Source organism: Pseudomonas sp. S44, from assembly GCF_016624805.1.
GTDB lineage: Bacteria > Pseudomonadota > Gammaproteobacteria > Pseudomonadales > Pseudomonadaceae > Aquipseudomonas > Aquipseudomonas machongensis.
Genome location: NZ_JACVTY010000001.1, coordinates 573,193 through 684,939, shown reverse-complemented (window position 1 = coordinate 684,939; position 111,747 = coordinate 573,193). Strand labels below are relative to the sequence as shown.

General features: G+C 63.5%; 106 protein-coding genes and 1 pseudogene (2 of these 107 cut by a window edge). 67 read left to right on the top strand and 40 right to left on the bottom strand.

Features of this window, described 5'->3' with window-relative positions:
• The 6 genes in view from IAE40_RS03005 to IAE40_RS02980 are tightly spaced (at most 22 nt apart) and all read right to left on the bottom strand, a layout consistent with a single transcriptional unit that may run on beyond the window.
• Positions 1-1,034 carry the 5' portion of a GumC family protein gene (locus tag IAE40_RS03005; RefSeq protein WP_153774919.1) on the bottom strand. Its footprint begins 541 nt before the window's first position, so only the first 1,034 of its 1,575 coding nucleotides appear in the window; the start codon lies at positions 1,032-1,034; the stop codon falls past the left edge of the window.
• Between the two features lie 14 nt (positions 1,035-1,048).
• Positions 1,049-2,068, bottom strand: coding sequence for a polysaccharide biosynthesis/export family protein (locus tag IAE40_RS03000; protein ID WP_054893969.1), 1,020 nt, complete (start codon positions 2,066-2,068; stop codon positions 1,049-1,051).
• A gap of 22 nt (positions 2,069-2,090) precedes the next feature.
• Entirely contained in the window at positions 2,091-2,738 is a 648-nt protein-coding gene (locus tag IAE40_RS02995) for a CpsD/CapB family tyrosine-protein kinase (RefSeq protein WP_054893958.1), read from the bottom strand.
• 1 nt (position 2,739) lies between these two features.
• Positions 2,740-3,486, bottom strand: coding sequence for a sugar transferase (locus IAE40_RS02990; protein ID WP_054893959.1), 747 nt, complete (start codon positions 3,484-3,486; stop codon positions 2,740-2,742).
• Positions 3,483-4,547 (bottom strand): NAD-dependent epimerase, encoded by a 1,065-nt coding sequence (locus tag IAE40_RS02985; protein WP_200602632.1) that lies wholly within the window; start codon positions 4,545-4,547, stop codon positions 3,483-3,485. The genes IAE40_RS02990 and IAE40_RS02985 overlap by 4 nt, the downstream gene beginning before the upstream one ends.
• The gene (locus tag IAE40_RS02980) at positions 4,544-5,908 is read right to left on the bottom strand and encodes a UDP-glucose dehydrogenase family protein (protein WP_200602631.1); all 1,365 of its coding nucleotides are present in this window, start codon (positions 5,906-5,908) and stop codon (positions 4,544-4,546) included. The genes IAE40_RS02985 and IAE40_RS02980 overlap by 4 nt, the downstream gene beginning before the upstream one ends.
• A 385-nt stretch (positions 5,909-6,293) precedes the next feature.
• Between IAE40_RS02980 and IAE40_RS02975 the strand changes: the two genes are divergently transcribed.
• Positions 6,294-7,994, top strand: a complete 1,701-nt coding sequence (locus tag IAE40_RS02975; RefSeq protein ID WP_200602630.1) for a sulfatase-like hydrolase/transferase — start codon at positions 6,294-6,296, stop codon at positions 7,992-7,994.
• A 49-nt stretch (positions 7,995-8,043) separates the two neighbouring features.
• Here the strand turns inward: IAE40_RS02975 and IAE40_RS02970 are convergent, their stop codons facing one another.
• Positions 8,044-9,372, bottom strand: a complete 1,329-nt coding sequence (locus tag IAE40_RS02970) for an MFS transporter (protein ID WP_200602629.1) — start codon at positions 9,370-9,372, stop codon at positions 8,044-8,046.
• A gap of 161 nt (positions 9,373-9,533) precedes the next feature.
• Here IAE40_RS02970 and IAE40_RS02965 point away from each other — a divergent pair, with 161 nt between their 5' ends.
• The 4 genes and pseudogenes from IAE40_RS02965 (at position 9,534) to IAE40_RS25945 (ending at position 13,506) form a co-directional block, all read left to right on the top strand.
• Positions 9,534-10,631 carry a sugar diacid recognition domain-containing protein gene (locus IAE40_RS02965; RefSeq protein ID WP_054893964.1) on the top strand — a complete coding sequence of 366 codons (1,098 nt, stop codon included), beginning with the start codon at positions 9,534-9,536 and terminating at the stop codon, positions 10,629-10,631.
• A 120-nt stretch (positions 10,632-10,751) separates the two neighbouring features.
• Positions 10,752-11,891 carry a glycerate kinase gene (locus IAE40_RS02960; protein ID WP_153774924.1) on the top strand — a complete coding sequence of 380 codons (1,140 nt, stop codon included), beginning with the start codon at positions 10,752-10,754 and terminating at the stop codon, positions 11,889-11,891.
• Positions 11,892-12,150: 259 nt separating this feature from the next.
• Positions 12,151-12,963, top strand: a pseudogene (locus tag IAE40_RS25950) (PAS domain-containing protein); the annotation flags it as partial.
• 36 nt (positions 12,964-12,999) lie between these two features.
• The gene (locus IAE40_RS25945) at positions 13,000-13,506 is read left to right on the top strand and encodes a methyl-accepting chemotaxis protein (RefSeq protein ID WP_442797139.1); all 507 of its coding nucleotides are present in this window, start codon (positions 13,000-13,002) and stop codon (positions 13,504-13,506) included.
• A gap of 10 nt (positions 13,507-13,516) precedes the next feature.
• On the opposite strand, the gene IAE40_RS02950 is transcribed toward IAE40_RS25945, so the two are convergent.
• From IAE40_RS02950 to IAE40_RS02930, 5 genes are all read right to left on the bottom strand, one after another.
• Positions 13,517-14,065 carry a lipocalin family protein gene (locus IAE40_RS02950; RefSeq protein ID WP_153774926.1) on the bottom strand — a complete coding sequence of 183 codons (549 nt, stop codon included), beginning with the start codon at positions 14,063-14,065 and terminating at the stop codon, positions 13,517-13,519.
• A gap of 84 nt (positions 14,066-14,149) precedes the next feature.
• Positions 14,150-15,325 carry an alginate lyase family protein gene (locus IAE40_RS02945; RefSeq protein ID WP_200602628.1) on the bottom strand — a complete coding sequence of 392 codons (1,176 nt, stop codon included), beginning with the start codon at positions 15,323-15,325 and terminating at the stop codon, positions 14,150-14,152.
• 89 nt (positions 15,326-15,414) lie between these two features.
• The gene (locus IAE40_RS02940; protein ID WP_197889540.1) at positions 15,415-16,284 is read right to left on the bottom strand and encodes a phosphate/phosphite/phosphonate ABC transporter substrate-binding protein; all 870 of its coding nucleotides are present in this window, start codon (positions 16,282-16,284) and stop codon (positions 15,415-15,417) included.
• Positions 16,272-18,599 carry a bifunctional diguanylate cyclase/phosphodiesterase gene (locus tag IAE40_RS02935; RefSeq protein WP_153774928.1) on the bottom strand — a complete coding sequence of 776 codons (2,328 nt, stop codon included), beginning with the start codon at positions 18,597-18,599 and terminating at the stop codon, positions 16,272-16,274. Before IAE40_RS02935 ends, IAE40_RS02940 begins: the two co-directional genes overlap by 13 nt.
• A gap of 306 nt (positions 18,600-18,905) precedes the next feature.
• A complete protein-coding gene (locus IAE40_RS02930) occupies positions 18,906-19,652 on the bottom strand; it encodes an enoyl-CoA hydratase (protein WP_200602627.1) in 747 nt (248 codons plus the stop codon).
• A 97-nt stretch (positions 19,653-19,749) separates the two neighbouring features.
• On the opposite strand from IAE40_RS02930, the gene IAE40_RS02925 reads away from it, so the two are divergent.
• From IAE40_RS02925 to IAE40_RS02880, 10 genes are all read left to right on the top strand, one after another.
• Complete coding sequence (locus IAE40_RS02925) at positions 19,750-20,394, top strand: TetR family transcriptional regulator C-terminal domain-containing protein (RefSeq protein WP_063544536.1); 645 nt, start codon at positions 19,750-19,752, stop codon at positions 20,392-20,394.
• A 70-nt stretch (positions 20,395-20,464) separates the two neighbouring features.
• Entirely contained in the window at positions 20,465-21,181 is a 717-nt protein-coding gene (locus IAE40_RS02920; RefSeq protein ID WP_054894133.1) for a response regulator, read from the top strand.
• A 4-nt stretch (positions 21,182-21,185) separates the two neighbouring features.
• Positions 21,186-21,959, top strand: a complete 774-nt coding sequence (locus tag IAE40_RS02915) for a substrate-binding periplasmic protein (protein ID WP_200602626.1) — start codon at positions 21,186-21,188, stop codon at positions 21,957-21,959.
• Positions 21,956-24,208 carry an ATP-binding protein gene (locus IAE40_RS02910; protein WP_200602625.1) on the top strand — a complete coding sequence of 751 codons (2,253 nt, stop codon included), beginning with the start codon at positions 21,956-21,958 and terminating at the stop codon, positions 24,206-24,208. The genes IAE40_RS02915 and IAE40_RS02910 overlap by 4 nt, the downstream gene beginning before the upstream one ends.
• 163 nt (positions 24,209-24,371) lie before the next feature.
• Positions 24,372-25,784: an amino acid permease gene (locus IAE40_RS02905; RefSeq protein ID WP_200602624.1), complete on the top strand. Its 1,413-nt coding sequence runs from the start codon at positions 24,372-24,374 to the stop codon at positions 25,782-25,784.
• 217 nt (positions 25,785-26,001) lie between these two features.
• The gene (locus IAE40_RS02900; RefSeq protein WP_153774932.1) at positions 26,002-26,784 is read left to right on the top strand and encodes an enoyl-CoA hydratase/isomerase family protein; all 783 of its coding nucleotides are present in this window, start codon (positions 26,002-26,004) and stop codon (positions 26,782-26,784) included.
• A 43-nt stretch (positions 26,785-26,827) separates the two neighbouring features.
• Positions 26,828-27,988 carry an acyl-CoA dehydrogenase family protein gene (locus tag IAE40_RS02895; RefSeq protein ID WP_065863505.1) on the top strand — a complete coding sequence of 387 codons (1,161 nt, stop codon included), beginning with the start codon at positions 26,828-26,830 and terminating at the stop codon, positions 27,986-27,988.
• 18 nt (positions 27,989-28,006) lie between these two features.
• On the top strand, positions 28,007-30,106 hold the full coding sequence (locus IAE40_RS02890) for an acetate--CoA ligase family protein (protein WP_200602623.1): 2,100 nt from the start codon (positions 28,007-28,009) through the stop codon (positions 30,104-30,106).
• Between the two features lie 10 nt (positions 30,107-30,116).
• On the top strand, positions 30,117-31,724 hold the full coding sequence (locus IAE40_RS02885; protein ID WP_200602622.1) for a 5-guanidino-2-oxopentanoate decarboxylase: 1,608 nt from the start codon (positions 30,117-30,119) through the stop codon (positions 31,722-31,724).
• A 12-nt stretch (positions 31,725-31,736) separates the two neighbouring features.
• Entirely contained in the window at positions 31,737-32,930 is a 1,194-nt protein-coding gene (locus IAE40_RS02880; protein ID WP_200602621.1) for a pyridoxal phosphate-dependent aminotransferase, read from the top strand.
• A 112-nt stretch (positions 32,931-33,042) separates the two neighbouring features.
• Here the strand turns inward: IAE40_RS02880 and IAE40_RS02875 are convergent, their stop codons facing one another.
• On the bottom strand, positions 33,043-33,483 hold the full coding sequence (locus IAE40_RS02875; protein ID WP_063544552.1) for an RrF2 family transcriptional regulator: 441 nt from the start codon (positions 33,481-33,483) through the stop codon (positions 33,043-33,045).
• Between the two features lie 162 nt (positions 33,484-33,645).
• Here IAE40_RS02875 and IAE40_RS02870 point away from each other — a divergent pair, with 162 nt between their 5' ends.
• Genes IAE40_RS02870 through IAE40_RS02850 form a run of 5 tightly spaced genes read left to right on the top strand, consistent with a single transcriptional unit; the run spans position 33,646 to position 39,409 of the window.
• A complete protein-coding gene (locus tag IAE40_RS02870) occupies positions 33,646-35,247 on the top strand; it encodes an ABC transporter substrate-binding protein (RefSeq protein WP_200602620.1) in 1,602 nt (533 codons plus the stop codon).
• Between the two features lie 27 nt (positions 35,248-35,274).
• Entirely contained in the window at positions 35,275-36,234 is a 960-nt protein-coding gene (locus IAE40_RS02865; RefSeq protein ID WP_200602619.1) for an ABC transporter permease, read from the top strand.
• A 3-nt stretch (positions 36,235-36,237) separates the two neighbouring features.
• Positions 36,238-37,065, top strand: a complete 828-nt coding sequence (locus IAE40_RS02860) for an ABC transporter permease (protein WP_054894145.1) — start codon at positions 36,238-36,240, stop codon at positions 37,063-37,065.
• 2 nt (positions 37,066-37,067) lie between these two features.
• Complete coding sequence (locus IAE40_RS02855) at positions 37,068-38,711, top strand: ABC transporter ATP-binding protein (RefSeq protein WP_200602618.1); 1,644 nt, start codon at positions 37,068-37,070, stop codon at positions 38,709-38,711.
• On the top strand, positions 38,708-39,409 hold the full coding sequence (locus IAE40_RS02850) for an NAD(P)H-dependent oxidoreductase (protein WP_200602617.1): 702 nt from the start codon (positions 38,708-38,710) through the stop codon (positions 39,407-39,409). The genes IAE40_RS02855 and IAE40_RS02850 overlap by 4 nt, the downstream gene beginning before the upstream one ends.
• Before the next feature lie 39 nt (positions 39,410-39,448).
• On the opposite strand, the gene mrdA is transcribed toward IAE40_RS02850, so the two are convergent.
• Positions 39,449-41,344, bottom strand: coding sequence for a penicillin-binding protein 2 (gene mrdA / locus IAE40_RS02845; protein ID WP_200602616.1), 1,896 nt, complete (start codon positions 41,342-41,344; stop codon positions 39,449-39,451).
• Between the two features lie 298 nt (positions 41,345-41,642).
• On the opposite strand from mrdA, the gene IAE40_RS02840 reads away from it, so the two are divergent.
• From IAE40_RS02840 to IAE40_RS02790, 11 genes are all read left to right on the top strand, one after another.
• Positions 41,643-43,496 (top strand): ABC transporter ATP-binding protein, encoded by a 1,854-nt coding sequence (locus IAE40_RS02840; RefSeq protein ID WP_200602615.1) that lies wholly within the window; start codon positions 41,643-41,645, stop codon positions 43,494-43,496.
• 162 nt (positions 43,497-43,658) lie between these two features.
• Positions 43,659-44,138 (top strand): DUF3455 domain-containing protein, encoded by a 480-nt coding sequence (locus tag IAE40_RS02835; protein WP_442797137.1) that lies wholly within the window; start codon positions 43,659-43,661, stop codon positions 44,136-44,138.
• A gap of 243 nt (positions 44,139-44,381) precedes the next feature.
• Complete coding sequence (locus tag IAE40_RS02830) at positions 44,382-44,921, top strand: sigma-70 family RNA polymerase sigma factor (RefSeq protein WP_200602613.1); 540 nt, start codon at positions 44,382-44,384, stop codon at positions 44,919-44,921.
• The gene (locus tag IAE40_RS02825; protein ID WP_153773924.1) at positions 44,918-45,625 is read left to right on the top strand and encodes an anti-sigma factor; all 708 of its coding nucleotides are present in this window, start codon (positions 44,918-44,920) and stop codon (positions 45,623-45,625) included. The genes IAE40_RS02830 and IAE40_RS02825 overlap by 4 nt, the downstream gene beginning before the upstream one ends.
• A 179-nt stretch (positions 45,626-45,804) precedes the next feature.
• Positions 45,805-46,833, top strand: a complete 1,029-nt coding sequence (pstS, locus tag IAE40_RS02820; RefSeq protein WP_186665237.1) for a phosphate ABC transporter substrate-binding protein PstS — start codon at positions 45,805-45,807, stop codon at positions 46,831-46,833.
• 71 nt (positions 46,834-46,904) lie between these two features.
• Complete coding sequence (gene pstC / locus IAE40_RS02815; RefSeq protein ID WP_054894154.1) at positions 46,905-47,870, top strand: phosphate ABC transporter permease subunit PstC; 966 nt, start codon at positions 46,905-46,907, stop codon at positions 47,868-47,870.
• Positions 47,870-48,763, top strand: coding sequence for a phosphate ABC transporter permease PstA (gene pstA / locus IAE40_RS02810; RefSeq protein WP_200602612.1), 894 nt, complete (start codon positions 47,870-47,872; stop codon positions 48,761-48,763). The genes pstC and pstA overlap by 1 nt, the downstream gene beginning before the upstream one ends.
• Positions 48,764-48,837: 74 nt before the next feature.
• Positions 48,838-49,599 (top strand): phosphate ABC transporter ATP-binding protein PstB, encoded by a 762-nt coding sequence (gene pstB / locus IAE40_RS02805; RefSeq protein ID WP_054894178.1) that lies wholly within the window; start codon positions 48,838-48,840, stop codon positions 49,597-49,599.
• A 97-nt stretch (positions 49,600-49,696) separates the two neighbouring features.
• A complete protein-coding gene (locus tag IAE40_RS02800; RefSeq protein ID WP_054894156.1) occupies positions 49,697-50,395 on the top strand; it encodes a hypothetical protein in 699 nt (232 codons plus the stop codon).
• Positions 50,395-51,015: a hypothetical protein gene (locus tag IAE40_RS02795; protein WP_407682521.1), complete on the top strand. Its 621-nt coding sequence runs from the start codon at positions 50,395-50,397 to the stop codon at positions 51,013-51,015. The genes IAE40_RS02800 and IAE40_RS02795 overlap by 1 nt, the downstream gene beginning before the upstream one ends.
• Positions 51,016-51,168: 153 nt before the next feature.
• Entirely contained in the window at positions 51,169-51,972 is an 804-nt protein-coding gene (locus IAE40_RS02790; protein WP_200602611.1) for a helix-turn-helix domain-containing protein, read from the top strand.
• A 54-nt stretch (positions 51,973-52,026) separates the two neighbouring features.
• On the opposite strand, the gene IAE40_RS02785 is transcribed toward IAE40_RS02790, so the two are convergent.
• Positions 52,027-53,397, bottom strand: a complete 1,371-nt coding sequence (locus IAE40_RS02785; RefSeq protein ID WP_200602610.1) for an APC family permease — start codon at positions 53,395-53,397, stop codon at positions 52,027-52,029.
• A 372-nt stretch (positions 53,398-53,769) separates the two neighbouring features.
• Between IAE40_RS02785 and IAE40_RS02780 the strand changes: the two genes are divergently transcribed.
• Both IAE40_RS02780 and IAE40_RS02775 read left to right on the top strand, forming a co-directional pair.
• Complete coding sequence (locus IAE40_RS02780; protein WP_153773920.1) at positions 53,770-55,152, top strand: aspartate aminotransferase family protein; 1,383 nt, start codon at positions 53,770-53,772, stop codon at positions 55,150-55,152.
• A gap of 104 nt (positions 55,153-55,256) precedes the next feature.
• Entirely contained in the window at positions 55,257-56,687 is a 1,431-nt protein-coding gene (locus IAE40_RS02775; protein WP_234465054.1) for an aldehyde dehydrogenase, read from the top strand.
• A gap of 15 nt (positions 56,688-56,702) precedes the next feature.
• Here the strand turns inward: IAE40_RS02775 and IAE40_RS02770 are convergent, their stop codons facing one another.
• A complete protein-coding gene (locus IAE40_RS02770; RefSeq protein WP_153773918.1) occupies positions 56,703-57,839 on the bottom strand; it encodes an MFS transporter in 1,137 nt (378 codons plus the stop codon).
• Positions 57,840-58,127: 288 nt separating this feature from the next.
• Here IAE40_RS02770 and IAE40_RS02765 point away from each other — a divergent pair, with 288 nt between their 5' ends.
• The 10 genes from IAE40_RS02765 to ku all read left to right on the top strand — a co-directional run bounded on the left by IAE40_RS02765 (position 58,128) and on the right by ku (position 66,549).
• Positions 58,128-59,111 (top strand): DUF1852 domain-containing protein, encoded by a 984-nt coding sequence (locus tag IAE40_RS02765; protein ID WP_200602608.1) that lies wholly within the window; start codon positions 58,128-58,130, stop codon positions 59,109-59,111.
• 29 nt (positions 59,112-59,140) lie between these two features.
• On the top strand, positions 59,141-60,172 hold the full coding sequence (locus tag IAE40_RS02760; RefSeq protein WP_197889556.1) for a methionine synthase: 1,032 nt from the start codon (positions 59,141-59,143) through the stop codon (positions 60,170-60,172).
• A gap of 78 nt (positions 60,173-60,250) precedes the next feature.
• Entirely contained in the window at positions 60,251-60,760 is a 510-nt protein-coding gene (locus tag IAE40_RS02755; RefSeq protein ID WP_200602607.1) for a flavin reductase family protein, read from the top strand.
• Between the two features lie 125 nt (positions 60,761-60,885).
• Positions 60,886-61,071, top strand: coding sequence for a hypothetical protein (locus IAE40_RS02750; RefSeq protein WP_125930099.1), 186 nt, complete (start codon positions 60,886-60,888; stop codon positions 61,069-61,071).
• A 14-nt stretch (positions 61,072-61,085) separates the two neighbouring features.
• The gene (locus IAE40_RS02745) at positions 61,086-62,411 is read left to right on the top strand and encodes an iron-containing redox enzyme family protein (protein WP_200602606.1); all 1,326 of its coding nucleotides are present in this window, start codon (positions 61,086-61,088) and stop codon (positions 62,409-62,411) included.
• Positions 62,411-63,364 carry a methyltransferase gene (locus tag IAE40_RS02740; protein WP_200602605.1) on the top strand — a complete coding sequence of 318 codons (954 nt, stop codon included), beginning with the start codon at positions 62,411-62,413 and terminating at the stop codon, positions 63,362-63,364. Before IAE40_RS02745 ends, IAE40_RS02740 begins: the two co-directional genes overlap by 1 nt.
• Before the next feature lie 5 nt (positions 63,365-63,369).
• Positions 63,370-64,494: a carboxylate-amine ligase gene (locus tag IAE40_RS02735; protein ID WP_200602604.1), complete on the top strand. Its 1,125-nt coding sequence runs from the start codon at positions 63,370-63,372 to the stop codon at positions 64,492-64,494.
• 85 nt (positions 64,495-64,579) lie between these two features.
• Positions 64,580-65,485 carry an SDR family oxidoreductase gene (locus IAE40_RS02730; RefSeq protein WP_054894170.1) on the top strand — a complete coding sequence of 302 codons (906 nt, stop codon included), beginning with the start codon at positions 64,580-64,582 and terminating at the stop codon, positions 65,483-65,485.
• Between the two features lie 80 nt (positions 65,486-65,565).
• Positions 65,566-65,703, top strand: coding sequence for a PSPA7_2676 family Cys-rich small protein (locus tag IAE40_RS02725; protein WP_172964775.1), 138 nt, complete (start codon positions 65,566-65,568; stop codon positions 65,701-65,703).
• Between the two features lie 9 nt (positions 65,704-65,712).
• The gene (gene ku / locus IAE40_RS02720; RefSeq protein WP_063544596.1) at positions 65,713-66,549 is read left to right on the top strand and encodes a non-homologous end joining protein Ku; all 837 of its coding nucleotides are present in this window, start codon (positions 65,713-65,715) and stop codon (positions 66,547-66,549) included.
• A gap of 16 nt (positions 66,550-66,565) precedes the next feature.
• Here the strand turns inward: ku and IAE40_RS02715 are convergent, their stop codons facing one another.
• The 5 genes from IAE40_RS02715 to ligD all read right to left on the bottom strand — a co-directional run bounded on the left by IAE40_RS02715 (position 66,566) and on the right by ligD (position 71,649).
• Complete coding sequence (locus IAE40_RS02715) at positions 66,566-67,228, bottom strand: glycosyltransferase (RefSeq protein WP_153773911.1); 663 nt, start codon at positions 67,226-67,228, stop codon at positions 66,566-66,568.
• On the bottom strand, positions 67,225-67,824 hold the full coding sequence (locus IAE40_RS02710) for a class I SAM-dependent methyltransferase (RefSeq protein WP_063544600.1): 600 nt from the start codon (positions 67,822-67,824) through the stop codon (positions 67,225-67,227). Before IAE40_RS02710 ends, IAE40_RS02715 begins: the two co-directional genes overlap by 4 nt.
• A 68-nt stretch (positions 67,825-67,892) precedes the next feature.
• Positions 67,893-68,933 carry an acyl-CoA dehydrogenase gene (locus tag IAE40_RS02705; protein WP_200602603.1) on the bottom strand — a complete coding sequence of 347 codons (1,041 nt, stop codon included), beginning with the start codon at positions 68,931-68,933 and terminating at the stop codon, positions 67,893-67,895.
• The gene (locus IAE40_RS02700; protein WP_153773909.1) at positions 68,930-69,178 is read right to left on the bottom strand and encodes a hypothetical protein; all 249 of its coding nucleotides are present in this window, start codon (positions 69,176-69,178) and stop codon (positions 68,930-68,932) included. Before IAE40_RS02700 ends, IAE40_RS02705 begins: the two co-directional genes overlap by 4 nt.
• Positions 69,178-71,649, bottom strand: coding sequence for a DNA ligase D (gene ligD, locus IAE40_RS02695; RefSeq protein ID WP_200602602.1), 2,472 nt, complete (start codon positions 71,647-71,649; stop codon positions 69,178-69,180). The genes IAE40_RS02700 and ligD overlap by 1 nt, the downstream gene beginning before the upstream one ends.
• A 155-nt stretch (positions 71,650-71,804) precedes the next feature.
• Between ligD and IAE40_RS02690 the strand changes: the two genes are divergently transcribed.
• Together IAE40_RS02690 and IAE40_RS02685 are read left to right on the top strand one after the other, a co-directional pair.
• Positions 71,805-72,266 carry a phosphotransferase system, HPr-related protein gene (locus IAE40_RS02690; RefSeq protein WP_065863538.1) on the top strand — a complete coding sequence of 154 codons (462 nt, stop codon included), beginning with the start codon at positions 71,805-71,807 and terminating at the stop codon, positions 72,264-72,266.
• Entirely contained in the window at positions 72,266-72,496 is a 231-nt protein-coding gene (locus IAE40_RS02685; RefSeq protein ID WP_081255230.1) for a metallothionein, read from the top strand. Before IAE40_RS02690 ends, IAE40_RS02685 begins: the two co-directional genes overlap by 1 nt.
• Before the next feature lie 862 nt (positions 72,497-73,358).
• Here the strand turns inward: IAE40_RS02685 and IAE40_RS02680 are convergent.
• The 7 genes from IAE40_RS02680 to IAE40_RS02650 form a co-directional block, all read right to left on the bottom strand.
• Complete coding sequence (locus IAE40_RS02680) at positions 73,359-73,736, bottom strand: Rho termination factor N-terminal domain-containing protein (protein WP_200602601.1); 378 nt, start codon at positions 73,734-73,736, stop codon at positions 73,359-73,361.
• A gap of 17 nt (positions 73,737-73,753) precedes the next feature.
• Positions 73,754-74,182 carry a hypothetical protein gene (locus IAE40_RS02675; protein ID WP_197889565.1) on the bottom strand — a complete coding sequence of 143 codons (429 nt, stop codon included), beginning with the start codon at positions 74,180-74,182 and terminating at the stop codon, positions 73,754-73,756.
• A gap of 27 nt (positions 74,183-74,209) precedes the next feature.
• A complete protein-coding gene (locus IAE40_RS02670; protein WP_200602600.1) occupies positions 74,210-75,169 on the bottom strand; it encodes a lysylphosphatidylglycerol synthase domain-containing protein in 960 nt (319 codons plus the stop codon).
• Entirely contained in the window at positions 75,169-76,371 is a 1,203-nt protein-coding gene (clsB, locus tag IAE40_RS02665) for a cardiolipin synthase ClsB (protein ID WP_153774706.1), read from the bottom strand. Before clsB ends, IAE40_RS02670 begins: the two co-directional genes overlap by 1 nt.
• Entirely contained in the window at positions 76,368-77,141 is a 774-nt protein-coding gene (locus tag IAE40_RS02660; protein WP_200602599.1) for an endonuclease/exonuclease/phosphatase family protein, read from the bottom strand. Before IAE40_RS02660 ends, clsB begins: the two co-directional genes overlap by 4 nt.
• On the bottom strand, positions 77,138-78,082 hold the full coding sequence (locus IAE40_RS02655; RefSeq protein ID WP_234465027.1) for a DUF72 domain-containing protein: 945 nt from the start codon (positions 78,080-78,082) through the stop codon (positions 77,138-77,140). The genes IAE40_RS02660 and IAE40_RS02655 overlap by 4 nt, the downstream gene beginning before the upstream one ends.
• Before the next feature lie 74 nt (positions 78,083-78,156).
• Complete coding sequence (locus tag IAE40_RS02650) at positions 78,157-78,300, bottom strand: hypothetical protein (protein WP_153774704.1); 144 nt, start codon at positions 78,298-78,300, stop codon at positions 78,157-78,159.
• Between the two features lie 300 nt (positions 78,301-78,600).
• Here IAE40_RS02650 and IAE40_RS02645 point away from each other — a divergent pair, with 300 nt between their 5' ends.
• Positions 78,601-78,996 carry a low affinity iron permease family protein gene (locus IAE40_RS02645; RefSeq protein WP_054894636.1) on the top strand — a complete coding sequence of 132 codons (396 nt, stop codon included), beginning with the start codon at positions 78,601-78,603 and terminating at the stop codon, positions 78,994-78,996.
• A gap of 176 nt (positions 78,997-79,172) precedes the next feature.
• Here IAE40_RS02645 and IAE40_RS02640 read toward each other — a convergent pair whose 3' ends face one another.
• Together IAE40_RS02640 and IAE40_RS02635 are read right to left on the bottom strand one after the other, a co-directional pair.
• Entirely contained in the window at positions 79,173-83,300 is a 4,128-nt protein-coding gene (locus tag IAE40_RS02640; protein WP_200602598.1) for a CheR family methyltransferase, read from the bottom strand.
• Positions 83,301-83,376: 76 nt separating this feature from the next.
• A complete protein-coding gene (locus IAE40_RS02635; RefSeq protein WP_054894638.1) occupies positions 83,377-83,604 on the bottom strand; it encodes a hypothetical protein in 228 nt (75 codons plus the stop codon).
• 225 nt (positions 83,605-83,829) lie between these two features.
• Between IAE40_RS02635 and IAE40_RS02630 the strand changes: the two genes are divergently transcribed.
• From IAE40_RS02630 to IAE40_RS02610, 5 genes are read left to right on the top strand one after another with little or no spacing between them, the layout of a single operon-like run.
• Positions 83,830-84,366, top strand: coding sequence for a chalcone isomerase family protein (locus IAE40_RS02630; RefSeq protein ID WP_197889568.1), 537 nt, complete (start codon positions 83,830-83,832; stop codon positions 84,364-84,366).
• A gap of 2 nt (positions 84,367-84,368) precedes the next feature.
• The gene (locus IAE40_RS02625; RefSeq protein ID WP_200602597.1) at positions 84,369-84,905 is read left to right on the top strand and encodes a DUF3833 domain-containing protein; all 537 of its coding nucleotides are present in this window, start codon (positions 84,369-84,371) and stop codon (positions 84,903-84,905) included.
• Complete coding sequence (locus IAE40_RS02620) at positions 84,902-85,207, top strand: DUF6482 family protein (protein WP_063544632.1); 306 nt, start codon at positions 84,902-84,904, stop codon at positions 85,205-85,207. Before IAE40_RS02625 ends, IAE40_RS02620 begins: the two co-directional genes overlap by 4 nt.
• Before the next feature lie 8 nt (positions 85,208-85,215).
• Positions 85,216-86,742 (top strand): cryptochrome/photolyase family protein, encoded by a 1,527-nt coding sequence (locus IAE40_RS02615; protein ID WP_200602596.1) that lies wholly within the window; start codon positions 85,216-85,218, stop codon positions 86,740-86,742.
• Positions 86,739-86,921: a DUF2256 domain-containing protein gene (locus tag IAE40_RS02610; RefSeq protein WP_112898067.1), complete on the top strand. Its 183-nt coding sequence runs from the start codon at positions 86,739-86,741 to the stop codon at positions 86,919-86,921. The genes IAE40_RS02615 and IAE40_RS02610 overlap by 4 nt, the downstream gene beginning before the upstream one ends.
• Here IAE40_RS02610 and IAE40_RS02605 read toward each other — a convergent pair.
• From IAE40_RS02605 to IAE40_RS02575, 7 genes are all read right to left on the bottom strand, one after another.
• Complete coding sequence (locus IAE40_RS02605; protein ID WP_153774696.1) at positions 86,859-87,347, bottom strand: DUF2878 domain-containing protein; 489 nt, start codon at positions 87,345-87,347, stop codon at positions 86,859-86,861. The two genes, IAE40_RS02610 and IAE40_RS02605, sit on opposite strands and share 63 nt — an antisense overlap.
• Positions 87,347-88,609, bottom strand: coding sequence for an SAM-dependent methyltransferase (locus tag IAE40_RS02600; protein ID WP_200602595.1), 1,263 nt, complete (start codon positions 88,607-88,609; stop codon positions 87,347-87,349). Before IAE40_RS02600 ends, IAE40_RS02605 begins: the two co-directional genes overlap by 1 nt.
• Positions 88,584-89,393: a DUF1365 domain-containing protein gene (locus IAE40_RS02595; protein WP_200602594.1), complete on the bottom strand. Its 810-nt coding sequence runs from the start codon at positions 89,391-89,393 to the stop codon at positions 88,584-88,586. The genes IAE40_RS02600 and IAE40_RS02595 overlap by 26 nt, the downstream gene beginning before the upstream one ends.
• Positions 89,390-90,637, bottom strand: coding sequence for an NAD(P)/FAD-dependent oxidoreductase (locus IAE40_RS02590; protein ID WP_200602593.1), 1,248 nt, complete (start codon positions 90,635-90,637; stop codon positions 89,390-89,392). Before IAE40_RS02590 ends, IAE40_RS02595 begins: the two co-directional genes overlap by 4 nt.
• Positions 90,638-90,640: 3 nt before the next feature.
• Positions 90,641-91,396, bottom strand: a complete 756-nt coding sequence (locus IAE40_RS02585) for an SDR family NAD(P)-dependent oxidoreductase (RefSeq protein WP_200602592.1) — start codon at positions 91,394-91,396, stop codon at positions 90,641-90,643.
• Positions 91,393-91,815 carry a nuclear transport factor 2 family protein gene (locus tag IAE40_RS02580; protein WP_054894648.1) on the bottom strand — a complete coding sequence of 141 codons (423 nt, stop codon included), beginning with the start codon at positions 91,813-91,815 and terminating at the stop codon, positions 91,393-91,395. Before IAE40_RS02580 ends, IAE40_RS02585 begins: the two co-directional genes overlap by 4 nt.
• Positions 91,816-91,916: 101 nt before the next feature.
• Complete coding sequence (locus IAE40_RS02575) at positions 91,917-92,363, bottom strand: PAS domain S-box protein (protein WP_200602591.1); 447 nt, start codon at positions 92,361-92,363, stop codon at positions 91,917-91,919.
• A gap of 153 nt (positions 92,364-92,516) precedes the next feature.
• Between IAE40_RS02575 and IAE40_RS02570 the strand changes: the two genes are divergently transcribed.
• Both IAE40_RS02570 and IAE40_RS02565 read left to right on the top strand, forming a co-directional pair.
• Positions 92,517-93,404 (top strand): MerR family transcriptional regulator, encoded by an 888-nt coding sequence (locus IAE40_RS02570; RefSeq protein ID WP_197889577.1) that lies wholly within the window; start codon positions 92,517-92,519, stop codon positions 93,402-93,404.
• A gap of 411 nt (positions 93,405-93,815) precedes the next feature.
• Complete coding sequence (locus IAE40_RS02565) at positions 93,816-94,340, top strand: hypothetical protein (RefSeq protein WP_054894651.1); 525 nt, start codon at positions 93,816-93,818, stop codon at positions 94,338-94,340.
• Positions 94,341-94,430: 90 nt separating this feature from the next.
• Here the strand turns inward: IAE40_RS02565 and IAE40_RS02560 are convergent, their stop codons facing one another.
• The gene (locus IAE40_RS02560) at positions 94,431-94,664 is read right to left on the bottom strand and encodes a PLDc N-terminal domain-containing protein (RefSeq protein WP_054894652.1); all 234 of its coding nucleotides are present in this window, start codon (positions 94,662-94,664) and stop codon (positions 94,431-94,433) included.
• Between the two features lie 13 nt (positions 94,665-94,677).
• The gene (locus tag IAE40_RS02555; protein ID WP_197889578.1) at positions 94,678-95,880 is read right to left on the bottom strand and encodes a zinc-dependent alcohol dehydrogenase; all 1,203 of its coding nucleotides are present in this window, start codon (positions 95,878-95,880) and stop codon (positions 94,678-94,680) included.
• Positions 95,881-96,128: 248 nt separating this feature from the next.
• Here IAE40_RS02555 and IAE40_RS02550 point away from each other — a divergent pair, with 248 nt between their 5' ends.
• Positions 96,129-96,371: a hypothetical protein gene (locus IAE40_RS02550; RefSeq protein WP_054894654.1), complete on the top strand. Its 243-nt coding sequence runs from the start codon at positions 96,129-96,131 to the stop codon at positions 96,369-96,371.
• The gene (gene xth / locus IAE40_RS02545) at positions 96,368-97,165 is read left to right on the top strand and encodes an exodeoxyribonuclease III (protein ID WP_200602590.1); all 798 of its coding nucleotides are present in this window, start codon (positions 96,368-96,370) and stop codon (positions 97,163-97,165) included. Before IAE40_RS02550 ends, xth begins: the two co-directional genes overlap by 4 nt.
• A 29-nt stretch (positions 97,166-97,194) precedes the next feature.
• Here the strand turns inward: xth and IAE40_RS02540 are convergent, their stop codons facing one another.
• Complete coding sequence (locus IAE40_RS02540) at positions 97,195-97,686, bottom strand: DUF1543 domain-containing protein (protein WP_063544656.1); 492 nt, start codon at positions 97,684-97,686, stop codon at positions 97,195-97,197.
• Positions 97,687-98,873: 1,187 nt separating this feature from the next.
• Between IAE40_RS02540 and IAE40_RS02535 the strand changes: the two genes are divergently transcribed.
• The 12 genes from IAE40_RS02535 to IAE40_RS02480 form a co-directional block, all read left to right on the top strand.
• Complete coding sequence (locus IAE40_RS02535) at positions 98,874-100,280, top strand: YadA family autotransporter adhesin (protein ID WP_200602589.1); 1,407 nt, start codon at positions 98,874-98,876, stop codon at positions 100,278-100,280.
• A gap of 77 nt (positions 100,281-100,357) precedes the next feature.
• Positions 100,358-101,509: a cationic peptide resistance protein CprA gene (gene cprA / locus IAE40_RS02530; protein ID WP_442797090.1), complete on the top strand. Its 1,152-nt coding sequence runs from the start codon at positions 100,358-100,360 to the stop codon at positions 101,507-101,509.
• Positions 101,510-101,648: 139 nt separating this feature from the next.
• Positions 101,649-102,341, top strand: a complete 693-nt coding sequence (locus IAE40_RS02525) for a response regulator transcription factor (RefSeq protein ID WP_200602587.1) — start codon at positions 101,649-101,651, stop codon at positions 102,339-102,341.
• Positions 102,342-102,364: 23 nt separating this feature from the next.
• Positions 102,365-104,698, top strand: a complete 2,334-nt coding sequence (locus IAE40_RS02520) for an ATP-binding protein (RefSeq protein WP_325167263.1) — start codon at positions 102,365-102,367, stop codon at positions 104,696-104,698.
• Between the two features lie 119 nt (positions 104,699-104,817).
• The gene (locus IAE40_RS02515; RefSeq protein ID WP_200602585.1) at positions 104,818-105,051 is read left to right on the top strand and encodes a hypothetical protein; all 234 of its coding nucleotides are present in this window, start codon (positions 104,818-104,820) and stop codon (positions 105,049-105,051) included.
• A 27-nt stretch (positions 105,052-105,078) separates the two neighbouring features.
• Positions 105,079-106,269: an aspartyl protease family protein gene (locus IAE40_RS02510; protein WP_200602584.1), complete on the top strand. Its 1,191-nt coding sequence runs from the start codon at positions 105,079-105,081 to the stop codon at positions 106,267-106,269.
• 232 nt (positions 106,270-106,501) lie between these two features.
• Positions 106,502-107,443, top strand: coding sequence for a DNA-binding transcriptional regulator DsdC (gene dsdC, locus IAE40_RS02505; RefSeq protein WP_200602583.1), 942 nt, complete (start codon positions 106,502-106,504; stop codon positions 107,441-107,443).
• Positions 107,444-107,492: 49 nt separating this feature from the next.
• On the top strand, positions 107,493-107,981 hold the full coding sequence (locus tag IAE40_RS02500) for an OmpA family protein (protein ID WP_200602582.1): 489 nt from the start codon (positions 107,493-107,495) through the stop codon (positions 107,979-107,981).
• The gene (locus IAE40_RS02495) at positions 107,978-108,436 is read left to right on the top strand and encodes a peptidoglycan-binding domain-containing protein (RefSeq protein ID WP_054894665.1); all 459 of its coding nucleotides are present in this window, start codon (positions 107,978-107,980) and stop codon (positions 108,434-108,436) included. Before IAE40_RS02500 ends, IAE40_RS02495 begins: the two co-directional genes overlap by 4 nt.
• Positions 108,433-110,136 (top strand): peptidoglycan D,D-transpeptidase FtsI family protein, encoded by a 1,704-nt coding sequence (locus tag IAE40_RS02490; protein ID WP_200602581.1) that lies wholly within the window; start codon positions 108,433-108,435, stop codon positions 110,134-110,136. The genes IAE40_RS02495 and IAE40_RS02490 overlap by 4 nt, the downstream gene beginning before the upstream one ends.
• Positions 110,137-110,169: 33 nt before the next feature.
• The gene (locus tag IAE40_RS02485; RefSeq protein WP_200602580.1) at positions 110,170-111,123 is read left to right on the top strand and encodes a retropepsin-like aspartic protease; all 954 of its coding nucleotides are present in this window, start codon (positions 110,170-110,172) and stop codon (positions 111,121-111,123) included.
• A 186-nt stretch (positions 111,124-111,309) separates the two neighbouring features.
• A protein-coding gene (locus IAE40_RS02480) for a glycosyltransferase family 25 protein (RefSeq protein ID WP_200602579.1) crosses the window boundary here: on the top strand, positions 111,310-111,747 show its 5' portion. It continues 246 nt past the right edge of the window; the window shows 438 of its 684 coding nt (coding positions 1-438); its start codon is at positions 111,310-111,312; its stop codon lies beyond the right edge, outside the window.

The window sequence follows — 111,747 nt, the reverse complement described above, 5'->3', positions numbered from 1 at the left end:
ATCTGCTGGCGTGCCATGACCATCTGCTCGGCCCCGGGCTGGAACACCGTGGCATCGCCGTTGTAGCGGGCCAACTGGGTGGTCAGCTGCTCGCCCAGTTGCTTGATCTCGCGGTCTTCGAAGGCGACGTTATCGACCGTGGTGGTGAAGGTGTAGGGGAAGGCATAGTCGGCCATCTTCGCCTTGCTCGCCGCGGCCAGGCTGCTCTGCAGGTAGTCGAGCCACTGCTGGTTTTCCAGCTTGCGGTCGCGCTGCAGGTTGAGTGCCTGTTCCTCGGTGTTGATCGCATTGAGGCGGAAGGTGATCTCTTCTTTCGGATCGGACGAGCCGATCGCCGTCAGCAGGGCCAGGCGTTGGCCCTCGAGGTCGCCCAGGCGCGCCTGGTAGTGCAGTTTCTTCTGCTCGTAGAAGGTCTCGGGCAGCTCGTTGGACTGCAGGTCCTGGCGGTTCTTCAGGAAGTTGTCCAGCAGGCGGGCGACGAACAGGGTGCCGAGCCGGGCGTCATCGGCGCTGTAGGTGACCGAGATGACGTTGGAGCCGGGCAGGGTCTCGATCTTGAGGTCCTTGACCGCCTGATCGGTGAGCTCGTCGAGCTGGGTATCGCGCTCGTCGGCGACCGACTTGCCCAGCAGGCGATGCAGCGGGTCGACGATGCCATGGCGCAGCGGGTCGATCACGGTGCGTCGCAGTAGACCGGGTTCGGCCTGGTACTGGCCTTCCTGGCGCAGTTGGCTGATGGTCTGGCGGATCAGCGTGGGCGAGCGCAGGATGTTGCTCTCGGTCTCCATGTCGGCCAGCGACGGCGGGATGAACTGGTCCGCCTGCTGAGCCAGCGAGGAGCTGGTATCACTTTGCGAGAGCTTCTTCGATTGCACGATGACTTCGGCGGTGATGTCGAAGCTCTGCTTGAGCACCAGCGGTAGAATCACCGCGATCACCGCGAAGATCAGGAACACCCGTTTCACCAATTGGCGGTTGGCGAAGAAGATGCGGAAGAACTCATGCACATAGTTTTCTTTCGGTTGCGTGGTCATGGTCCGTCCCCTGGTCAGTCGTTGCTTTCTTTGTTGTCGACGCGGTAGCTGAAGCTGAAGCCAAAGCCCTGGAACAGCACCACGTCAGCCAGTTGCCGGGACAGCTCGGCAGCGCTGGCAAGCTTGGTCTTGGGTACATAGAGCATGTCTTCGGGCTGCAGATAGGCGAGCTTCTGGCTACCGCCGGAGAGGGCCTGGTCGACGTCGTAGTTGACCGCATGCACGGTGTTGCCTTCGCGGCGCATGATCACCACCGAGCCGAGCTTGGCCTTCAGGGTCGGGCCGCGGGCCAGGGTCAGGGCCTCGAGCACCGACACCGGACGACGGATCTGGAAGGCGCCCGGCTGGCCGACTTCGCCGAGCACGTAGATCTCGTTGGCGGCAGTAGACTTGAGCAGCACATCCACGCTCATGCGCCCCGGCAGGCTGGCGTAACGCTCGTTGAGGTAGTCACGCAACTGGTTGACGGTCATGCCCTGCAGCGGCACCGAGCCGATTTCCGGGAAGGTCGCGCGGCCGTCGTTGCCCACGGTGATGTCGCGGCTCATGCCGGTGCCGGGGTGGCTCAGGGCGTTCTTCAGGTTGACCTCGTCGGTCATGGGGCTGAGCACGCGCACCGTTACCTGGTCGCGGTTGGGCTTGAACACGCGCTTGTCGTTGTAGGCCTGACGAATGGCGCTCTCCGCTTCGCTCGGGGTCAGGCCCTCGACGCGCACCGACGCGTTGGTGGATGGCAGGGTGATGCTGCCGTCGGGTTGCACCAGCTGCTGGCCGTTCAGGCCGCTGGCGGCCATGAAGTTGAGGTCCAGGGTGTCACCGGACTGGATGCGGTACACCCCGGCAGAGCGGTTGCTGACGTGGAAGATCACTTCCAGCACGTCCTGTGGCCGCAGCACCTGTTCGCGGCGGGCGACTTCGGTGGCCTGGCTCTCGGCCGCTGGTGCGGTGAGGATCTGTACCGGCATTTCGCGGCTTTCCTGGCTGGCGCAACCGGCCAGGGCGAGCACGCACAGGGCAATCGAGGGGTATCTCATGGCGATCATGGCGTGCGTCCTCTCACAGGTTGTCGTACAGCCACTTGGGCATGTAGTACTTGCGCTTGTTGAACACGCTGCCGATCAGCCGCGCGCCAGCTTGCGTCAGCCGTTGGGCGGCGGCCTGGGCCACTTCCCAGCGGGTTTCCTCGGCGCACACCACCAGGATCACGCCATCGACCAGGGTGCCGATCACCAGGCTGTCGGCGCTGGCATAGATGGCTTCGCCGTCGATCACCACAAAGCGGTAGTGGGCGGCGAACTGGCGCAACAGGATGCGCAGGCGCTCCGGGTCGAGGCGGTCGCGGCCGCGCTTCCAGGTGCCCGCCGGGAGCACGTCGAATGGTTGATCGGACAGGTGCACCACGCAGTCCTGCGCCAAGGGTGGAGTGTCCTCGTCGAACAACAGGTCGGTGTAGCCGCGCAGCTTGTTCAGCCCCAGTTGCTGGCTCAGGCCATTGCTGCTGGAACTGCCGTCGATCAGCAGCACCGCACCCGCGCTCATCAGCGCCAGCTGGCTGGCGAAGGCCAGGGCACTGGTGCTGGTGCCGGTGCCGGTGTTGGCCGCGGTCAGCAGCAGGGTGCGCTGGTCGAGGTCGAGGACAGTGGCGGTCAGGTTGGTCTCGCTCGGGTTGGCGATACTCAGGCTTCTAGAAGTGGAACCGTCCATCTCAACTTGCTCCGTGGCCAGTGAAAACCTTGAACGGGGTCTTGAGCAGGATTTTCAGATCCAGCAGCAGGCTCTGTTCGTTGATGTAGCTGAGGTCAAGCTCTACGCGTTGGTCGAAATCGATGTTGCTGCGTCCGGAGATCTGCCAGAGGCCGGTCATGCCGGGGTAGATCGACAACCGTGCCAGGTGGTTATCCTTGTAGCGGTAGGCGTTGAACGAGGTAGGGCGCGGGCCGACCAGGCGCATGTCGCCGGTGACCACGTTGATCAGGTTGGGCAGCTCGTCCAGGCTGCTGCGCCGCAGCCAACTGCCCACCGAGGTGATGCGCGGGTCCTTGTCGATCTTGAAATCGATGGAGTCGGCGCCGTGCTTGTTCAGGTGGCGTACCGAGTCTTTCAGCGCCTCGGCGTTGGCGACCATGGTGCGGAACTTGAACATGCCGAACAGGCGGCCGCGGTAGCCGGTGCGTTTCTGCACGAAGAACACCGGGCCTGGGCTGGACTTCTTGATCATCACCGCCAATGCCAGGAATACCGGCGACAGCAACAGCAGCAGGTTCAGCGCCGCCAGGCATGACAGCACGCGGTTGGTCCGCGACAGCGTCCAAGGGCGCCCGCCGACCCGCCCGGTCATCCAGCCACGGCCTTGCATGTGGATGGCGGCATCGATGCGCTGGCGGTGCGCCGGATCCATGCGTTTATCCTGGTACAGCGCCTGCAGCTGGGCGCTTTTCGGTTGTCCTGTCATATCACCCTCCGTTGTTTCGGCTGCTCGCCTGCAGGTTCGCCATCTGTGGCACCGTGCGAGTAGTAGTGCTTGAACCAGGCGACGAATCGCCCGAGCCCTTCGTCAAGGGAAATCGTTGGGGTAAAGCCGGTGACCCGGGCCAGGGCGCTGGCATCGGCACAGGTGGCCAGCACATCGCCCGGTTGCAGCGGCAGCAACTCGATCACCGCATCGCGCCCCAGGTGTTTTTCCAGCAGGGCCAGGTAGTCGAGCAGTTCCACCGGGCGTTGGCCGCCGATGTTGAACAGGCGCCAGGGCGCTGCGCTGCTGGCCGCGTCGGGGCTGTAGGCATCCCACTGCGCATCGGTGCGGGGCGGGTAGGGCAGCAGCCGCGCCAGGCTTTCGACGATGTCGTCGATGTAGGTGAAGTCGCGCTGGTGCCGACCATGGTTGAACAGCTGGATCGGCCGGCCTTCGCTGATGGCACGGGCGAACTGCATCGGCGACATGTCCGGGCGGCCCCAGGGGCCATAGACGGTAAAGAAGCGCAGGCCGCTGCAAGGGATGCCGAACAGATGGCTGTAGCTGTGCGCCATGGCCTCGTTGGCTTTCTTGGTGGCGGCGTACAGCGACAGCGGATGATCGACTGCATCCTGCACCCGGTACGGCGTGCGCTGGTTGGCGCCATACACCGAGCTGGACGAGGCGTACAGCAGGTGCTGCACGGGGTGGCGCCGGCAGCCTTCGAGAATGTTCAGGAAGCCCGCCAGGTTGCTGTCCAGATAAGCCTGGGGATTCTGCAGCGAGTAGCGCACACCGGCTTGCGCAGCCAGGTGCACCACCACCTCGGGGCGCTCCTCGGCGAACAGCCGGGCCATGGCGTCGCGGTCGGCAAGGTCCAGGCAGTGCAGGGGGAAGTCACCGACGTTCTGACGCACCCAGTGCACGCGAGCGTGCTTGAGCGACGGATCGTAATAGTCGTTGAAATTGTCCAGGCCCAGCACCTCATGACCGTCGCGCAGCAGGCGCAGGCAGGTGTGGGCACCGATGAAACCGGCCGCGCCGGTGACCAGCACCTTCATGGCGCGCCGACCTGCGGGGCGCTCTGGTCGGGCGCGACCTGGCGCAGGCCGATGCCACTGTAGTGCAGGCCGTGGGCGGCGACCTGCTCGGGGTTGTACAGGTTGCGGCCGTCGATGATCACCCGTGCGCGCAGCTTGCTGGCCAGCAGCGAGAAATCCACCACGCGAAAGTTCTTCCATTCGGTGCAGATCACCAGGGCGTCGGCGTCCTGCAAGGTGTCGTCGCGGGTGGCGCACAGTTGCAGGTCGTCGCGGTAGCCGTACAGGCGTCGGCATTCGTCCATCGCTTCGGGATCATAGGCCCGCACCGTGGCGCCTTCGTCCCACAGCGCTTCCATCAGGTAGCGGCTCGGTGCTTCGCGCATGTCGTCGGTATTGGGCTTGAAGGCCAGGCCCCACAGGGCGATGGACTTCCCGCGCAGCCCGCCCAGGCGCTGCTTGAGCTTGGCGAACAGGATGCGCCGCTGCTGGTCGTTGACTTCGTTGACGCTCTGCAACAGGCGCAGGGGCATGCCGCTGTGCTCGGCGGTGTGCAGCAGCGCCTTGATGTCCTTGGGGAAGCACGAACCACCGAAACCGCAGCCGGGGTAGATGAAGTGGTAGCCGATGCGTGGGTCCGACCCGATGCCGCGGCGCACCGCTTCGATGTCGGCACCCAGGTGCTCGCTGAGGTTGGCCAGTTCGTTCATGAAGCTGATGCGTGTGGCGAGCATGGCGTTGGCGGCGTACTTGGTCAGCTCGGCGCTGCGGTTGTCCATGAACATCAGCTTCTCGTGGTTGCGGCAGAAGGGCGCGTAAAGCTCGGCAAGCTGGTCATGGGCGACCTCGTCATGGGTGCCGACGATGATCCGGTCGGGGCGCATGCAGTCGGCCAGGGCGCTACCTTCCTTGAGAAATTCGGGGTTGGACACCACACGCACCTGCAAATGGCCCTTGCCCAGGCGCTGCAGTTCGTCGCGGGCCAGGGTCACGACCTGGTCGGCGGTACCGACCGGTACCGTGGATTTGACGATCAGGGTGCGGTCGGCCTCCATCAGCGCGGCAATCTGCCGGGTGACGTTGAGCACATGGCTCAGGTCGGCCGAGCCGTCCTCGTCAGGTGGGGTGCCGACGGCGATGAAGATCAGCTCGGCATGGCTGACCGCGTCGCTGGCCTGGGTGCTGAACAGCAGGCGACCTTCCTTGATGTTGTCTTCCAGCAGGCCCGACAGGCCCGGCTCGCTGATCGGTGGGACGCCCTGACGCAGTTGGTTGATCTTGTGGGCATCCACGTCCACGCACAGGACCCGGTGGCCGACGTCGGCAAGTGCCGCCGCTTGTACCAGTCCTACGTAGCCAGTGCCAAAAACGCTCACGTCCATGTCGGCGTGCCTCGTATGGATGAGTAAGGGGTATGAAACAGTGGTGTGATTTCTGTATAGCTCAGCTCGCGGGAAATGCGTCAAACCAATGGCATGTTTCGTCGCATTTACAGACGCTAAACAAAACGGCCATTGGCCACCAACCCTTTGCCAATCCGGGGTTTAGCGTTGAAAGCTACTGGCATTTGGCCGTTCGATGAACCGATGAACGGTTGCAGGCCACGAATAATGCGGGGTCATGACGATAGAGCGTCTCAACCGCGATACGTTTTTTGCGCCAGAATATGGCGTTGAGATACCGTCGGAAAATTGACTTTTCCGGCTTGTGATTTGTTTCAAGACTGCTACGGTTTGAATGAAAACCCATGACCGGAGTGGTCGAATCATGCGCGGATGGATCAAGCTGGCCCTGTTGTTCCTCTACCTGGCGAGCTTTCATGGCTATTACCTGGAGCGGATAGAAGCGCTGGGTCTTGGCCTGCCTTTGCTGCTTTACCTGGGCGTGGCGGGGGTGCTGGTGGTGGGGTTGCTGCTGGCGGCGTGGATTCGCCCAGGTTGGCTGCGCTGGGTGCTGGCGTTGGCTTTTGCGGTGAGTGCGCTGTTCTTCGATGCTTATATGCGAATCACCGATTCCTACCTCACCTACAGTGCGTTCGTGTCCATGGTGTATGCCGGTGGCTTCATCCAGGAAGCGCTACAGCAGTACCACTATGCGATCACCTTGGCGGCGTTCAACGCGCTGCTGGTGCTGTTGGGTGTGGGGTTGCGCCCGGGCGCTGTGCTGCGCCTGCCGCACCTGGTGCCCGTGGTCGCGCCATTTCTGGCGCTGGCGTTGCTGGTCGGTGTGCTGTTCATCCGCGCTGGCGAGGGGGCCCGCGGCCTGCCGGTGATGTACACACCCTTGGCTTATGTGAGCCTGTTCGGCTACGAGGCGCTGCATGACCGTGTCGGCCCACGCGAGCCGGTGAGCCTGGCGCAGTCCGGCAAGCCGATGGCGCGCGATATCGTACTGATCATCGACGAGAGCATTTCGGGCAACTACCTGGACCTCAACACCCCTGCCGGCGTGGCGACTCACCTGCTGCAGCCGCACTCAGGGGTGAGTATCGTCAACTACGGCTACGCCGCCTCGGTGGCCAACTGCAGCGCCGACACCAACGTCACCTTGCGCTACGGCGGCACCCGCAGCGATTACCTGCGCATCAATTCGACCCAGCCGTCGATCTGGCAATACGCCAAGCGAGCAGGGCTGGGCACGGTGTACATCGATGCCCAGCGCACCGGCGGCAACCTGCAGAACCTGATGGACGAAGCCGAGAAGCGCGACATCGACCGCTTCGTCCAGTTCGACGACACCCCCGTGGTGCAGCGCGACATGGCGGCGCTGGAGCAACTGGTCAGCCTGCTCAAGGATGGCCAGCCGCAACTGATCGTGATCAACAAGGTTGGCGCGCATTTCCCGGTGCACGACAAGTACCCCGACGCCTTCCTGACCTACCAGCCGGCATTGCCGCGTGGGCATTTCACCGATGTGGCCGACACCGGCACCCGCGACGGCTTCGATGGCCGCCCCGAAGACTGGGTGCTGTATCGCAACGCGTACCGCAATACGCTGGGCTGGAACGTGGGCGAGTTCTTCCGCCGCCTGTTCGCCGAGGCCGACCTGAGCCAGGCGGTGCTGATCTACACCTCCGACCATGGCCAGGACCTGCATGAGCGCGGCAATCCGGGCCTTAACACCCACTGCGACAGCGACCCGGTGATGGAGGAGGGGCTGGTACCGCTGGTGGTGATTCAGGGCACGGGCGTCAAGGCCCTGGACTGGCAGGCGCACCTGGCACAGAACCGCAACGCCTCCAGCCACTACAACATCTACCCCACGCTGCTCAAGCTGCTGGGCTATGACGCTGCAGCCGTCACCCGTATCTACGGCCAGGCGCTGGATGTGCCGACCGACGACCCGTTCACCTTCAACGTGCGCTTCAACGCACGGCTGGGCGCCAAGCCGGACTTTCGTCACATCGACCTCAGCCAGGTGGTGACCCCTGACCAGGCCAAGGGTGTCGCGGTGACTGCGGCGCCCTGAGCGCAGATGCCGTTGCGGCAGGCGCGGGGCAAGCCCGCGCCTCCAGGCGTCAGTTGGCCCGTGCGGCGTTCAGCGCCCCGGCGCGCGACACGCGCAGGGCCACCAGGCTGCCCAGCACGATCACTCCGGCCAGCGAGTACAGCGCAGCGTCGGTCGAGCCGGTCTGGTCCTTGATGAATCCAACCAGGTACGGGCTCAGGAAGCCAGCCATCTGGCCCACCGAGTTGATGATCGCCAGGCCCGCGACGGCCGCACTGGCGCTGAGCAGCGCAGTGGGCATCGGCCAGAACATCGGCAGGCCGGTCAGGGCGCCCATGGTGGCAATGGACAGGCCCAGGATGGCCACGGTTGGGTTGCTGGCGAAGTTGACCGCGATCAGCAGGCCGATGGCGCCCATCAGCATCGGCACCACCAAGTGCCAGCGGCGTTCGTTGCGCAGGTCTGCCGAGCGACCGACGATGATCATGAACACACCGGCCAGCAGGTAGGGGATCGCACTCAGCCAGCCGATCAGCAGCGGGCTGTCGAAGCCCAGGTTCTTGATGATCGATGGCAGCCAGAAGTTGATCGCGTAGACGCCGCTCTGGATGCAGAAGTAGACGAAGCCGAAGGTCCAGATCAGTGGGTTGGTCAGCACGGCCCACACGCTGTCGCCGGTGGTGCTCGGCTTGCTCGCGGCATCGGCGGCGAGGTCCCTGGCGATCAGTTGACGCTCGCTGTCCGACAGCCACGGGGCCTTCTGATAGCCGTCGCTGAGCAGGAACACCGCGAGGATGCCCAGCACCACGGTCGGCAGGCCCTGGATCAGGAACATCCACTGCCAGCCCGCCAGACCGTGCTGGCCGGCGGCGAAGTGGTCGAGAATCCAGCCGGAGAACGGCCCGCCGAGCAGGCCCGAGACCGGGATCGCCGACATGAACAGGGCCATGATGCGGCCCCGGCGGTCAGCCGGGAACCAGCGCGAGAGATACAGGACCACGCCGGGGAAGAAGCCGGCTTCGGCGGCGCCGGTGAACAGGCGCAGCACGTAGAACTCCATCGGCGTGGTGACGAACAGCAGGCAGGTCGAGAGCGTGCCCCAGGCGATCATCATCACCGCGATCCAGCGCCGTGGGCCGAAGCGGTTGAGCGCCAGGTTGCTGGGCAGGCCGCAGAGCACGTAGCCGATGAAGAAGATCCCGGCGCCCAGGCCGTAGATGGTCTCGCTGAACTTCAGCGCGTCGAGCATCTGCAACTTGGCGAAGCCGACGTTGACGCGGTCCAGGTAATTGAACAGGTAGCAGATGAAAATGAACGGGATCAACCGCAGGATGATGCGCCGGTACAGCGCATTGCGGCTGGGGTCTTGGCCTTGGTCAGGGGCAGGGCTGTGTGCCATGATGAAATTCTCTGTTGTTATGGTTGTCACGCGGCGCCTGTTCCGGCGCTCGCCTGAAACGAGTCTCGGCGAGCAGGGCGCCGCTGTCTTTGTGCTTTTGCACAGCGTAGGGCACGCACGGCTGTGCTGCGGAACAAAGTCTGTCACTGCAAGGAACCCACATGTTCGAGCTTGACCACGACCTGGCCCAGGATATCGTCGACCGGGCGATGGCGATCCTGCCGTGCAACGTCAACGTCATGGACAGCCAGGGCCTGATCCTGGGCAGCGGCGAGCCAGAGCGCATCAATACCCGCCATGAGGGGGCGCAACTGGTCCTGGCCAATGGGCGCATCGTCGAACTCGACAGCGAGGCGGCCAAATGTCTCAAGGGCGTGCAGCCAGGGGTGAACCTGCCGTTGATGCTCGACGACCGATTGATCGGCGTGCTCGGCCTGACCGGCGATCCGCAGCAACTGCGCACCTACGGCGAGTTGGTGCGCATGACCGCCGAGATGCTCCTGGCCCAGCGTCACCTGCAGATCGAGCAACAGTGGCGCCGGCAGCGCTGCGACGATCTGCTGGCGCTGCTGCTCGGTGGCAGTGGCGAGTCCCCCCGGCTGGTGGATGAAGCCCGGCAACTGGGGCTCAAGCCGCAACTGCCAAGGGTGCCTTGCCTGTTCGAACTGGAGGCTGGGCCACCGGGCGAAGCGCTGTCGGCCTGGCTGACCAGCCGCTATCCCGACAGCTGGTGCGTAAGCCCGGCGCGTCAATCGTTGCTCTGGTGCCGTCCGGCAAGCGTGGCGCTGGATGAGGTGCGCCTGATCGAACGCTTGCAGCGCCATGGCTGGCAGGTCCAGCGCCTGGCCCTGGGCAGTGTGGCGCAGAGCCTGGAGCAACTGCGACGAGGTTACCGTCGGGTCCGCGACCTGTTGGCGTATGGCCGCGAGGTAGTGCCCGGCGAGCGCGTGCTGAGTTTGTCGCGCTATCGCTTGCCGGCGTTGCTCTGGCGCCACCGCAACGATGATGCCCTGGACGAGTTGCTCGAACCGCTGCAACGCATCCGCGCCAAGGATGCCAGCGGCCAATTGCTCGCCACCTTGCGTGCCTGGTGCGCCCATGACGGACAAAGCCAGGCATGCGCCGATGCCTTGGGGATCCATCGCAACAGCCTGCGTTATCGACTGGAGCGTATCGCTGAACTGGGCGAGGTGGATCCGCTGCGTCTGGAAGGGATGCTGAGCCTGTACCTGGGCTTGCAACTGCTACCCGCCGAGTGAGTCCCGGATCCGGGCAGTGGCATTTGCCCAAACAACCGGCCAGGTGTTTTGTGCATCCGACCGAGGCCGCTCTGGCGCGCAGCTGTCAGCATGCGGGCTAACAGGACCAGGAGATTCACCATGAAAGTCGTCATCGCCCCCGATTCGTTCAAGGACAGCCTCGATGCCGCCGGTGTCGCCCGGGCGATCAGCGCCGGGCTGGCCAAGGTCTGGCCCGAGGCGGAGCGAATCGAGTGCCCGATGGCCGATGGCGGTGAGGGCACCATGGAGGCGATCGTCGCGGCCACCGAGGGCGAGCAGCGCCGCCAGGTGGTGCGCGGGCCGCTGGGGGCGCCAGTGGAGGCGAGCTGGGGCTGGTTGGCGCAGAGCCGCACCGCGGTGATCGAGATGGCCCAGGCCAGTGGCATCCAGTTGCTGCCCAGCGCACAGCGCGATGCCTGTCGCAGCAGTACCTGGGGCACCGGCGAGCTGATTGCCGCAGCCCTGGCGGCAGGTGCGCAGCGCATCGTGCTGGCCATCGGCGGCAGCGCCACCAACGACGCTGGCAGCGGCATGCTGCGGGCCTTGGGCCTGCGCTTGCTGGACCGCGAAGGCCAGGCGCTGGCCGAGGGCGGTCTGGCCCTGGCGCAACTGGCACGCATCGACGCCAGCGACCTTGATCCGCGCCTGGCCGAGGTGCAGTTCGAGGTGGCGGCGGATGTCGACAACCCCTTGTGTGGGGTCAATGGTGCCTCGGCGATCTTCGGCCCGCAGAAGGGCGCAACGCCCGAGCAGGTATTGCAGCTGGACCAGGCACTGGGGCATTTCGCTGATCATTGCGCGCAGTTGCTGGGTGAAGACCTGCGTGAATCTCCCGGTTGCGGTGCGGCGGGCGGCATGGGCTTTGCGGCCAAGGCCTTCATGGGTGCGCGTTTTCGTCCTGGGGTTGAAGTGGTGGCGGAGCTCGCCGGGTTGGACGGGCTGGTGCAGGGCGCGGACCTGGTGATCACCGGCGAAGGCCGTTTCGATGCCCAGACCCTGCGCGGCAAGACCCCGATGGGCGTGGCCCGCGTGGCCAAGCGTCACGGTGTGCCGGTGGTGGTGATTGCCGGCACCTTGGGGGAGGGCTACGAGGCGTTGTATGCCCATGGCATCGATGCCGCGTTCGCCGTGACCAGCGGGCCGATGACACTTGAGCATGCTTGTGCCGAGGCCGGGGCGCTGCTTGAGGCGCGGGCGGGGGATATCGCACGGTTGTGGCGGTTGGCGCGGGCGGTGTAGGAGTCATCTCTTTCGAGGGTTTTGTGTGGGGGCGAGCACCTTCCAGCCCCAACCCCCCTTCCAGCCAACCTCCTCTAGCTCCCCATCCCCCCAATAGCGCACGACCGTTCATCGGATCAAAACGTTATTTTGTAACGGCTAATAGCACTTTGATAGCGGCGCTCGGTCTTTCCTGAGATGCTGCATCACATTCTCGTTTGAAAGTGACGGGCCCCCGGAAGTCGGGGCCTGACGGCCACCAGGGAAGCTGGCTTGCAGGATGCGTGCGTGCTCTACCACACAACTGTTTGCAGGGTGTCCCATGTTCGATCGCAAAATCAAAGCTCGGCTCGCGGCAAGCGAAGCCGAGGTCAAACGCCTGCGCGCGCTGCTCGACCCAATGGAACGAGGCAACCTGGCCCTGCGCCTGGACGCCGAGCGCCGGATCAGCGCCTGTAACGAAGCCTGTTCGGCTGCGCTGGGGCATCCGCATGGCGCCTTGATCGGCCAGGCCCTGGCTGATGTGGTGCCGGGGTACGTGACCGCTCTGCCGTGCTATCGGCGCTTCAACGAGGCGCTGTCACGCTTCGAGCCGATTCGTGACGATTACCGCTTCCTCACCCGCGAAGGCCGATTGATCTGGCTGCACCTGACCTGGCTACCGGTGCGCGGCGACGATGGCCGTCTGGATTACGTACAGGGCTACGGCAGCGAAGTCACGGCACAGATCGACAAGAGCCGTGAGAACGGAGCATTCGTCGAGGCGCTCTTGCGCTCCACTGCGGTGATCCAGTTCGACCTGGCAGGCAATATCCTCACGGCCAACGAACAGTTCCTCGGCGCCATGGGCTATTCGCTCACGCAACTGGTCGGCCAGCACCATCGCCTGTTTTGCCCGAAGGAAGAGGCTGCAGCTCCCGCCTACCAGGAGTTCTGGAAGACCCTCAACAGCGGGCGCTATGTCGCCGGGCGCTTCCGCCGATTGGACAGCCGGGGGCAGGAAGTCTGGCTGGAGGCCAGCTATAACCCGGTCTACGACGCCGAGGGCAAGATCAGCCGGGTGATCAAGTTCGCCTCGGTGATCACCGACCAGGTGCGCAAGGAGGACGATATCCGCCGCGCTGCGCAAATGGCCCTGGAGGTGTCGCGCAACACCGACGTCAGTGCCCGCGAGGGGGCGAGCGTGGTGCAGGAAGCGGTGCAGACGATGCAGGCGGTGGCCGATCAGATGTACAGCGCCTCGACCACCATCGAGGCCCTGGGCAAGCAGTCGCTGGTCATCAGCTCGATCGTGCAGACCATCGGCAGCATCGCCTCGCAGACCAACTTGCTGGCGCTCAACGCTGCCATCGAAGCGGCCCGTGCAGGCGAGCAGGGGCGCGGGTTTGCCGTGGTCGCCGATGAGGTGCGCCAGCTTGCAGCACGCACCAGCGCGGCGACCGAAGAGATCGTCGCGGTGGTGGCGCGTAACCAGCAATTGGCCGATCAAGCGGTGGTGGAGATCGAACACAGCCGCGAGCAGGCGGGGGTCGGGCTGACCCTGGCAGGCCAGGCGGGCAGCGCCATCACCGATATTCAGGAAGGCGCACGCCGCGTGGTGCAGGCGGTCGGGCAGGTGACCCAGGACCTGCGTTGAGCCGCAGATATCAGTCGGGCTGGCGCCAGATCAGCTCGCGAGTATCGTAGCCGCGCTGGCGGGCCACTTCGAGCAGCTGGTTGCGCGTGCGTTCGCTCACCGTAGGCGTGCGCGACAGCAGCCACAGGTACTCGCGGTTCGGATGGCCAACCACGGCCACGCGGTAGTCCGGATCGTGGTACAGCACCCAGTATTCGCCCTTGGCGGTGTCCGGCGCCAGTTTGCTGAACCAGTTGTCGAACCTCACCCACAGCTTGTCGGTCTGGCCGGGTTGCTGCAGTTGAGCAATGCCGGTCGCCTCCTGCCACTCGCCGTCATCGTCTCGGCAGCGGTTGGTGACATCGACCTGGCCATCTTCGCGCAACTGGTAATTGGCTTCGGACTGCACGCAGTCACGCTGGAAGAACATCGGCAGGCGTGCCAGTTCGTACCATTTGCCCTGGTACTGCTCGAGATTGACCGGCATGGTCTTGGGTGGCGGCTTGTCCGCCGAGGAGCCGACGCAACCGCCCAGCGCCAGGGCCAGGCAGGAAACCAGCAAGGTGGCGCGAATCGCCATGAAGAACCTCCGTCATCATTAGGATCATGTTTGTTCGATGGCCAGAGAACGCAAAAGTTGAATCCGAATACACGGTATGGACATTCACGGCGTCACCATGAAATGCGTCAACCGCTCCCATTGGTAATGAACTTGGCCACTATAGGTGGGGTGCTGCTCGATGAATGCCTTGGTGTAGGGCAATTCCATGCCCAAGCGATTAGCGTAATGGTTGTAGCCGATGAACAGTGTGCCACGTGGCCAGCCGCTGACTTTTTTGCCGCAGATTTCGGAATAGTCACTTTTCTGCTCGTAGAGATCGAGACTGTATTTGGACAAAGTCTCCATGACCTTGGTCAAGCGCTGAGCATGTTCCTGATACAAGTCGATACCTTGAAGGCGTGCGGTTTCGGCAACGTTGATCAGGGCTGATACGCCATAACCACTATGGGGAAGATCGCGACAGAACTCCGTCGGCATCCCATCAATGTAGCGCGTCGGATTATGCCAGGCGGTATTTACGTCCTGCGGATCGCGTGACCACCAGGGGGTATCGTGTGGGCGCGTGCCGTCCGTGGAGATATACACGTAAGCCGTGAGCACTGACTTCCAACGGCTGATGGCCTCGAAAAAAAGTTTTTCATCCTTGTTGTACACCGCAATGTTGACGAGGGCCTCTATTGCACTGGCATGCCAGTTGGTGTTGCTTCTGTAGTTGTGTCCAGCGCCCGGCTGAAACATGGCATAGGCATAAGGCTGGTATTGCGTCTTGAACATGTGGCCGACAGCATACTTCTCATCCTGGGGCCACGGTGCATAGCTGTATTTGAGAATCTCCGCTGCTCGCGTGAATAACTGAGCGGCCCATGAGGCTTGCAAGCGTGCATTGCTGTTCGTGTGCTCCCTCAACTGGCCGCTCCAGGCCATGAGGATTTTGCGCACATTTTCCGCGTGTTGGGTGTTTCCGTTGTAGCTCCATAACAGGGCTTGCAGATAAGCGGCTTGCGCATCCTGGATTTCGTCGGTGCAGCCAATATCCGGCTGCGAATACGGACCACATTCGACGGTTGCGTGAGGGCGCGGCTCATAGTCGAGCGCGGCCAACGGGGACTTCATGGCGGCCTCATAGGACGCCTTCCAAGGCTCTTCGTTCAGGTGGGCCGCGACAAAGCGCAACTGCTGTTGAGAGACCAGTGCACCTGGATGCTTGAACACAAAATCAGCATTGGCTTCGAGCGTGACTAGCGCCAGCATCAGCACCACGATACATACTTTGTACATGGGCAAGCCCTCCTGGATTCTGCGTGCAGAATGAAAGAACGGTAAAACCTCGTCTACTGACAGAGTTGACAGGTATGTCTCATCAGAAACTACCGATCCAGCGCTGCGTCCATCATCTGTTCCAGGCCTGCATACTCGGCATGGCTGACCGCAACCAGGCCGCTGGCGTCCTGGGAGTGGGCGAAGGCGGCGAGGGCTTCGGGGTCGTCGAGCATGGCCTGGCGAATGCGGGCCTTGAGCGCCGGGCACAGGTTGGCGCGGAACACGTAGGGGTCGTAGTAGATCGGCGCCGAGCGCCACAGCACCTGGAGCCTGGCGGGGGCGATGGCGTGGCTGGCAAGGTAGGCGTCGGCGCGCTCGCTGGCGACGAAGGCGGCATCGACGCGCCCTTCCAGCAGGGCCTGCAGCGCCTTGTCATGGGTGCCGGCGTACACCAGCGCACCGAAGTAGCGCTGCAAGGGCGTGGTCACCTGCGCTGCGAACTCGACGCTCGGTACCAGGCTGCCGGAGGTGCTGGCCGGGTCGCTCAGTGCCACGCGCTTGCCGCGCAGCGCTGTCAGGTCCGCAGGCCCCGGGCTGCGGGTGAGCAGTAATGCCTGGTAGTGGTTGCCGGCCGGGGTATAGGGCCCGGCACTCAGGGTGAAGGTGGCGAAGGCCTCGACCTGCGGGTCGCGACGGTGCGCCAGTACATAGGAGGCCGGCCCCAGCCGGGCGATGTCGGCGCCGCCGGAGACGATGGCATCGACCACGCCCTCGTAGGAGGGCGCAACCACCAGCTCCACCGGCACGCCCGTGGCCTCGCTCAGGCGCTGCAACAGTGGCTGGTTTTCGCGCAGCATCGCCTCGGCGCCCTTGAGCGGGATCACCGCCAGGCGCAGGCTGCGGGGCGCACAGTCGGCCCGCGCGGCGAGCGCTGGCAGCATCAGGGCCAGCAGTGTCAGTGCTTTCAATGCACGCATGATTTCTCCTCAAGGGCATTGAAGGGCGGGTAGTCGCGCAGTTGTGCCGGCGACAGCGGACGGCTGAAGTGATAGCCCTGGGCAATGTCGCAACCGGCGAGCTTCAGGCACACCAACTGCTCGCGGGTCTCCACGCCCTCGGCCACCACCTCCAGGCCCAGGCGCTTGGCCAGGATGATGGTCGAGGAGACGATCGGGCTGTCGTCATGGCTGTTGCACAGCGGCGCGATCAGGGCGCGGTCGATCTTCAGCTTCGACAGCGGCAGCGCCTGCAGGTGGGCGAAGCCCGCATAGCCACGACCGAAGTCGTCAAGGCTGATGCCGATACCGGCGGCGCGCAGCCGGTGCAGGTGCTCGAGGGCCGTGCCTTCGGGGTCGAGCACGGTGGTTTCGGTGATCTCCAGCTCCAGGTGCCGCGCGTCGATGGCATGCTGCGCCAGGGTTTCAAGCAAGCGCTCGCTGAAGTCGGCCTGGCGCAGTTGCAGCGCCGAGACATTCACCGCCAGGCGCGTATCACGGCCCTGGGCCTGCCAACTCGCCAACGCCTCGCAGGCCAGACGCAGCACCTCCCAGCCCAGCTCGACGATGAAGCCGCTGCGCTCGGCCATGCCGATGAAACGGTCCGGGTAGAGCAGGCCGAACTCGGGATGCTCCCAGCGCACCAGTGCCTCGTAGCCCAGTACCTGCAGAGTGTCGAGACGAATCTGCGGCTGGAAGTGAAGCACGAACTGGTGCTCGGCCAGGGCGCTGCCGAAGGCCTGTTCGAGGGTGAAGGCCTGGATGTCGGGCAGGTTCAGCGAAGGGTCGAAGAAGCGGTACTGCGCACGCCCAGCCTGCTTGGCCGAGTACATCGCCGCGTCCGCACAGCGGATCAGGCTGTCGATTTCCTGGTCATCGCGCGGGGCGATGCTCACCCCGACACTGGGGCTGGTGTTGACTTCCTTGCCGTCCAGGGCGTAGGTCGCGGACAGCTTCACCACCAGCGCGCGGACCCAGGCGTCGATCTGTTCCTCGCTGCGGTTGCCGGCCAGCAGCACCACGAATTCATCGCCGCCGAAGCGCGAGGCTTCGTCTTCGGGTTCGAGCATGCGCTGGATACGCCCGGCGACGGCTTGCAGCAACAGGTCGCCGATCTTGTGACCGAGTGAATCGTTGATCGACTTGAAACGGTCCATGTCGATGAACAGGATCGCCGTCAGGCGACGCCGGGCGCGCTGGCGCGCGAGGGCCTGGGCGGCGACTTCGACGAACTGGCGGCGGTTGTGCAGGCCGCTGAGGTGGTCGGTGGCGGCGGCGTGGCTGCTGCGTCGATGTTCATCCTCCAGGCGCCCGATCAACTGCTGGTTGACCTGTTGCGTCTGCTCCAGCTCGCTGAAGGCTTCCTGACGCTTGCGCAGCAGGCGCAGGCTCCAGAACAGGCCGCCGAGGATCAGCAGGGTCATGCACAGGTTCAGCCAGAACTGGCGGTCGTAGGCGAGGGTGGTGGGCGCGAGAATCTCGTCATGACGCTGGCTGACCACCACGCTGAAGCCGCGGTCGGCGACCCGGCGGTAGAGGCTCTGGTAGGTGCTGGCGTAGGTGTACTGGGTGAACTGCCCCGCGTCGCTGTTGCCGCTGGGCAGTTCCGGCTCCAGCGACTCGGCGGCCACCACCACGCCGCTGCTGTCGATGCGTACGCGCTCCTGGCCGTCCGCCTGGAGCAGGCGCATCAGGCCGCTGTGACCCAGGTCGATGTGCTGGAAGAGTACCGCCAGGTAGCCGATGTCCAGCTGTACCACGAGGATGTTGTCGATCTCGCGGCCGCTCAGGTCGGTCAGCGGCAGCAGGAAGGGCAGGCGCCATTTTGGCAAGGCGTTGGGGGCGTTGTCGGGGGCGATCTGGGGCATGAAGGGCTTGAAACCATGGCGCGCGACATGTTGCTTGAGCTGCTTGAGCCAGTCTTCCGGCAGTTGTTGGGCCTCGTCGATAGGGCTGGCAGAGACCAGGCGACCCTGCTGGTCGTACAGGCTCATGCGCTTGAACACGGGATCTTCGGCCAACAGCCGCGCCAGGCTGAGGTTGCCCTGGCGCATGCTGAGCAGGTCATCCTGAGTGACACGCCCTACGGCCTGGGCCCGATCGACCAGTTGGCGCAGGCTTTCGCCGACGATGCTGGCCAGGTTCAGGTGCTCGGCGGCCTTGGCCGCCAGGGCATCATGACGGGCGGCGGCCTTTTGCGTGAAATGCAGCCCCCAGAGAAAGGCCAGGGTGACGGTGCACAGCATCAGCAGCAGCAGGGGCAACAAGCCTGCAGGCGAGGGGGAGCGGCGGTTCACGTTGTGTTGTTCCCGGGCCCTGTGGTGCAGCAAAAATAAGACAGCAAGATGACAAAGGAATGACTGGTGGCGAAATGCTTCTATCCGCCGCAGGCTGCTCCTTTGTGTGCAGGAGCAAGCGTCTTGTTCAAAATCTAAAGGCCAGTCCAACCCCTGTGGGAGCGGCCTTGTGCCGCGATCGGGCGCGAAGCGGCCGTAAAACCAGGCGCCGAGATCTATCAGGAAAACCTCGGTTGCCGAGTTTGCGGCCGCTTCGCGTCCGATCGCGGCACAAGGCCGCTCCTACACCGAGATCGGTGTGCTTTGCTACTGCTTGACCAATGCGTGCAACGCCGCCCTGGCTTCATCACTGGCCAGGCACTGGATAAACAGTTCGCCCTCGCGCCGCACGGTTTCTTCCAGCTCCCGTCGCTGCCCATCCTTGAGCAGGCGTTTGCTGATGCGCAGGGCCTGCTGCGGCATGGCCTGCAAGCGCCGGGCAAGCGCCACCGCGGCCGCCAGGCACTGTTCGCCGTCGTCATGCAGCTCATTGGCCAGGCCCCAGGCCAGTGCCTGTTCGCCGCTGAGCAACTCGTTGGTCAGCAGCAATCGCGCCGCCCGCTGATGCCCCAGCAGGCGTGGCAGCAGCAGGCTCGAGCCGAATTCGGGGCACACGCCCAAGGGCGCGAAGGGCATGCGCAGTTTCGCCGAACGACTGACCAGCACCTGGTCGCAGTGCAGCAGCAGGGTGCAGCCGATGCCGATGGCGGGGCCGTTGACGGCGGCGAGCAGCGGCTTGTCCAGTGCCAGCATGGTGCGCATCATGCGAAACACCGGGCTGTCCAGATCTCGTGGGGGGTTGTCGAGAAAGTCGCGCAGGTCGTTGCCGGCGCTGAAGCAGGCCGCGCCGCCGGTCAGCAGGATCACCTCGACGGCCGGGTCTTCGCTGGCCGCCTGCAGATGGCGGTCCAGCGCGCTGTACATCGCGCTGTTGAGCGCGTTGAGCTTGTCGGGGCGGTTGAAGGTCAGGGTCAGCAAACCCTGGTCGAGGCTGCAGGTGATCAGGTCGGACATGGCTGGGATTCTTGTTATTGGCCGGAGCACAGGGTTTATCACGCGCTGCGCCTTGTTGTACAGTCGTTCAGTCCAACCTGCCGCGACGAGAATCCGCATGACCCAGGAAGCCCGCTACAACCGCATGGCGCCCGAAGAGCGCAAGGCCATCCTGGTCCAGGCGACCCTGGCCTGTCTCAAGCGCGACGGCTTCCAGGGCGCGTCGATCCGCAAGATCTCCGCCGAGGCAGGGGTGTCGGTAGGGCTGATCAGTCACCATTATTCGGGTAAGGACGAACTGGTCGCCGAGGCCTACCGCGCTGTGACCGGGCGGGTCATGGGCCTGCTGCGCGAGGCCATGGCGCAGGCCGCACCCAATGCCCGCGAGCGCCTGTCGGCGTTCTTTCGCGGATCGTTCTGCGCCGAGTTGCTCGACCCGCAGTTGCTCGACGCCTGGCTGGCCTTCTGGGGCGCGGTGAAAACCGCCGAGGCGATCAATCAGGCGCACGACCACTCCTACTCCGAATACCGCAACGAACTGGCTGCCTTGCTGGCGGCGCTGGCCGGCGAGGAGGGCTGGCAGGCCTTCGACGCGGACCTTGCCGCGATCAGCCTGAGCGCCTTGCTCGATGGCCTGTGGCTCGAATCGGGGCTCAATCCCAATACCTTCACCCCGGAACAGGGCGTGCAGATTTGCGAGGCCTGGGTCGATGGCCTACAGGCCGGCGGGCGTCGGCGCTTCAGCCTGCCGGGAGGCTGTTGATCGGTCGTTCAGTACCGGGTAGGCTGCTGGCGCGGGTTTCAGAACAACATCAAAGAAGAGACCACACGCAATGACACCTCGGGTACTGGTCGTCGACGACGATCCGCTCATTCGTGACCTGTTGCAGGCCTATCTCGCGCGGGAAGGCTACGACGTACGCTGCGCCGACACCGCCGAAGAGGCCGAGCGCTACCTGGCCAGCCAGCCGGTGGACCTGGTCATGCTCGACATCCGCCTGCCGGGCAAGGACGGTCTGACCCTGACCCGCGAGCTGCGGGTGCGCTCGGAGGTCGGCATCATCCTGATCACTGGCCGCAACGATGATATCGATCGCATTGTCGGCCTTGAATGCGGCGCCGACGACTATGTGATCAAGCCCCTCAACCCGCGTGAACTGGTGTCGCGGGCCAAGAACCTGATCCGCCGCGTGCGCCACGCCCAGACAACCCGCCCTGGCGCCATCGCCAGCCCTTGCCTCAAGCAGTTCGCCGACTGGGCGCTGGACAGCGACCGACGCCGGTTGATCGACCCGCAGGGCGGTGAAACCCTGCTGACCCATGGCGAGTTCCAGCTGCTGAGCGTGTTCCTGCGCAACAGTGGCCACACCCTCAGCCGCGACCAGTTGATGGACCAGATCCGCAACCGCGAGTGGGTGCCCAACGACCGTTCCATCGACGTGCTGGTTGGCCGCCTGCGGCGCAAGTTGCACGACGACCCGGCCGAGCCGCAACTGATCATCACCATCCACGGCACCGGCTACCTGTTCACCGCCAGCGTGGCGGCCTGAGGCCATGCGCGGCCTGGGCCTCGCCTGGCTGTTGCTGCTGAGCGTGCAGGCGCTGGCGGCAGCGCCGGTGCGTTACTGCGATTACCCGGTGTACCCGCCGGTGTCGTGGAGCGATGGCAAGCAGGTGCGTGGCCTGGCGCCGACCGTGGTGCGCGAGTTGTTCGCCCGGCTCGGGCTGGAGGTCGAGATCGTGGTGCTGGGCAACTGGAAGCGCTGCCTGCTGGATGCAGCCGAAGGGCGGGTGGATGTGGTGCTGGCCTACAGCAGCGACCAACGTGATCAAGGCATGCGCTTCTCCCGAGTGCCGGTACTGCGCGAGGAGGTCGCGGTATTCGTCAACCGCAAGCGACCGGTGCATTTCGAACAGCTCGACGATCTTGCCAGCTATCGCGGCGGGCTGCTGTTCGGCGAAAGCTACGGCCCGGCCTTCGACCGTTTCGTTGCCCGCCACCAGAACATCGAATGGGTGTCGTCCAGCCAGCAGAATTTCGGCAAGCTGATTCGCGGGCGCATCGACTTCGTGATCCAGGAGCGGCGCACCGGCGAGTTGTTCGTCGAGCACCTGCCCGGCGCAGGCGATATCCAGGCGCTGCCCGTGGCGCTGAGTGTCGACTATCTGCGAGTCGCCGTTTCACGCCATAGCCCCTTGAGCCAGCGCATGGATGAGATCGACGCGCAGTTGCAGCAGATGAGCGAGCGCGGCGAAATCGACAACTGGCTGCATCAGAGCGAAGTGACCTACCGCGACATGATCGGGCAATCGGCAGGTGCGCGATGATTCGTCTACGCGCCGACGGCCTGCTGCGCCGCCTGCTGCTGTTCATCCTGCTGTTCAGCCTGTGCTTCACCGTGCTGGCCAGCGCGGTGCAGCTGTATTTCGAGTACCGCCGCGAAATGCGCGATATCGACGCGCGCATGGAACTGATCCGCGCCGGTTACCTGGCGAGCCTGGAGCGCAGCCTGTGGGACCTGGACCAGGAGCAGCTCAACGTTCAGTTGCGCGGGCTGGTGGACTTCTCCGATGTGGCTCGGGTGCGGCTGGACAGCAGCGACTTTCAGTTGCTGCAAGGCCAGGCCGAACCTGCCGGGCCACTGCGCGTCGAGCGGTTCGCCCTGGATTTCCAGCCGCCCTCCGGGCCGCCGAGGCACTTGGGGGAACTCGAGGTGAGCATCGACTTGGGCGCGGTGCATCAGCGCCTGTTCGCCACCGGGCTGACCAGCCTGCTATGGATGAGCGTGTTTCTCTGCGGGTTGGCGGTGGCGCTGTCCGGGCTGTTCTACCGCCTGGTCACCCGCCACTTGCAGGTGATGGCCGAGTTTGCCCGGCGCGTGGCGGCAGGCCAGTGGCAGGAGCCGCTACGCCTGGACAAGCGGCGTTCGCCACGCGCCGATGAGATCGACACCGTGGCCCACGCCCTGGACGACATGCGCCAGGCGATCCTCAGCGATATCGAGCGCCGCGAGCAGGATCGCCTGGCCCTGCAGGACAAGCGTGACGAACTGCAGGCCATGGTCGAGCGGCGCACCGAAAGCCTGGCCCGGGCCAAGGACGAAGCCGAGGCGGCGAACCTGGCCAAGTCGCGCTTCCTGGCGACCATGAGCCACGAGTTGCGCACTCCACTCAACGGCATTCTCGGCATGGCCGAACTGCTGCGCAGCAGCAGCTTTGACACGTTGGGCCGCAAGCGTCTGGAGGCGCTGTACAAGGCCGGCGAAGGGCTGTCGAGCATCCTCAACGAGGTGCTGTTCTTCGCCCGTCTGGAAGAAGGTGAAAGCCACCCGGAGCCCGTGAATTTTGCCCTGCGCCAGCTGTGCGACGAGGTGCTGACCCTGCTCGAGCCGCGCGCCACCGCCAATGGCACCGAGCTGGACTGCCATATCGATGCCCGGCTGGCGCCCCATCAGTTCGGCGCCGAGCAGTACCTGCGCCAGGTGCTGAGCAACCTGCTGGCCAATGCGATCAAGTTCACCGAAGGCGGCCGGGTCAGCCTCGAGGTGCGGGTGCTGCAGGGGCAGTGGTTGCGGGTGCAGGTCAGCGATGACGGCATCGGCATCGCCCCGGCAATGCAGGCGCGGATCTTCGAGCGTTTCACCCAGGCCAGTGAAACCGTGGCTCGGCGTTACGGCGGCACGGGCTTGGGGCTTGCAATCTGCAAGCACCTGATCGAACGCCTGGGCGGTCGGATCGGCGTGGACAGCCGCGAAGGGCAGGGCAGTTGCTTCTGGTTCGAGGTGGAGCTGCCCGCGGGCCGCGATGTTGCCGCCGAGTCCGCCAGCCAGGGGCTTTCGCCTGCCCTCGAGGTCCTGGTGGTCGAGGATGTGGCGCTCAACCGCGAGGTGGCGGGCGGCTTGCTCGAGCGTGACGGGCACCGGGTCAGCTTCGCCGAGGATGCGACGCAGGCGCTGGCGGTCTGCGCGCAACGACGCTTCGACCTGCTGCTGCTGGATGTGCACCTGCCGGGCATGAGCGGTGTCGAGTTGTGCCGGCAACTGCGCGCGGGCGCCGGGCCGAATCGGCAGACGCGAATCCTGGCCCTGACGGCGGGCGTGCAACCAGCCGTGGTACGCGGCTACCTGGAAGCCGGGATGCAGGGGGTGCTGGCCAAACCGTTGCGCCTGGATCGACTGCGCCGTGCACTGGCCCAGGCCGAGCCGCTGGTGCTCAAGCCCGATGTACACGCCGCCCTGGATCTGGCCCTGCTGCAAACCCATCGCCAGTTGCTCGGCGAGCAGAAGGTGCAGGGCCTGTTGGCGACCCTGCGCGAGAGCCTCGAGGCGCAGCGCGGGGCTTTGCTCGATGCCTTGTACCTGGGTGACTGTACCCAGGCCGCAGACTTGGCCCATCGCCTGGCGGGCAGCAGCGATTCGTTGGGGCTGAGCGAGTTGGCGACGGCGTTGAGGCAGGTCGAGCAAGCAGCAGTGGCTCTGGACAGCCAGGCGCTGCAGGCGCTGGCAGACAGCACGCGAAGCGCCCTGGATGCCGCGTTCATCCTGCTGGAACAGTTGATCCAGAGCGCTCGTACATAATTCTTACGACTTTTTACATCTTCGATCCCAAGCTTCAACGTCCGCTTACATCGCTTTCCAATAATCCCTGACAACCGTGTGGTTCGCGGTCCGTCAGGCTTATTGGAGATAACAATAATGAAAGGTCCCAAAGCTCAGCCCAACGCCATTGTGGAGGTGCGTCATGTCTGAGCCCTCCGAACGCAAAGGCATCCACCTCACTCGCGCGCTCAAGAGCCGGCACATCTTCATGCTGTCGCTGGGCGGTGTGATCGGCACCGGCCTGTTCATGGGCTCGGGGGTGACCATCAACCAGGGTGGCCCGATGGGGGCGATCCTGGCCTACCTGGTGGCAGGCTTCCTGATGTATCTGGTGATGGTCTGCCTGGGTGAGCTGTCGGTGCAGATGCCGGTCTCGGGCTCGTTCCAGGCCCATGCGACCAAGTACATCGGCCCGGCCACGGGCTTCATGATTGGCTGGGTGTACTGGATGAGCTGGGCCACCACCGTGGGCCTGGAGTTCACCGCCGCCGGCATGCTGATGACCCGCTGGTTCCCCGAGGTGCCGATCTGGTACTGGTCGGCGCTGTTCGTTGCCGTGCTGTTCGGCCTCAACGCGCTGGCGACCCGCGCCTTCGGCGAGGCCGAGTACTGGTTCTCGGGGATCAAGGTCGCGGCGATCCTGGGCTTCATCATCGTCGGTATCCTGGTCATCTTCGGCGCCATCCCGCTGACCAGCGGCGCACCGGCACCGATGCTCGACAACCTGATCGGCGATTCGCTGTTCCCCAACGGGCTGCCTGCGGTGTTCGCGGTGATGATGACCGTGGTCTACGCCTTCCAGGGCTGCGAGATCATGGGTGTGGCCGCCGGCGAGACAGACCAGCCGGAAAAGAGCATTCCGCGGGCGGTGCGCAACGTGGTGTTCCGCGTACTGATCTTCTACGTGCTGGCCATCGCGGTGCTGTCGGCCATCGTGCCGTGGCAGCAGGCCGGGCTGATGGAGAGCCCGTTCGTGCAGGTGTTCGACATGGTCGGTATCCCGTACGCGGCCGACCTGATGAACTTCGTCATCCTTACCGCCATTCTCTCGGTGGGCAACTCGGGGTTGTACGCCTCCACGCGCATCCTCTGGGCCATGTCCAAGAGCGGCATGGCCCCGAAAAGCCTGTCGCCCCTGAGCTCGCGCGGCGTGCCGCTGCGGGCGCTGAGCATCACCCTGTGCTTTGCCCTGGTGTCGCTGATGACCAGCTTCATTGCCGCCGACACCTTGTTCATGGTGCTGATGGCCGTGAGCGGGATGTCCGGGACCGTGACCTGGATCGTCATCGCCCTGGCGCAGTACCGCTTCCGCCGTGCGTTCCTGCGCGAGGGCGGCAAGCTCGAGGACATCAAGTACCGCGCGCCGTTGTACCCGCTGATCCCGCTGCTGTGCATCACCCTGTGCAGCTCGCTGTTCGTGTTCCTGGCGCTGGATGAAACGCAGAGGCCGTCGCTGTACTGGGGCTTTGGCTTCATTGCCCTGTGCTACCTGGCGTACTTCGTGATGAACCGCAAGCGCTCGCAGACCTTCGTGCCGACGGCGCCTGGGGTTTGAATCTTCGCTGAAACCACTGGCCCTATCGCGCGGCCCGCTCCTACAGATGCGATCTCTGTAGGAGCGGGCTTGTCCCGCGATGAGGCCCTCCGCAACACCCCCAAACCCCGATTGTTCGAAGTTGTAACAGCCCCATATCCGCCAATTGCCGCCTTGTTGAACACTCGTTTAGTATCTTCTCCAAGCCCACCCCAACCACAACAACTCGAGGCTTCCCATGACCAGCCTGTTGACCACCCTCGAAGCCGGTGTCGCCTGGATCACGCTCAACCGCCCCGACCAGCGCAATGCCCTGGACATCCCCACCCTCAAGCACCTGCACAGCCTGCTCGAAGACTTCAATGCCGACCCCGCCGTGCGCGTGGTGGTGCTGACCGGCAGTGGGCGCAGCTTCTGCGCCGGGGCTGACCTGGCCGAATGGGCCGAGGCCGAAGCCCGCGGCGCCCTGGAAAGCTACGGCTGGACCGAAACCGCCCATGCTTTGATGCAGCGCCTGCACACCCTCGACAAACCCACCCTCGCCGCGATCAACGGCACCGCCGTCGGCGCCGGCATGGACCTGACCCTGTGCTGCGACCTGCGCATCGCCGCCGCTTCGGCGCGCTTCAAGGCCGGCTACACCAGCATGGCCTACAGCCCTGACGCGGGCGCCAGTTGGCACCTGCCGCGGTTGATCGGCAGCGAGCAGGCCAAGCGCCTGCTGTTCCTCGACGAGCTGTGGGGCGCCGAACGGGCGCTCGCCGCAGGCCTGGTGGGCGAAGTCTGTGCCGACGATCAACTGCTGACCGTTACAGCCGAACTCGCCTCTCGCCTGGCCCAGGGCCCGACCTTCGCCTTCGCCCAGACCAAGCGCCTGATCCGCGACGGTGCCCAGCGCACCCTGGCCGAGCAATTGTCTGCAGAACTGGCCGCCGGGCTGCTGTGCGGGCGCAGCGAGGACGGTGCCGAGGCACTGCGCGCCTCCGTCGAGCGCAGGCCCGCGCGCTTCGTCGGCAAATGACCTTCCAACACCTCCCTCAGTACCTTCTCCAGGACCATGCCAGATGAATTTCCAACTGACCCAAGAACAAGAAATGTTGGTGGAAGCGGTACGCAGTTTCGTTGCCAAGGAGCTGCTGCCCCACGAGGAAGAGGTCGACCGCGCCGACGCGGTGTCGCCCGAGCTGGCGGCGCAGATCCGCGGCAAGGCCATCGCCGCAGGCTTCTATGCCTTCAACATGCCCGAAGAGGTCGGCGGTGGCGGGCTTGATTACCTGTCCCAGGCGCTGATCGAGCGTGAGTTGTCGAAGGTGTCCTGGGCCGTGCACGTGTTCGTCGCACGCCCTTCGAAAATTCTCATGGCCTGCAAGGACGAGCAGATCAACGACTACCTGCTGCCGAGCGTGCAAGGCGAGAAGATCGATTGCTTCGCCCTCACCGAGCCTGGCGCCGGCTCCGATGCCAACGCGATCAAGACCCGCGCCGTGCGCCAGGGCGACGACTTCGTGATCAACGGCAGCAAGCATTTCATCAGCCATGCCGGGCATGCCGACTTCGCCATCGTCTTCGCGGTCACCGATACCTACGAGCACAACGGCCGCAAGCGCAATGCCGTGACCGCTTTCCTGGTCGATCGCGGCACCCCGGGCATGACCATCCGCCGTGGGCCCAAGTGCGTGAGCAATCGCGGCTACCACACCTATGAGCTGTTCTTCGACGACTGCAAGGTGCCCGCCAGCAAGGTGCTGGGCGAGGTCGGCAAGGGCTGGGAAGTGGCCAACGCCTGGCTGACCGCCGGGCGTGTGATGGTCGCCGCCAACTGCGTCGGCCAGGCCCAGCGTGCACTGGACCTGTCGCTGCAGTGGTCGGCGGATCGCAAGCAGTTCGGCCAACCGATCGGCAGTTACCAGGGCGTGTCGTTCAAGCTTGCCGACATGGCCACCCAGATCCGCGCGGCCGAGCTGCTGACCCTGCACACCGCCTGGAAAATGGACCAGGGCAGCATGACCGATGGCGAGGCCGGCATGGCCAAGCTGTTCGCCAGCGAAGTGCTGGGCAAAGTCGCCGATGAAGCGGTACAGATCTTTGGCGGCATGGGCCTGATGGACGAGGGACCGGTGGAGCGCATCTGGCGCAACGCGCGGATCGAACGGATCTGGGAGGGCACGTCGGAGATCCAGCGGCACATCATTTCCCGCGAACTGCTGCGCCCTCTGCTGCGCTGATCGGGCTGGAGAACACTCATGTCGCAGTCGATTCGTGACAACCTCAAGCGCCTGCTGGCGCCGCGGCACCTGGCCTTCGTCGGTGGCCGCAGCATGGCCCGCGCCCTCAAGCGCTGCGCCGAAGGCGGGTTCCAGGGCCCGATGTGGCTGGTCAACCCGCAGCACCCCAGCATCGATGGCATCCCGTGCGTGGCCACCGTCGCCGAGCTGCCGTGCGGCCCGGATGCCGTGTTCATCGCCACCAACCGCGAGCTGACCCTGAGCTGCGTCGAACAACTCGCCGCGCTCGGTGCCGGTGGGGCGATCTGCTACGCCTCGGGCTTTGCCGAAAGCGGCGCCGAGGGCGAGGCCTTGCAGCAGCGCCTGCTGCAGGCGGCCGGCAACATGGCCCTGCTCGGGCCCAACTGCTATGGCCTGCTCGACTACCTGCACAGCGCCGCGCTGTGGCCGGTCGCCCATGGTGGCAAGACGGTCGAGAAGGGCGTGGCGATCCTCACCCAGAGCGGCAACTTCGCCTACAACCTGTCGATGAGCGACCGCTCGCTGCCTGTGGCCTACATGGCTTCGGTCGGCAACCAGGCGCAACTGGGCGTGGCCGAGCTGATGGACGTGCTGCTGGACGATCCGCGCGTCACCGCCATCGGCCTGCACCTGGAAGGATTGAAGAACGTACCCGGCTTCGCTCGCGCCGCACACAAGGCGCTGGAGCGCGGCACGCCGATCATCGCGCTGAAGACTGGCGTGTCGCAGATCGGTGCCGAGCTTGCGCTCAGCCACACCAGCTCGCTGTCCGGTTCCGACGCACTGTACGACGCCTTGTTCAAGCGCCTGGGCGTGATTCGCGTAAGCGGCCCGGTAAGCTTCGTCGAGACCCTCAAGGCCGCCGCCTGCGGGCAGTTGCCCCAAGGCGGACGGCTGATCGCCCTGGCCTGCTCGGGCGGTGATGCCGGGCTGATCGCCGACTATGCCGAGCGCAATCAGCTGAGCCTGCCCAAACTTGAGCAGGGCCAGGTCGATGAACTGGCCCAGGTGCTGCCCGGCTACGCCAACCTGGTCAACCCGCTGGACTTCACCACGGCCATCTGGGGCGACGGCGAGGCGCTGCAGCGCATGCTCGACAGCGCCCTGCGCAGCGACGCCGATGCGGCGATGCTGGTGCTCGACTATCCGGCCGAGTTCACCGGCGAGCGCAAGGAGTGCGACCTGCTGTTGGCGCTGTACTGCCAGGCCCTGGCGCGTCACGGCAAGATCGGCTTCGTCACCTCGGCCTTCCCCGAACTGCTGCCGGCCAGCGCCCGTGAGCATCTGCATGCCCACGGCATTGCGGCTTTGCAGGGCGTGGAAGATGGCCTGGCGGCGTGGGGGCGGATCGTGGCGTACCAGGCCAATCGACCGCGCCTGCTGGCATTGGGCGAGTCCGCACTGGTGCCGTTGTGCCCGCAGGCGCTGACTGGCAAGGCGCGCTTGCTGGACGAGTGGCAGTCCAAGCAGGCCCTGCGGCCCTTTGGTTTGCCGGTCCCGGACGGTCGGCTGAGCACCCCTGGTTCGGCGCTGGCCGATTCGGCCACTGTCGGCTTTCCGCTGGTGCTCAAGGCCGTCAGCGCGCAGTTGCCGCACAAGACCGAAGCCGGCGCGGTGGCGCTGAACCTGCGTGATGGCCGGGCGCTCGAGGCAGCGCTGCACCAGATGCGCGAACGTATCCACGCCCATGCGCCGCAGGTGCCGTTTGATCGAGTACTGCTCGAACCGATGGCCGAGCCAGCGTTGGCCGAGCTGATCGTCGGCATCAAGCGCGAGAACGGTTTTGCCCTGGCACTGGTCATCGGTGCGGGCGGGGTGCTGGTCGAGCTGCTCAAGGACAGCGCCAGCCTGCTGCTGCCCACCACCGATGGCGCCATCCGCGCCGCCTTGCTCGGGCTGCGCAGCGCTGGATTGCTGCAGGGCTTCCGCGGGCGTCCGGCGGCCGACCTGGATGCCTTGGTGGCCGCGATACGCGCGGTGGCCGACTACGCCTGCGAGAACGCCAGCCAGTTGCTGGAGCTGGACGTAAATCCACTGATGGTCGGCGCCAACGCCACCACGGCGGTCGATGCGCTGATCCGCCTGGGCCAGGCCTGAGGAGATGAACATGCATGACAAACCCTTGACCGGCGGCCAGGCCCTGGTCCGATTGCTGGCCAACTATGGCGTCGACACCGTGTTCGGCATCCCCGGCGTGCACACGTTGGAGCTGTATCGCGGCCTACCTGGCAGTGGCATCCGCCATGTGCTGACCCGCCATGAACAGGGCGCTGGCTTCATGGCCGACGGCTATGCGCGCATCAGTGGCAAGCCGGGCGTGTGCTTCGTCATCACCGGCCCCGGTGTGACCAATGTCGCGACCGCCATCGGCCAGGCCCATGCCGACTCGATTCCGTTGCTGGTGATTTCCAGCGTCAACCACAGCGCCAGCCTGGGCAAGGGCTGGGGTTGCCTGCACGAGACCCAGGACCAACGCGCGATGACCGCGCCGATCACCGCCTTCTCGGCGCTGGCCCTGAACCCGGAAGACCTGCCTGAGCTGATCGCCCGTGCCTGGGCGGTGTTCGACAGCGAGCGACCGCGGCCGGTGCATATTTCGGTGCCGCTGGATGTGCTGTCGGCAGCGGTGGCCCGTGACTGGAGCGCCGAGGTGGTACGCCGTCCTGGTCGCAGCGTGCCGGATCGCACGGTGCTGGATCACGCAGCAGCCAGGCTGGCGGCGGCCAAGCGCCCGATGATCATCGCTGGCGGTGGGGCATTGCAGGCGGGTGCTGAACTGGCCGCGCTGAGCGAGCGCCTGGCTGCACCGGTGTTCACCAGCGTGGCAGGCAAGGGGCTGCTGCCGCCTGAGGCGCCGCTCAGTGCCGGCGCGAGCCTGTGTGTGGAGCCTGGCTGGCAGATGATCGCCGAGGCTGACGTGGTGCTGGCGGTGGGGACCGAGATGGCCGACACCGATTTCTGGCGCGAGCGCCTGCCGATCAACGGCGAACTGATCCGCATCGACATCGACCCGCGCAAGTTCAACGATTTCTACCCTTGCGCGCTGGCCCTGCAGGGTGATGCGCGCTTCACCCTGGCCGGGGTGCTGGAGCATCTTCCCCAGGTTCGTCGCGACGCCATGGCGGTCATCCAGGCGGTTGCCGGCCTGCGCGAGGCGGTGAGGGCAGGGCATGGTCCGTTGCAGCGGCTGCACCAAGGCATTCTCGATCGTGTGGGCCGGGCATTGCCGGACAATGCCTTCATCAGTACCGACATGACGCAGTTGGCCTATACCGGCAACTACGCTTTCCCCAGCAAGGCGCCGCGCAGTTGGCTGCACCCCACAGGGTACGGAACCCTGGGTTATGGTCTACCGGCGGGCATCGGCGGCATGTTCGCCGGTGGCGAGCGTCCGGGCCTGGTGCTGGTGGGTGACGGCGGCTTCCTGTACACCGCGCAGGAACTGGCCACGGCGGTCGAGGAGCTGGACCGGCCGCTGGTGGTATTGCTGTGGAACAACGATGCGCTCGGGCAGATCCGCGACGATATGCTGGGCCTGGATATCGAGCCCATCGGCGTGCTGCCGCGCAACCCCGACTTCATCGGCCTGGGCCGCGCCTTCGGTTGCGCCGTGGCGCAGCCCGGCAGCCTCGATGAACTGGAGCAGGAACTCAGGAACGGATTCGCGCGCAATGGCGTCACCCTGATCGAACTCAGGCATGCCTGCGCCCATTGATGGAGGCTTTTCATGCGTTTTTCCAAGCTGACCCAGCGCATCGCCGGTGACGGCGCTGCGGCCTGGGAGATTCATTACCGCGCCCTTGAGCTGCAGGCTCAGGGCCGTGACATCCTGCTGCTGTCGGTGGGCGACCCGGACTTCGACACCCCGGCGCCGATCGTCCAGGCCGCCATCGACAGCCTGCAGGACGGCCACACCCATTACTCCGATGTACGCGGCAAGCGCGCCCTGCGCCAGGCGATCGCCCGGCGCCACCAGCAGCGCAGCGGCCAAGCCGTCGATGCCGACCAGGTGACGGTGCTGGCCGGTGCCCAGTGCGCGTTGTTCTGCGTGGCCCAGTGCGTGCTCGACCCGGGTGACGAGGTGATCGTCGCCGAGCCGATGTACGTCACCTACGAAGCCGTGTTCGGCGCCTGTGGCGCCACGGTGGTGCCGGTGCCGGTCAAGCCCGAGCATGGCTTTCGCGTGCAGGCCGAGGATGTTGCCGCGCGCATCACCCCGCGTACCCGCGCGCTGGCGCTGAACAGCCCGCACAACCCCTCCGGTGCCAGCCTGCCGCGCAGCACCTGGGAGGCGCTGGCCGAACTGTGCGTGGCCCATGACCTGTGGCTGATCAGCGACGAGGTGTACAGCGAGCTGTTGTACGAAGGCGAGCACATCAGCCCTGGCAGCCTGCCAGGCATGGCCGATCGGACCGCGACCCTGAACAGCCTGTCCAAGTCCCACGCCATGACGGGCTGGCGGGTTGGCTGGGTGGTCGGCTCGCCAGCGCTGGCCAGCCATCTGGAGAACCTGGCGCTGTGCATGCTGTATGGCTCGCCGGACTTCATCCAGGATGCCGCCGTGGTGGCGCTGGAGCAGCGCCTGCCGGAGCTCGAAGCGATGCGCGAGGCCTATCGACAGCGGCGCGACCTGGTCTGCGAACGCTTGGCCGATTGTCCGGGGGTGAAGGCACTCAAGCCTGATGGCGGGATGTTCGTGATGGTCGATATCCGCCAGACGGGCCTCAGCGCCCAGGCGTTTTCCAGGCTGCTGCTGGAGGAGCATGGCGTGTCGGTACTGGCGGGCGAGGCGTTCGGGCCGAGTGCGGCGGGGCATATTCGCCTGGGGCTGGTGCTGGGTGCCGAGGCGTTGAGCGAGGCTTGCCGGCGGATTGCCCAGTGTGCTTCGCGGGTGCTGGAGGGCAGGGTGGTCACAGGTTGAGGCGGATGGCCCTTTCGCGGGCAAGCCCGCTCCCACAGGTAAAGCGCCGCTCTCGAAACTGGCGGTGGACCTGTGGGAGCGGGCTTGCCCGCGAAAGGGCCGGCCCTGCCAATCAACCTTCCACAGCCCCCTCAACCGGCCGATCGAACGCGACAAACAACTGGTCCGCCGTGATCGCCCCCAGGTCCAGGCGCATGTTCGCCTCCAGCATCGCGAACAGCCGGGTGAACACCTCGAACACCTTGCAATGATCCTCCATCCCCGAGAACGGGTTGTCGATCTTCTCGGCGATCAGCGAGCTCTCCTGCACTGCGTCGTACACCTCGCGCAGGGTGATCTCGCTGGCCGGGCGGGCGAGGGTGAGGCCGCCCTGGGCGCCGCGCCAGGACTTGAGAATGTTGGCCTTGACCATCTGCGAAGCCAGGCTGCGCACCCGTGTGGGGTGCACCTTGACCCACTTGGCGATGGTCTCGGTGCGCAGTTTCTGCGGCGCGTTGGCGGCCACGAACGAGAGGATGTACGAGGCGGTGATCAGGCGGGTCGATTGGCTCATCGGTAAAAATCCCTGGTGAATCGCAAAGTCGGTGTCCCTGTGAAAATCCATCTTGGCAGGGGCATGCCAATGAGTCTAATGTATTTGTCACGATGACAATTACAAATATTCGGTCATCGATGCCTGCGATCCTTCTTTCAGCGGTTCAACAGGGGCAATGCCATGAGCGATAAGAACAACAAGATCACTCAAGCGATGCCCGGCGGCGGCCTGCCACGTCGGGAGTTCCTCAAGTACAGCGCGGCAGCGGCGACCTTCGCCGGCGCCTTCTCCCTGGGCCTGCCCCTGACGGGCTGGGCCGAGGAGGTCACCCCCAAGGCTGGTGGTACCCTGCGCATGGGGCTGGCCGGGGGCAGCACCACTGACTCGCGTGACCCCGGCACCTGGGCCGACACCTTCACCTTCGTCGGCTTCTCGGCGGTCTACAACACCCTCAGCGAAATCAGCGTCGACGGCACCGCCATTCCGGAGCTGGCCGAGCGCTGGGAGTCCAGCCCCGATGCCAAGGTCTGGACCTTCTTCCTGCGCCAGGGCGTGACCTTCCACGACGGCAAGAGCCTCGATGCCGGCGATGTGGTCGCCTCGATCCAGCATCACCTGGGCGAGAAATCCACCTCGGCGGCCAAGACCGTCCTCGGCGATGTTGCCGTGGTGCGTGCCCAGGACGCCGCCACCGTGGTGTTCGAGCTGCACTCGGGCAACGCCGACTTCCCCTATGTGGTCGCCGACTACCACCTGGTGATCATGCCCGCCAAGGACGGCGCCGCCGACTGGCAGGCCGGCATCGGCACGGGCGGCTATCGCCTCAAGCACTTCGAGCCGGGCGTGCGCATGGACCTGGTGCGCAGCTCCGACTACTGGAAGCCGGGCAGGGCGCATTTCGCCACGGCCGAGCTGCTGTCGATCGCCGACGGCGCGGCGCGGGTCAATGCCCTGGTCACAGGCCAGGTGGATGTGATCAACAAGGTCGACCTCAAGACCGTGGCGCTGCTCAAGCGCAACCCGCAACTGGTGATCGAGGAAACCAAAGGCGCCCAGCACTACACCTTCCCCATGCTCTGCGACACCGCGCAGTTCCAGGACAACAACGTGCGCCTGGCGCTCAAGCACGCCATCGACCGCCAGGCCCTGCTGACCTCGGTGCTGTACGGATACGGCCAGATCGGCAACGACCACCCGATCCAGCCTGGCAGCCGCTTCATCAACACGGCCCTGGAGCAGCGGGTATATGACGCCGACAAGGCGCGCTTCTACCTCAAGCAGGCCGGCATGGACAGCCTCAAGGTGCGCCTGCAGGCCTCCGACGCCGCCTACACCGGCGCGGTCGACGCCTCGGTGCTGTTCAAGGAGCAGGCGCGCAAGGCCGGTATCGACATCGACGTGGTGCGTGAGCCGGCCGACGGCTTCTTCACCAACGTGTGGATGAAGCAGCCGTTCACCACCTCGTTCTGGTACTCGAGCCTGACCGCCGACCGCATGTTCAGCATCGGCTACGCCAAGGGCGCGGCGTGGAACGAGACGCACTGGGACAACCCGCGCTTCAACCAGTTGCTCAACGCTGCCCGTGGCGAGATGAACGCTCCGCTGCGCCAGGAGATGTACAACGAAATGCAGGCGCTGTGCCGCGACGATGGCGGCGCCATCGTGCCGCTGTTCGCAAGCTCCGTCGCGGCCCGCTCCCGGCGGGTGATGCACGGCGGCGTCACCGCACCTTACGGTGAGCTGGACGGCCTGCGCCTGATCGAGCGCTGGTGGCAGGCCTGAATCCCCTTTCATCGCGAGGACCGTACGGTGAATAGTCTCTGCAAACTGCTCGCCCAGCGCCTGGCCCTGGGCCTGCTGTCGCTGCTGGCGGTGTCGGTGATCATCTTCCTGGCGGTGGGCATGCTCCCGGGCGACGTGGCCCAGGCCATGCTCGGCCAGGCCGCCACCCCGGAAACCGTGGCTGCACTGCGCAGCCAACTGGGCCTGGACCAACCAGCGCTGACGCGCTTCTTCCACTGGGGCTGGCAACTGCTGCAAGGCAATCTCGGCGTGTCGCTGGCCAACCAGCGGCCGATCGCCGAGCTGATCGGCGCACGCCTGGGCAACACCTTCAGCCTGGCGCTGCTGGCGGCCCTGGTGTCGGTGCCACTGGCGCTGCTGCTGGGCATGCTGGCGGCGCTGTACCGCAACAGCTGGTTCGACCGGCTGCTCAACACCAGCGCCCTGAGTGCGGTGTCGTTCCCGGAATTCTTCGTCGCCTACATCCTGATCCTGGTGTTTGCGGTGAAGCTTGCCTGGCTGCCAAGCATCTCCAACCTCTCCCCGGATGCCTCCCTGGGCGAGGTGCTGGAGCGCTCGCTGCTGCCGGTGCTGACCCTGAGCCTGGTGGTGGTGGCGCAGATGATGCGCATGACCCGCGCCTCGCTGATCAACCTGCTCGCCAGCCCCTACATCGAGATGGCCCGGCTCAAGGGTATCGGCCAGGCGCGGATCATCTTCCGCCATGCCTTGCCCAACGCCCTGGCGCCGATCGTCAACGTGGTGGCGCTGAACCTGGCGTACCTGGTGGTTGGCGTGGTGGTGGTCGAGGTGGTGTTCGTGTATCCGGGCCTGGGCCAGTTGCTGGTCGACTCGGTGGCCAAGCGCGACATCCCGGTGGTGCAGGCCTGCAGCCTGATCTTCGCCGCCACCTACATCCTGCTCAACACCAGTGCCGATGTGCTGTCGATCGCCAGCAACCCGCGCCTGATGCATCCGAAGGGGTAGCCCATGAGCCTGTACACGCAATTGCGCCGTGCGCCGCTGAGCGCCAAGTTCGGCCTGCTGGTGATCCTGCTGTATGTGCTGGTGGCGCTGTTCGCGCCGCTGGTGGCGCCGTTCGGCGAAACCGAAGTGGTCGGCGAGGGCTTTGCACCCTGGGGCGGGCAGTTCCTGCTCGGCACCGACAACCTGGGCCGCGACATGTTCAGCCGCCTGGTCTACGGCGCACGCAACACCCTGGGCATCGCTTTCCTGACCACCGTGCTGGCCTTCGCCCTGGGCGGCTTCTGCGGGCTGGTGGCGGCGATTCGCGGCGGCTGGATCGACCAGGGCATGTCGCGGGTGGTGGACATCCTCATGGCCATTCCGCAACTGATCTTCGCCTTGCTGATCCTCAGCGTGGTTGGCACCACCACCACCTCGCTGGTGCTGGTGATCGCGCTGCTCGATGCCACCCGGGTGTTCCGCCTGTCGCGGGCGGTGGCGATGAGCGTGGTGGTGCAGGACTTCGTCGAGGCGGCGCGGTTGCGCGGGGAAGGGCTGTGGTGGCTGGTCACCCGCGAGGTGCTGCCCAATGCCGCAGCGCCGTTGATTGCCGAGTTCGGCCTGCGCTTCTGCTTTGTCTTCCTGTTCATCAGTGCACTGTCGTTCCTCGGCCTGGGCATCCAGCCGCCCACCGCCGACTGGGGCAGCATGGTGCGCGACAACGCCGTGCTGATCACGTTCGGCGATGTCAGCCCGCTGCTGCCGGCGCTGGCGGTGGCGCTGATCACCGTGAGCGTGAATTTCGTCGTCGACTGGGTGCTGCACAAGTCCAGCGGCCTGAAGGAGTGCTGAGCATGAAACCACTACTGCAAATCCGCGACCTGCATATCGAAGGTCACTCCGACGACGCCTGGCACCCGCTGGTCAAGGGCATCGACCTGACCCTGCAGCGCGGTGAGGTGCTGGGCTTGATCGGCGAGTCGGGGGCCGGCAAGTCGACCCTTGGCCTGGCCGCGATGGGTTACGTGCGCGACGGCTGCCGCATCGCCCGTGGCTCGGTGTGCTTCGATGGCCAGGAACTGGTCGGCGCGGCTCCCGAGGTGCTGCGCAAGCTGCGCGGCCTGCGGGTGGCCTACGTGGCGCAGAGTGCCGCAGCGTCGTTCAACCCGGCGCATCGGTTGATCGACCAGCATGTGGAAACCGCCGTGGTCAACGGCGGTATCGACCGCGCCACTGCCGAGGCCGAGGCGGTCGAGCTGTACCGCGTGCTGCGCCTGCCGGACCCGGAGAACATCGGTCGACGCTACCCGCACCAGGTGTCTGGCGGCCAACTGCAGCGGGTGATGACCGCCATGGCCATGGCCTGCCACCCGGACTTGATCGTGTTCGACGAGCCGACCACTGCGCTCGACGTGACCACCCAGATCGAGGTGATTGCCGCCATTCGCGATGCGGTCAAGCGCTTCGGCAGCGCGGCGCTGTACATCAGCCACGACCTGGCCCTGGTGGCGCAGATCGCCGACCGCATCATGGTGCTGCGTCACGGCAGCCTGGTCGAGGAGGCTGCCACCCGCACCATGCTCGGCGCCCCGAGCCAGGACTACACCCGTTCGCTGTGGGCGGTGCGCAGCTTCCATACCGAACCCAAGCCCAGCCAGGCGCAGGACCGGCCACTGCTCGAGGTGCGCAATGCCTCGGCCAGCTACGGCGCCCAGCCGGTGCTGCACGATGTGTCGCTCAAGCTGCAGCGCGGCCAGACGCTGGCGGTGATTGGCGAGTCCGGCAGCGGCAAGAGCACCACTGCGCGGCTGATTACCGGGCTCCTGCAACCGAGCAGTGGTCAGGTGCTGTACGACGGTGAAGCCTTGCCGGCCGACTACCGGCGGCGCAGCAAGGAACAGTTGCGACGCATCCAGATGATCTACCAGATCCCCGACACCGCGCTCAATCCACGCCAGCGCATCGTCGACATCATCGGTCGCCCACTGGCGTTCTACCTGGGGCTCAAGGGCAGGGCGCTGCGCGAGCGGGTCGCCGAGCTGCTGGAGATGATCGAGCTGGACCCTGCCAGGTTCATGGAGCGCCAGCCCCGCGAACTGTCCGGCGGGCAGAAACAGCGAGTGTGCATCGCCCGCGCCCTGGCCGCCGAGCCGCAACTGATCATCTGCGACGAGGTGACCTCGGCCCTCGATCAGCTGGTGGCCGAAGGCGTGCTCAAGCTGCTCGACCGCATCCAGCGCCAGCTGGGCGTGGCCTACCTGTTCATCACCCACGATGTGGCCACCGTGCGCGCCATCGCCGACGAGGTGATGGTGATGCAGCGGGGCAGGGTGGTGGACCAGGGGCGGCGCGAGTCGATCTTCACCCCGCCTTATCAGGATTACACCGGGCTGCTGTTCTCTTCCGAACCGCAGATGGACCCGGACTGGCTCGACGGCCTGCTGGCCGGTCGCGCCGCTGCCACTACCCAGCCAATTGCCGAAGGACAGCTCCCATGAACGTACTGATCGTCCACGCCCACCCTGAACCGCATTCCTTCACCGCCGCCTTGCGCGACCAGGCGCAGCAGACCTTCGAGGCCCAGGGGCACCAGGTACAGGTCAGCGACCTGTACGCCATGGGCTGGAACCCGGTGGCCAGCGCCGAGGATTTCAGCACCCGTGAGAACCCCGAGTACCTGGTCTATGCGCTGGAACAGCGCCTGGGGGTCAAGAGCGGCTCCATCGCCGCGGATATCCAGCAGGAGCTGGACAAGCTGCTGTGGGCCGATCTGCTGGTGCTGAACTTCCCGATCTTCTGGTTCTCCGCCCCGGCCATGCTCAAGGGCTGGATCGACCGGGTACTGGTGTCGGGGGTGTGCTATGGCGGCAAGCGTTTCTACGACCAGGGTGGCCTGGCGGGCAAGAAGGCGCTGGTGACCGTGACCCTGGGCGGGCGTGAGCACATGTTCGGCGAGGGCGCGATCCACGGGCCGCTGGAGGACATGCTGCGGCCGATCCTGCGCGGCACCCTGGCCTATGTCGGTTTCGAGGTGCTGGCGCCGTTCGTGGCTTGGCACGTGCCCTATATCAGCGACGAGGCGCGGGGTGAGTTCCTGGTGCAGTATCGTCAGCGTCTGGAACAGCTTTCGGATGACCAGCCACTGGTGTTCCCGCGTCTGGAGCAGTTCGACGAGGCACTGTATCCGTTGCGGTGATGGGGGAACCCGCGTCCACAGGAGGCGGGCAACCTGGCGTCAGCCGTGCGGTACCGCGCCCTTGCCCGCGCTCCCGGCGTACTGCTCCTTCAGGTGCCCCTGGTCATCCAACAACCAGGCATCCATGATCTCGCGCACCACAGGCCCGGCCACGCGGCCGCCAGCCTCGCCGTTCTCGATCATCACCGCCACCACGATGGACGGATGCTCGGCGGGCGCGAAACCCACGAACAGGGCGTTGTCGCGGTGCCGCTCGAGGGTCTTGTCGCGGTTGTAGCGCTCGCCCTGGCGGATCGCCACGACCTGCGCGGTACCGCTCTTGCCGGCAATCCGGTACTGCGCGCCGGCGGCGGCCGCACGGGCGATGCCGCGCGGATCGTGCATGACCATCTGCATGCCCTGGCTGACCTGGTCCCAGGCGCGTTTGTCATGCAGCACGATGTCGGGCATCGGGTTCGGGTCGACCGGGTGCTCGCCACCCACGGTCATGGCCAGGTGCGGACGGTGCCACACCCCCTTGCTGGCCAGCAGGCTGGTGGCCTGCGCCAGTTGCAGCGGAGTGACCTGCATGTACCCTTGGCCGATGCCGAGGATCAGGGTTTCGCCGGGGAACCAGGCCTGGCGGCGGGTGGCGCGTTTCCATTGTGCAGACGGCATCAGGCCGGGCGCTTCCTCGAACATGTCCAGCGAGACCTTCTGGCCCAGGCCGAACTCGGCCATGTAGTCGTGCAGGCGGTCGATGCCCAGCTTGTGCGCCAGGTCGTAGAAGTAGGTGTCGTTGGAACGCATGATGGCGGTGTACATGTCCACCCAGCCATCGCCGCTGCGGTTCCAGTTGCGGTACTTGTGGTCGTAGTTGGGTAGCTCGTAGTAGCCGGGGTCGAACACGCGGCTACCTGGGTTGATCACGCCGCTGTCCAGGCCGGCGATGGCCACTTCCGGCTTGACCGTCGAGCCTGGCGCATACAGCCCGCGCAGCACGCGGTTGAACAGCGGACGGTCGATCGAGTCGCGCAGCGCGGCGTATTGCTTGAAGCTGATGCCCTTGACGAACAGGTTGGGGTCGAAGCTGGGGTTGCTGACCATCGCCAGCACGTCGCCCGTGGCTGGATCCAGCGCCACCACCGCGCCGCGGCGATCGCCCAGGGCCTTCTCGGCGGCTTGCTGCAGTTTGGCGTCCAGGCTCAGGACGATATCCTTGCCCGGCACCGGATCGTGATGGCGCAGCACGCGCATGACCCGCCCCTGGGCATTGGTCTCGACTTCCTCATACCCCACATGGCCGTGCAGTTCGTTTTCGTAGAAGCGCTCGACGCCGGTCTTGCCGATCGACTGGGTGCCGCGGTACTCGGTGCTGTCGAGGGTCTTGGCTTCCTTTTCGTTGATCCGTCCGACGTAGCCGACCGAATGGGCAAAGTGCTCGGCCAGCGGGTATTCGCGAATGAACTGCGGTTCGACGTCCAGGCCGGGCAGGCGGAACTGATTGACCGCGATCAGCGCGATCTGCTCTTCGCTCAGGCCGAACATCAGGGTGACCGGTTCGAACGGCTTGCGGCCACGGCGCAGGTCTTTGTCGAACTGGGCGCGGTCGTCGTCGGAGAGGTTCAGGATCTTGGCCAGGGCATCGAGCACGGCGGGGGTCTGGCCGTTGGTGCGCTCGCGGGTCATGTTGAGGTTGAAGCTGGGCTTGTTGTCGGCCAGCACCACGCCGTTACGGTCGTAGATCAACCCGCGTTCGGGGGCGATGGGCAGCACGTGCACGCGGTTGTTCTCCGAGACCGCCGATTGCTGGTCGTGCTGCAGCACCTGCAAGACGTACAGCCTGCCGATCAGCACGGCAACCAGGCCCAGGGTCAGCGCGGCGCAGACCAGCAGCCGGCGGTTGACCAGGTGCTTTTCCTTTTCGTGGTCCTTGAGGGGAATCGGCTGTGGCATGGGGGCTCGGTAAAGTGATGACGAGTGAAGGCGAGGGCTGGCCCGCAGTGGGCCGTCTGCGGCCCCAAGGGCCGGGGATGCTACGCAAGCTCGGCGGTCGGCTCAAGGTCGGTCACGGCCAGCGAACAGCGTGACGTGCCGCCCACCCCGGTAGCAGCGCGCTGGCGTGGAAAATGAAAATTCCTTCATCTGACCGCTGGCGCCCGGTCGCCGGCTGCGCACCACTGTCGATGTCAATTTCCGCCACCTGTCGTCATGAACTGCCACAATCTCTTGTTTGGCTTATTCGGAGACTTCCATGCTGCGCATATTCGAGCGTTGGCTAGACCCCTTCCCACCCGACGAAGCCCCACCACCGCCCATGGGCCTGGCACGGTTCATGTGGGCCTGCACGCGCGGTGCCCGCGGCTATATCGTGGCGCTGGCGCTGCTCAGCGCGGCAGTGTCGATCTACGAGGCCTGGCTGTTCGCCTTCCTCGGCCAGGTGGTGGACCTGCTTTCGACCTGGAAAGTGGGCGATGCGGTGACCGCCGAGGAAGCGAGGGTGCTGTGGGGCGCGGGGGCCGTGCTGCTGGTCAGTATCGGCCTGGTGGCGGGGCGCACGCTGGTGCAGCATCAGGTGCTGGCGATCAACCTGCCGCTGCGCCTGCGTTGGGATTTCCATCGCCTGATGCTGCGCCAGAGCTTGTCGTTCTTCTCCGACGAGTTCTCTGGCCGGGTCACCACCAAGGTGATGCAGACGGCGCTGGCGGTGCGTGAGGTGCTGTTCACCCTGATCGAGATCCTGCCCGGTATCGGCGTGTACTTCGTGGCGATCATTGCCCTGGCCGGCGGTTTCGCGCTCAAGCTGATGTTGCCGTTCATTGCCTGGGTGGTGCTGTTCGGCCTGACCATGGTGTATTTCGTCCCGCGCCTGGGAAAGGTCGGCCAGGAACAGGCCCATGCCCGCTCGTCGATGACAGGGCGGGTTTCGGATGCCTACACCAACATCACCACGGTGAAACTGTTTTCCCACTCCCGGCGCGAGGCGCACTTCGCCCGTGCAGCGATGGAAGATTTCAAGCAGACCGGCTTTCGCCAGATGCGCCTGGTCAGCCTGTTCGAGATCGCCAACCAGGCGCTGGTGGTCGGCCTGATCATGGGCGCGGGAGGTTACGCCCTGTGGCTGTGGCACCAGGGCGAAGTGGGCGCCGGCGCAGTGGCGGCGATCACTGCCATGGCACTGCGCGTCAATGGTATGTCGCACTGGATCATGTGGCAGATGACCTCGCTGTTCGAGAACATCGGCACCGTGCAGGACGGGATGGTGACCCTGACCACCGGTCCCAAGGTCCAGGATGTGCCGAACGCGGGAGAGCTGGTGACCCACGGCGGGGCGGTGAGCTTCGATAATGTGCGTTTCAACTATAACGGCGAGCGCCAGGTGCTCGATGGCCTGAGCCTTGAGATTCGCCCCGGCGAGAAGATCGGCCTGGTCGGCCGCTCCGGTGCGGGCAAGTCGACGCTGATCAACCTGCTGCTGCGTTTCTATGACGTGGACAGTGGCGAGATCCGCATCGATGGGCAGAACATCGCCCAGGTCACCCAGGACAGCCTGCGCAGCGCGATCGGCATGGTCACCCAGGACACCTCGCTGTTGCACCGTTCGATTCGCGACAACATCGCCTACGGTCGCCCCGAGGCGAGCGAGGCGCAGATCCGTCGTGCTGCCGCCAGTGCCCAGGCCGATGGCTTCATCAGCCAGTTGAGCGACCGCCAAGGGCACACCGGCTACGACACCTTGGTCGGCGAGCGTGGCATCAAGCTGTCCGGTGGCCAGCGTCAGCGCATCGCGATTGCGCGGGTGATGCTCAAGAATGCCCCGATCCTGCTGCTCGACGAGGCCACCAGTGCGTTGGACTCGGAGGTCGAGGTCGCCATCCAGGAAAGCCTCGATGACATGATGCAGGGCAAGACGGTGATCGCCATCGCTCACCGGTTGTCCACCATCGCGGCGATGGACAGGCTCATCGTGATGGATGAAGGGCGCATCATCGAGCAGGGCACCCACGCTGAACTGCTGGCCAGAAACGGCACCTATGCGCGGTTGTGGCAGCATCAGAGCGGTGGCTTCCTGGGCGAGGATCAGGGCGTGATGGAGTCCACCGAATAGGCGTCCTGCGACCGTTCGTCGCCAGGATTGCCTGGTCTTGCATCCACAACGGCTGCTGGCGGGTACAGGAAGACAACAGTCATCGACTGTCCAACCGAGTGCCCACCAGGAGTCCATCCCATGAAAACCCCGTTTGCCTCGATCCTGCTCGTATCGAGCTTCATGCTCGCGCAACAGGCTGCCCATGCTGCGGTGCCCGATGCCATCAAGGTGCCCGCAGGCCACGCGGTCATGCTCGAAACCGTCGGCGTCGGTGAAATCACCTACGAGTGCCGTGACAAGAGCAATGCGCCGGGCGAGACCGAGTGGTTCTTCGTCGGTCCCAAGGCGACCCTCAGCGACCGCAGTGGCAAGGCTGTCGGCGACTACTTTGGCCCGCCCGCCACCTGGCAGGCCAAGGACGGCTCGAAAGTCACCGGCACCCAGCTTGCCGTGGCCCCTGCGGGCAAAGGCGATCTGCCTTACCAACTGGTCAAGGCGAATCCGGCCGAGGGTAAAGGGGCAATGCACGGGGTCAGCTACATCCAGCGCCTCGCCACCCAGGGCGGTGTGGCGCCGGCAATGGCCTGTACAGCGCAGAACAAGGGGGCGCAGCAGATCGTCAAGTACCAGGCCGACTACATCTTCTGGTCTGCCAAATGATGGGCGGTTGAACTGACGCTTGGCAATGGATCATCTACGCTGCTCTAGGGGCTGTATGAAAAGCCTTGAGACGAAGGTCAGGCAAGGCGAAAACAGCCGAGGAAGCGGAGTTTACGGATTGTAAATGAGCATTCCGAGGCTGTTTTCAACGCAGCATCACCGAGTATCAAGGTTTTTCATACAGAACCTACAAGCCCCGGCCGCAAGGCCGGGGCTGAGCGCCGACACAGGACCGTGCCGAGAGTGAATTCATCCCTTACGCCTTTCGATTTCCAGGGTTGCCTTGCCGCTTGCGCGCGGGGTGACCGCAGCGCCTTGCAGGCGCTCTACGACCATGAAGGTTCGCGTTTGCTCGGGGTGGTGCGGCGCATCGTGCGCGATGACGCCATGGCCGAGGATATCGTCCACGACGCGTTCATTCGCATCTGGACGCGGGCGACCAGCTTCGATGCGACGCGAGGTTCGGCCCGGGGCTGGATCTACAGCATCAACCGCCACCTGGCCTTGAATGCCGTGCGCGACAGCCGACCGGAGACGGCGTTGGACGACGCGGACATCGCGACCTTGGTTGGGGAATTCGACGAGGGCGCCATCTGGTCAGGCTCCGCGAAGATCTATCGCTGCCTTGAGCAACTGCAGCCTGCACCGCAGCGGTGTGTCCTGCATGCCTATGTAGACGGCTGCAGCCACGCGGAAATCGCCAGCCTGATGGGGGCGCCGCTGGGTACGGTCAAGGCGTGGATCAAGCGAAGCCTCGAGGCGCTGCGGGAGTGCATGACATGACGCCGGGTTCAACCGATGACCCTACGCAACTGCTCGACGTGCTGGCGGGGGAGTATGTGTTGGGGACGCTGTCTGCCGAACAGCGCGCTGCGGTGCTTGCGCGACTGGACCGCGAGCCGGACTTGCGGGCGGCTGTCGACCGTTGGGAAGCGCGCCTGCTCGAGTTGACCAGGCTGGCTGAACCGCAACTGCCCAGTACGCGCCTGTGGCGGCGGATCGACCGCAGTATTTCGGAGCAGGCCCGACCGGTGCGTCCGACGAACCGATGGTGGAGTCGCCTGGGCCTGTGGCAAGGCGTGAGCGTCGCCGGTCTGGCGGCCACGGTGTTGCTGAGCCTGGCCCTGCTGACCACTCGGCCTGCGACGACCCACTACCTGGTGGTGCTGGTCGCGCCGACCGATCAGGTGCCCGGCTGGGTAGTGCAGGCCAGCGATGCGCAGACCATCGCGTTGATCCCGCTGGGTCGGGATCAGGTGCCCGAAGGGATGACCCTGCAATTCTGGACCAAGGGTGAGCAATGGCAGGCGCCAGTCTCCCTGGGCTTGGTCAAGCCTGGCGAGCAGTATCGCGTTCCGCTGCGCGACCTGCCGCCTCTTGAACCCAATCAGCTGTTCGAACTGACGCTGGAGAAGGCGGGCGGCTCACCCACGGGCCGGCCGACTGGCCCTGTGAAGTTCATCGGGCGTTCGGTGAAGGTCATTTGATTTTCAGTTGCTGGTGACTGCCGATGGAGACTAGTCACATTTAGTTACTACGAAATGGCATCAAATTGCCTTGTTGGCCCGATTCATGGGGGCTGAGCAGGTGGTTTGCCACCCAATGGTCACAAAGTTGTAATACAGCTGCTGCAAAGTGTTCCGGCCATCACACGGAGCGCTTTTCCATGATACGCCTGATGAAGTCTGCTGCACTCGCCGTTGCCGTTTCGCTTAGCGCCACTTCGGCCTTCGCCGCAGAAAACGTCCGCCTGACCGGTTCCGGCGCGAGCTTCCCTGCACCGATCTACCTGACCTGGTTCAAGGATTTCAGCAAGAAGACCGAAGGTGTCACCGTCGATTACCAGTCCAAGGGGAGTGGTGCCGGTGTCCAGGACTTCCTGAACAAGACCGTCGATTTCGCCGCCAGCGACTCGGCCATGAAAGACGAAGAAATTGCCAAGGTCGGCGAGGGCGTTCAGTTGCTGCCGATGACCGCGGGCGAGATCGTCCTGGCCTACAACCTGCCAGGCAACCCCAAGGGTCTGAAGCTGCCGCGCGACGTCTACTCCGACATCTTCCTGGGCAAGATCACCCAGTGGAACGATCCGAAGATCGCCGCCGCCAACCCTGAGCTGAAGCTGCCTGCCACCCCGATCACCGTGGTCGTGCGTGCAGACTCCAGCGGTACCACCGCCGTCTTCACCAAGCACCTGTCGGCCATCAACCCTGCCTTCAAGGAAGCGCTGGGCGAGGGCAACACCGTGAACTGGCCGGCTACCGACAAGTTCATCAAGTCGCCGAAGAACGATGGCGTGACCGCCACCGTACGCCAGACCCCGGGCGCCATCGGCTACATCGAATACGGCTTCGCCAAGCTGGCCAAGGTCGACTTCGCTGCCCTGCAGAACAAGGCTGGCCAGTATGTCGTACCGAACGCCGAAAGCGGTGCCGAAGCACTGGCTGCGGTGAAGATGCCGGAAAACCTGGTGGCCTGGCTGCCTGATCCGGACGGTGCCAAGTCCTACCCGATCACCTCCTACACCTGGATGATCTTCCGCAAGGACAACGGCAACCCCGCCAAGGCCAAGGCCATGCGCGACATGATCGAGTACAGCCTGACCGAAGGTCAGAAGATCGCCGACTCGATGGGCTACATCCCGCTGCCGCAGTCGGTTGTCGACCAGGTGCGCAAAGCGGCTCAGAACATCCAGTAAGACTGCCAGGTTGCGCCCGGCCTGCCTTGCAGGCATGCCGGGCGCCTCTGCCCCTGTCCCGGAAATAATCCATGAACACACCTTTTGCCATTCCGGATAACCCCGACTCTGCATGCCAGCCGCCGTCAACCAAGGATTTCCTGGTCGACCGTACGTTCCGTGCACTTGCACGTATCGGCGTGGTGCTGGTGCTGGCACTGGTCTTTGCGCTGGTCTACGAAGTAGGGCGCAAGGCGCTGCCGGGTATGGAAAAGCACGGATTCGATGTGCTCTTCGGCAGCGTGTGGGACGTTAACCAAGGCAAATACGGCATTCTGCCGGCGATCTGGGGCACGCTCTACAGCGCCCTGATTGCATTGCTGATCGCCGGTTTCTTCGGTGTCAGCATGGCGATTTTCCTCACCCAGGATTTCCTGCCCGCAAAACTCGCTGCGGTGTTCCGCACCATCGTCGAGCTGCTCGCCGCCATCCCCAGCGTCGTCTACGGCCTGTGGGGCATCTACGTGGTGATCCCGGCAATCCGTCCGCTGACCGCATGGTTGAACAGCGAACTGGGCTGGATTCCGTTCTTCGGTTCCTCCTTGAGCGGGCCCGGGCTGCTGCCTGCAGCGCTGGTGCTCGCCATCATGATTCTGCCCACCGTGGCCGCCGTGTCCCAGGATGCGCTGACCAGCGTGCCAATGAAGACCAAGCAGGCAGCCTACGGCATGGGCACCACCCACTGGGAAGCCATCCTCAAGGTGATGGTGCCGTCTGCCGCCACTGGCATCTTCGGCTCCCTGGTGCTCGGCCTGGGCCGTGCCCTTGGCGAGACCATGGCGCTGGCCATGCTGGTGGGCAACGCCAACACCATCACGCTTTCCCTGTTCGCCCCGGCCAACACGCTGGCGGCCTTGCTGGCCCTGAACTTCCCTGAAGCCGGGCCGAACGAGGTCGAGGTGCTGATGTACGCGGCGCTGGTACTGATGTTCATCACCCTGCTGGTGAACGTCATCGGATCGCTGATCATGCTCTACGCCCAGCGGGGTAATAAATAATGACCGACCTCACGACCCCTGCAACTGCATTGCCCAGCCTGCAGCGCCGGTTCGAAGGCCGCGCCCTGCGCAGCCTGACCCTGACCACGATGGTGTGGTGCGTGGCCCTGCTGGCCAGCGTGCCGCTGATTTCCGTGCTCTACATGCTGATCACCCGCGGCGGTGCCCGCCTGAGCCTGGAGGTGTTCACCGAGCTGCCGCCCACCGGCTTCGAGATGGGCGGTGGTTTCGGCAACGCCATGGCCGGTACCTTCGTCATGGTCGGTATCGCCGCTGCCATCGCGGTGCCGGTCGGCATCCTGGCGGCGATCTTCCTCGCTGAGCTCGGTCCGGACAGCAAGCTTGCCAACGCATCGCGCTTCGCCGCCAAGATGCTGACCGGCCTGCCGTCGATCCTGGCTGGCGTGTTCGCCTATGCCCTGGTGGTCATGACCACTGGCACATACTCCGCACCGGCGGGTGGTGTGGCGCTGGCAGTACTGATGCTGCCGATCGTCGTGCTGACCGCCGAAGAGGCGATGAAGATGGTGCCCAAGATCATGAAGGACGCCGCCTACGGCATGGGCTGTACCCGCACCCAGGTGATCTGGAAGATCATCCTGCCGACCGGCATGCCGGCCATCCTTACGGGCGTCATGCTGGCCGTGGCCCGCGCCGCTGGCGAAACCGCGCCGCTGCTGTTCACCGCATTGTTCAGCAACTACTGGATCTACCACGATGGCAGCCTGGCGGTGATGAACCCCACGGCCTCGCTGGCGGTACTGATCTACAACTTCTCCGGCATGCCTTTCGACAACCAGCTGGAGCTCGCCTGGGCGGCCTCGCTGGTACTGGTGATGATCGTGCTGGTCGTGAATATTCTCAGCCGTGTTTTCGGCAAGCCTAAGTATTGAGAACGGGAGCATCCAACTTGAACGTATCGACTGCGCAAAGAGCCGCTCCGTTGGTCAACCAGGCACCAGTGGTCATGGACTGCAAACTGGACAAGATTTTCTACGGCAACTTCATGGCGGTCCGCGACAGCCATGTACCGATCGAAAAGAACAAGATTACCGGTTTCATCGGCCCGTCCGGCTGCGGCAAGAGTACCGTGCTGCGTAGCCTCAACCGCATGAACGACCTGGTGAAGGGGTTCCGTTTCGAAGGCCACGTGCACTTCCTCGGCCAGGATGTCTATGGCAAGGGTGTGGACCCTGTGGTCGTGCGCCGCTACATCGGCATGGTGTTCCAGCAACCGAACCCGTTCTCGATGAGCATCTTCGACAACGTCGCGTTCGGCCTGCGCCTGAACCGCTACAAGGGCGACCTGGGCGACCGCGTCAAGCATGCCCTGCAAGGTGCAGCGCTGTGGGATGAGGTGAAGGACAAGCTCAAGGTCAGCGGCCTGTCGCTGTCCGGCGGGCAGCAGCAGCGCCTGTGCATCGCCCGTGCCATTGCCACCGAGCCGGAAGTGCTGCTGCTCGACGAACCCTGCTCGGCACTCGACCCGATCGCGACCCGGCGCGTCGAAGAGCTGATGGTGGAGCTCAAGAAGGACTACACCATCGCCCTGGTGACCCACAACATGCAGCAGGCGATCCGTGTTGCCGACACCACCGCGTTCTTCTCGGTGGACATCTCGCAAGGCTCGCGCACCGGCTACCTGGTCGAGATGGGTCCAACCACCCAGATCTTCCAGAACCCGCGCGAACAACTGACCAGTGACTACATCAGCGGCAAGTTCAGCTGATCGTTCACTCGACCGAAGCGGTTGGATGTCGCAGGCCAGGATGGCCGCTGCGACAGTCCGACCGCTTTTACTTTTTTAGTGTTTCCAGAGATTACTTATGCGTGCGACGCGTCGTCTTGACCTGTCAGCGGTAGAACGTGCACTGCGGGATGTGCAGCGGCGTTTCACCGAGCTCAGCAAGCACTTTACCGAACCGCGTGACCCGTTTACCGATGAGGTGCTGCAAAATGTGCTTGAAGGCTATGCCCTGATTGACGACTATGTCGCGCGGGGTATCGACCTGTTCGACCTGCAGCAGTTGAACCTGATGCTGGAGATCAACGCCACGGTGCTGTGTGGTAGCGATCCTGAACGTCGAGTGGAGTTCGCCCAGCACCTGATCGCCACCGAAGAACACTTCTTCAACAACGTCGAAGGCGGCATCAAGGACCTGTACAACTGGTATTGCTCGTATGGCAGCGATTCGGTGTGGAAACGCGCAGCAGGCGTGTATGTTCGCATCCTGAGCAAGCCGCAGCTGTTCATTGAAGGCAACAACCGCACGGGGTCGCTCATCGTCAGTTATCTGCTGATGCGCGCAGGGCTACCGCCGTTCGTACTGACGCTGGACAACGCCGAGGGCTATTTCAACCCATCCTCGGTCATACGCAACTCTGCCAAGCATGGTGTAAAGGCCTTGTACGAATTGCCCAAGATCAAGAAAAAGTATGCGGCGTTCCTGGAAGCGCAGTCGCCCGATCCGGAAAAATTCTTCCTGGGCGAAGCAGCAACGCCTGCCTACCGGGAGGTTCGCTGATGGGGCGCTACCCGATGCTCAAGCAATGGCGCGCCGGCAGCCGCCAGGCCTGGCAGGGCGTTACCCGGGCCTTCAGGCGCCCGCGGGTGCGTATCTCGTTCGACATCGACGACACGCTGGCTTGCCTGCCGCACCACAGCCCCGAAGAGCACAGCAAACTGCCGGGCTTCGTCCATCGTTGGCTGGGCGAGCCGCTGCGCATCGGCACCCGCGCGCTGATTCGCGATCTGCGCCGCCAGGGCTATAGCGTCTGGATCTATACCTCGTCCGGCCGCACACCTTCCTACATCCGTCGTTGGCTGTTGCTCTACGGCATCCGCGTCGATGGCGTGGTCAACAGCGACCGGCACCAGCACGTGCTGAACGTCAACGGTCTTGAAAACCCTCCCTCGAAGTTCCCGCCGGCATTCGACATCGATCTGCATGTCGATGATTCCGAAGGCGTGCGCATCGAAGGCGACGACCATGGTTTTCGCGTTGTCGTGGTCTGCCCCAAGGACAAGAACTGGGCGCAGAAGGTCATGGACGCTGCCGTCGAAGTCCAGGCAACCCTGGCCTGGCAGCAGCCGCTCAGGCATCAGGTGCCAGTCCAGTCATCCTCCGAGGCCCTGTTGTCCTGACAGTGCGCCAGCGTCTGGCCGGCGATCCCGACCCGCTCACCCCAACGGGTGATTCCCCGACGCACAAGCCCATGGCACCATCCGACCAGCGGAATTCCAGGGGTCACAGACGTGCAAATCGATCAGCTCTCATCAGTCCCATGGTTCGAGGCGATGGCGAAAGTCACCGCCGCCATCGGCGCCCAGGGTTTCGCAACGGCGCTGTTCGACGCGCTGGCCTTGGTCGGCCCGGTCAAGGCCAGCACGGTCTACCTCTACCCGCGCGAGGGCTTGCCATCGGCCTGGTCGGAATGCGACGGACCCGGCCCATGGCGGCCGGAAGGCAACGTACGGCGATACCTGTCCGGTTTCTACCTGCTCGATCCGTTCTACGACCAGTGCATGGAAAGGTCCGACTCAGGCTGCTATACACTGGCCGATGTTGCACCTGATCACTTCAAGCTCAGCGAGTACTACCTGGCGTTCTACCGGCACTCGCACCTGGAGGACGAGATCAACTACCTCCTGCAGCTGGACGAAAGCTTGAGCCTGGCGGTGTCCTTGGCCTTCACCGACGAACTCGACGAGGCGGCAAAGGCGCGGTTCAAGTGCATCAGCCCGTGGGTGCTGGCGGTACTGACCAAGCATTTCGAGGGGTACCAGGGCCGTGGCGGGCGCGAGGAGAAGGTCTGGGAGCAGCGTGTACATGCAGCCTTGAGCAATTTCGGGTCGTCCTTGCTGACCGAGCGCGAGTGCCGGATTGCCCAGCTCATCCTGCGCGGGCATTCGACGAAGTCGCTGGCCGAGCGTCTCAAGGTTTCCGAAGACACCATCAAGTCCCACCGCAAGCATGTCTACGCCAAGCTCGACATCGGCACGCAGTCCGAGCTGTTTTCGCTGTTCATCGATGCGCTGGCCAATGCCCATGGGGTGCTGGAGCGTGATCCGCTGGAAAGCTACATGAGCAAGCCACGCTGACGCGAAAACGCCGACGAGTCATCGTCGGCGTTGTCATTCAAGGTATGACGCTGGTCAATCGGCCATCTGCAACTCAGGCAGTTTCACCCGAAACGCGCGAGTAAGGCCGATCAGCAACACCAGGCCCAGCCCCATCCAGCACAGGCCGATGGTGAAGGACATGCTCGACAGGCTGGTCCACAGCCACAGCGTGCTGAGAAAACCCAACCCCGGGATCAGGCCATAACGCATGCAGTTTCCCGTGCCGCGCAGTTTCTGGTCAGCCAGGTAGTGCTTGACCACCGCCAGGTTGACCGCCGAGAAGGCGAACAGCGCGCCGAAGCTGATCATGTTGGCGACGGTGTCCAGGCTGATGAACAGCGCACTCAGCGAGACCAGGCCAACCACCAGGATTGCGAAGGCCGGGACGCGTTTTTTCGTCACCAGTTGGCCGAAGGCACGGGGCAGGGCGCCGTCACGGCCCATGGCGAACAGCACCCGCGACACACTGGCCTGGGAGGCCATTGCCGAGGCGAAGCAGCCTGCCACATAGGTGGCGGTAAAGGCGCTGGCCAGCAGGCGCCCGCCTGCGCTGTTCATCACCTCTACCGGGGCGGAGTCCGGGTTGGCGAAGCTGCTCCAGTCCGGGTGCACCAGTTGCGCGAAGTAGGACACCAGCAGAAACAGCAGGCCGCCGATCAGCGACACCGCCATGATTGCCCGCGGGATGCGCCGGGTCGGGTCGCTGGTTTCCTCGGCCATGGTCGAGACTGCGTCGAAGCCCACGAACGACAGGCACAGCACGGCAGCGCCGGCCATGATCGCCGAGGCGCTGAAACCTTCATGATAGAAGGGCGCGGTCAGCGATATCGGCTGCACTTGGGTAGACAGGCTGTTGATGGACAAGGCCACGAACACCACGATGAATACCAGCTGTGCGACTACCAGAATGCCGTTGACCCGCGTCACCGACTCGATGCCGATCAGGTTGAGGAAGGTCACCGCGCCGATGGCGCCCAGTACCCACACCCAGGCGTGGACCGTCGGGAAGTATTCCGACATGTAGATGCCGATCAGCAGGTAGCTGAGCAGTGGCAGGAAAATGTAGTCGAGCAGCAGCGTCCACCCCGCCATGAACCCTGCGTGGGCGCCGAAGGCTTTGCGCGTGTAGGTATAGACCGAGCCCGAGTAGGGATGCGCCTGGACCATGCGGCCGTAGCTGTAGGCGGTGAAGAGCATGGCGCCCAGGGTCAGCAGGTAGGCGGTTGGCAGGTGGCCCTTGGTGATCTGGGCGACCAGCCCGTAGGCGGAGAACACTGCCAGCGGCACCATGTAGGCGAGGCCGAAGAGCACCAGGGCGGTCATGCCCATGGATTTGCGAAAGCGGGTACTGGCAGCGCTCGTATGTGCCGTGGAATGCGCAGCGGTTGTGGTTGTTGTATGCATGGCTGACTCCGGGTGCAGGACGCCGCAGTATGCGAGCGAGCTCGATACTGTCGAGGGAGAGGGCGATTGGGCTGAAGGCGGGGCGAGGGCCCTTCGTTCAGGCGCTGTGGCTATCTCGAGGGCGGGAGCGAGTGCGACGTGAGGTGATGAAGCGTGCGTTCATGGCGTTGTTCTCTTTATTGACCTGGCACGAAAGGTAAGGCCGCATCTGGGGGCCTTGGCGCATGCTCCCATAGCCGATTCGTCTTCGAAATCACCCGTTGGGGTGAGCCGCTGACTGGGCTGGAGACCTCACCCCAACGGGTGATTTCACACCGCTGCTGGCTGCTGCAAGCTTCAGTGGCGTCTCCATACCAACAAGGAAAACCGCCCATGAACGCGCCTTTCGTACCCCAACGCCAGACCCGTGAATACCAGGCCGCCGATGCTGCACACCATATCCATGCCTTCCTCGACCAGAAGGCGCTCAACGCCGAAGGCCCACGGGTAATCGTCGGCGGTGAGCGGCTGCATCTGTGGGACAGCGATGGCAAGCGTTACCTGGACGGTATGTCGGGCCTGTGGTGCACCCAGCTCGGGTACGGGCGCAAGGACCTGACGGCCGCCGCGGCGGCGCAGATGGACCAGCTGGCGTACTACAACATGTTCTTCCACACCACCCATCCGGCGGTGATCGAGTTGTCCGAGCTGCTGTTCAGCCTGCTGCCGGGGCACTACAGCCACGCGATCTACACCAACTCCGGCTCCGAGGCCAACGAGGTGCTGATCCGTACCGTGCGCCGCTACTGGCAGGTGCTAGGCCAGCCGAACAAGAAGGTCATGATCGGCCGCTGGAACGGCTACCACGGCTCGACCCTGGCGGCCACGGCGCTGGGCGGAATGAAGTTCATGCACGAGATGGGCGGGCTGATTCCGGATGTGGCGCACATCGATGAGCCCTACTGGTATGCCGCCGGTGGCGAGCTGAGTCCGGCCGAGTTCGGTCGCCGCTGCGCCTTGCAGCTGGAAGAAAAAATCCTTGAGCTTGGGGCCGAGAATGTCGCCGGCTTCATCGCCGAGCCGTTCCAGGGCGCCGGCGGCATGATCTTCCCGCCAGAAAGCTACTGGCCGGAAATCCAGCGCATCTGCCGCCAGTACGACGTGCTGCTGTGCGCCGACGAGGTGATCGGCGGGTTCGGTCGTACCGGCGAATGGTTCGCCCACGAATACTTCGGTTTCGAGCCCGACACCCTGTCGATCGCCAAGGGCCTCACCTCGGGCTACGTGCCGATGGGCGGGCTGGTGCTGAGCAAGCGCATCGCCGAAGCACTGGTCGAGCGCGGCGGGGTATTCGCTCACGGCCTGACCTATTCCGGGCACCCGGTGGCCGCTGCGGTGGCGATTGCCAACCTCAAGGCCCTGCGTGACGAAGGCATCGTCCGCCAGGTGAAAGACGACACCGGGCCCTACCTGCAGCGCATCCTGCGCGAGGTGTTCGCCAACCATCCCCTGATTGGCCAGGTACAGGGCGCCGGGCTGGTGGCGGCACTGCAGTTCGCCGAAGACAAGGCCAGCCGCAAGCGCTACGCCAATGAGAACGAGCTGGCCTGGCAGTGTCGGACTTTCGGCTTCGAAGAGGGGGTGATCATTCGTTCGACCTTGGGGCGGATGATCATGGCGCCTGCGCTGGTGGCCAACCACAGCGAGCTGGACGAGCTGGTGGAGAAGACCCGCAAAGCGGTCGACCGCACCGCGCAGGCCCTGGGCAAGCTCTGAAGCGGCTGCGCTACCTTTCCTACCCACGGTTCCTGGAGCACAACGTGCACGATTCAACCTACTGGCGGCATCAAGCCGCCAACCTGACTTTTCGCGATCAAGCCATGATCGGCGGCCGCTTCGTGGCCGCCACAGGTGGCGCAACGTTCGATGCGATCAACCCTGCCACCAACCAGCTGCTGGCGCGGGTCGCCGCCTGTTCCGATGAGGACGTAGACCGTGCCGTGGCCAGTGCTCGGCAGGCGTTCGAGCAAGGCCCGTGGGCCCGGATGGCGCCGACCCAGCGCAAGCGTGTGATGCTGCGTCTGGCCGAGCTGATGCTTGTTCACCGCGAGGAACTGGCGCTGCTCGAGTCGCTGAACATGGGCAAGCCGGTGCTCGACGCCTACAACATCGATGTGCCGGGCGCCGCGCATGTCTTCGCCTGGTATGGCGAGTCGCTCGACAAACTCTACGACCAGGTTGCGCCCACTGCGGCCGAGGCCGTGGTCACCATCACCCGCGAACCGATCGGCGTGGTCGCAGCCGTGGTGCCGTGGAACTTCCCGCTGGACATGGCGGCCTGGAAACTGGCCCCGGCCTTGGCAGCCGGCAACAGCGTCGTGCTCAAGCCTGCCGAACAGTCGCCGCTTTCGGCGCTGCGCCTGGCCGAGCTTGCACTGGAGGCGGGCATTCCCGACGGGGTGTTGAACGTCGTGCCGGGGCTGGGCGAGATCGCCGGCAAGGCATTGGGCCTGCACCCCGATGTCGATTGCCTGGTATTCACCGGCTCCACCCAGGTGGGCAAGTACTTCATGCAGTACTCGGCGCAGTCGAACCTGAAACAGGTGTGGTTGGAGTGCGGTGGAAAAAGCCCGAACCTGGTGTTCGATGACTGCAAGGACCTGGACCTGGCCGCAGAGAAAGCCGCATTCGGCATCTTCTTCAACCAGGGTGAGGTCTGCTCGGCCAACTCGCGACTTTACGTGCAGCGCTCGATCCATGACGCGTTCATCGAGCGTCTGATCGCCAAGGCGCGCGAGTGGCAACCCGGTGATCCGCTCGATCCGGCCAGCCGCGCCGGCGCTATCGTCGATGCGCAGCAGACTTCGCAGATCATGGCCGCAATCGGCCGTGCACACGAGGAGGGGGCGTCTCTGGTGGCCGGTGGGCGTCAACTCAGCTTCAACGGCTCCAGCAACTTCATCGAACCGACGATTTTCACCCATGTCGACCCGCAGTCGTCGCTTTCGCGTGACGAGGTCTTCGGCCCGGTACTCGCAGTGACGGCCTTCGACACTGAAGAGGAGGCTATCCGCCTGGCTAACGACAGCCTCTATGGGTTGGCCGCGTCGGTCTGGAGCGACGACCTCAACCGCGTGCATCGGGTTGCCAGGCAGCTCAGGGCCGGCAGCGTTTCGGTCAACACCGTCGATGCGCTCGATGTGGTCGCCCCGTTCGGCGGCTACAAGCAGTCGGGCTTTGGGCGTGACCTGTCACTGCACGCGTTCGACAAGTACACCCAGTTGAAGACCACCTGGATCCAGCTGCGCTGATCTCGGGCGCAGCGTTCAATGCCGTGGCGGCCTGGCACAGTTCAGTGCCGCCACGGCGACCGCCAGCGCCGCCCCGGCGTAAGCCCAGATCGCTGGCACCTGCGGCAGCAGCACACCGGCCAGCATCGGCCCGAGCCCGGCGCCGATGTCGCGCCACACGGCATTGCTGGCCAGCGCCTGAATGCGCGCGTGCGGATTGCGCAGCGCGACGAGGGTCATCACCAGCGGCAACTGCAAGGCGCGCAGCACCAACACGAAGAAGGCGCCGATGAACAGCCAATGGCTGGCGAATACCAGCAGCGCCAGTGACGTGGCCAGCGACAGCACCACCAACATGCGCAGTGCGCCGAAGCGGTCTGCCAGGCGTCCGCCAAAGGGGCTGAAGAGCATCTCGCTCAGATAGCGCACCGCCATCAATACACCGGCCACCAGTACCCCCGACTCGCCCATATGGACTTGCGCATACAGCGAGAGGCCGAAGATGAACAGGCCGTCCAGCGTCACCCCCTCGATGAAGGACCAGGTGGCGATGCTGTCTGGCAGGCGCAGACGCCGACCGCTGCGCGCGGCAATGTCATGGCCGCCGCAAGGCAAGGCGCGGGCACGCCACAGGCCGCACAGGGCACTGACGCACAGTACGTAGAACACAGCGCGCGGGCCGTAGGCCTGGGCCATCAGCGCACCCAGCGGCAAGGCCAGCATGGGGCCGATGGCCAGGGTCGCCCGCGAGCGCCCGGCGCGGCGGGCTGCACCTTGTGCTTCGGCAGTGGCGAGCGTCTGGGTACTGAGGTTGAAGGTCGCAAAGCACAGCCCCCAGACCAGGCGCAGCACCAGCAGTGCGGCGAATCCGCCAAGGGTGGCGTTACCCAGTGCACACACCGCTGCGGCAAAGGCCGCCAGGCTGCACGCCGCACGATCGCCATGGCGTGCATAGAACCGCACCACCCAGCCATAGCCGATGATCCGTACCAGGCGATTGGCCGCCAGCAATACACCCGCCTCGACCAGGGTCACGCCGAAGTCCGAAGCGTACATGGGCAGTAGCAGATAGAGCAGTACGTCACTGGGCAGGCACAGGCCGAGTACCTGGGCGGCGTTGCGCGAATCTCGGTCGGCGCGCAGGGTTTGCGCCGGTACGGCAGCGGACGACATGACAGTCTCGTGGCAAAGGGCGGGGGTACGCAGCATAACCTCAAGGGTCATGCCGGTAACACCCGTGTCATGGCGTCGGGGAAGGCTGGCCGCCGTCCAGACCCCATTTAGCAAGCGCTCAGAACGATCATGAATAAAATTGCAGATCATCTCGAAAAAAATGAGTTTGTCTCAAGGTGCGATGATCCTGACAATCCCCCCATCGAATTTTCTCCCAGGGTAGGCAGCCGTTCGCTGCCCCGGTGAGGTGATGCAGGCCATCACCGCCCAACAGGATGTCAGAGACCGATGAACAACGAATTTACCTTTGCCATCAAACGCACGCGTTTCGATGAAGACTATTGCCCCGCGGAAAACACGCGTACCACGACGAACTTTGCCAACCTGGCCCGTGGGCGCAATCGCCAGGAAAACCTGCGCAACACCTTGAGCATGATCGACAACCGGTTCAATGCCTTGGCGCACTGGGACAATCCCGAGGGCGACCGCTACAGGCTTGAACTTGAAATCATTTCTGTCGAGATGACGATGGAAGGCCAGCAGGCCGATCACAGCCTTCCGCTGATCGAGTTGCTGAAGACGACGATCGTCGACCAGAAAACCAACGCGCGTATCGAGGGCATTGTTGGCAACAACTTCTCGTCCTACGTGCGCGATTATGATTTCAGCGTGCTGTTGCTCGGGCATAACAAGGGCCAGCCCGCTTTCAGTACTCCCGAGCACTTCGGCGAGTTGCATGGCAAGTTGTTCAAGTCTTTCGTGAACTCGAGTGCTTATAAAGCGCATTTTGCCAAGGCACCGGTGATCTGCTTGAGCGTGTCGAGCAGCAGGACCTATCGCCGCACGGACAACCAGCATCCGGTATTGGGCGTCGAGTACCAGCAGGATGCCTATTCGCTGACCGACGAATATTTCAAAAAAATGGGCCTGACGGTCCGCTACTTCATGCCGCCTGACAGCGTTGCGCCCTTGGCTTTCTACTTCGCCGGCGATCTGCTGGAGGACTACAGCCCTCTCGAGCTGATCAGCACCATCAGCACGATGGACACCTTCCAGAAGATCTATCGGCCGGAGATCTACAACGCGAACTCTTCGGCAGGCAAAGCCTACCGGCCAAGCCTCGAACATCAGGATTACTCACTGACGCGCATCGTCTACGACCGTGAAGAGCGCAGTCGGCTGGCGATCGAGCAGGGCAAGTTCGCCGAAGAACACTTCATCAAGCCGTACCAGGCGGTGCTTGAACAGTGGTCGTCCCAGTGCGCGCTCTGATTGAACAAAATGCATAAGGTTTATCTGTCATGAAAAAGCTGTTACCCACTTCAACCGCAGGCAGCCTGCCCAAGCCTTCTTGGTTGGCCCAGCCTGAAACCCTTTGGTCCCCCTGGAAGTTGCAGGACGCGGAGTTGATCGAGGGCAAGCAAGATGCCTTGCGTTTGTCGCTGCAAGAGCAGCAGCACGCCGGTATCGATATCGTCAGCGATGGCGAGCAAACCCGTCAGCACTTTGTCACGACCTTTATCGAGCACCTGAGCGGTGTGGATTTCGAGAAGCGGGAAACGGTCAGGATTCGTGATCGCTACGACGCGAGCGTGCCGACGGTCGTGGGTGCCGTGGCTCGGCAGAAGCCTGTGTTTGTCGAGGACGCCAAGTTCCTGCGCCAGCAAACCCAGCAGCCGATCAAGTGGGCGCTGCCGGGGCCCATGACGATGATCGACACGCTGTATGACAGCCACTATAAAAGCCGCGAAAAACTGGCATGGGAATTTGCCAGGATTCTCAACCAGGAAGCCCGGGAACTGGAAGCTGCAGGCGTCGATATCATTCAGTTCGACGAGCCGGCATTCAATGTGTTCTTCGATGAGGTGAACGACTGGGGCGTGGCCACCCTGGAGAGGGCCATCGAAGGGCTGAAATGTGAAACCGCGGTGCACATTTGCTACGGCTACGGCATCAAGGCCAACACCGATTGGAAAAAGACCTTGGGTTCGGAGTGGCGGCAATATGAGGAAGCGTTCCCCAAGTTGCAGAAATCCAGCATCGATATCGTTTCGCTGGAATGCCACAACTCGCGTGTGCCCATGGACCTGATCGAGCTGATTCGCGGCAAGAAAGTAATGGTCGGGGCCATCGATGTGGCCACCTCGACCATCGAAACGCCTGAGGAAGTCGCCGACACCCTGCGCAAAGCCCTGCAGTTCGTGGACGCCGACAAACTCTACCCCTGCACCAACTGCGGCATGGCACCTCTGCCACGTCAGGTTGCCAGTGGAAAGTTGAGGGCACTGACGGCGGGTGCAGACATCGTTCGGCGAGAACTGTTGAACGCGTGATGAACTCGGGAGGCCGAAGGCGGACGCTTTCAGGCCTCCCCTGACCGTTGCGAACGGCCCCTTATCCAGGATCTACGCATGTCACTTCCCTGTACGGCTGTCGAGCCATCGCGCTTTCGCCAAGCGCTCGGGCACTACGCCTCCGGCATCACGGTGATCACCTCTCGGCTCGATGACGAGCCGGTTGGGTTCACTTGCCAATCGTTCTATAGCGTGTCGATGAGCCCGCCGCTGGTGTCATTCAGCGTCATGTCCAATTCGGCCAGCTACCCCAAGATCCGCCAGGCTGGGCGCTTTGCGGTAAATATCCTGGCGTGTGGGCAGCATGACCTCTCCAACCAGTTCGCCCGGCGCGGCACGGACAAGTGGCACGGCGTGCAATGGCAGGTTTCACCCTTGGGAAACCCGATCATCCGCGACAGCCTGCACTGGCTGGATTGCGAAGTTCACGCCGAGCATCCTGCGGGCGATCACCTGATCGTGATCGGTGAAGTGAAAGCGGTGAGCCTGCAGGAGGCAGCCGCTGCAACGCCTTTGCTGTATTTCAAGGGGCAATATCGCAATCTCGCCGCACAGGGCGCGTTTTGAACCCGCGCGGCGAAAGGGTGGCTGGCATCCGTAGCACCGCTCATCCGTTGCGCCGCAATTAAAACGAATCCTTCAGGGTGTGTCGAACTCGCTTATGTAGGCCCTCACAAAAAGCGAGAACCCCCATGAAAACCAATCTATTGGCCACAGCGCTGCTAACTGCCTGCTTTACCTTGCTCGGTGGCTGTTTCGACCGCGATAACGACCACCCGGCCAAGGACGCCGATCCAAGCAAACCTTCGCTGCAGATGCAGCAGCCCGATACACCCACGGCCAATCCGTCCCCCGAGACCAAACCGCAAAATCAGTGAGCGAGGTAGCGGGCATGGTGGAGCTGACAAAGGGTAGGGCGGCAACCAGCAAGGTGACCGATGACCTTGAACATCGCTATCGGGCACTGTTCGAGGGCAGTGACCCGACAACCGAGGCCTGGCTGAGCGAGCAACTGAGCCATGTCCGCACCTTGGCGGACGACTTGCCGGATGATCCTCGGCACCTGCCGGACTGGGCCGCTGCCCATGCGCAGCGGGTCGCCAGTGAACACGCGGCCTATCTTGAACAACGGCGTCAAGGGGCCCCACGCCGGTACTTCCAGAACCGGGCGCAGGCCTTGTGGTTTCTGCAGCAGGTCGCCCCGACCAAGGCGGTCGATGGTGCATGGCTGCACGGCACCCTGTGGCACTGGCGCGACCCACGGTTCCATGGATTGATTCGCACCTTCCTCGAAGAGCTGGGTGATGGCGACCTGCGCCGCAACCACGTGCTGATCTACCAGCGCCTGCTCAGCCGTCTCGGCTGCCTGCAGAGCGCACCGCTGGCCGCTGAACGTTACCTGCAGGGCACGCTGCAACTGGCCCTGGGGCAGCACTGCGAGCGCTTCCTGCCGGAAGTGATCGGTTACAACCTGGGGTACGAGCAGCCCCCGCTGCACCTGCTGATCACCACCCATGAGTTGGCCGAGCTGGGCATCGACGCTCATTACTTCCAGTTGCATGTGACCATCGACAATGCTGCGAGCGGTCATGCGCGGCGCGCCCTGGAGTGCTTCACCGAACTCGGCCAGGACCAGGGGCCGGCGTTCTACGAGCGTGTCCGGCATGGCTATCGGCTCAATGACCTGGGTATCGACACACCGTCGCTGATCGCTTCGTTCGACCTGCAGGCCGAGTTGCTCGGCGCGTTGGAACGCAAACGTGTCTACGGGCAGTGCATGCATTCGGACAGATGCCGCCTGCAAGGTCGCACCATCAATCAGTGGCTCGCCGAACCCGGCGCGATGCCTGGTTTCCTGGATGCACTGCAAGCCCAGGGTTGGATCAAGCGCGACAGCGATCCCAGGCAAAGCCGCTTCTGGGCGCTGATCGACGGTCCGGTGGCGGCCATGTTCGGTGTGTTCGATGCCTATGAAAAGCAGCTCTGGCACGACTGGATCGCCGGCACCTGGCAGGGTGCTCCGATGCGTCGGGTGCCGCCGGGGCAGTGGGAGCAGGCGTTGCAACTGGAGGAAGAGGCGCCCGGCCAAGCGCAGGCGGCGGACATGGCTGCGCTGATCGATGCGATGGCCGGCAATCGACATTCCACGCCCCAGGGCCTGCGCGCCACCCGCGCATTCATCCAGGCTACCGGGTTGATGAGCGGAGGGCCGAACTGATGCTGCTCGACCAAGACCAGAAGCGTGCCGACGAGGCATTGCTCCAGCTGGGACGTCGGCTGCGCGCCGACGGCTATCGTTTCACCTGCGTGACCCCGGCGACCCAGGCCAGGGTCAATGCGCGTAGCGAAGCGCACCAGGCTCGAACCCTGCGCGATGTGTTTGGCTGGAGTCGACCGTTCGAAGCGTCTCTGCTCAGCGCCGACGAACTGGAACAACTGCGTATCGCTGGCGTGCTGGAGCCACAGGGTGCGCTGTGGCGCAGCAGGGTGCGCTGGTCGAACCTGGACGACCTGCTGCTGGTGCACTCCGCCTGGCCGACCGACAGCCGCGACGCGGTGTTCTTCGGCCCGGACAGCTACCGGTTCGCCCAGGTGATCCAGGATCATCTGCAGCACAGCCCCCAGCGTGTGCAGCATGCCGTCGACATCGGTTGCGGCAGTGGCGTTGGCGCGTTGCTGATCGCCCGAGCCGCGCAGCATGCGCAGGTCACTGCGGTGGACATCAACCCTGTGGCCTTGCGTCATACCGCTGTCAATGCCGCGCTGGCCGGGGTGGCCAATGTCTCGGTAGAGCTCAGCGATTTGCTCGACGGCATCGCCGGGACGTTCGACCTGATCGTCGCCAATCCACCCTACATGCTCGACGTCGGCGAGCGCGCCTACCGCCACGGGGGTGGCGCGCTGGGCGCCGAACTGTCGCTACGGATTGTCGAGCAGGCCCGTGACCGGCTGTCGGTCGGCGGCACGTTGCTGCTGTACACCGGTGTCGCCATCGTCGAGGGGCGCGACGCGCTGCTCGAAGCCGTTCGCCTGCGCCTGGCCGGGCCTGCGTTCGGCTGGTCCTACCGGGAATTGGACCCCGACGTGTTCGGCGAGCAGCTGCTCGAGCCAGGATACGAGCAGGTCGAACGCATTGCCGCGGTGGCCCTGACCGTCACCCGCCGAGGCTGATGCCCATGGCGCGGCCTTGCACGTTCGGCATCGAGGAGGAATACCTGTTGGTGGCTCTGGCCACGGGGCGGGTCATGGCCGCGCCGCCCTCGGCCGTGGCCCGCTGTTGCCGCGATGCGCTGGGGCCATGGTTCGCCGAGGAGATGTTTCGCAGCCAGGTGGAGATCGCCTCGCCGGTGTTCGATACGCTGCACCAGGCCCGTGATTTTTTCACCGAGCAGCGCCAGCGCCTGAGTCAGGCATTGGCGGGCGAGGGCGTCGGCTTCTACGGCGCGGGGAGCCACCCCAGTGCCCAATGGCTGCGCCAGCTCCCGCGGGAAACCCCCCACTACCGCCAGCTGTTCGACGATTACCGGCTGGTGGCCCGACGCAGCCTGTTGAACGGCCTGCACGTGCATGTCGGCGTGCCGCAGGGCGTCGATCGCATGCAGGTGATCAACCGGGTGCTGTACTGGTTACCCCTGCTGCTGACACTCAGCACCTCCTCTGCGTACTGGGGCGGACAGGACACCGGCTACATGAGCTACCGACGCGTGGTGTGCGGGGAGTGGCCGCACATGGGGCTGCCCGAACCGCTACCGGACTGGCGCGCCTACGAGCGTTACCGGGCGCTGCTGCAACGCACTGGCAGCCTGGCCAAGGACGGTGACTTCTGGTGGGCGATCAGGCCCTCGCGGCGGTTTCCGACAGTCGAGCTGCGCATCTGCGATGGGTGCCCCCGGCTGGACGATGCCTTGGCCATCGCCGCGCTGTTTCGCCATCTCGTCGAGCATGCAGTGCAGCGCAACGACGCTATCGCCAGCCGTGAAATGCGCTGGATCACCCACGAAAACTATTGGCGCGCCCTGCGTGAGGGCCGCCGGGGCACTTTCATCGGCGTGCACGACCAACAGGCGGTGAGCGCCGAAGGCTGGCTGACGCAACTGCAGATGCAATGTCCGCCCGACACCGCCGACGCTGACCGTGCCTTCATGCACGCCCGGCGCATCCTGCGCGACGGCACCAGTGCCGACCACCAGCGTGACACCTATGCGCTGGCCCGCGAGCAGGGCCTGAATGACCGACAGGCGATGCGCAACGTGGTGAAACAGGTGATGGAGCACCAGTTGTCGGTGCCCGGGATGGGTTGAGTAAACCATCCGCAGATCGTTTGCCTCGAACGCAGTGTGATTCGCGATCAGGCAACACCCAGCCAAACCAGAAGGAGTCTAACCCATGCCCAGCAAGCCCCAGGATCAGTTCACCCTGCAAAACCCCTTGACCCAATACCCCCATCCGCCTTTTCCGGCCCAGGGCCAAGCCGCTCCGGGCCTGGATGCGCACATGCAGCCCAAGCCCGACCACGGTGAAACCACTTACAAGGGTTTCGGGCGCCTGGCCGGACGTCGCGCCCTGATCACTGGCGCCGACTCGGGTATCGGACGCGCCGTGGCCATCGCCTTCGCCCGCGAGGGTGCCGACATTGCGCTCAACTACCTGCCCACGGAGGAGCGAGATGCCCGTGAAGTGGTCCAGCTGATCGAGCGCGAAGGCCGCAAGGCCGTGGCGCTTCCCGGTGATCTCAAGGACCCGCGCTTCTGTAGCCAGTTGGTGGACCAGGCCCACGAACAGCTCGGCGGCCTGGATATCCTGGTCAACGTGGCCGGCAAGCAGGAGGCGCGCAAGGACATTGGCCAGATCACCCATGAGCAGTTCGATCACACCCTCAAGACCAACGTCTACGCCTTGTTCTGGCTGTGCCAGGCAGCAGTGCCGCTGATGCCGGCCGGAGCGACCATCATCAACACCGCCTCGATCCAGTCCTACCAGCCCTCGGCGACGCTGCTGGACTACGCCACCACCAAGGCGGCCATCGTGGCCTTCACCAAGGCGCTGGCCAAGCAGGTGATCGAGCGCGGCATCCGCGTCAACGCGGTGGCCCCGGGCCCGATCTGGACCGTGCTGCAGCCCAGTGGCGGCCAACCACCGGAAAAGATCCCCGACTTCGGTGGGCATACCCCGATGAAACGCCCGGGCCAGCCCGCCGAGTGCGCGCCTTTGTACGTACTGCTTGCCAGCCAGGAGTCGAGCTATATCACCGGTGAGGTGTTCGGCGTCACCGGCGGCGATCCACTCCCATAGGGCAAAGTCGAGTAAACCTTGGCCGCGCCGCGCAGTCAGTCATTGTAAGAGGCCCTTCATGCGGGCCAGGGAGGTGGCTGATGAAACTCGTCTGCCTGCTGCGTGGCTGCCAGTGGCGCAGCCTGTTGATCCGTGAAATCGCCGGGCTTGACTGCCAGTGCTGCGAACGCTGCGGCGCGCTGCGCTACAGCCAGCCCGGCCAACCATTCGATGCGTAGGAACCGACCATGGCCCGGGCAATCTGGAAAGGCGCGATCAGCTTCGGCCTCGTGCATATCCCTGTCTCTCTCAATACCGCCGTTCGCACCGAGCGCGTGGATTTCGACTGGCTCGACAAGCGCAGCATGGAGCCGGTGGGCTACAAGCGGGTGAACAAGGTGACTGGCAAGGAGATCGACAAGGAACACATCGTCAAAGGTGTGGAGTACGAGAAGGGCCGCTATGTGGTGATCAGCGAAGAGGAGATTCGCAAGGCGCGGCCCGAGGCGACCCAGACCATCGATATTTTTTCCTTCGTCGACGCCGGTGAGATCCCGCTGCAACAGTTCGACACGCCTTACTACCTGAGCCCCGACCGTCGTGGCGGCAAGGTCTATGCCTTGTTGCGCGAGACCTTGCACAGCACCGGCAAGGTGGCCTTGGCCACCGTGGTGCTGCACACCCGCCAGCACCTGGCGCTGTTGCGCCCGCTGGAGGATGCGCTGGTGCTGATTACCCTGCGCTGGCCCGAGGAAGTCCGTGGCTTGGAGTCGCTGGAGCTGGACAAGAGCGTGACCGACACCAAGATCGACAAGCGCGAACTGGACATGGCCAAGAAACTGGTGGAGGACATGAGTGGGCCATGGAAGCCAGACGAGTACCACGACGCGTTCCGCCAGACCATCCTCGACCTGGTTGAAGAGAAGGCCAGCAAAGGCAAGATCGCGACGGTGGACAAAGGTGAGGGGACAACGGCGGAGAAGGGCGCCGACATCATCGACCTCACCGAGCTGCTCAAGCGCAGCCTTGGCGGCAAGACCAAGGCGAAGAAGCCGGCGAGCAAGCGACCGCGCAAAGCGTCGTAGTTGGGTGTTGCGAACGCTACTGCACCAGTCCCTCCAACGCGCTCAGATAATCGCCGAAGCCTTGGCGGGCGCGGCTGTCCCGACGACTGCTGGTGGCCACGCTGTGCGCTGCGGTCCAGACGATATGCGCGCCACTGGCTTCCAAGGCCAGCACCAGTTGCACGTCTTCATCGGCTGGCAATGGTTGGAATCCGCCGGCGCGCTCATAGGCCTTGGCACACACGCCGAGGTTCGCGCCATGGATGTGCCGGTGCCCGTCCCGAGCCTGGTAACGGCTGCGGTATAGCTGACGCAGCGCGGCGTTCTGCCAAGGCTGCCAGCGCTCGATGTGCACGGTGCCGCAGACTGCGTCGGCGTGCCATTGCAACTGCGACACCAGCCAGTGCTCCGGCACGCGACTGTCGGCGTCGGTAAAGGCCAGCCACTGCGCACCGCGCTCGATCATCCACTCTGCGCCCAGGCGCCGGGCAATGCCGACGTTGCCGGCCTGCAGCTCCAGAGTGTGCACGCCATGGCGGCGGGCGATGCGTGCGCTGGCGTCGATGCAGCGATCGAGCACCACCAGCACCTCCACCACCAGGCCCGCCGCCTCGGCCCGTGCCACCGCCCGCTTGACGGCGCGCAGGCAGTGCCCGAGGCGGCGGGCTTCGTTGTGGGCGGGAATGATGACGGCGATCATAGGCAGGTCTCGTCCAGGTCCACGACGCTGGGTTGGCACGACCAGTATTCGAGCAGGAAATCCGCCTCCTCGTGGCGTAAAAGCGGGTATAGCGGCAGATGCCGGGCAAGCAGGGCGTGGACCTCACGGCCATCCTGAGGGCAACCGGCGATGGGATGGCGCCAGTGGCACACCAGCAGGCCGCCGTCATAGGTCAGGCTGGCCACCGATTGTTCGATCACCTGCAGCCAGTCGGTGGGATCGAGGTAGTAGCCAATTTCGCTGAGCACGATCAAGTCGAACTGTCCGCCGGGCCAGTCGCCCGGCAGGTGCCCTTGCTCGACGCGGGCGTGGCTTACGCCCGCCAGTCGCTGGCGGGCCAGCGCCACGGCGGTGGCGTCGATGTCCTGGCATAGCAGGTCGGCGCAGCGCTCGGCCAGCAGCACACTGAGCTCGCCGTTGGCACACGCCGGCTCGAACACGCGTTCGTAGCACTGGCGAGGCAGGCTGGCCAGGGTGAGGTCGCGTTTGCGCCGTTCGTACCAGCGGGTACGAAAGGCCCATGGATCATCGTTGCTGGCATACAGGTCGGCGAAATACTGCGCATCGAGGCTCATGGTGACTCCGTTGAGGGCAAGACCGGTTCCAAAGGTTGCAGCCGGTGGTCGGCTGAGGCAGATGCTGGTCAAAGTTGCCATGCCCCTGCCGGCATGCCGGTCAGTTGCTGGCCCAATTCGGCGAGGTCGCGCTCCGCGTGACTTTGGCGCAGGTATACCGGCAGGTCGGCGCTGAGCCGGGCGAAATGGCTGCTGCGGCAGAACGGCGTGGCGCCCAGCGCTCGGCCGACATGCCGAATGACCTGCTCGACCGCGTGCTCGACATGAGCGCGGGTGCGGCGCACCTGGAAACTGGCATCGTCCTGAGGGTGCCGGTCGATCCAGGCGGCGCATTCGCGCAGGGCGGCGCGGGCCCCGAGCAAGGCGGCATCCACCGCGCCCAGGTGGGCGTCGGCGTGCGGGTCGGGCCGAGGTTTAGCGCAGTGTTCGCGCAGGTAATCCGCGAGGGCTTCGGCCGCGCCATACCAGCAGGCGGCGATGCCAGCGCCGCCTTGCCAGAATCCTGGGCGGGACAGATATTGGCCGGGCGCGCCGATCGCCAGGCCCGGCGAATCATCGAATGCGAGGGTGACACTGGCGGTGGTGGCCATGCCCACCGCCTGCCAGTGCTCGGCCTGAATGCGCTGGCTGGGATGGGACAGCTCGATGGCCACCAACTGTGGTTGCTCGCCTTCCCAGGCGGTCACCAGCGCGCGATCAATCTGCAACGCACCCGAACACCAGGCTTTGCAGCCTTGCAGCCGGACTTGATCGCCGTCGCGGGCAACGATGCGCGTGCGGGCATCCGGTGGCTCGGCGGCCCACACGCCCCAGATCCCGTCGCCGGCGTGGTGCTCGGCGGCGCATTCGCTGAGGATTGCCAAGGCGTCCGTGTGGCCCTCGTAGAGCTTGGCCAGGGTCAGGTCGCAACCGGCGACCCGCGCCAGGGTCCTCCAGCGCTCCAGGGTGCGCCCCTGGCCAGGCCGTGGCAGTCGGTCGAGATGATCGGCCTGCAGCAGGTGCAGCAGCTTTGGCAACTGGGCGTCGAGGTCGATGGCCTGCGCTCGCGCGCTGAAAGGGCGTAACAGGTGATCGAGGCGCTCCAGGTCGAAGTCATGGGCGATGCTCATGGGCTTGGCGCTCCTTGGGTGTTCTTCTTCCAGCCACGCAGGTTCATGACGCACAGGCAGAACTGCAGGACGATCAGTGCCCAGGCTTGTACCTGCCAGCCCCAGACCACCCACAGCACATTGCTGGCGATGAAGCAGCAGAAGCCGATGCGTCTGCGTCGCGGGCGGCGCGAGCCGATGCACCATGCCGCCGCGATGGTCAGCAGCATGGCGGGCCATTGCAGCAGATCCAGCATTCGCTCCATCAGTCGATCCCCAGTTGCTTGCGCATGCGCGCGGTAATCGACTGGCGGGTGCTGGCCATCTCGGACCAAGGGTCCTCGACCTGCGCAAGGCGCTCGTGCAGGTTGCCGATGTTCCATTGATCGGCGCCTTTGAGCTGGCTCAGCTCTTCGCGCCAGATCGGCACCGAAACCGGCAGACCTTCACGAGCGCGCAGCGAATAGGCCGCCACGGTGGTCGCGCCCTTGCCGTTGCGCAGGTAGTCGATGAAGATCCGCCCGACGCGGTTCTTCGGGCCGGAAACCGCGCTGAGGCGATCAGGGAAGAGCCTGGCCATGTGCTCGACCAACGCATGGCTGAAGTCCTTCACCTCGTCCCAGCCAGCACGCCGGGTCAGCGGCACGACCAGGTGCATCCCCTTGCCGCCGCTGGTCTTGAGAAAGACCTTCAGGCCCAGTTCATCGAGCAGGGTCAGGGTCAGTTGGGTGGCTTCGAGCATGGCTTTCCAGGGCAGCGTGGGATCAGGGTCCAGGTCGAGCACGAAGCGGTCGGGCTTGTCGAAGTCCTTGTTGGTGGCGTTCCAGGTGTGCAGTTCGAGGGTGTTCATCTGTACCGCGCCGAGCAGGCTGTCGGCGCGGTTGAGCACCATGGCCGCCTGGCCGGCCTGGGCCTTGCTGTAGCTGAGCACCTTGGGAATATGCAGCTGGCCGGCATTCTTCTGGAAGAACAGCTCGCCAGCCAGGCCATCCGGTGCCCGGACCATGGCGACGGGCCGATCCTTGAGCTGTGGCAGCAGCCAGTCGGCGACCTGCGCGTAGTACTCGGCGACCTGTCGCTTGGTTGCACCGATGGTTGCGTCGACCACGCGGTCTGGGTGTGTCAGGCGCAGGGTGTCCAGGCCCTCGGGTTGTGGCTGTGCTGCGCGCTTGGCGGGCATCGCTTTCTCCAGATCGATGGCGGTGGCGGGCTTGTCGTCGCGCAGGCCGTGGAACACCGCGTGGCGCACGATGCCTTCGCGGGTCATCTGGGCATAGGCCACTTCTGCCAGCAGGTGCGGCTTGAGCCAGTGCACCCCGCGGGCTTCGGCGCCGGTGGGGGGGCTGGGCAACGGCGCTTTGGCGACCCGCAGCGGCTTCAGGCGGGCGAGGATGCTGTCCAGGGTGGCGGCGCTGAAGCCGGTGCCGACTTTGCCGGCGTAGCGCAGCTGACCGCTATCGTGGTCATGCAGGGCCAGCAGCAGCGCGCCGAAACCCTGGCGGCTACCTTTGGGATCGGTGTAGCCGACGATCACGAATTCCTGGCGCTGCTTGCACTTGAGCTTGATCCAGTCGCTGCTGCGTCGCCCCACGTAGGGGCTGTCGGCGCGCTTGCCGATCAGGCCCTCCAGCTCCAGCCGGCAGGCACTGTCGAGCAGCGAGTCGACCGGTTCCTCGAAGTCTGCGGAGTACCTGAGCATCGGCGATGCATTATCTTCCAGCAGCCGGGCCAAGGTGTCCCGACGCGCCTTCAGCGGTAGTTCGCGCAGGTCTTCGCGCCCCAGCCAGGGCAGGTCGAACAGGTAATAGGTGATGCGTTCGTCGTGCTCGGTGTCGAAGGCATTCTGCAACGCCTGGAAATCGGCGACACCGTTGTCATCGACCACCACCATTTCGCCATCCAGCCACGCGGCGTCGAGCCCAAGCGCCTTGAGCGCCTCGACCTGACGGGGCATCTTCGCACTCCAGTCGTGGCCATTGCGGGTGAACAGGCGTACGTCGTCACCGTCGATGCGCGCCAGGATGCGGTAGCCATCGAACTTGACTTCATAGCGCCAGTCGCCGCTGGGCGGGGAGTCGACCAAGGTGGCCAGTTGCGGCTGGAGCTTGTCGGGCAGGGCTTTGGCGCGGGCCTTGTGCTTGCGCGGGGTAGCGGAGGTTGTCTTGGCCGGACGCCTTGGCGGCAGGCTGCGCTCGCTGAGGACACTGTCGGGCAGGGCTTCGACGATGCTGTAGTCGACCTCGCTGCGCGCTTGCCCGTCATTTGACTTGACCAGCATCCATTGTTCCTTCTTGCCGGCCAGCTGGGTGCGGAACAGGTTCCAGACCCCCGACAGCTTCTCGCCCTGCAGGCGAAAGCGCAGCTTGCCTTTGGCATAGGCTTGATGCGGATCGCCTTCGGGCTCCCAGATACCCCGGTCCCAGACGATCACATCGCCAGCGCCGTAGTGACCCTCCGGGATGTGCCCTTCGAAGTTGGCATAGTCCAGCGGGTGGTCCTCGACATGCACCGCCAGGCGCCGGACCTTCGGGTCAAGGGAGGGGCCCTTGGGGATCGCCCAGCTTTTCAAGGTGCCGTCGAGTTCCAGGCGGAAGTCGTAGTGCAAGTGGCTGGCGTCGTGTTTCTGAATGCAGTACTGCAGCGCGTGGCCCGACCGTGTTCTGGCGTGTGTGCCCACCGGTTCGGATGTGGCGTTGAAGTCGCGCTTGCGATGGTACTCCTGCAGGGGCTTGGCCATGGCGGGCTCCGGGAGGGTTCGCGGGTCTCAAGATTGGGAGGCGGCGAGGCGGCGCGGAGTTCAAAAAAAGCGCGGGGTAGGGCGCGGCAAGAAACTCTGAATCATTTGTGTGTGCGCGGAGTCGACCGAGTGAAGCCCACAAAAGGAGAACGCTCATGCCCATACCTGATGACCCAAGACCGCAGGTCGAGATAGACGACACCGAGGACCGCATGGGAAGCGTCCACGAGCTGGATTTCAGTGAGCGTCGTGATGAACGCCAAGGGCGTGTCGGTGACGAGCGTCCGGCGCGCGAGATCGCCGAGGATTATCCGCCCCGACGTGTCGCCGAAAGCGGCATGACCGGTGGCGAGGCCTTGAGCGACAGCCTGCACGAGGACAACGTCACCCTGGACGACCTGAGCCCGGACACGTTGTTCGATGAAACCGGTGCTCGCGACCCCGATGAGCCTGGCAGCGGTAGCAGACCTGCTGACCAGACCCTGCGGCATGTGGACGCTCATGAGATCGGAGGCGGCATCGGGCTGGACGAGGCGGAGCTGGCTCGCTCGGCGCCGTTGGACGGTGAGCCGTGGACCGACGAGGTGAGCTCTGAAGATGACAGGAGAGAACCCTGATGAACGAGCAACGATGTTCCTGCAACCACTGTTCTTGCACCGTGGATGCCAATACCGTGGTCCAGGATGGCAAGGCTTATTGCTGCGAGGCCTGTGCTACGGGGCATCGCAATGGGGAGCCTTGTCGTATGGCGGACTGTAATTGTGGTGAGCTGACTCAGCCGAAGGATAGCTCGGTCGATAATGCGCTGGATGAAACGTTTCCGGCGAGTGATCCTATTTCGCCATAGGATCGCTTTGCGAGCGGTGTGGGTTTTTACAGGTGTGAGCATATCCGTTTGCGAGGGCGATGCTTAGTCACCTTTTCGCCCTTACGGCGAGTCACTTTTTGTCAGACGCGACAAAAAGTAACCAAAAAACGCTGCGCTCCATTCATCCGGCCCTGCGCTTCGCTCCGGGTTCCCTTACTCCGGCCTTGCTCCCGGGAGGACCGCGCTGCAGGGCCCATCCTGGGCCCCAGCGCTTGACGGGCATCCATGCCCGTCACCTCCCTCCGCAAGTCCTGCGCTCGGCCTCCTGAAGTCGCGGAGGTACGGGTGGTGCCTGGGCTGGCGTAGCTGTCGCTCGTGGGGTATGAGGCTGGATGCTCTTGATCTTGCTTCTAAGCGCGCGATGGATCAGGCGCCGCCAATCGCGACCTCGTAAATGCATGTGCTTATAACTTTCAAAACACACGCTCTGAAAGTCAAATGCTAGAGGGGTTGGTTTTTACACCTGTGAGTGTATTCATTTGCCAGGGTGACGCTTAGTCACCTTTTCGCCCTTACGGCGAGTCACTTTTTGTCAGACGCGACAAAAAGTAACCAAAAAACGCTGCGCTCCATTCATCCGGCCCTGCGCTTCGCTCCGGGTTCCCTCACTCCGGCCTTGCTCCCGGGAGGACCGCGCTGCAGGGCCCATCCTGGGCCCCAGCGCTTGACGGGCATCCATGCCCGTCACCTCCCTCCGCAAGTCCTGCGTTCGGCCTCCTGAAGTCGCGGAGGTACGGGCGGTGCCTGGGCTGGCGCAGCTGTCGCTAGTAGGTATGAGGCTCGATTCTTGATCGGCAACGGCAACGGCACTGAAATTGCCCTGTAAGGACGCCGGCGCGGCTCAAGCCACTTTGCGTAAGGCCTCTATCAACTCTCCCTTGCGCATGGTCGAGCGACCGGCAATGTGCTGTTTACGCGCACGGTCCATCAACTCGGCCTTGGTCATGTCCTCCAGCTGTTGTCCGGAACGGGGCACGCCATGCTTCGTCGCGACAGCGCGCCGGGCCGAGGACTCCCGTGCCTTGGCCTTGGCCGTCGGGCTTTTCCGTTGCCCCGAACCGCCTTTGCGCTCACCCCCTCCGGACTGCTTGTTGACCGTGGCCCAGGCACGGGCTTCGGCTTCGTCCTTGGACACGCCCTTGGCCTCGTAGCTCTCTTCGATATGCTCGGCCTTGCGTTTCTGTTTATCGGTGTACTTGTCTTTGTCTCCACGTGGCATGGTCGTTCTCCTCTACGTCAGTGGGTCTGCCAGACACCGTTGCTGCGCTCGCAATCGCTACGCGCCTGGCCCAGGCTGGGGGTGTCGTAGTAGTAGGTGATGATCCGCGCGTCCTTGGGCACGGTGGGGCGGGTGGAAGGCTCGTTGCGCCCCGCGGCATCGGGGTTGGCCAGGGTTTCCTGGGTCAGCGGTGCGATGCAGCTGCCGACGCTGCCGTCGGCGCAACGCTCGACCCGGCGTTTCTGGCTGTTGAGCATCTCCTTGCTTTCGTTGCTGCACGACCAGGCAATCGCTTCGGCCGGCATGTTGGCGTAGCTGTAGCAGGTGTGCTGCTGCACCGGTTTGACCGCCTCGCTGGATGAGCGCGTGGCTACGTCGCAGCCTTCGGCCATTGCCTGGCCGCTGGCCAGGGTGGCCAGCAGTGCAATACATGGAACGATCCGCATGATGTACCTCCCGGGCCCCACGGCCCATCAGCGCTTGTCGAGGGCTGGCTCGACCTGCCGGCGCAAGGCCTTGGCGCGTTTCTCGAGGATCAGGTAGGTGACCACCGCCAACAGCAGCGGGATCAGGTAGTACAAGGTTCGATAACCCAGCAACGCGGCCACCAGCGTGCCCTGGCCGAGCTGGCCATGGAGCAGGGCCAGGAACACGGCCTCCAGCACGCCAAGCCCGGCGGGAATATGGGCGACCACGCCCGCCACGCAACTGATCAGCAACACACCCAGTACCGAGGGATAGAACAGCTCCGGTGGCAGCAGCAGATGGATCAACGCCGCCATCAACGCCCAGTTGCTTGCACCCAAGGCCACCTGGCACAACGCCAGGCGCAGGCTCGGCAGGGTGACTTCATGCCCGCGCAGGTCCCACGTGCGCCGCTTGGCGAAGGCGCAGGCGAACAGGTAGGCCAACGCGACCACGACCATCAAGACGCCGATCAGACGCAGGCCGCCGGCCCCTACCGTCCAGTTCTCCGGCAGCTTGACCAGGCCCAAGGCGAATACGGTGCCGGCCAACAGCAGGTAGCCCATCCAGTTGGTCAACAGGCCCAGGGTGAGGATGCGGGTGATGGTCGGGGTATCCAGGCCCAGCCTGCCGTACAGCCGATAGCGCAGGGCCACGCCACCGACCCAGGTGGTGAAGTTGAGGTTGAACGCATAGCAGACGAATGCCACCGGCAGCACCTGGCGGGCCGGCAGGCGGTGGCCGGTATAGGCGCGGGCGAGCAGGTCGTAGCTGGCGAACACCAGGTAGCTGCACAGGGCCAGCAGCAACCCCAGGATCAACGTCGAGGGCCGGTAGGCCCGCAGCGACTGGCTGACTTCGTTCCAGTCCAGGTTGCGCGCCAGGGTGAACAGCAGCACCGGGATCAATACCAGGAACAGCACGGTCAGCAGGCGTTTGCCCCAGGTCTGCCAGCGTGGCGTGGCCATCAAGTCTTGCCCTCTTGGTAGTCGACCGGAGCCTCGCTTTCGCTTTGCAGCGACTGCAGGCGTTGCCGGTGTGCCGGGAACCAGCCGGCGATCCGCGGGAAATAGCGGGTGATATGGAAGCCCAGGAAGATCAAGGGGGCACGCCACCAGTAACCGCGCACCATGCGCTCGAGCGTTACGGCCTTGCAGTGTTCGCGGGTCAGTTCGCTCAAGTGTTGGTAGAGCACAGCGTTGAACGCCCGGTCGCGGATCAGCAGGTTGGCTTCGAGGTTGAACGACAGGCTTAGTGGGTCGAGGTTGCTCGAGCCCACCGTGGTCCACTCGTCGTCCACCAACGCTACCTTGCCGTGCAGCGGGCGCTGGCAGTATTCGTAGATGCGCACCTCGTCGCGCAACAGGTAGTTGTAGAGCAGCCGGGAGAGTGCGCGGACCCAGCGCATGTCCGGTTGCCCCTGAAGGATCAGGGTCACCTCGACCCCGCGCCGAGCGGCGTTGCGCAGTTCGCGCAGCAGGCGGTAGCCGGGGAAGAAGTAGGCGTTGGCCACGACGATACGTTGCCTGGCTTCGCGCAGGGCCTGCAGATAACAGACCTCGATATCGGTGCGGTGGCGCCGGTTGTCGCGCTCCACCAGCACGGCGCTGGCCGGGCCTGCGGCGATGTTGTTCGGCTGGACTCGACTGGCGGCATCCAGCACGGGGGCGAGCATTCGGCAGGAGGACGCATGCACCTGGCCCACTACCGGGCCGACGACCTCCACGGCGTAGTCCTGCTTGGCCTGTGGGCCGAAGTCTCCGAGGTGGTCGGCGCTGTAGTTGATACCGCCGATGAACGCGCGTTGTCCGTCGATCACCAGGATCTTGCGGTGCAGGCGACGGAACAGGTTGGTGCGCATGCCGGCCAATCGTGGTTGCGGATCGAACGAATGGAAACGGACCCCGGCCTCGGTCATCGAGGCGATGAATTCGTCGGGCAGGTCGGCGGTGCCGTAACCGTCCACGGCGACTTCGACCCTTACCCCGCGCCGAGCGGCGTCGATCAAGGCCTGGCGCAAGGCCTGGCCGACCTTGTCGTCGTAGATGATGAAGGTCTCCAGGAGTATTTCCTCGCGAGCCTGAGCCATGGCCTCGAGCACGCGCGGATAGTACTGCTCGCCGTTGACCAGCAACTGGACGTGATTGCCTTCGCTCCAGGGCAGCTTCATAGCGTCACCTGCGCCACCAGCGGGGCATGGTCGGAGAGGTGTGACCACGGGTATCTGGACAGTACCCGGGCGTCGCTGGCTTGTGCGTTGCGCAGGTAGATGCGGTCCAGGCGCAGCAGCGGCAAGCGCGCGGGAAAGCTGCGCGCCGGCTTGCCGAAGGCTTCGACCAGATGCCCCGAGAGCCGCACATCCGCTTTCAGGCGCCAGTCGTTGAAATCGCCTGCGACGATAACCGGCTCGTCCGAGGGCAGGCTGTCAAGCAATGCCAGCAGCAGGTCGACCTGCCGCTGCCGGTGCTCCTCGCGCAGCCCGAGGTGCACGCAGATCGCGTGCACCTGCTCGTGGCCCGGCACTTCGAGCTGGCAATGCAGCAGGCCGCGCTCCTCGTTGCCGTGGATCGTGACGTCAAGGTTGTCGTGGACTCGGATCGGAAATTTGGACAGGAGCGCATTGCCATGGTCGCCATGGGGATAGACCGCGTTGCGTCCGTAGGCGAACTGCGGCCACATGCTGTCGGCGAGGAATTCGTACTGAGGTGCCGTCGGCCAGGTCGGGTGGCGCTCGGCATGCTGCTGATGGCTGCCGTGTACTTCCTGCAGGAACACCAGGTCGGCCCCGGTCGCGCGCACCGCCTCGCGCAGTTCCGGCAGGATGAAACGGCGATTGAACAGGGTGAAGCCCTTGTGCACGTTGAGGGTCAGCACCGTCAGGCGGTGCACGGCGGTCACCTTGTCGATGATGCAGCGGGGGGCAGGCAAGGTTCCGTTCATAGCAGCTCCTGCAGTTCGACGCCGGGCTCGGTCACCAGCTCGCCGTCAAGGCCGAGCTTGCCCAGCAGGCGGCGGGCATCGTAAGGGGCATGCACTTTCTGGTCATTGTCGAAGTAGCAGTACACGTCACGGGAGGCGCGCTTGGCCGGCGCGCGGCGCACGACGCGCTGGGCATCCTCCGGCTGGCCGCCTGCAGCCCAGGCCTGGATGCGCATGCGCCAGCGGCGCAGCGCGGTGGCGGTATAGCCGCTGCTGTAGAGCTCGACATCGCCATGCAGGCGCAGGTACATGAAGTCGGCCGTGACCTCCTCGACATAGGGCCATTTGCCCGCGCTGTCGGCGACCACCAAGGCGACCTTGTGTTTGCGCAACAGGTCGATGAAGGTGTCGCAAAGGAAGCTGGGGTGGCGGATTTCCACGGCGTGGCGCAGGCGTGCGTTGCCCTTGATGGCAGTCCCACCGCTGCCTTGCAGGCGCTCGGCGGCGTCGCGGGCAATGCGGCGGGCGGCCGAGCGGTCATGTGGGAGCTTGGCGAGAAAATCGCTGAACCGCTGCACGTCGAATTTCAGGTTTGGGGGAAACTGCCAGAGAAAAGGCCCAAGCTTGTCACCCAGCAGCAAAGGGCCCGAGGCGAAGAAGTTCGCCAGCGCTTCGTCGATCTCGCGAAGCCTGCGCACATGGGTGATATAGCGCGGCGCCTTGACCGAAAACACGAAATCTTCCGGCGTCTCGTCACGCCAGTGCTCGTAGCGTTCAGGGGTCTGCAGCGCGTAGAACGAGCCATTGATCTCGATACTGTTGACTGCCCGCGAGGCGAACGCCAGTTCGTCGTCCTGACGCAGCCCCTTGGGGTAGAAGTCCTTGCGCCATGGGCCATAGCGCCAACCGGAAATGCCAATGCGGATCTCGCTCACCACAGCCCCCTGGATTGATGTACTCATCAGTAGCGACCCGTGGCGGATCGAGAGGGTTCAGCAGGATTGACGAGTGGCGCTGCCTGGAAAGCGCCGGGCCTTCAGCCGTCGGATTGCTCTTCTGGAGGTACCTGGCCTTCCGGCCAGTCGGGTGCCTCTTGTTGCGGATCGGGCGCAGGTATCTTCTCGCCGGGATCGTGCGGGACTTCATCGACATAAGGATCTGGATGATTGGGGTCGCTCATGGTCGGTCTCCTGGGCAAGTAGGTCAGTCGCTTTTGTCAGCCATAAGGGGTCACCTCTGGTCGAACACAGGAAGGCCTGTGTTCAGTTGTGACCAGGGCGCGAGTCATCGCACTGCAAAGATTCTCGGATTTCCAGACCAGTTGCCTGAAGGACCGCGGGACAAACATTTAGCGGGCGAACAACAGCAATACCGCGCGTGGCCTGCGTTGCGAGCACGCTCGCCGGTGGCGCAAGAAAGCCGGAACTTTGCTCGGGCTGCGGGGCTCCACCGCATGCAGGAGCACACATCGAGGTAAACCATGAAATTCGATCGATTTGCCCAATGGTTGGCCAACCGCAGTGGACGTCCGATGACCTTCGCCATCGCACTAGTGCTCATCATTGTTTGGGGGGTGAGCGGGCCGTTGTTTGACTTCAACGATACCTGGCAACTGGTGATCAACACCTCTACCACCATCATCACCTTCCTGATGGTGTTCCTGATCCAGAACACCCAGAACCGCGACAACGACGAGTTGCACATCAAGATCGACGAGCTGCTGCGCACCACCAAGCGGGCGCACAAGGCGCTGCTGGACCTTGAGGACATGGGGCCGGCGGAACTGCATGCGCTGCGCAAGCATTACCAACGGATGGGTGAGCACGACTCGGCAAAAGCGAGCCGTGATGCTCAGGAAAAGGACACGTCTGACTGAGCCTGGAAGAAGACAGGGCCAGTCAAATGATTCACCCAACTGACCCGATCGACTCCGTGATCTCTTCTAAAAGCGCTGTTCCACGGCACTGCAGTAGGGGCGAATGACCATCGCCACACTGGGCGGCGAATCCAGCCAGGTGCCCGTGGCCCGCGCTTTGACGGCGCAGAGCCAGGTCAATAGGGCACCGAACCGCACAGTGTCTCTATGGCCTCGACCAGTTCGTCATAGCCCACCGGCTTGTTCAGATGGCGATCGAAGCCTGACTGGCGTGAGCGGTACTGGTCGGCGCTGGCGCCGTAGCCGGTCAGGGCAATGGCCGGTGTGTAGCGCAGGTGCTCCAGGCCCCGTAGCGCCTTGATCAGGGCATGGCCGTCCATTATCGGCATGCCGATATCGGACAGGATGATCTCGTAGCGTCCCTCGGCGGCGGCCTCGAGCGCTGCTTGCGGGTCGCTGTAGGCCTCGACGTTCGCACCTTCCATCTCCAGCAACTGCTGCATGACCTCGAGGATTTCCTTCGAGTCGTCTACCAGCAGCACCTTGATACCGTCCAGCCGGCCGTCGCTGGCCTGCTCGGGCGCATCTGGCGGGGCCTGGTGCACGGGGGCGGACAATGGCAGGGAGACCGTGAAGGTGCTACCGCAACCAAGCCCCGGAGAATAGGCCGCCACCGTCCCGCCATGGGCCTCGACCAACTGGCGCACCAGCGACAGGCCGATGCCCAGCCCGTCGCGGTGGTTGCCGGACGACTGCGGGGCAGCCTGGGTGAACAGGTCGAAAACGCTCTCGAGGCTATCCGCGGTCAGGCCCACGCCCTGGTCGATCACTTCCAGATGGGCTCGTGTGTCTCGCCTGGCGAGCGCCACGCGAATCTCGCTGCCTGCGGGGCTGAATTTCAAGGCGTTGTTCAGCAGATTCCAGATGATCTGTTCGAGCCGCGTGCCATCGGCTTCGACGTAGACCGGCGCGCCATCGGCCGGCAACGCCAGGCGCACGGTGCAAGGATGCTGCTCGTTGAGCACGACCGCATGGATGCCCTGTAGCACTGCGCACAGGTCGATCAACTGGGTCTTGAGCTTGAGCTTGCCGGTGCGGATGCGGGCGACGTCGAGCAGGTCGTCGATGATCCGCGCCTGACTGGATACTGCGTCACAGATGATCCCGACAGCCTTGCTGGCGGCGCTGGCAGACTTCACCGCCGGCGAGCGACGCAGGATCTCGGCGTTGAGTTGGATCAGGTTCAGCGGATGCTTGAGCTCGTGGGACATGACGGCGAAGAACTCGTCCTTCATGTGGCTGCTGCTCTGCGACTCGGCCAGTTGCTTGCTCTGCTCGTCGTGCAGGCGCTTGTGGCCGGTGAGGTCTCGGGCGATCTTCACGTAGCCGCGCAGGCTGCTGCCCTTGAGGCGGGAGACCTCGCCGCTGCAATAGAAGCGACTGCCATCCTTGCGCACGTGCCAGCGCTCGTCCTGGCCGCGGCCATGGAGGCGGGCGCTGCGCAGCTCGTGTTCCGGCACACCGCTGGCCTGATCCTGTTCGGTGAAGATCAGCTGATAGTGCTGGCCGAGGACCTCGTCTTTGCCATAACCGAAAATCAGCGCGGCGCCGGTGTTCCAGTCGGTGATCAGACCTTGCTCGTCAAGCAGGATGATGGCGAAGTCATGGGTGCTCTCGGCCACCAGGCGCATGCGTTCCTCGCCCTGGCGCAAGCGTTCTTCCGCGGCGCGGCTCTGGCTGATGTCGATGAAGGTCAGCACGGTGCCATCGACGTTGCGCTCGCTGGCCCGGTAGGGCAGCAAGCGGGCCAGGTACCAGTGCTGGTTGTGGCCGACCACCTCGCGCTCGATGGTGGTCTCGCGCTCGACCACGGCACGGGCGTCGTCGGCCAGGCCGGGGTAGTCGAGACGATGGGTGATATCGAGTAGCGAGCGCCCGGTGTCCACCGGCAGCATGCTGAAAATGTCGGTGGCCCGTGGGGTGAACCAGCGGATGCACAGGTTACGGTCGACGAAGACCGTGGCGATGTCGGTCGAGGCGATCAGGTTGCTCAGGTAGTCGTTGACCTTGTCGGTCTCCTCGACCTTGGTCTTGAGCTCGTAGTTGACCGTCAGCAGCTCTTCGTTGATCGACTGCAGCTCCTCCTTGCTGGTTTCCAGTTCCTCGCTGGCCGAGCGCAGTTCCTCGTTGATCGCCTGCATTTCCTCGTTGGAGGCGGTCAACTCCTGGCTGGAAAACTCCGATTGCTCGATGGTTTCCTGCAGTTGCAGCCGCGTGCGGTGCAGTTCGCGCTCCAGGTTGCTCAGCACCATGCCTTCGGACTGCTCGACGGCTGCGTTGGTGCTGGCGCTGCTATCGACTTCTACCGTCTGGAACACCACCAGCAGGCAATCGGTACCACTGGGGTCGTCCTGGTGCGGCTGGATCAGGATTTGCACGGTAGTGGGCTGTTCGTCGAGGTTGACCGCGACACTGCGCGAGGTCACCGCCTGGCCGCTGCCTTGCGCTTGCAGCATGGTACTGCGCAGGGCCGGCCGCAAAGGCGCGATGATCAGGCTGAGCAGGTTGTGGCTGAGCTCGCCACCCGCATGGCGCAGGAAGCGCCCGACACCGTCACTCATGTGCAGGATATTGCCCTCGCTATCGACCACCAGGCTGGGCGGCGTGCAGCGGGCGAGTGCGCGGTGGTGGATCTCGGCGTAGGACAATCGGCGAGTGCTACGCGCGCGGGCCGGTGGCGCGAGCGCAGGCTCCGGGGCCTGCAGGCGCGGCGGATGGCTGGTGGTCGGCACTTCTCGGGCGCGGAAGATACGGTTGCGTTTGTCCACGGCGACGAACAGCTCGGCCGCAAGGTCAGTCGACTCGGAGCTACCAAGGAATAGATGGCCGCCTGGACGCAGGGCGAAATGGAACAGACGCAGGATATCGCGCTGCACCTCGCGGTCCAGGTAGATCAGCAGGTTGCGGCAGACGATCAGGTCAAGCTGGGAGAACGGCGGGTCGGATAGCAGGTTGTGACGGGCGAACAGGACCTTTTCCCTGATTTCCTTGCGTACCCGCAAGTGCTGTTCTTCCTTGATGAAGAACTGGCGCAGGCGCGCCGGCGACACGTCGGTGGCGATGGCGTCTGGATACCGGCCGGCGCGACCGATAGCGATGGCGCGTTCGTCGAGGTCGGTGGCGAAGACCTGCACCTGGGCACTGCGCTGTTCCACCGCCAACTGTTCGGTCACCAACATCGCCAGGCTGTAGGCCTCCTCGCCGGTGGAGCAGCCCGCTGACCAGAGGCGTACCTCATGCGCGGACTCTTCGCTGGCATCCTTGTTGACCAGGCCGGGCATGACATGGCGCTGCAACGCTTCGAACGCTTCGCGGTCGCGGAAGAAATTGGTCACTCCGATCAGCATGTCGGCCAGCAGCGCCCGCGACTCCTCCGGATGGCGTTGCAGGAAGTCGAGGTAGCCGGCCAGTTCTGTCTGGCCGGTGACATGCAGGCGGCGTTCCAGCCGGCGCAGTACGGTGGCGCGCTTGTAATGGCTGAAATCGTGCCCGGTATCGCCTTGCAGCGTCAGCAGGATCTCATCCAGCAACGGGTCACTTGCCGCCGGGTCGCCTTCACGCTCTCCCAGTGGCGGCGGCAGGCTGTCGTCTTCGATTTCCGGCAGTTTCACCTGGCGCGCCGTGCGCCACAACTCGACCAGGCGCCCAGGCATTTCAGCCACCGGCAGCAGCAGGTCGACCATGCCGGTGGCCAGCGCCGCACGGGGCATGTCGGGGTGCTCGGCATCATCGGGTGCCTGCACCAGGGTCACGCCACCTTGCTCCTTGATGCGCGTCAGGCCTACGGCGCCGTCGCTACCGGTTCCCGAGAGCACGACGCAGAACGCATGGTCCTTGTGCACGTCGGCCAGATCGCGAAAGAACAGGTCGATGGCCACATGATCGCCGCGGCTGCGCTTGGCCGGAGTTACCCGCAGGTAGCCGTCGTTGGTGGACAGGCGATTGGCCGGCGAGATCACGTAGACATGGTTGCGTTCGATCGGCACCGGCTCGCTGACCTGGCGTACCGGCATGCGGGTGACAGCCTGGATGATCCGGTCGGCCTGGCTCTGGTGGTCCGGGGAGAGGTGTAGAACCACGACGAAGGCCATGCCGGAGTCGTCCGGGGCGTGCTGGAAGAAACGACGGATCGCCTCCAAGCCGCCGGCTGAGGCGCCGATGCCGACCACGGGGAAATCCAGGTGGCTGGGGCTGAGCGCCGAGTTGTGCGGCGAGGCGAGGGACGTTTTGCTGGACGACTTCATGGCATCAGCCTTGTACGGACTGGGAAATGGCCTGGTGCGAATCGCCGGGCACTGGGCGCAGATTATAGGTTGGCGCTCACTTTGGCGATGAGCGGTTGCCCTCGAGGAGGGCCAGATGCTCGATGGCCTCCTGATAACGCTCGGCTGCCTTGCGCCGCAGCCTTTGGTAATGGTCGAAGTCAAAGGCGTCGAGCCCGACGCCTTCGAGCAGGGCAAAGGCTGCGTGGTCGAGTTCATAGGCGCTGGCGAACAGCCGGCGATTCTGCTCCAGAGCGAGCTGTTGGCAGGCGCGGGTCGTGGGCATGGGAGCTCCGGTAGGCGAGGTGGTATTCAGACCTATGACTACCGCGCAGGCAAATAAGTGCGAACGTTTTGACCGGATGGCTCAACGGGCAGCTCTTTTTGATTTCAGCTGCGACCACCGACTGTGTCCGTGGCTTGGAGGCGAATGGAAAAATCTGTACATGAAGATGGAATATCTGTACATCGTGCTATCTTTGTACAGTATTGGGCCGCGCTCGAGGTCAATATGGTTCACCGTGCTCGTTGGACGTGCCTTTGCCTGCTGATCGTTGCGTTTTCGGCGACCGCGGACTGGCGCTCGCAGTTGCCCGGAGCGCAGCGGTTGGGTGCCGGTGAGTTCACTTGGTTCGGCCTGCGTCTTTACACCGCCCAGCTATGGACGATGGGGCCGGCGCTGGACTGGAATCAGCCGTTCGCCCTCGAGCTTCTCTATCACCGGTCGTTGTCCAAGGACACGCTGGTACAGGCCAGCCTCGAGGAAATGCATCGTCTCAACGCTGGCGGCATTGCGCCACAGCAACGCTTGGCTTGGACCCAGGCGCTCGAAGCGGCATTCGTGGACGTGCGCCCCGGGATGCGAATTACAGGCTTGTACCTGCCGGGGCAGGGGTGCCGCTTTTACGTCGAGGGTGAGTTGAGCCGCGAAATCACCGACCCGGCCTTTGCCCGGGCATTCTTTGCCATCTGGCTCGATCCACGTGCCAGGGACCCACAACTGCGTCAGCGCCTGCTCGGGCTGACTGGCAGTGAACGAGGACGCTGAACATGTACAAAACACTGTTGCTGGCGTTGTGTCTGCTGCTGGGCAGCTGTGGCAATGTCGGGGTCGAACGCTATGCCCAGGAACAGCCGAAGCTCGACCTGATGGCGTTCTTCTCGCGGCCGGTACAGGCCTGGGGGATGTTCCAGAAGCGCTCCGGTGAGGTGGTCAAGCGCTTTCATGTGCGCATCGATAGCCGTCGTGAAGGTGAGCATCTGATCCTCGAAGAACATTTTCTCTATAGCGATGGCACCCGTCAGGAACGCACCTGGCGGTTGGTGCCCGACGGCCCTGGCCGCTGGCGCGGCACGGCGGGGGACGTCATTGGCGAGGCCAGGGGGGAAGTGGCGGGTAACGCGTTGCGCTGGCGTTATCAGCTTGACCTGCCTGTCGATGGGCGTAACTGGCAAGTGGACCTGGACGACTGGATGTACCTGATGGATGACGACACCCTGATCAATCGCTCGAGTATGAGCAAGCTCGGCGTGGAAATCGGCCAGATCACTCTGTTCTTCCGCCGCCTCCCGGAGGGTACGCCGTGAACCTGGTCACGCTGTTTCAATGGGTCTCGACCGGCGAAGCGAAGGCGCTGGAACTGCTGTCGCTGGAGGGCGGCTTCTACCTCCTGCGTGCCTTGACCGACGCTGGCCCCGTGACTCTGAACGATGCCCACGGGCAGCCCCTGCGCGTGCGCTCCACCACAGAACTACGCCAGTTGCTGACGGGCCTGCCAGCTGTGCCCTGCACGCTGGTGCAGCACGTGGTACATGATGAAATGTGCGGGCAACGTGACGGCCCCATCGAACCACTGCGGGTCCCGATAACGCTGGCCAGCCAGTGGTAGGCGAAACGATGCGCCTGGGCCTGGTGCTGGGTGACCAGCTGTCGTTCGACCTGGCGAGCCTGAACGCTCTCGACCCTGCCCGTGACGCTATCTTGATGGCGGAGGTGGAGGGTGAGGCCCGGTACGTGCCGCACCATCCACTGAAGATCGTTCTGATCTTCAGCGCCATGCGGCACTTCGCTCGGTGCCTGCGCGAGCGGGGTTGGCAAGTGCACTATGTCGAGCTCGATGCCGCAGGCAACAGCGGCAGCATCGTTGGCGAGTTGTGTCGCTGGCAACAGGCCTTGGGCGCTACGCAGATCCACCTGACCGAGTGCGGCGAGTGGCGTCTGGAGCAGGCATTGCGTGATGCCGGGTTGCCGCTGGTGTGGCACCGTGACCGGCGTTTTCTGTGCTCGCGCGAAGCCTTTGCGCGCTGGGCCGGTGAGCGGCGCCAACTGCGCATGGAGCACTTCTACCGTGGCATGCGCAAGCGCACCGGCCTGCTGATGGAGCTCGATGGCAGTCCGGCAGGTGGGGCCTGGAATTTCGATGTCGACAATCGCAAGCCGTTGCCGCGTCAGCTACGTGGTCCATTCGCTGCGCATTTTGCGCAGGACGAGATCACAGCAGCGGTACAGGCGCTGGTAGTTCAGCGCTTCAGCGATCACTACGGAGCCACCGACGGCTTCGACTATCCAGTAACCCATGCCCAGGCCCAGCAGCTCTGGCAACACTTTCTGGAGTTTGGCCTGGCGGCTTTCGGGGACTACCAGGATGCGATGGCCGAGGGCGAACCTTACCTGTTTCATGCACGCATCAGTGCGGCGCTCAACATCGGGCTACTGGATGTGCGTTGCCTGTGTGAAGACGTCGACAGGGCGTGGCGCGAGCGGCGAGTGCCGCTCAATGCAGCCGAGGGGTTCATCCGCCAGTTGATAGGCTGGCGCGAGTACGTGCGCGGGATCTACTGGCTGCGCATGCCGGAATATGCCGGGCTCAATCACCTGGGCAACGAGCGCGCGTTGCCGGAATTCTACTGGACCGGGCAAACCCGTATGCGCTGCATGGCGCAAGCCATCGGGCAGACCTTGCGGCTGGGCTACGCACACCATATCCAACGGCTGATGATCACCGGCAACTTCGCCTTGCTGGCCGGTATCGTGCCAACGGCGATTTGTGAGTGGTACCTGGCGGTCTACATGGACGCTTTCGACTGGGTCGAGCTGCCCAACACGCTTGGCATGGTGATGCATGCCGACGGTGGCTACCTGGGCTCCAAGCCCTATTGTGCGAGTGGTCGGTACATCCAGCGCATGTCCGACCATTGCGCGTCTTGCAGTTACAGGGTTGGTCAGGTAACCGAGGAGGATGCTTGCCCGTTCAATGCTCTGTACTGGCATTTTCTGATTCGCCATCGCACCTTGCTGTCGGCTAACCCGCGGCTGGCTCTGGCCTATCGTGGGCTCGATGGCATGTCGGCCAGCCGTCGCGATGCCGTATGGCAACGCGGCCAGTCGTTGTTGGCGCGACTGGATGCCGGGCAGGCAATATGAAGAAGAGCCTGTTGCCCAGCAAAGTCTGTGTGGTGTGCGGCCGGCCGTTCAACTGGCGCAAGCGCTGGGCGCGCTGCTGGGAAGCGGTGCGCTATTGCTCCGAGCGATGCCGCAGGTCAGCGCCACGCCGCCAGGCGCAAGAGCAGGGGCAAGGTGAAGGCCCAGATGGGCGCCAGTAGCAGGCCGGTTTCCAGCGTGCCTAAAGGCAATCCCACCCCGGCCAGCCTGGCGCCCGCCAGGTAAGCCAGGGGGCCGCCGATTGCGCCTAGCAGTGCACCGAGCCGCCAGTCCCTGGCGATCCATGCCAGGCTGTGGCGCATGCCACTGGCCAGCACCAGCCACAGCAGCGCCAGCCACAGTGGCAGCGGCCAGGCATCGAACGCGAATACCCCCAGCGCTCCCAGCACCGTATCGAGCAGGCAGCCGGCCAAGGTAACGCGCCACAGCGCCTTGAACTCGGCGCTGACGTCCCTGCTCAGGCGCAGATGCACGCCCAGGCCGAGGATCACCAGCAGCAAGAGCCAGGGCCGTTCGGCACCCAGTACGCAGGCCCACCAGCCGACCTGCAACCAAAGGGCATTGGCGACCAGCCTGCCGCCGTGCATCAGGCATGGCCTGGCAAGGGCGCACGACGTGCCTGGGGCGCAGCCAACAGCAGGTGGGCAACGCCGATGGCGCGCTCCTCGAAGCCGCCTTGGCAGTAGCACAAGTAGAATTCCCACAGGCGCTGGAACGTGTCGTCGTAGCCCAGGTCGGCCAGCGCCGTGCGTGCCTGACGCAGGTTTTCCCGCCAATGCTGCAGGGTGAGGGCGTAGTCCTGGCCGAAATCTTCCATATGTACAAGGTTCAGCGCGGTGTGCCGGCTGGCGGTATCGAGCATCACGCTCAGCGAAGGCAGGGCGCCTCCGGGGAAAATGTAGCGCTGGATGAAGTCCACCGAGCGCCGTGCTTGGTCATAGCGCTGGTCGCGAATGGTGATGGCTTGCAGCAGCATCAGGCCATCGGGCTTGAGCAGCGCGGCGCACTGGCGGAAGTACACCGGCAGGTAGCGATGGCCGACCGCTTCGATCATCTCGATCGAAACCAGTTTGTCGAAACGGCCTTCCAGGTCGCGGTAGTCCTCGCGAAGTACTGTTATGCGCTGCTCCAGGCCCAGCGCCCGAACGCGCTCCAGGGTATGGCTGTACTGCGCTTCGGAAAGGGTGGTGGTGGTGACCCTGCAGCCGTATCGGGTGGCGGCGTGAATCGCCAGGGAGCCCCAACCGCAGCCAATTTCCAGCAGGTGATCGTCAGGGCATAGCTCAAGTTTCTGGCAGATGCGCTCCAGCTTGTTCAACTGAGCGTGTTCCAGTGTCTGCCCGGGATGCTCGAACTGGGCTGCCGAATACATCATGGTGGGGTCCAGTAGTCGCTCGAACAGGGCGTTGCCGAGGTCGTAGTGCGCCAGAATGTTACGCCGGGAACCGCGCCTGCTATTGCGGTTGAGCTGGTGCAGCAGCCGCAGGGCAGGGCGGCCGAGGCGCGCCAGGCCGCCCTCGAGCGCGTCGAGCACTTCAAGGTTGGCGACGAACAGGCGCGTCACCCGTGCAAGGTCCGGGCTGCGCCAATAGCCGTGAATGTAGGCTTCGCCGGCACCGATCGAGCCATTGCCGGCGATCAGGCTCCAGGTGGCGTCATCGAGCACCTCCACTTCGGCCTGCAACGGGCTCTCGGTATCGCCAAAACTCCACTGCTGGCCGTGGCACAGCAGGCGCAAGTGACCGTGGCGCAGCTTGCCCATCCGGGCGAGCACGGCGCTTCGTGCCAGACCGCCGAGCAACGGCGCAAGGCCGGCGAACTTGCTAACGCTCAGGGTGTGATTCGACATCATTCGTGTCCTCGCAGGAGTGGCCGAGCGCCAAGTGATTCTGGCGGGCAGTGTGGTCATGGATGGGGGTGCGTTTGAACAGCAGGCGCAGTGCTTGCCAGTAGATAGCCGAGAGGGTGCGCAGGCTCATCCACGGGAAGGCCAGGATGTATCGATGCAGACTGGCGCGGTCCAAAGGCTGGCGCTGCAAGGCGAGGTCTGCCTTGAACACCGTGCGCTCGTGTTGGTGGTTCTCCATGTGGATACGTACATGTTGCGCATCCAGGGAGAAGCGAAAGCGATAGTCCATGTCCAGTGGCATGAACGGCGACACATGGAAGGCCTTGGATACCGTGAAGGGTGTGCCCAGGTTGTCGTGGACCGGCAGCACGTAGTGGAAGCGTTCACGCCAGGGGGTGTTTCGTACTTCCAGCAGGATCGCCGCCAGGTTCGCGTCGCGGTCATGGCAGAAATAGAAACTCACCGGGTTGAACGACAGCCCCCAGCAGCGCAGTTGCGTGAGCAGGTGGACCGGGCCTTCGGGCATATGCCCGGTGGCTTGGTGGACGATCAAGCGCGCGGCCTGTGCCAGCGTGTGTCCCTGCTGGGTCAGCGCTGGCAGGTAGTCGGTCTGGCGAAAGCTGAGCGGTGCCAGGCGCCAGCGCCCTAGCCAGCGTGACAGGCTCATCAGCCAGGTTTGCTCGTCCAGATCCAGGTAGAACATGCCTGTTCGATAGCGGAACGCGTGGGCGCGCGGCGTCAGGCGATGGTGGCTGATCCAGCCCAGGCAAAGGCTGCTGTTCACAGTTGCACCCCGAAATGCGCGGCCACCTTCAGCGCACTGACCACACCGTCCTCGTGAAAGCCATTTCCCCAGTAGGCACCACAGAAGTAGCTGTGCTGCTGACCTTGCAGCTCTGACTGCCGAGCCTGCGCCGCGGACGCCGCGAGGCTGTATTGAGGATGGGCGTACTGAAAGCGGGCAATCACCTGGGCAGGGTCTATCAATGCGGTCTGGTTGAGGCTCACGCAGAAGGTGGTCGGTGCCTGAATACCTTGCAGGATATTCATGTTGTAGGTCAGCGCGGCGGGAGCCTCCTGTGGGACTCCCAGGCGGTAGTTCCAGCTCGCCCAGGCGCGCTTGCGGCGCGGCAGCAGGCGGGTGTCGGTGTGCAGTACGACGTCGTTACTGGCGTAGCCGATGGCCCCGAGCACGGCACGCTCCTGTGCGCTGGGGCTTTCCAGCATTGCCAGGGCCTGGTCGCTATGGCAGGCAAACACCACATTGTCGAAGCGTTCGGTGCCGGCCGCGCTCACCACGGTTACCCCACCTTCGTCGCGGCTGACCCGGTGAACCTTGCAGTCAAGGCGGATGTGCTCAGCGAAGGGGCGGCACAGTGGCGCGATGTAGCTGCTCGAACCACCGTTGATGACCCGCCACTGTGGACGGTGGTTGACCGACAGCAGGCCGTGGTTGCGACAGAAGCGGACGAAGAACTCGAGGGGGAAGTGGAGCATGTCGGCGCGGGACATCGACCAGATGGCCGATCCCATCGGCACGATATAGTGGTCGATGAAGCGCTGCCCATAGCCCTGTGCCTGAAGGTAGCTACCCAGCGTGGTGTTGGCATCGATGCGCTGGCTGTCCAGGTCGGTCAGTGCCTGGCGGTTGAAGCGCAGAATATCCCGCAGCATTCCCCAGAAACCTGGGGAGATCAGGTTGCGGCGTTGTGCGAACAGTGTGTTCAGGTCGTGGCCGTTGTACTCAAGGCCCGTGGCCGGGTCATGCACGGAAAAACTCATTTCGGTGGGCTGTGAGGTGACCTTGAGCTGGTCGAGCAGTCGAATGAAGTTGGGGTAGGTCCAGTCGTTGAACACGATGAAGCCGGTGTCTATTGCATGGCGCTGGCCCTTCCAGAGCACATCGAGGGTGTGGGTGTGACCACCGATCCAGCGCTCGGCCTCGAAAACCGTGACCTGGTGGTTGCGCGACAGCAGATGGGCGCAGGTCAGCCCGGCGATGCCGCTGCCGATGATTGCTATACGCATGAATCAACCTTCCTGTTCATGACGGGCGAGGCGTTGCCCCAGGGCCAGACGCAGGCGCGCCGGTAGCGCACCGAGCAGGCGCAATACACAGGTGAAAAGACCGGGGAAGTTGATTTCCACGGGGCGGTGGGGCAAGCGCCTGGCGATGTGTCGGGCGGCGCGCTGCGCACTCCACAGCTGCGGCATGGGGAAATCGTTGCGGCGTGTCAAAGGTGTGTCGACAAAGCCAGGGCTGACCAAGGTGACTGCGATACCTTCGCGAGCCAGGTCGATCCGCTGTGACTCCATCAAATAGGGCACCGCGGCCTTGGAGGCGCCGTAGGCACCGGCGCGGGGCAAAGCCAGCCAGGTCACCGAACTGCCCATCACCACCAGGTGAGGGCGCTGGCCCTTGCGAAGCAGGGGCAGTGCCGATGCCAGGCAATAGGCGACACTGAGCAGGTTGGTGCGCATCACGCGCTCGACCAGCGCCGGATCGAACTGCCCCGGCTCCAGGTATTCGCAGGTGCCGGCATTGAAAATGGCCATGTCCAGCCCGCCCCAGGCCTGCTCGATCCGCGCGGCGATCGCGGCGATATCCTCAGGGTTGCCAAGATCGCCGATGGCCAGCAGTACCTGCCCCGGAAACTGTTCGGCCAGGGGCGCAAGGCGATCGGCCTGGCGTGCGCCCAGGGCCACTTGATGGCCTTGCTCCAGCAGGATGCGAGCGAGCTCGGCACCGATACCGCTGCTGGCGCCGGTCAACCAGCAGCGGCTCATGCCAGCCTGCCTTTGAGCCAGCGAATGGCGCCGCCCATGATGGGAAGGTGTTCATAAATGAGGGCGCCGGCGTCGAAATAGTCCTGGTGAAAATGCACACGGTCGCGCCAGTGCAGGCAACTGCAACCTTGCAACGAGATCTGCCGCCCGCTGGCCAGGCGTGGGTGGCGGAACTGCAGGGTCCAGCGCAGGTAACCCTGTCCGGGACTCACCTCGTCGGCGCTGAGAAAGGCATAGCGGATATCGGTGGCGTTGGCGTACAGCTGTTCGAAATAGGCTCGCAGCGCCGGCAGGCCCTGTATGTGGTGCAGGGGGTCGCGAAAAGTGATGTCTTCGCTGTACAGGTTTTCCAGCGTGCCGAGGTTAGCCCCATCGAGGCTGGCGAAGCGCTCGGCGAATTGCTGTAGGTATGCTGACATGTGGGCTCCAGGAAATCCTGTACAAAATATATTTGTTGTACAGGTATAGCTGAAGCTCCGGGATTAATCTATACAGATTGAGGGTTGTGTATAGCTTTTTTTTAGCGCTCGTCCTGGCCGAGCTGGCGGCGCAAGCGGGCCACTTCGGCTTCAAGCTCGCGCACCTTTTCTTCGGCGCAAACCTGCGCTGTCACATCGCGCTGGATGCCGATGTAGTAGGTCAGCTGGTCTGCCTCGTTGTACACGGGCGAGATGGATAACTCGTTCCAGAACAGGCTTCCATCCTTGCGATAGTTGCGTAGCACCTGGCGGCAGGGGCGGCCTTCACGGATCGCATCGCGGATGCTTGCGAGGCCTTCCTGGTCATGATTTTCGCCCTGCAGAAAACGGCAATCCTGATAGAGGATGTCGTCGGTGTAATAGCCGGTCAGGCGTTCGAAAGCGGGGTTGACGTAGATGAGGATGCTGTCGTTGCCCTCTTGCTCGGCAACGACGATGCCATCGTTCGAATGCTCGACCATCAGTTGAAGGAGTTTCGCGGTGATCATAGGGCCCACCTACAGGCGTTTTATATGCAGGATGCGCAGATTGCTTCTATGTGGAAGACCTCGGCGCCGTTGGTTGCATGATGGACCATGGAGGCTCGCCGCAGAAAGTCCATATGAGTTTAGAATGCTCGATCTCCCGGATATTCTCTGATTATGACTGACACCACCCCACCCGATTTGCTACCCATGCGCGATGTGGTCAGCTTGACCGGCATCAATCCGGTCACGTTGCGCGCCTGGGAGCGGCGCCATGGGTTGATACGCCCGCAGCGCACCGAGGGCGGCCACCGCTTGTACACCGCCCGGGATGTGCAACGCATACGCGACATCCTGCGCTGGACTGCCAACGGCCTGTCTATCAGCAAGGTCGGCGACAGGCTCGCCGGCCGGCCTGAGGCACCAGTGCAGCAGCCCTCGGCCTTCGACGAATGGCGAGACGCTGTGGTGCGTGCATCCGAGGCATTCGATGCACAGGCGTTGGAAGGGATTCATGGCCAGTTGTTCACCCTGTTCCCCAAGACCTCCGTGCTGCGCGAAGTGCTGATGCCGGTTTGGTATGAGTTGGCTTCAGGGGCTGCTCCAGGCCGGCGTAGCCAATGGCTGTTTCTCGATACGTTCCTGCGTGCCCGCTTGCTGGCGCGTCTGCATTTGAATCAGATCCCCGCGCCGCGGGTGCTGCTGGCGAGCACCGAGGGGCTGGCTGAATTCGAGGTGCTGTGCGCTGGGCTGATGTTGAGCAGCGAGCAACAGCGCATCGACGTACTGGGCTGCGGACAGTCGTTGGAAGAGTTGCCGTTGCTCTGCACCGCCATGCAGCCTGCGGCGCTGGTGATAAAAGTCCAGGCGCCGGTGAGTCCCGCCTTGGCCAGGCGCTTGCGTACCTTGCAGATGGACATTGCCTGCCCGCTGGCCTTGGTTGGCGAGCGGTTGGCTGATTCGTTGCACGCGTTGAGTGGAATCCCGTTATGCCTGCTGGACGAGGGAGGCGTTGACGCTGCGCGCAGGCTGAGTGCGTTGCACCGTGGCGCGCTTGACCTTTAGCGGGTCTGGACTTCAAACATGGAACTTTGCCCCACGGATTGGCTTCCCTTGTTCAAAGGCCAAGCTGAGGAGAGCAGCATGAAGAAAGAGACCCAGACTCAAAAGCCGGGGACGCAGACCGGGACCCAGGGGGAAGAGGAGCGAGACAACGACGCCCATCGTCCGGACGGATCTACCGGTACGTCACATGACTCGACGGCGCAAAAAACGGCCCGTGATCATGGTCAGCACAAACGCTGAAACTGCCACCCGACAGGGTTGAGGCTCGCCACGTTGGCGAGCTTCTGGGGCGGAGCAGGGATATCGCAGGTGAGACGTCAATTCAATGGAATTCTCGGTCCCATCGCCTGTTCTACCGGACTCAGCTCCTGGCTCATCTCGTAGCTCGGACCCCACTTTCCGGAGCAGCGAATGCCTCGAATCATTACCCCAACCACCCCTGAACACGAGATCAACGAGCACAATGCGAGGATGTTCGGCTCTCCCAAGGAGCGCCTGGACTTCTACCGCCGCGAGATCCAGTACGAAACCAGCATCCTGGCCAATCGCACGGATGCCTACCTGGCGGCGCAATCTTTCCTGGTCATCGCGTTCGTTTCTTCCATGGGCAACCTCAATCAAGGGTGGGGCGAAATGTTCACCCTGATCGTGCCGGCGTTCCTTGCCTTGCTCGGGGTATTGAGCTCGCTCAACGCCTGGCCTGGCATCCGGGCTGCGTACAACATCATCGATCACTGGCAGCTCAAGCAAAGCCACCTGCTGCGCAGCGAGCCGTTGATGGGGTTGGCCTACGACGAGTCGCCGCTGTTCTCCGAGGCAGAGACCTCACGTGCAGGGCATCGAAAATCACTGCTGTTTTCGTTACGCACGCCGTGGATCTTTCTGGTGTTCTGGGTGCTGCTGGGTAGCTACTCGGTCTACATACAACTGGCCTGAGCGCGTCGATCCTGGACGTTCGGTTCGAATATCAAGGGCTCGACGCGGGCTTAGCGGGCGAGGTGTGCCGTAGCGCCAACCTCGGCACCGTCAGCCTTTGCTGTGCTCGTCAGACGTGGGCCCAGTGCCTCGCTTGATGCCTCGTGGGCCAGCAACGCCCCAGATACCCAGACCCACGAGCGGCAGCGCCAGGATCAGCAAGGCCCAGGCCGCTTTGACGGCATCCGTCTTGTCGCTCCTGAACACGCTGACGATGGCCCACAGGTCGATGAGTAGCAGAATTGCCGCCACGGCAATCCAGAAGTAACTGGCTAAACCGTTCATGACCTTGCCTCCTCTACACGTAGTCAGGGCCCAGGGTGCCCGCCGCAGCGCCTGGCACGAGGATGACCTTGCGGCAGTTGTCCTGCTTCTGATCGAAGATCTTGTATCCCATCGCTGCCTCCTCGAGCGCCAGGCGGTGGGTGACGATCAGTTCCGGTTGCAGGCGTCCGGCTTCGATGTGCTGCAGCAGCTCTGGCAGGTATTTCTGGACATGGGTCTGCCCCATCTTGAAGGTGAGGCCCTTGTCGAAGGCATCGCCGAACATGAAGGCGTGGATGAAACCGGCATACACACCGGGGACGCTGACAACCCCGCCACGGCGAACCGCGGCAATGCTCTGGCGTAGCGCCTTGCCACTGCTGCCTTCGATTTTCAGCGCTGTCATCACCGTTTCTGCAGTGCTGCCCTTGGCCTCGAAGCCGACTGCGTCGATCACGGCATCCACGCCGCGCATGCCAGGTGTCTGACGGATGATGCTGTCTGCAGGGTCGTCGTCCTGCTCGAAGTTGATGGGTATGACTCCGTAGGCCTCCTGGGCATACGCCAGGCGGTAACCGTTGTCGTCGACCATGAAAATGGTCTGGGCGCCGAGCATCCGCGCGCAGGCAGCACTCAACAAGCCCACTGGCCCGGCCCCGTAGATGGCCACTGACGAACCCTGGCCGATGTCGGCATTGATCACCGCCTGCCAGGCGGTCGGCAGAATGTCGGAGAGAAACAGCACCTTGTCATCGGCAAGGTCCGTGGGCACCTTGAACGGGCCGACATTACCTTTGGGCACCCTGACATAGTCGGCTTGGCCGCCAGGGATACCGCCATACAGATGGCTGTATCCGAACAAGGCAGCTCCTGGGGGAATGCTTTTTTTGTTGATGATCGCGCCGCGCCCGGTGTTGGTAGTCTCGCAAGCCGCGAACAGATCGTGCTGACAGAAGAAGCAACTGCCGCAGGCGATCACGAAGGGGATCACGACGCGATCGCCGATCTTCAGATTGGTAACGGCACTGCCGGTGTCCTCGACGATACCCATGAACTCGTGCCCGAAAATATCGCCCGCTTCGGTTTGCGGAATTTTGCCTCGATAGAGGTGCAGATCGGAGCCGCAGATGGCGGTGGCGGTCACCTTGAGGATGATGTCGTCTTGTTCCTGGATGAAGGGATCAGGGACGTTATCGACCCTGACGTCGTGTGCTCCGTGGTAGGTCAGTGCTCTCATGAGTGTCTGCTCCTGCAAGTGCATGTTTGCGTGGTAGGTATGCAGGGGAAGCCATGACGGTCAGCAAAGTTCAGGTGAGTAAGTCCGGTGGTACTAAATACTGACTCGCTAAATAGCGGCCTCTGTTCGATCGGGGTAAGCCGGAACAGGCTGCATCCGGCCAGCACCAGCGGTCCTGATCCAATGCTCATTGGAACGTTGCGCGCAGGGCGGGCTCTCACGAACAGGGGTATAACGAGGCCGTCATCATGAGCATCGAACGCAGCATTCCTGAACTTGAAGCCTGGTACGCACAGTACGACGACGTCAGTTACCGGCGCGAGTCGCCGGATGCCTACCACCATGAACTGGTTCGCACCGCCGAGGCGCTGCGTGACGATGGTGCCATCGACTGGGATGACTGGCTGGCGCTGAAGGCGTTAGCCGATCAGGCCCATGTCCGGGCACTGGAAGACGCCGTCCAGGCCCACGTGAACGACCCTGACGCATGAAAGCACTGAAGATTGCCACCTTCAATATCAATGGCATCCGCAGCCGCCTGCCCGCGTTGTTGGCCTGGCTGGCGCGGGAGCAACCGGACATCGTCTGCCTGCAGGAATTGAAGGCGGCCGACCAACAGTTTCCTCGCGAGGCGCTTGAAGCGGCGGGTTATGGCTGCCTTTACCAAGGGCAACCCTCCTGGAACGGTGTTGCAATCCTGGCGCGCGATAGCGAACCACTGGAGGTCCGTCGTGGCCTGCCCGGCATGGAGGACGATCAGCAGAGCCGCTATCTCGAAGCTGCGGTGCAGGGCGTGCTGGTGGGCTGTCTGTATCTGCCCAATGGCAACCCACAACCCGGCCCGAAGTTCGAGTACAAATTGCGCTGGTTCGAGTGCCTGATCAAGCATGCCCAGGCACTGCATGGCAGCAGCCATCCCACGCTGCTGGCGGGCGATTTCAATGTCGTGCCGACTGATCTGGATATCTACAACCCACGTTCGTGGCTGAAGGACGCGCTGCTGCAACCTGAGTCACGGGCGTGTTTCGAACAGTTGCTGGCGCAGGGCTGGGTCGATGCTGTTCGCCACCTGTACCCAGAGCAGCGCATCTACACGTTCTGGGATTATTTTCGCAATCACTGGGCACGCAATGCCGGACTGCGGATCGACCACTTGCTGCTCAATCCCGACCTCGCCCCCTATCTGAAACGAGCGGGTGTGGATGCCTGGGTACGCAACGAGGCCAAGGCCAGCGATCATGCGCCGGTCTGGATCGAACTGGGCAGGCGCCGCCAGCAACGTTAGCGGTCAGCGTTTCGGTCGACCACCGTCGCTCAGATGACGATGTAGTCGCTGCGCTGCAGCGTGCCTCGATGTTCGCCCTCGACCAGGTGCACGTAGCGACCGTCGACCAGGTCCACCGGCAGGCAGTCGTCGACATCCACCACTGTGTCGGTATGCGGCTTCAGCCAACCGGCTGCCATGCGTCGCTTGCCAATCTGCTTGGCGGCGGCCTTGTCGGTAGCCGTGACCAGCAAGTAGCGGTGATCCTCGCCAAACACGCCAGGTGCGTAGCCTCCCAGGTTCAGCAAGAACAAGCGCATGGCGCCGGGCGGTGGTGCGGCGTGGCCGAGCTCGACGCGATAGCCATCCACACCGTGGACTTCCAGCCAGGAATCGATGTGCAAGCCTTTAGGGCTACCGAACCAGGCGCTGCGCAGCTGCGGGTAGGTCTGGTCGAGCGTGTCGGCGTGGGCGAAGACCACGTCGTGGACTTCGATGCTGGCTCGAGGATGTCTTCCTCCGAGCATGACTACGTAGAGCATGGGTGAGCCTGTGGTGAGGGTCAGGGGGCATATGGTGGCATAGCGTGTGGTTGAGTGCTCGGCGGCGTGTCGGCATTGTGCCGCTGCTCATGCGCACGAGGGTTTGTCTGATAGTTAAATAGGCTTTTTCTTAGTTTTTAGGAATCCTCCGATATTTCCGCCCGGGTATTTACTGGAAGATAGCGCTCGTGTTCAGGGGGTGGGTGCTTCTGGGTTCTATAAGTGCGCACTGAGCGTGTGACGAAACTTATGGACATGCCAAGGACTTGCGTCAGCTCGGAAGGGCTCGCTCTTTGAAGAAAGCGCCTGATGGATGCGGGTGCTGGGTGCATTAATGCCCAGGGATGGGCATTTTCTTTATGAAAGCCTTTAATTTCGCCCATCGGTACACAGTCACTGTTCGAGTTGCTCGCGCGACTTGAAGGTATCTCGATGCATTCGTTTTTTTCGGCCGCTGAAGTGCGGGTAGTTCATCCGGGCGCTGATATTGCATTTTGAGCTTCCAGGCGATTTTTCGTCACTGGATTGGATGCCTGTGCGCGAAGAGCGGCTCCCTATCACAAGCAGGTCGAGGTGATGATCTCGATTGATTATTGGATTGAAGGGGTTGGCGGTTGGTCATGAAGTCGAAAATGAATATCAAGTTTGCGCCGGGCAGGCAGCGGTGGATGGGTGGTGTGTTGGTCTCGTGTGTGTTGGGAATGGGAGGCTCGCCAGTGGCATGGGCTGTACAAGTTGCCGATGTAAAGGGGCCAGCGCCGACGGCTGTGGATGATGCACGCCTTGATGCCAATATCAAGGTAGTGACCGAAAAATGGGAAAAGATTAACGCAGAGATTCGCAAGGTCTTTCCGCTGCCTGGCAGTGAGCCTGGTGCTTTTACAGCTATGGTCGGCTCGTTAGATAAAGGCGATGGCACATTCGTTACGACGCGCAATCTGTTTGAACGTCGCGTACAAGACGCGAGTAAGGTGGCCGACTATCTCGGAGTTGAGGGCTTGGCTGACGGTGTTGAGAGGGGAATCAAGGGGTTCACTGACGGTGTTGAGAGGTTAGCTGACGGTTTTGAGAAGTTCTATGAAAAGACCGATGCTAATAACAAGTTAATTGCCGACTCGCTGGGTGGTGGTGCAAAGATTCCTTCGGTCAAGACGCAGGACGCTCGCAGTGCTCCGGTCTTTACTACCGTGGATGTCGATGCAAACGGTAATGCCCAAACTTCAGTCTCGACCAGCAATAACGTAGCCGATGCACTGGTTGCTGTCGGCGAAAGCGTGAAGAACACTGCCAACGCTGCCGTCAAATACGACGACGCCAGTAACAAGGCTCAACTGACCCTCAATCCGGGTGGTCAGGCCGCGCGCCTGTCCAACGTCCAGGCCGGCGCGCTGACTGCCAGCAGTACCGATGCAGTCAACGGCAGCCAGTTGTCGTCCTCGAACGAACGTATCGGTCAGCTCGGCACCCAGGTTGACGAACTGGCCACACGTACCGGCAATGACATCGCTGCGGCCAAGGCCTACACCGACGCCAACGTCGTCACGGTGCGCCAGTCCATCGAGGCGATCCAGGACGTAGCGACCCAGACCGCGCAAGCAGCTGTCAAATATGACGACGCCAGTAACAAGGCGCAGTTGACCCTCAATCCTGGTGGTCAGGCGGCGCGCCTGTCCAACGTCCAGGCCGGCGCACTGACCGCCACCAGCACCGATGCGGTCAATGGCAGCCAGTTGTCGTCCTCGAACGAACGTATCGGTCAGCTTGGCACCCAGGTTGGCGAACTGGCCACACGTACCGGCAATGACATTGCTGCGGCCAAGGCCTACACCGATGCCAACGTCGTCACGGTGCGCCAATCCATCGAGGCGGTGCAGGGCGTTGCGACTCAGACCGCGCAATCGATGAGCAAAGTCAGCGCTGAGGTGGCCAACCTGCAGAAAGGCGTGGGCGGTGCTTTCCAGACCAGCGCCCGCAGCAACCTGCGTCAGCCCCAGGCTTCGGGGAAAGACGCCGTGGCCGGTGGCGGCGCTGCTCAGGCTGCGGGTGACAACAGCGTGGCGATGGGCGCCCGAGCACGTGCCGAAGGCAGTGGCACCACTGCGGTGGGGAGTGATGCCAAGGCCACTGCCAGCAACAGCGTTGCCCTTGGCGCCAACTCGGTTGCCGATCGCAGCAACACGGTCTCTGTGGGGCACGCCGGTGCCGAGCGGCAGATTACCCATGTCGCTGCGGGCAGCAGTGGCACGGATGCCGCCAACATCGCCCAGTTGACTCGCGCCACGGCTGCTGCCACCGAGCAGGCGAATGTCTATACCGACCAGCGTTACGCGCAACTGCACCGCGACCTCAAGCAGCAGGACAGCACACTCAGTGCGGGTATTGCCGGCGCCATGGCGATGGCCAACCTGCCACGGTCGATGGTCGCCGGCGGCAGCATGACCTCCGTGGCGGCGGGCAACTACCGGGGCGAGTCGGCCCTGGCGGTGGGTGTCTCGTACGTCTCGCCCAGCGGTCGTTGGTCGACGAACTTCAGCGGGTCCACCAACACCCGTAACGACGCTGGTGCTGCAGTGGGCGTCGGTTATCAGTGGTAATTCGTTTCGATCAACGTAGAACCGCGAGGTGGGCGTGTGTAATCGCCTGCCTCGCCGATGGTTAGGAGTGTATGAACATGCAGATCGATGCTATAGCGAAAACGCGGGCTGCCATCAGTGAACGCCTGTTGATCACAGGTGCAACCGGATTTCTCGGTGGTTCGCTGGCCGCTCAGCTGATCGCATACGGCTACGTCAGCCAATTGTGCTTCCTGGTTCGGGCAAGTAGCCCGGAGCAGGGATTGGAGCGTGTGCGTACCAATCTGAGCTTGCACGGTGTAGGTGAAGTCGGGCGGATGTCGCTCAACGCCAATCAGGTCATTTGTGGAGACCTGCTGGATACCTCCTGGCTCGAGCCTGAGTCAGCAAGGTTGATGACGATCGATCGGGTCATCAACTGCGCGGCCGTGGCATCTTTTTCGAATAATCCGAACATCTGGCCGGTGAACGTGGAAGGCACCTTTGCCTTTGCCAAGGCGATGAGTCGCATGCCGCGCCTGAAGCGCTTCGTGCATGTCGGCACGGCGATGAGCTGCGGCCCTGATCGCGATTCGCTGGTCAGCGAATCCTGGCGTTTTCCGCAGGCCGAGGCACAACTGGTGCCCTATACCGCTTCGAAGGCCGAAATCGAGCGACGCATGCGCCAGGAGTTGCCTGATCTACCCCTGGTCGTGGCCAGGCCTTCGATCGTGGTCGGGCACCGCACCCTGGGATGCCAGCCGTCGGGCAGCATCTTCTGGATGTTCCGCATGGGGCTGGCCCTGGAAAGCTTCACCTGTGATCTGGAAGAGAAGATCGATGTGATCCCGGTCGACTACTGCGCCGATGCGCTGATCAATCTTGCACTCAAGCGCCATCTGCGGCATGACCTCTATCATATCTCCGCAGGCCGGGACGCTGCCTGCACGTTTTCCGATATAGACAAGGCCTATGCTGCTGCCTGCACGACGCAGCCGGTGAGCGAGCGCTACCAGAAAGTGGGTGTCGAGGATCTGCCGGCGCTGGCGGCCGACTTCGAGTCTCGCATCGGGCCAGGCAACCCCCGTCTGATCATGCGCGCTTTGCGCCTGTACAGTGGTTTCGCCAATCTCAACTACGTGTTCGACAACAGCCGTTTGCTGGATGAAGGCATCTCACCGCCGCCGCGTTTTACCGACTATCTTGAAGCCTGTGTTCGAACGTCCAGAGGCGTCGCGATCACGCAGCAGATGCAGTGGGACTTCAAGTGAAGAACTGCGCAGTATTGGCGTATGGCCAGTATTTCAGTCAGGATTGCCTGGCAATGGCTGAGCGCTTGCCTGGCGCTCGCTCAGGTGTGGTGCCCAAGCATCGGGATGCAAACAGGTGCCAATCATAGATGGAGCTGACATGAGCGCTGATTCCACCGTCATACGTGTTGCCGTGCTCGATGATCACGCCGTGGTGCGCTGTGGGGTGGTCGCGCGCATCGGCGAGGAGCCGGATATCCAAGTCGTGGGCAGCTACGCCTCCAGCCTGGAGATGATTACCGGCTTGCGCACTGCGCCTGCGGATGTGTTGCTGGTCGATTACACCCTCAGCCCGAACGAGCTCGATGGCGTTTCACTGATCCGCGCCCTCATGGCCAGGTTTCCCGCTAGTGCGGTACTGATCTTCTCTTCGCACTATGAGCCTGCGATCGTAAGCCTGGCCATGCGTGTGGGCGCCTGCGGGTTCGTCGGCAAAACCCAGGACATGGCGCATATGATCAGCGGCATCCGCACCGTCGCCAGAGGCAAAACCTACATCGACCCGGATATGGCCTACCGCTTGGTGGAGGTCAGCGTCAATTCGGCCCTGCAGCGAGCACCGACGCCCGCGGTGGAATGCAGTGCGGTGCGAGTCGAGGGGGTGCGGCTGTCAGCCAAGGAAAGCGAGGTCATTCGGTGTTTTCTTGCAGGCCTTACGGTCAGTGAGATCGCCCGCAAGTTCCAACGCAGTGAAAAGACCATCAGCACCCAGAAATGGTCGGCCTTCCGCAAGCTGGGCGTGACTTCGGATGCCGAGCTGTTCAACCTCAAGCATCAGTCGGGTGCCTTTTGAGGTGTCTGGCGCTGCTCAGCTTGGTGATTCTGGCGAGCTTGGCACCGCCAGTGGCCGCGCAGAAATTCAGGCTGAGTGAGGAGGAGCGGGCCTGGATTCAGGCCAACCCAGTAGTCAGGGTTGCAGCCGACCGCCACTGGATGCCGATCGAGTACATGGAAGATGGGGAAATCAAGGGGTTGGCGGGAGAGTTGCTCGCCTTCATCGAACAGAACACGGGGCTGCACTTCGTCCCGGTACCAAGTGGTGACTGGTCCACCGTGGCCGGCCTGCTCGAACGGCGTGAAGTGGATTTGGTGTCGTCGCTAGTGCGTGATTTTGCCCAGCCGGCTTTTGCCGCACTGGTCAGCGAAACTCGTACGTACTACATCGGCATTACCTTCATTGTCGCGCTCGAAGACAATTCGATGGTCTTCGATGTCAAGCAACTCGAAGGGCGAGTGGTCGCGGTCAAGGGCGGTGGTGAATACGAGGCCAGGGTCCGCGCGCTATATCCGGGAATAACCATACTGGCGACCCGCACCCCCGAAGACGCCCTGATCGCAGTGATAGAGGGACGGGCCGATGCGGCCATGGGCGTGGGGCAGACGATGCTGCCTTACCTGCGCAGGAAGTACGGTGGGTTGCTGCAGGTATCAGGCGGTATCGCCAGCCTTCCGATAGAGCTGACGATGGGGGTCCGTCGCGACCTGGTGATTCTTCACGGGATCATCGACAAGGCGCTCGCTTCGGTCAGTGCCGAGCGCGCCTATGAAATGCAGGAGCGCAGCTTCGATTACGCTACCTACGGTGCGCCGACGCTCAGGGTGATGTTCAGCTATTACGGGCCAATCCTGGGAATGCTTGTCGTCAGCCTTCTGCTGATCCTCTTCTTCGCCTTGCATGCCCGTAAGGAACGGCGCGAGGCGATCCGCAGTGAAAGTGAGAAAAAGATGTTCATTGCAGTACTGACGCATGAAATACGTACACCGATGAACGCCATCATTGCGTCCATCGAGTTGCTGGGGCGCGGCGAAGAGCTTTCAGCCGAATCGCGCCGTCTGCTGGACCTGGCCAGAAGCGGGTCGGAAAACTTGCTGTATCTGCTCAATGATGTGCTTGACGTTTCAAAGCTGGAAGCTGGGCGCCTGCAGCTTGACCCTGCGCCGGTGGACGTCATGCGCCTGATAGGTTCGGTGGTCGACTTGCTCGCTGTAAAGGCGCGTGAGCAAGGGCTGACGCTGGAGTTGGTACAGGCATCTGACATCCAGCAGTGGCTGATGCTGGACAAGGTACGCATGGAGCAGATTCTGCAGAACCTGATCAGTAATGCGATCAAATTCACGGCGGCCGGTGGCGTGAAGGTGACGGTCGGGCTGAATACCGAGGCTTCATCACCGGGGATGGGCGAGTTGCGGATCCAGGTCATCGATACGGGTATCGGCATCGATTCCCATAGTCTGGAAAAACTGTTCGAACCCTACACACAAGCCTCGGGTTCCGCCAGCCACCGCTCTGGGGGTACCGGACTGGGTCTGTTGATCTGCCGCCAACTGTGCGAGCTGATGGGCGGGTCGATCGGGCTGTCGAGCGAGCCTGGCAAGGGCACAGTGGCCACGGTGGTGATCCCCTGTGAGCTTCATGAGCCCGCAACGCATCATGCTGCACAAACAGTTCCCGAAGCAGGCGCATTCGAAATGCGTCAAGTCGAGCAGGCTTTGCAAGTTCTGCTGGTGGAGGACACGCCCGCCAACCAGATCGTGTTGCAAGCACAGCTGGAAGTTCTGGGTTGTCACTCGATGCTTGCACAAACCGGGGGCGATGCGTTGCTGGCACTTGAGCAGAACCGCTTCGATATCGTGCTGCTCGATTGCCAACTGCCGGACATCACCGGCTACGAGGTAGCTCGTCGCTGGCGACAGGCAGAGGTGGTGAACGGCGCGACGCCAACACCTATCGTCGCAGTGTCGGCGCAGAACGACGCGGCACATACCATCGCCTGTTTCGACGCGGGGATGAATGGCGTGCTGGGCAAGCCGATAAGGCTGGGCAAGCTCAGGGACACGCTCGCGCTCTGGGCTGACATGCACATCGCCGAAGCGTTCGAGGACGCTCTGTCGGCCGGTACTCTGCAGGCAGCAGCCGATTCGCTGCAGATCGACGTGGACGCACTGGATGCGGCGATCGAGGGCCACGACAAGGAAGCAGCGCTTTATCGCGCTCATCGATTGCTTGGTGCCTGTGCGGTACTCGGTTACCCCAGGATGATTCTTTGTCTTAAAGATCTTCAGTCTCATGTGCAAGTAGAGCGTTTCGAGCAGGCCGGCAATGACGTGATGCAGCTTCGCAAGGTACTGGCGGAAAAGATCGCCCGCTGACACTTTCAAAAAACAATACACCGTTCCAACCCATCGCGGATTTGACGCTGGCCATTATTGGCCGGGCGAGCGCGTGCGCGCGCTATTTGATTAACTGAGTGTACGAAAAGAGGTCATTGATGAAGATCACAGTTTCCAAGGGGATGGCGATTGCACTCGTGGCATTGTGCAGTGGTTGTAAAACACTGGATCAACGATTGGATGAATGCCAGGCCCACGGTGTAAGCCGGGATGTTTGTTATCAAGCCGAGCGTGATGACATGCGCAGTGAGCGCGAACATGCCGGTGAACGGTTCGACCGTTCGGTACGGGATGCGGAGAACGCCAAGAAACGCCGCAAGCACTCAAACTAATCCAACCATTTGTCGGGGCAACGCAACGTGATCTGGTATAAAAAACTCTTTCTGTTTACAAGTGCACTGATCTTCTTGCTGCTCTGCACGGAATGGTTGCACTTCTCGCACCCTGATCAAGGCGTGCCGTCATCAAGCGATAGTTACGATCAGCCATTCGAGACTGCGCCCCTGGTCAGCGTGCAGATTGCCGGCAAGTATTACAACTTTCTCCTCGACAGCGGCGCCTCGGTGGTGCTCCTGGATAGGCAGTTGGCTCGTCAAGTTACAGTGCCATTGGACACCCGTAAACTTGTCGACAAGACCGTGTATCAGGACCTCCCCAAGCTTCAGGGTACCCGCGGCTCGGTGGATCCTGCCCGGTTCGATCTTGTCGAGCCTGTCGCTCTGAAACTAGGGCCATTCTCGCTGGTAGGCCAGGATGTCTGGGTGGCTACGGACCTATCCTCGCTCAGTGAGGCGATTGGCGTGCAGGTCAGCGGGCTACTGGGTGTAGACACGTTCAGGCAGTTCAGTTGGGAGGTATCCAACGAAAAAAAGGTCATCCAGATTACTCAGCGTCCGCTTGAAGTGGCTGCGTTCGATGAGTGCATCGGCTACTCCGACCAGTTCGGTTCTCAGCCAGGAATTCTGTTGGGTATGGGCGAGCAGCAGGTCTTCATGCCTTTCGATACCGGCGCGTCGACGAGCTATATCGCCAAGGAACTTATCGATCACCTGAGCACCGAGAAGGGCGCTCTCCAGGTAAACCCGGGTATGGACGTTGTCGTCAACGCCGACGGTGTCGCAGAAGTGTCGCGTTATGTGGTCAATGCCGTCACCCTCAAAAACCAGCCGCTGGGCATGATGGAGGTGCACGAAACGCCAGAGCGATACGGCGCCGGTATGGATGTATTGAGTCGATTCAGTCGTTATGCCTTCATTCCTTCGAAGATGATGTTTTGCTACAGCGGGCTTAAGCCGGTTGATCCCTTGCCCCTGGTCTACCGTGATGTGCGGATAAAAGCCCGAGAGGGACAGATTACGCTTGATTACAACACGCTTGAGCAGTTGAGGGAGTCGGGACTGCTCAACGGTGATGTGATCAAGCAGATCAATGGTCATGCTTATCCGCCACGTCAAATAGAGGCGGTGAGAACTCTATTGAAGACGACCCCGCCCGGGAAACTCAAGTTGCACATTCTTCGTAATCATCAGGTTGTGCAGATCGACTTATAACGCCTGGGCGTGTGGGCATTGGCAGGACAACTGAAAATTCTTTAACAGTTACCTGACCACGGATCATTTGCCCATGTAATACGTGAGTGTTTACCGTGGGGCGTGTGCAATCCCGAACCCGGTGACGCAGTCCGCCCCGAGGAGACAGTAACCAGGTGCGGCACCGATAATAACGTCGGTGAGTTATTACCAGCGCAGTGTCGCGCAACAGTCAATGAGTCGTGAGCGGTTAATGAATTACCTTATTCGAAAAGATACTGGTTTACCAAGGGTACAGGGTGCACACCTGGCCAATCTCCATACCTTTCTGATTGCCGCCCGGCACCTGAGTTTTTCCAAGGCAGCCGATGAATTGTTCCTGACCGCAAGCGCTGTAAGCCATCGGATTGCCCGACTGGAAGAAGGGCTGAAGCTGAAGCTGTTTCATCGGTTGCCCCGCCAGGTAAGCCTGACGGCCGACGGCGAGCGGTTCTACCAGATCATGCAGAACACCATGGATGCGCTCGACCAGGCCATGCAGTCACGCGCCGATGAACAGGTGCGTGGGCAACTGAGCCTGTATGTGCGTCCTTCCATCGTGCAGTGCTGGCTGATCCCAAGGCTCGCGGGCTTCGTAGAGCAATACCCTGATGTGCAGCTGGATATCCGCGTGGGTAACGAGCGGGTCGACTATCGCACCCGCAGCGTCGATCTCGTGCTGTGTTACTCCGACGGTGATTACCCAGGGCTTGTGAGCAGCCGAATCATGGCCGAGCGCATCGCGCCGGTCTGCAGCCCCGAATATGCCCGACGTCATGGCCTGGATGGGCGGATGGACGAACTGCAGCGCTGCACCCTGATCCATGACTGCGCCGCCTGGCACAACTCGTCTTTCGACGCCGAGTGGCAACTGTGGCTCAAGGCGGTGGGCAGCGAGGCCCCGTTGAGCTCGCGGTTCCTGACTTTCGACCGTTCCGACCTGTGCATGCTCGCGGCAATCAATCACGCGGGTGTAGCGGTAGGCCGCGAACAGTTGGTCAAGGCCGCTTTGTCCCGCGGTGAACTGATAGCGCCCTGGGGCAGTTTCCAGCCGGCCAACGATTACGCCTACTACTTGGTGCATCCACCCTTGGATCCGCTGCCAAGGCGCATGGAAGTGCTGGTCGACTGGTTGAAGCAGCATGCCTTTGCGTGAGTGGCCAGCCGAACCTTTCCTCGAATTCGATCCAGACGGAGGTAGACCCATGGCTTCAGAAAATATCCTGGCACTTGCGCTGGTCGTGGCGAGCCTTTCGGTCATGTCCGGGCAATCTGCGCCCAAGTCCTCCGCACTTCATGCAGGTGACAAGCCTCGTGCAGCTACCGACGTGGTGGAAGGGGGAGATCACTTTCTGTACTTCGAGTCCGACCAGGCCACTTTGAGCCAGGACGATCTGTACGACCTGCAAGCCTTGGGTTGGCAACTGGCGCAAAACCCAGGTCAGCGGGTGTGCATCAGAGGCCACGCCGATCAGTTCGAGCAGTACGAGCCCAGCGTGGCGATATCGCGTGCCAGGGTGCAGATGGTCAGGTATGTCTTGCTCAAGCAGGGGGTGCAGGCTCAGCAGATCGTCACACGGGCGGTCGGTAATCGCCTGCCTATCGAAACCCGGCCAGATGAGCGTCACCAGCAGGTAAACAGACGTGTGGGCGTGACGTGGTCCGAACCGGGCCGGGGAGTGGCATGCCAATGAGACCGGTTGTCACTGCGGGGTCGGCGTGCACCGGGCTGTTGATCCTTGTACTCATGTACACCGTGGTCGTGTCGCTGCGTCAGGCCGTCATGCCAGAGCAGGACGCTGCCGGTCCCGGGCTGAAAGAGCAGGCCCCTGCGTTGAGCGAGGTCTGCGAGCGCCTGGACGGGCATGCCTTTGCAGCGTTGGGTACACGGGTGACGCGCGATCTGCAACGTATGCTCGCCGAGCAAGGCTACTATCGGCAGCCGCTCGATGGGTGTGTCGGCAGTGCAACGCAACAAGCGCTCTACCGCTATCAGCGTGACAACGGTTTGGCCGCCACGGGTGCAATCAATGCACCTACCCTGACTCATCTGGGGATCCCGGTACCTGCGTGGTTGTTGCACCACAAGGAAGCGCCCGCCACGCCGGATAGCGCTCAGTCGCTCAGCAGCAGCTCGACAACGCCATGAGACCTGCGCAAGCTTCGAGCCCCTGGCGGTTCCGCGTTGCGGTCGCGTTGGTGGTGCTGCTGTCGGCAGTCTTGTGCGTCAGGCTGTTCCAGTTACAGGTCTCGGGCAGCGCCTTCCTGATCCAGCAGGGCGACTCCAGAAGCCTGCGGCATCTCCAGTTGCCGGCGTCCAGAGGCGTGATCACCGATCGCAGGGACCAGCCGCTAGCGGTCAGCACGCAGGTCACCACGCTCTGGGCGGACCCGCGGATGCTGCAATCGCAGCGTACACGCTGGCCGGAACTCGCCAGGCTGTTGGACATGGACCCGGCGAAGCTGAACCGGCAGTTGGACGACAATGCAAAAAAGGCGTTCGTCTACTTGCGCAGACGCCTGCCTCCTGATGAGGCCCAGCGACTACTGGACAGCCTGAAGAACGCGGGCATTCAGGGTGTCGCCGGGCTGGAAGAGTCCCAGCGCTTCTATCCGGCCGGCGCGACAGCCGCGCACATCACCGGCTTCACCGATGATAACGATCAGGGCATCGAAGGTGTCGAGCTGGCATTCGATAGCGCGCTTCAAGGCGTGCCAGGCATCCGCCAGGTGATCAAGGACCGCAAGGGCAATCTCAGTAGCGATCTTGGTACCGTACGTCCCGCGCGGCCTGGCCAGACGCTGAAGCTATCGATCGACATGCGTCTGCAGTATTGGGCCTTTCGCGAACTCAAGCGTGGAATCGAACAAGAGGCCGCAATGGCCGGCTCCGCTGTGGTAATGGACATCCGCTCCGGTGAGTTGCTGGCGCTGGTGAGCTTGCCGACCTACAACCCGAACAATCGCGCATCGTTGCCCCGTGAGGCCATGCGCAATCGTGCACTGACCGATGTCTTCGAGCCGGCGTCGTCGGTAAAGCCATTCGCCATGGCGGCAGCGCTCGAAAGTGGCCGCTGGAAGCCTACGGATACCGTGGACGTAGGTGACGGTACGCTCAAGATCGGCCGTTATACCGTGCGCGATGTATCAAGAAGGCAGGGCAGGGTCCTGGGCTTGAGCGATGTCTTGTTGCGCTCGAGCAACGTCGGCATGAGCAAGATCGCCTTCGATATCGGTGGAGAGCGGGTCCATTCCTTGCTGAACAGGGTCGGCTTTGGCGTCGATACGCAATTGGGTTTTCCGGGCGAACGGGCCGGAGTCCTGCCTGCGTATCGGGTCTGGAACCCTGCAGAAACCGCCACGCTGTCTTATGGCTATGGCCTGTCGGTCACCGCGGTCCAGCTGGCGAGGGCATACGCAACGCTGGCCAACGAAGGGCAGTTGGTGGAACCGACGCTTGTGGCCCGGCAGCCATCGCAGGGCAGTGAGCAAGTGTTACCTGCCGATGTGGCCAAAGCGATCACCCAGATGCTGACGCGGGTGGTGGAGGCCAATGGTGGCACCTTTCGCGCGCGAGTCCCTGGCTATCAGGTAGCCGGAAAGAGCGGCACCGCCCGGAAGACCGCCGCCGATGCTCGTGGCTATCGAGCCAATGCCTACCAAGGCATCTTCGCCGGATTCGCTCCGGCAAGTGCACCTCGCTTCGTGGTGGTCGTGGTCATCGACGAACCCAGCAAGCGTGGCTATTACGGTGGCCTGGTGGCGGCTCCCGTATTCAGCCGGATCATGGCCGCGGCGCTGCGGTTGAACAATGTCCCTGGCGATGGCTTGCGGCCAGCGGTGCAGTAATGAAGCCCAATCATGTACTCAACGGAGGTAACCATGCCGACGATCGCCCCTGGCGGCAGCGTCAAGACCATCTTCCTGCTTGCTCTGCTCGCATTCATGGCGACAGGCTGCAACCAGCCCGGCGACTCGCGTGACCGGGTAGATCTGGCGCTCAAGCCTGTGTTGAAGGTCGAGACCCGGAACGGCCTGGTCGTGCCAGTGACCATCGGCGGTCAACGTTACAGATTCCTGCTGGCGACGGGTTCGAATTTCACCATCCTCGACCAGCGGCTTGCAGATGACGTGGTCTTGGCTATGGCCCCGAGCGAGATACCGGAAATCTACCGTGAGGGCGTAACGACCATCAGAGCCACTCTCGGTAGCGACCGGCTTGGCGTCGCTCATCCCTTGCCATTGCAGATTGGTACGCAGACGGTCATTGGAAGTGATCCGTGGCTGACCTTGGATCTTTCTGCCTATGAGCCGATCATGGGCGTGCGAATCGATGGTCTTCTGGGGATGGATACCTTCAGGCGTTTCAACTGGATCGTCGACAACCTCGAGCAGACGTTGCTCATCGCCCAAGGCACGCCGTCGCTCTCCGACTATGACCACTGCAGCGGCTACAGCGACAGTCACGGCAACTCCCCGACGCTCTGGTTCAACTATTCAGGACAACCTGTACCGCTGCAATTGAACACGCTTCTCGAGGAAAACTCGCTGCCGGAGCAAGCGGCTGAAAAGCTCAGGAGCCTGGGTGGCCGGGTGACGGATCTAGCCATCGAAGGCGGGATGACCGTACCTCTGAATGCCAAACTCTGGGCGGACTTTCGGGTGGACGGGCTGGAGATGGACGACTGGCCCGTGGGTGAGGTGCTCTTCGCCACCTCTACCGATGACGAACAGGGGGTCGGCATGGACTTTCTGGCGCGGTTCGATCGCTATGCCTTGCTGCCGTCCGACATGCTGTTCTGCTTCAACACACGCGCTACCGCTCGACGGTTGTAGATATCGATAGAGCAGCCTATCCACGGTGCATGCTCTGCGCGCATTGCGCCCTGATTATTCACGCTCTTTTCGGAGGCATCCTAAATACAGGATGCCTTGATGTTTCAGAAAATCGACGAACCCAGATTCGGCGTTCAGCGCGTCGCCGTTTATTCATGATGTGCGCGATATCAGGAAGTAACCGCTATGTTCAAAACTACGGACCTCGGCAACTTGGAAGTCGATGGGGTTTTCTGTATCAGTATCCGGGAGCGTTCAGATCGTCGGTCGCTCTTCAACAGCGAGTTTGCCTGCAGCCAATTACCTATCGAATTCCTGCTGGTAGAACGTGACAGTGAATGCCCGGAACGAGGCTGTTTCACTTCTCATGCAGCCTGCGCCCAGTTAGCGTTGAAGCGGGGTTACCAGCGAGTGCTTATTCTGGAAGACGATGCGACGCTGGTGCCGTTCAAGTTGACTCAGGTGTCCCAAATAAACGCGTTCCTGAGCCGCCATGAGCCAGAACTTTTCTACTTGGGCGCCAACCTTGGCAAGGTCTGGCTTACCTGGTGCCGGGGAATCGCACGGGTCCGTGCCAAGGGGACACATGCGTACATCTTGTCCCGCGCGGGTTGTGAGCGCCTG

Excerpts from the sequence above, each read along its gene's own strand:
- IAE40_RS02710 (WP_063544600.1), bottom strand. The coding sequence starts at position 67,824 with ATGAGCCTCGATGCGCAGTATTTCGCCGACCTGTATGCCAGCAACGAT.
- IAE40_RS02680 (WP_200602601.1), bottom strand. The coding sequence starts at position 73,736 with ATGCCACGTGGAGACAAAGACAAGTACACCGATAAACAGAAACGCAAG.
- IAE40_RS02600 (WP_200602595.1), bottom strand. The coding sequence starts at position 88,609 with ATGTCGAATCACACCCTGAGCGTTAGCAAGTTCGCCGGCCTTGCGCCG.
- IAE40_RS02905 (WP_200602624.1), top strand. The coding sequence starts at position 24,372 with ATGTCTGAGCCCTCCGAACGCAAAGGCATCCACCTCACTCGCGCGCTC.
- IAE40_RS02920 (WP_054894133.1), top strand. The coding sequence starts at position 20,465 with ATGACACCTCGGGTACTGGTCGTCGACGACGATCCGCTCATTCGTGAC.
- IAE40_RS02495 (WP_054894665.1), top strand. The coding sequence starts at position 107,978 with ATGAGACCGGTTGTCACTGCGGGGTCGGCGTGCACCGGGCTGTTGATC.
- IAE40_RS02725 (WP_172964775.1), top strand. The coding sequence starts at position 65,566 with ATGAAACTCGTCTGCCTGCTGCGTGGCTGCCAGTGGCGCAGCCTGTTG.
- IAE40_RS02565 (WP_054894651.1), top strand. The coding sequence starts at position 93,816 with ATGCCTCGAATCATTACCCCAACCACCCCTGAACACGAGATCAACGAG.
- IAE40_RS02605 (WP_153774696.1), bottom strand. The coding sequence starts at position 87,347 with ATGCACGGCGGCAGGCTGGTCGCCAATGCCCTTTGGTTGCAGGTCGGC.
- IAE40_RS02745 (WP_200602606.1), top strand. The coding sequence starts at position 61,086 with ATGGTGGAGCTGACAAAGGGTAGGGCGGCAACCAGCAAGGTGACCGAT.
- IAE40_RS02900 (WP_153774932.1), top strand. The coding sequence starts at position 26,002 with ATGACCAGCCTGTTGACCACCCTCGAAGCCGGTGTCGCCTGGATCACG.
- IAE40_RS02870 (WP_200602620.1), top strand. The coding sequence starts at position 33,646 with ATGAGCGATAAGAACAACAAGATCACTCAAGCGATGCCCGGCGGCGGC.
- IAE40_RS02610 (WP_112898067.1), top strand. The coding sequence starts at position 86,739 with ATGAAGAAGAGCCTGTTGCCCAGCAAAGTCTGTGTGGTGTGCGGCCGG.
- IAE40_RS02485 (WP_200602580.1), top strand. The coding sequence starts at position 110,170 with ATGCCGACGATCGCCCCTGGCGGCAGCGTCAAGACCATCTTCCTGCTT.
- IAE40_RS02700 (WP_153773909.1), bottom strand. The coding sequence starts at position 69,178 with ATGGAGCGAATGCTGGATCTGCTGCAATGGCCCGCCATGCTGCTGACC.
- IAE40_RS02780 (WP_153773920.1), top strand. The coding sequence starts at position 53,770 with ATGAACGCGCCTTTCGTACCCCAACGCCAGACCCGTGAATACCAGGCC.
- pstB (WP_054894178.1), top strand. The coding sequence starts at position 48,838 with ATGGACTGCAAACTGGACAAGATTTTCTACGGCAACTTCATGGCGGTC.
- IAE40_RS02635 (WP_054894638.1), bottom strand. The coding sequence starts at position 83,604 with ATGCCCACGACCCGCGCCTGCCAACAGCTCGCTCTGGAGCAGAATCGC.
- IAE40_RS02875 (WP_063544552.1), bottom strand. The coding sequence starts at position 33,483 with ATGAGCCAATCGACCCGCCTGATCACCGCCTCGTACATCCTCTCGTTC.
- pstS (WP_186665237.1), top strand. The coding sequence starts at position 45,805 with ATGATACGCCTGATGAAGTCTGCTGCACTCGCCGTTGCCGTTTCGCTT.
- IAE40_RS02490 (WP_200602581.1), top strand. The coding sequence starts at position 108,433 with ATGAGACCTGCGCAAGCTTCGAGCCCCTGGCGGTTCCGCGTTGCGGTC.
- IAE40_RS02945 (WP_200602628.1), bottom strand. The coding sequence starts at position 15,325 with ATGTACAAAGTATGTATCGTGGTGCTGATGCTGGCGCTAGTCACGCTC.
- IAE40_RS02585 (WP_200602592.1), bottom strand. The coding sequence starts at position 91,396 with ATGAGCCGCTGCTGGTTGACCGGCGCCAGCAGCGGTATCGGTGCCGAG.
- IAE40_RS02975 (WP_200602630.1), top strand. The coding sequence starts at position 6,294 with ATGCGCGGATGGATCAAGCTGGCCCTGTTGTTCCTCTACCTGGCGAGC.
- IAE40_RS02960 (WP_153774924.1), top strand. The coding sequence starts at position 10,752 with ATGAAAGTCGTCATCGCCCCCGATTCGTTCAAGGACAGCCTCGATGCC.
- IAE40_RS02950 (WP_153774926.1), bottom strand. The coding sequence starts at position 14,065 with ATGGCGATTCGCGCCACCTTGCTGGTTTCCTGCCTGGCCCTGGCGCTG.
- IAE40_RS02525 (WP_200602587.1), top strand. The coding sequence starts at position 101,649 with ATGAGCGCTGATTCCACCGTCATACGTGTTGCCGTGCTCGATGATCAC.
- IAE40_RS02625 (WP_200602597.1), top strand. The coding sequence starts at position 84,369 with ATGTACAAAACACTGTTGCTGGCGTTGTGTCTGCTGCTGGGCAGCTGT.
- IAE40_RS02590 (WP_200602593.1), bottom strand. The coding sequence starts at position 90,637 with ATGCGTATAGCAATCATCGGCAGCGGCATCGCCGGGCTGACCTGCGCC.
- IAE40_RS02515 (WP_200602585.1), top strand. The coding sequence starts at position 104,818 with ATGAAGATCACAGTTTCCAAGGGGATGGCGATTGCACTCGTGGCATTG.
- IAE40_RS02790 (WP_200602611.1), top strand. The coding sequence starts at position 51,169 with ATGGCGAAAGTCACCGCCGCCATCGGCGCCCAGGGTTTCGCAACGGCG.
- IAE40_RS02730 (WP_054894170.1), top strand. The coding sequence starts at position 64,580 with ATGCCCAGCAAGCCCCAGGATCAGTTCACCCTGCAAAACCCCTTGACC.
- IAE40_RS02685 (WP_081255230.1), top strand. The coding sequence starts at position 72,266 with ATGAACGAGCAACGATGTTCCTGCAACCACTGTTCTTGCACCGTGGAT.
- IAE40_RS02990 (WP_054893959.1), bottom strand. The coding sequence starts at position 3,486 with ATGACAGGACAACCGAAAAGCGCCCAGCTGCAGGCGCTGTACCAGGAT.
- ligD (WP_200602602.1), bottom strand. The coding sequence starts at position 71,649 with ATGGCCAAGCCCCTGCAGGAGTACCATCGCAAGCGCGACTTCAACGCC.
- IAE40_RS02575 (WP_200602591.1), bottom strand. The coding sequence starts at position 92,363 with ATGATCACCGCGAAACTCCTTCAACTGATGGTCGAGCATTCGAACGAT.
- IAE40_RS02655 (WP_234465027.1), bottom strand. The coding sequence starts at position 78,082 with ATGAGTACATCAATCCAGGGGGCTGTGGTGAGCGAGATCCGCATTGGC.
- IAE40_RS02630 (WP_197889568.1), top strand. The coding sequence starts at position 83,830 with ATGGTTCACCGTGCTCGTTGGACGTGCCTTTGCCTGCTGATCGTTGCG.
- IAE40_RS02770 (WP_153773918.1), bottom strand. The coding sequence starts at position 57,839 with ATGTCGTCCGCTGCCGTACCGGCGCAAACCCTGCGCGCCGACCGAGAT.
- IAE40_RS02825 (WP_153773924.1), top strand. The coding sequence starts at position 44,918 with ATGACGCCGGGTTCAACCGATGACCCTACGCAACTGCTCGACGTGCTG.
- IAE40_RS03000 (WP_054893969.1), bottom strand. The coding sequence starts at position 2,068 with ATGAGATACCCCTCGATTGCCCTGTGCGTGCTCGCCCTGGCCGGTTGC.
- IAE40_RS02840 (WP_200602615.1), top strand. The coding sequence starts at position 41,643 with ATGCTGCGCATATTCGAGCGTTGGCTAGACCCCTTCCCACCCGACGAA.
- IAE40_RS02895 (WP_065863505.1), top strand. The coding sequence starts at position 26,828 with ATGAATTTCCAACTGACCCAAGAACAAGAAATGTTGGTGGAAGCGGTA.
- IAE40_RS02640 (WP_200602598.1), bottom strand. The coding sequence starts at position 83,300 with ATGAAGTCGTCCAGCAAAACGTCCCTCGCCTCGCCGCACAACTCGGCG.
- IAE40_RS02550 (WP_054894654.1), top strand. The coding sequence starts at position 96,129 with ATGAGCATCGAACGCAGCATTCCTGAACTTGAAGCCTGGTACGCACAG.
- IAE40_RS02980 (WP_200602631.1), bottom strand. The coding sequence starts at position 5,908 with ATGGACGTGAGCGTTTTTGGCACTGGCTACGTAGGACTGGTACAAGCG.
- IAE40_RS02965 (WP_054893964.1), top strand. The coding sequence starts at position 9,534 with ATGTTCGAGCTTGACCACGACCTGGCCCAGGATATCGTCGACCGGGCG.
- IAE40_RS02860 (WP_054894145.1), top strand. The coding sequence starts at position 36,238 with ATGAGCCTGTACACGCAATTGCGCCGTGCGCCGCTGAGCGCCAAGTTC.
- clsB (WP_153774706.1), bottom strand. The coding sequence starts at position 76,371 with ATGAAGCTGCCCTGGAGCGAAGGCAATCACGTCCAGTTGCTGGTCAAC.
- IAE40_RS02995 (WP_054893958.1), bottom strand. The coding sequence starts at position 2,738 with ATGGACGGTTCCACTTCTAGAAGCCTGAGTATCGCCAACCCGAGCGAG.
- IAE40_RS02645 (WP_054894636.1), top strand. The coding sequence starts at position 78,601 with ATGAAATTCGATCGATTTGCCCAATGGTTGGCCAACCGCAGTGGACGT.
- IAE40_RS02925 (WP_063544536.1), top strand. The coding sequence starts at position 19,750 with ATGACCCAGGAAGCCCGCTACAACCGCATGGCGCCCGAAGAGCGCAAG.
- IAE40_RS02985 (WP_200602632.1), bottom strand. The coding sequence starts at position 4,547 with ATGAAGGTGCTGGTCACCGGCGCGGCCGGTTTCATCGGTGCCCACACC.
- cprA (WP_442797090.1), top strand. The coding sequence starts at position 100,358 with ATGCAGATCGATGCTATAGCGAAAACGCGGGCTGCCATCAGTGAACGC.
- IAE40_RS02615 (WP_200602596.1), top strand. The coding sequence starts at position 85,216 with ATGCGCCTGGGCCTGGTGCTGGGTGACCAGCTGTCGTTCGACCTGGCG.
- IAE40_RS02570 (WP_197889577.1), top strand. The coding sequence starts at position 92,517 with ATGACTGACACCACCCCACCCGATTTGCTACCCATGCGCGATGTGGTC.
- IAE40_RS02660 (WP_200602599.1), bottom strand. The coding sequence starts at position 77,141 with ATGAACGGAACCTTGCCTGCCCCCCGCTGCATCATCGACAAGGTGACC.
- IAE40_RS02795 (WP_407682521.1), top strand. The coding sequence starts at position 50,395 with ATGGGGCGCTACCCGATGCTCAAGCAATGGCGCGCCGGCAGCCGCCAG.
- IAE40_RS02735 (WP_200602604.1), top strand. The coding sequence starts at position 63,370 with ATGGCGCGGCCTTGCACGTTCGGCATCGAGGAGGAATACCTGTTGGTG.
- IAE40_RS02940 (WP_197889540.1), bottom strand. The coding sequence starts at position 16,284 with ATGCGTGCATTGAAAGCACTGACACTGCTGGCCCTGATGCTGCCAGCG.
- xth (WP_200602590.1), top strand. The coding sequence starts at position 96,368 with ATGAAAGCACTGAAGATTGCCACCTTCAATATCAATGGCATCCGCAGC.
- IAE40_RS02715 (WP_153773911.1), bottom strand. The coding sequence starts at position 67,228 with ATGATCGCCGTCATCATTCCCGCCCACAACGAAGCCCGCCGCCTCGGG.
- IAE40_RS02775 (WP_234465054.1), top strand. The coding sequence starts at position 55,257 with ATGATCGGCGGCCGCTTCGTGGCCGCCACAGGTGGCGCAACGTTCGAT.
- IAE40_RS02755 (WP_200602607.1), top strand. The coding sequence starts at position 60,251 with ATGTCACTTCCCTGTACGGCTGTCGAGCCATCGCGCTTTCGCCAAGCG.
- IAE40_RS02855 (WP_200602618.1), top strand. The coding sequence starts at position 37,068 with ATGAAACCACTACTGCAAATCCGCGACCTGCATATCGAAGGTCACTCC.
- IAE40_RS02885 (WP_200602622.1), top strand. The coding sequence starts at position 30,117 with ATGCATGACAAACCCTTGACCGGCGGCCAGGCCCTGGTCCGATTGCTG.
- IAE40_RS02850 (WP_200602617.1), top strand. The coding sequence starts at position 38,708 with ATGAACGTACTGATCGTCCACGCCCACCCTGAACCGCATTCCTTCACC.
- pstC (WP_054894154.1), top strand. The coding sequence starts at position 46,905 with ATGAACACACCTTTTGCCATTCCGGATAACCCCGACTCTGCATGCCAG.
- IAE40_RS25945 (WP_442797139.1), top strand. The coding sequence starts at position 13,000 with ATGGCCCTGGAGGTGTCGCGCAACACCGACGTCAGTGCCCGCGAGGGG.
- IAE40_RS02910 (WP_200602625.1), top strand. The coding sequence starts at position 21,956 with ATGATTCGTCTACGCGCCGACGGCCTGCTGCGCCGCCTGCTGCTGTTC.
- IAE40_RS02650 (WP_153774704.1), bottom strand. The coding sequence starts at position 78,300 with ATGAGCGACCCCAATCATCCAGATCCTTATGTCGATGAAGTCCCGCAC.
- IAE40_RS02500 (WP_200602582.1), top strand. The coding sequence starts at position 107,493 with ATGGCTTCAGAAAATATCCTGGCACTTGCGCTGGTCGTGGCGAGCCTT.
- IAE40_RS02705 (WP_200602603.1), bottom strand. The coding sequence starts at position 68,933 with ATGAGCATCGCCCATGACTTCGACCTGGAGCGCCTCGATCACCTGTTA.
- IAE40_RS02740 (WP_200602605.1), top strand. The coding sequence starts at position 62,411 with ATGCTGCTCGACCAAGACCAGAAGCGTGCCGACGAGGCATTGCTCCAG.
- IAE40_RS02760 (WP_197889556.1), top strand. The coding sequence starts at position 59,141 with ATGAAAAAGCTGTTACCCACTTCAACCGCAGGCAGCCTGCCCAAGCCT.
- pstA (WP_200602612.1), top strand. The coding sequence starts at position 47,870 with ATGACCGACCTCACGACCCCTGCAACTGCATTGCCCAGCCTGCAGCGC.
- IAE40_RS02675 (WP_197889565.1), bottom strand. The coding sequence starts at position 74,182 with ATGCGGATCGTTCCATGTATTGCACTGCTGGCCACCCTGGCCAGCGGC.
- ku (WP_063544596.1), top strand. The coding sequence starts at position 65,713 with ATGGCCCGGGCAATCTGGAAAGGCGCGATCAGCTTCGGCCTCGTGCAT.
- IAE40_RS02750 (WP_125930099.1), top strand. The coding sequence starts at position 60,886 with ATGAAAACCAATCTATTGGCCACAGCGCTGCTAACTGCCTGCTTTACC.
- IAE40_RS02670 (WP_200602600.1), bottom strand. The coding sequence starts at position 75,169 with ATGGCCACGCCACGCTGGCAGACCTGGGGCAAACGCCTGCTGACCGTG.
- IAE40_RS02930 (WP_200602627.1), bottom strand. The coding sequence starts at position 19,652 with ATGTCCGACCTGATCACCTGCAGCCTCGACCAGGGTTTGCTGACCCTG.
- IAE40_RS02970 (WP_200602629.1), bottom strand. The coding sequence starts at position 9,372 with ATGGCACACAGCCCTGCCCCTGACCAAGGCCAAGACCCCAGCCGCAAT.
- IAE40_RS02540 (WP_063544656.1), bottom strand. The coding sequence starts at position 97,686 with ATGCTCTACGTAGTCATGCTCGGAGGAAGACATCCTCGAGCCAGCATC.
- IAE40_RS02880 (WP_200602621.1), top strand. The coding sequence starts at position 31,737 with ATGCGTTTTTCCAAGCTGACCCAGCGCATCGCCGGTGACGGCGCTGCG.
- dsdC (WP_200602583.1), top strand. The coding sequence starts at position 106,502 with ATGAATTACCTTATTCGAAAAGATACTGGTTTACCAAGGGTACAGGGT.
- IAE40_RS02800 (WP_054894156.1), top strand. The coding sequence starts at position 49,697 with ATGCGTGCGACGCGTCGTCTTGACCTGTCAGCGGTAGAACGTGCACTG.
- IAE40_RS02560 (WP_054894652.1), bottom strand. The coding sequence starts at position 94,664 with ATGAACGGTTTAGCCAGTTACTTCTGGATTGCCGTGGCGGCAATTCTG.
- IAE40_RS02915 (WP_200602626.1), top strand. The coding sequence starts at position 21,186 with ATGCGCGGCCTGGGCCTCGCCTGGCTGTTGCTGCTGAGCGTGCAGGCG.
- IAE40_RS02835 (WP_442797137.1), top strand. The coding sequence starts at position 43,659 with ATGCTCGCGCAACAGGCTGCCCATGCTGCGGTGCCCGATGCCATCAAG.
- IAE40_RS02765 (WP_200602608.1), top strand. The coding sequence starts at position 58,128 with ATGAACAACGAATTTACCTTTGCCATCAAACGCACGCGTTTCGATGAA.
- IAE40_RS02690 (WP_065863538.1), top strand. The coding sequence starts at position 71,805 with ATGCCCATACCTGATGACCCAAGACCGCAGGTCGAGATAGACGACACC.
- IAE40_RS02580 (WP_054894648.1), bottom strand. The coding sequence starts at position 91,815 with ATGTCAGCATACCTACAGCAATTCGCCGAGCGCTTCGCCAGCCTCGAT.
- IAE40_RS02555 (WP_197889578.1), bottom strand. The coding sequence starts at position 95,880 with ATGAGAGCACTGACCTACCACGGAGCACACGACGTCAGGGTCGATAAC.
- mrdA (WP_200602616.1), bottom strand. The coding sequence starts at position 41,344 with ATGCCACAGCCGATTCCCCTCAAGGACCACGAAAAGGAAAAGCACCTG.
- IAE40_RS02785 (WP_200602610.1), bottom strand. The coding sequence starts at position 53,397 with ATGCATACAACAACCACAACCGCTGCGCATTCCACGGCACATACGAGC.
- IAE40_RS02890 (WP_200602623.1), top strand. The coding sequence starts at position 28,007 with ATGTCGCAGTCGATTCGTGACAACCTCAAGCGCCTGCTGGCGCCGCGG.